We start from the raw sequence: 111,349 nt of genomic DNA on the forward strand, positions 1-111,349 counted from the left end.
CGGGGCCTCCTCACGACTGTGGATAGGCCGAACCAAGGACCACCCTCGTTCGGTAACCCACGAACATGCGCGAGAGAGGCCCTGGCCCGCAACCCCTCACACAAGAGGAGCTGCTCATACCGTCTGATCCCTACGGGCTGACCTGACCGGACGCCGTGCTCCCGAGCTCCTCGGGGGCACGGTGTTCGTACGTGGGGTGGAAGCGCGTCAGGCCGATCACACCCGCGATGGCGGTGGCGCCCAGGAGGATCATCAGGGCGGCTGCGGCCGGCGTGATGCCGACCCCCTCGCCCAGGACGAGGATGCCGAAGGCCACGGCCACGACGGGACTGGTGACGGTCATCGAGCCGACCACGATCTCGGACGGGCCGGTCGCGTAGCCCTGCTGCATGTACCAGCCGGCGGCGATGGCGCCCACGACGAGCGCGACGAGGATGCCGAAGATGGCCGCCGAGTAGGGCCAGGATTGGGTCTTCACGTACTCCCAGATCGACTTCACCATGGACGCCTCGAGGCCGTAGAACAGCGCCCCGCCGGAGGACCAGAACAGGCACCGCCACGCGAACGGCCCCTTGGCCCCGAGCGTGGCGAACAGGGCTGCGACGACGTACACGATGAGCGCGCCGATGATCACCTTGCGCATCACGAGGTCGGACTCCGCGGCCGCGTGGATGCCGGTGACGAGGGTGAAGGCCAGCGTGGAGGCGACGGTGACCACGACGGCCAGCTGCGTGCGCGGCGGCACCCACGTGCGGGTGGCGCGGGCGGCCAGCAGCACCGACCACGGGAAGGCCAGCAGGCCGAGGGGCTGGACGACCGACAGCGGGCCGAAGAACAGCGCCGTCACCTGCAGGACGGCCGAGACCCCCAGCAGCACCAGCCCGAGCAGCCACCGCGGCTTGCGCACGGCCGTGAGGAAGGTGCGGAAGCTCATCTGCTGCTTCTGCGCATTGCCGGACAGCTGGGCGTCGACGGCGTGGTGCTGCAGGTGTGCGGACAGGGCGAAGCAGAACGAGCTGATGAGCACCAGGCCGACGGCCAGGGGGATGTTCTGCGTCACGTTCACCTACGGTAGCCGCAACCCGGCCCCAACTCCTCGCGGCGTCCCGGACGCCCTACCTGAGTCGCCGGAAATCATCCCTGGGGTGGAGTCGGGGTGTCCGTCAGTGGTCGGTGTGCGGGTCGTCGGACTGGACGCCGTGCAGGCGGCGGGCCGCCTCGGCGATCGAGCCGGACATCGACGGGTACACCGTGAACGCCTGAGCCATGTGGTCCACCGTGAGCCGGCGCCGGACGGCCAGCGCCAGCGAGTGGATCAACTCGGACGCCCCGGGGGCGACCACAACGCCACCGATGATCACGCCCGACGGGCTGCAGAACACCTTGACGAACCCGAAGTTCAGGTCCTGCATCTTGGCGCGGGCGTTGGAGTGCAGCGGCATCATCAGGGCCTTGCCGCGGACCAGGTCGTAGTCGAGCTGCTCCTGGGTGACGCCCACCGTCGCGATCTCGGGGGAGGTGAAGACGTTGGCGGAGACGTGGCGCTGGTTGAGCGGGGCCACCGCGTCGCCCAGCGAGTGGTACATGGCGTTGCGGCCCTGCATGGCGGCCACGGACGCCAGCGGGTAGACGCCCGTGACGTCGCCGGCCGCGTACACGCCGCGCGCCGAGGTGCGGGAGACGCCGTCGACCTTGATGTGGCCCGACGGGGTCAGCTCGACGCCGGCCTCCTCGAGACCGAGGTCCTCGGTGTTGGGGATGGAGCCCACGGCCATCAGCACGTGGCTGCCCTCGACCTCGCGGCCGTCGGCCAGCGTGACGATGACGCCGTCCTCCGTCCGGCGGGCGGCGACCGCGCGCGAGCGGGACAGGATCTCCATGCCGCGGCGCTCGAAGACCTCCTGGATGACGCGGGCGGCGTCGGCGTCCTGACTCGGGAGCACCATCTCGCGCGAGCTGACGAGGACGACCTCGCAGCGCAGCGCGTGGTAGGCGCTGGCGAACTCGGCGCCGGTGACGCCCGAACCGACGACGATCAGCTTGCGGGGCATCTCGCGCAGGTTGTAGAGCTGCTTCCAGTTCAGGATGCGCTCGCCGTCGGGCTTGGCGTCGTCGAGCTCGCGGGGGCGCGTGCCGGTGGCGACGAGGATGATGTCGGCGTGGAGGCGCTCCTCCTTGCCGTCGGGCGTGGTGGCGATGACGTGCTCGGTGCCGTCCAGCCGGCCGTTGCCGTGGATGGTGCGGACGCCCTCGAGGTTGAGGCGGGTCTGGATGTCGGCGCTCTGCTGGGCGGCCAGCTCGAGGAGGCGCTCGTTCATCTTGACCGCGTCGACCCGGACGGTCTCAACGAGGCTGGTCTGCGACGGGTCGACCGGCTCGAGGCCGAGCTTGTTCGACTTGCGGATGCGCGTCATCACGTCGGAGACGGCGATGAGGCCCTTGGACGGAACCACGTCGGTGAGCACGGCGGAACCGCCGACGCCCGCACGCTCGATGACCGTGACCTTCCCGCCCAGGTGCGCGCCCACCAGCGCCGCCTCGTAGCCGCCAGGTCCGCCACCGATGATCACCACGTCCGTCATGCTCGGCATTCTTCCATGCACCACGGGGGGCGTCTAAGCGTGAGGACCGTGGCGCCACTATGCTCGGCGAGGTGACGCAGTTGACGGACCCCTACGCCCTGGCCGAGCAGGCCGCCAACGCCCTGAAGCAGCGTCTGGGGGTGGACCGCATCGACGTGGCGCTCGTGCTCGGCTCCGGCTGGTCGACCGCCGCCACCGACCTCGGCGAGGTCGTGGCCGAGGTGCCGCTGGGCGAGTTCCCCGGCTTCTCCGCCCCGGTCGTCGCCGGCCACGGCGGCGCGGTGCGCGCGCTGCGCCTGCCCTCGGGCCGCATCGCCGCCCTGTTCACCGGGCGCACCCACTTCTACGAGGGCAAGGGCGCCGACGCCGTCGTCCACGGCGTCCGCACGGCGGCCGCCGCCGGGGCGACCCGCCTCGTCCTCACCAACGGCTGCGGGGGCCTCGACCCCGCCTGGGCGCCCGGCACGCCGGTCCTCATCGCCGACCACATCAACCTGACCGGCGCCACCCCGCTGCACGGGGCGAACTTCGTCGACCTGACCGACGCCTACTCCCCCGCCCTGCGCGACCTCGCCCGCACGGTCGACCCCGACCTCGACGAGGGCGTCTACGTCCAGTTCGCGGGCCCGCAGTACGAGACCCCGGCCGAGGTGCGCATGGCCGCCGCGATCGGCGGCACCCTCGTGGGCATGTCGACCGCCCTGGAGTGCATCGCCGCCCGCGAGGCCGGCCTGGAGGTGCTCGGCATCTCGCTGGTGACCAACGCCGCCGCCGGCATCACCGGCGAGGTGCTCGACCACGCCGAGGTCATCGAGGCCGGCCGCAACGCCGTGCCGCGCCTGCACTCGCTGCTGTCCGGCCTGCTGGAGGTGCTGTGATGCTGCCCGCCGAACTGCTGCAGCGCCTGCGCGACTGGCAGGCCGCCGACCCCGACCAGGCCACGATCACGGCGCTGGACCACCTCATCGAGCGTTCCGAGGGTGGCGACGCCGACGCGGTCGCCGAGATCGTCGACGCCTTCTCTGGACGCCTCGCGTTCGGCACCGCGGGCCTCCGGGCCGCGCTGGGCCCCGGCCCGAACCGGATGAACCGCGTCGTGGTCTCCCAGGCCGCCGCAGGGCTGGCCCGCTGGCTGGTCGACAACGGGCACGCCGGCCGCACGGTGCTGGTCGGCTACGACGCCCGCTACAACTCCGACGTGTTCGCCCGGGACACCGCCGAGATCCTCGCCGGCCACGGGCTGCGCCCCCTGCTCACCGAGACCCACGTGCCGACGCCGGTCGTGGCGTTCGGCATCGGGCACTACCACTGCGTGGCCGGGGTCGTCGTCACGGCGTCCCACAACCCGCCGCAGGACAACGGCTACAAGGTCTACGTCGGCCCCTCCCAGATCGTGCCCCCGACCGACGGCGAGATCGCCGCGCAGATCGAGACGGTCGCGCAGCTCCCCCTGTCCTCGATCGCCCGGGCCGAGAACTACGAGACGATCGGCGAGCCGCTGCTGGAGGCCTACGTGGGCCGCGTGGCGTCCCTCGTGGCCGACGACGCCCCGCGCGACCTGGCCTGGGTCTACACCGCCATGCACGGCGTCGGCGCCGAGGTCGTGGCCCGCGTGCTCGACCGCACCGGCTTCCCCGCGCCCGCGCTGGTCGACGAGCAGGCGCTGCCCGACCCGGCGTTCCCGACCGTCGCGTTCCCCAACCCCGAGGAGAAGGGCGCGATGGACCTCGCCCTGGCCCTCGCCCGCACCACCGACGCCGACGTGGCGATCGCCAACGACCCCGACGCCGACCGCTCCGCCCTCGCCGCCCCCTTCGACGGGCAGTGGCGGATGCTGTCGGGTGACGAGCTCGGCTGGCTGCTCGCCGACGACGCGCTGCGCCGCGGGACGCCCGGGGTCTACGCCTGCTCGGTCGTCTCCTCCACCCTGCTGGGCCGGATGGCGGCCGCCGCGGGCCAGCCGTTCCAGATGACGCTGACCGGCTTCAAGTGGATCGGCCGCGTGCCCGGGCTCGCGTTCGGCTACGAGGAGGCCATCGGCTACTGCACCGACCCCGAGGGCGTGGCCGACAAGGACGGCATCTCCACCCTCACCCGCGTGCTCGCGCTGGTGGCGGCCCTGAAGGCCGAGGGCTCCACCGTCCAGGGCCGCCTCGACGAGATCGCCCGCACCCACGGCGTCCACCTCACGGCCCCGCTGTCGTTCCGCGTCTCCGACCTCTCGCTCATCTCCGACGCCATGGCCCGCCTGCGGGCCGACCTGCCGACCGAGCTCGCCGGTGTGCCGGTGACGGCGTCCGACCTCGGCGAGGGCTGGAACGGCCTGCCGCCGACCGACGGCGTGCTCTTCGAGGGCGAGGGCGTCCGCGCGGTGGCCCGCCCGTCGGGCACCGAGCCGAAGCTCAAGGTGTACCTGCAGGTGTCGCTCCCCCCGGAGCGGTCCGGTGACCTCGACGCTGCGCGCGCCGAGGCGGCGGCGGTGATGGAGCAGCTCAAGGCCGACATGGCGGCCGCGCTGGGGCTGTGACCCGGGTCGTCCTGCTCGCCGGCCCCTCGGGCGGCGGCAAGTCGCGGCTGGCGCACGTCACCGGCGCGCTGCCGCTGCGCCTGGACGATTTCTACCTGGACGCCGACCACCCCGACCTGCCCCGCGCGCACGGCATCGTCGACTGGGACGACCCCGCGACCTGGGACGCCTCGGGTGCGGTCGCCGCCCTCACGGCCCTGGTGCACGAGGGGCGCGCGCTCGTGCCCTCGTACTCGATCGCCGAGAGCCGCCGGGTGGGCATGCACGAGCTCACGCTCGACGGCCGCGGGCTCGTGGTCGCCGAGGGCATCTTCGCCATCGAGCTCCTCCCCCACGCCCGGGCCGCCGGCCTGCAGGTCGAGCCGGTCTACCTGGACCGCTCGCGCTGGCTGGTGGGCCTCCTGCGGCTGCGCCGCGACCTCGCCCAACGGCGCAAGCCCCCGCTGGTGCTGCTGCGCCGGGGGTGGGCCCTCCTGCGCGCCCAGCCCGGCCTCAAGCGCCGGGCGCTGGCCGCCGGGTTCCGCCCGATGCGGATGCAAACGGCCGTGCGGTTGCTCGGTCGCGCCTGAGCCCGGCGTGACAGGATGACGCCATGCGCGTCCTGCTCACCGGGGGAACCGGAACCATCAGCCGAGCCGTCGTGGCGCGGGTGCTCGCCGAGGGCCACTCGCTGAGCGTCCTCAACCGCGGCAACCGCGAACCCCTGCCCGAGGGCGTGGAGCACCTCGTCGGCGACGTGCGCGACGAGGCCTCGCTGCGGGACGCGCTGGGCGGGCGCGAGTTCGACGCCGTCGTCCAGTTCCTGGCCTTCGACGGCGAGGACGTCGAGCGGGACCTGCGCGTCCTCGCGGGGCGGGCGGGCCAGTACGTGCTGGTCAGCTCGTGCTCGACCTACCTCAAGCCGCTGCCCCACCACGTGGTCACCGAGGACTCGCCGCAGGGCAACCCCTACTCGGCCTACGCCCGGGACAAGATCGCGGGCGAGGAGGCCCTGCGCGCCGGCGCCGGCGACCTGCCGTGGACGATCGTGCGGCCCTCGCACACCTATGGCGAGCGGACGATCCCGACCAACTTCCACTTCGGGAACCCGTGGGCGGCGTGGCAGCGGGTGCTGGACGGCAAGCCGGTCATCGTGCACGGCGACGGCGAGTCGCTGTGGACGTTCACCTGGAACGAGGACTTCGCCGTCGGGCTGGTCGGCCTGCTCGGCAACGAGGGCGCGCTCGGGCGTGCGGTCCACATCACCTCCGACGAGTCGATCACCTGGAACCGGGCGTTCCGCACGGTGGCCGGGGTGATCGGCGCCGGCGAGCCCGACCTGGTGCACGTCCCGTCCGCCACCCTGGGCGCACTGCGGGAGGACCTGGAGGCGGCACTGCTGGGCGACAAGGCGGCCACGATCGTGTTCGACAACACGCTGGTGAAGTCCCTGGTGCCGGCGTTCGACGCCCGCACCACCTGGGCAGAGGGCGTCGCCCGGGCGTGGGAGTGGATGCAGGCGCACCCGGACTCGCGGCGTCCGGACCCCGCCTACGACGTGTTCTGCGACGACGTGATCGCGCGGGTGCGCGCCTGGGCCTGAGCCCGGGTCAGCGGCGCGCCTCGCGGGCCGCCTTCTGCGCGGCCGCGACGGCCGGGAACAACACGATGATCGCGGTGCCCAGGCCGAGCGCGCCCAGCACGGCGGCCAGCCCGGCACTGCCGCTGGCGACGGCGAGCAGGGAGGCCACCCCGCACATGAGGGCGATGACCGCGCCGATCCCCAACCACTTCGCGGCGGCCGCGTGCCCGGCCCGCCAGGCGGACGGGGAGGACATGGTCGCGCTCGTGCGGATGCCCGCCAGCGGGTTGGGCCGGAGCCGGCCCAGGCGGCCGCCCAACGCGATCACGGCGTAGATCGCCCCGATGCCGAGGGCCGTGATGGCCAGGGCGACCGGGTCGCCGCCCGCCCCGGCGGTCTCGAGCGGGGTCAACGCTCGTCCTCGACCGCGCGCTGCGGCTCGGGCGCGACCTCGAAGTCGGGCTGCGCCTCGGGCAGCAGGTCGGCGACGGGGTCGATGACCTCGCGCTGCGCGGTCAGCTCGGGGTTGTGCGGGGCCGTCGACAGGCGCGCGGCCTTGCCGGCCTCGAGCTTCTGCGCCTCGGCGATGGCCTGCTCGACCGACGCCTGGCTCTCGGCCTCCTCGGCCTTCTTGGACGCCTCGATCTCGGCGAAGACGTCCACCTTCTTCGGGGCCTCGAACTTCGACGGGTCGACCGCACCGAGCGCCTTGCCGGCGACCTCGCCGAGGTTGCCGCCCAGGCCCTTGAGGGCGTCGTTCAGCTCCGACGGGATGATCCAGACCTTGTTGGCGTCGCCGGTGGCCAGCTTCGGCAGCATCTGCAGGTACTGGTAGCTCAGCAGCGCCTGGTCGGGCTCGGCGGCGTGGATCGCGTGGAACACCGTCGTGATGGCCTGCGCCTCGCCCTCGGCGCGCAGCATGGACGCCTGGCGGTCGGCCTGGGCCCGCAGCACCTGGGACTCGCGCTCACCCTGCGCCCGGAGGATCGAGGACTCGCGGTCACCGGACGCCGACAGGATCTGCGACTGGCGCTGGCCCTCGGCGAGCAGGATCTGGGCGCGCTTCTCGCGCTCGGCGCGGGCGCCCTTCTCCATCGCGTCGCGGATCGTGGCCGGCGGCTCGATCGACCGCAGCTCGACGCGGTTGACCTTGATGCCCCACTTGCCGGTGGCCTCGTCGAGCACCGCGCGCAGCTTCTGATTGATCTCCTCACGCGAGGTGAGGGTCTGCTCGAGGTCCATGCCGCCGATGATGTTGCGCAGCGTGGTCATGGTGAGCTGCTCGATGGCCTGGATGTAGTTCTGGGCCTCGTACGCGGCCCGCTTCGGGTCGACGATCTGGTAGTAGATGACCGAGTCGATGCCGACCATCAGGTTGTCCTCGGTGATGACGCCCTGGGGCGGGAACGGTACGACGGCCTCGCGCATGTCCATGGTGTAGGCGACGCGGTCGATGAACGGCACGATCAGGTGCAGGCCGGGGCCGATCTCGCGGTTGAACTTGCCCAGCCGCTGCACGATGCCGACCTGCATCTGCTGGATGACGCGGACCGAGAGGCCGAGCGCGACGACCGCCACGACGGCGATCAGGATCATCAGGATCAGGAACGGGTCGGGCATGCGGGCCGCCTCCTCAGGGGTCGGGGTTGTGCACGACCCAGACTAGTCGGTGGCACCCACGCGACTGGCAGGCGCGACGGCACCCCGTGGCTCAGGAGCCCAGCGGCTTGTTGCGCGGGTGCACCACGACGGTCAGGCCGTCGACCTCCATCACGTCGACGGGGACGCCGGCGGCGATGGTCTCCCCGTCCCACGAGCGGGCGGTCCAGGTCTCGCCGTTGATCGTGGCCTCGCCGGTGGTAGCGGTGATCTCCCCCGCGGCCCGCCCGGACGCCCCCAGCAGCTGGTCGAACGTCGAGCGGTAGCCCTCCCCCTTGTGGAGGCGGCGGAGGATCTCGGGGCGCAGGAAGCCCAGCAGCGCGACGGCCACGACGACGGCGACGAGCACCTGGACCCACAGCAGGCCCGGGAACACCAGGGCGACCCCCGCGCCGGCCAACGCACCGCCGGCCAGCATCAGCAGGGTCATGTCGAGCGTGAGCATCTCGGACACCGCGAGGCCGCCGGCCAGCACCAGCCAGACCAGCCAGAGGTTCTCCTGGATCCACTCGAGCACGGTTACTCCTCGACCGCCGCGCGCTCGGGGTGCCTGCGCGCGGCGCGCGCCGACCAGCGGCCGTCCTCGACGCTGACCTTGAGCGGCAGGTCGAAGGCCTCGCTCATGTGTTCGTCGGTCAGCACCTCGGTGATCGGGCCGGCGGCGACCACGCGGCCCTGCTTGAGCAGCATCGCGTGGGTCATGCCCGGCGGGATCTCCTCGAGGTGGTGGGTGACCAGCACGGTGGCCGGGGAGAACTCGTCGGCCACGATCTCGGACAGGGTCGCGACCAGCCGCTCGCGGCCGGCCAGGTCGAGGCCGGCGCCGGGCTCGTCGAGCAGCAGCAGCTCGGGGTCGGTCATGAGGGCGCGGGCGATCTGGACGCGCTTGCGCTCGCCCTCGCTCAGCGTGCCGAACGTGCGCTTGCCGAGGTGCTCGATGTGGAGCTGCTGCATCAGCTGCGCGGCCCGGCGGAAGTCGTCCACCTCGTAGCCCTCGTGCCACCGGCCCACCACCGCGTAGGCGGCCGAGACGATGACGTTCCCGACGGCCTCCGACCGCGGGATGCGGTCGGCCAGCGCCGCCGAGGTCACGCCGATGCGCGGGCGGAGCTCGAACACGTCCACGGCCCCCAGCACCTCGTCGAGGATGGAGGCCATGCCGTCGCTGGGGTGGAGGTTGGCCGAGACGACCTGCAGCAGCGTGGTCTTGCCGGCGCCGTTCGGCCCGATGACCACCCAGCGGTCGGCCTCGTCGATGACCCAGTTGATGCGGTCGAGCAGCGTCGACCCGTTGCGGACGATCGAGACGTCGGCGAGCTCAACGACAGGTGCCATGCCTCCAACCTACCGGCCGGACGCCGCGGGCGTGGCCTCCCCGGCCCGTGTCACGCGCCGGTGGAGTGCAGGCCCCCGTCGACGTGGATCATCTCGCCGGTGGTCATGGGGAACCAGTCCGACAGCAGGGCCACGACGGCCTTGGCGGTCGGCGTGGCGTCGTGGTCGTCCCAGCCGAGGGGGGCGCGGTCACCCCAGATGTCGTTGAAGGTGTTGGCGCCCGGGATGGCCTTCTTCGCGATGGTGTCCAGGGGGCCGGCGGCGACGATGTTGGAGCGGATGCCGTCCGCGCCGACGTAGCGGGCGAGGTAGCGCGAGGTCGACTCCAGGGCGGCCTTGGCGACACCCATCCAGTCGTAGGTCGGCCACGACACGCGCGCGTCGAAGGTGAGGCCGACGACGCTGGCGGGGTTGTTCAGGATCGGCTTGCACGCCATCGTGAGGCTGACCAGCGAGTACGCCGAGACGTGGATCGCCTGGGCGACGTCCTCGGGCGGGGTGGTGAGGAACTTGCCGCCGAGCGCGGTCTCGGGGTTGGCGTACGCCACCGAGTGCACGACGCCGTCGAGCCGCTCGACGCCGACCGCGCGGAGGGCGTCCGGGAGGCCGGCCAGGTGCTCGGCGTTCGTCACGTCCAGCTCGAGCACCGCCGGGGCGGGGTCGAGGCGCTTGACGATGCGGTTGGTCAGGCTCATCGCGCGGCCGAAGTTGGACACCACGACGGTGGCGCCCTCGGTCTGGGCGATCTCGGCGACCTTGTACGCGATGGAGGTGTTCATCGTCACGCCGGTGACGAGGATGGTCTTGCCCTCGAGGATTCCCATGGCTGTTCCTTCGGTGTGGGGAGCGGGTGTCAGTGGCCCATGCCCAGGCCGCCGTCGACCGGGAGCACGGCCCCGGAGACGTAGCCCGCGGCGTCGGAGGCCAGGTAGGCGACGGCGGCCGCGACCTCGGCGGGACCGCCGAGCCGGCCGGCGGGGATGGCGGCCTTGTAGCCGGCGACCGTCTCCTCGGGCAGGACGGCGGTCATCTCGGTCTCGATGAAGCCGGGCGCGACCACGTTGGCGGTGATGTTGCGGCCGCCCAGCTCGCGGGTCAGCGAGCGGGCGATGCCGACGAGGCCCGACTTGGTGGCGGCGTAGTTGACCTGGCCGGGCGAGCCGTAGAGGCCGACGACCGAGCCGATGAGGATGATGCGGCCCCACTTGGCGCGCAGCATCGACCTCGCACCGCGCTTGGCGACGTTGAACGCGCCCTTGAGGTTGACGTCGACGACGGCGTCGAAGTCGGCCTCGCTCATGCGCAGGATGAGCGTGTCCTTGGTGATGCCGGCGTTGGCGACCACGACCTCGACCGGGCCGTGCACCTCCTCGGCGGCCTTGAAGGCGGCGTCGACGGACGCGGCGTCGGCCACGTCGCAGGCGATGCCGAGGGCGCCCTCGGGCGCGCGACCGGAGGTGCTGGCGGCGGCGACCTTGTGGCCCTGGGCGAGGAACTCCTCCACGATGGCGCGGCCGATGCCCCGGGCGCCGCCGGTCACGAGGATGCTGCGAGGTGTCTGCGTCACGGCGACAACCGTAGCGTGAGACCGCCCCGGCGCAGGCGTAGGCTTGCAGCATGGCCGGACGCGCTGTGCACGCCCAACCGGCGCTCATCACGAGCGCGCGGTTCGGCAACAGCCTGTCCACCGACCAGCGCGCCAAGCGCTACATCATCACGATGACCTTCCGGGTGGTGTGCTTCATCGCCGCCGTGTTCGTCCCCCTGCCGTGGAACGTCGTGCTGTTCGTCACCGCGGCCCTGCTCCCGGGCATCGCCGTGCTGCTGGGCAACGCGCGCGACAACAGGCCCGAGCCCACGGCGTCCCCCGACGAGGACGTGCCGCAGCGCCTGGAGCTCACCGCCGGCGAGGTCGTCAAGGGCGAGGTAGAGGAGGACGATCGGTGAAGCGCACGTGGCTGCGATGGGGGCTGATGACGCTCTTCGTCGTGGCGTTGGGGTTCACGTTCGTCCAACTGGGGCAGTGGCAGCTCGACCGGCTCGACCAGCGCCGCGACCGCAACGCGACCACCGCCGAGCACGAGAAGGCCCCGGTCCGGCCGTTCGAGGAGGTCTTCACCGGCACGATCACCGACGCCGACCAGTGGCAGCGGGTCTCGGTGTCGGGCACCTTCCTGGCCGACAAGCAGCTCCAGGCCCGCTACCGCAGCTTCGACGGCAAGACCGGGTGGGAGCTGATCACCCCGCTGCGGACGACCTCGGGTCAGGTCGTCCTCGTCGATCGCGGCTTCGTCGAGCGCCCGGCAGGGCAGGACTTCCCCAAGGTCTTCCCCGACCCGCCCGCCGGCGAGGTGCAGCTGACCGGCTACGTGCGGCGCAACGAACAGGGCAACACCAACCAGATGACCCCCACCGAGAACACGGTGCGGCTGGTCAACTCCGACACCCTGTCCGGCGCCCTGGGCCTCGACCTGGTCAACGGCTTCATCGCGCTGATCGACGTCACCCCGGCCCAGTCGGCCGAGCTGGTCCCGGTCACCCCGCCGCCCCCGACGGAGGGCCCGCACCAGAGCTACGCCCTGCAGTGGTTCGCCTTCGCGGCGATCGCCGTGGTGGGGCTGTTCATCCTGATCCGCAACGACCTGCGCGACCGCAAGCGCGCCAAGGAGCGCGCCGCCCGGCCGGCCCCGGTCGAGCTGGCGGTCGAGCGCACGGAGGAGGCGAGCCATGGACCTCGGGCTGACTGACAGGGTCTTTGTCGTCACGGCCGCCTCGGGCGGCCTCGGCCGCGCGACCGCCGACCAGCTCGTCGCCGAGGGCGCGCGCGTGGTGCTCGTCGCCCGCCGCGAGCAGCCGTTGGCGGACGCCGTGGCGGCCCTGGGCGCCGACCGTGCGGTCGCGCTCGCCGCCGACCTCGCTGAGCCCGACGCCGCCGCCCGCGCCGCGGCGCTCGCCCTCGAGACGTGGGGACGCCTCGACGGCGCCCTCGTCAGCGTCGGCGGGCCGCCCAAGGGCTCGGTGCTCGGCACGACCGACGACACCTACCGCGCGGCGTTCGACTCCGTCGTGGTGGGCGCCCTGCGCGCCGCCCGCGCCGTCGTGGACGCCGCCCCAGGCCCCGTGGCGCTGGCCTTCGTGCTCTCCACCTCGGTCAAGGAACCCCTGGCCGACATGGCCCTGTCGAATGTCACCCGCCCGGGCCTGGCCGTGCTCATCCGGCAGCTGGCCGACGAGTTCGCCGACTCCGGGTCGCGCGCGGTCGGCCTCATGCCCGGCACGATCCAGACCGACCGGATCAACTGGCTCGCCGGCCAGTCCCCCGACCCCGACGCCGCGCTCGCCGCGCTGGGCTCGGCCTCCCCCATGAACCGCGTCGGCCAGCCGGTCGAGTTCGGCCGGGTCGCCGCCTTCCTTCTGTCGGACGCCGCCTCCTTCGTCACCGGCTGCGTCGTCCCGGTCGACGGCGGCCGCCTGCGCGGGGTCTGATGGGCCTGGACGCCGCCCGCGGCCTGCTCGCCTGCCCGGTCTGCGCCGAGGGCCTGGACCTCGGGCCGGCCGCAGCCACCTGCCGGCAGGGGCACTCCTTCGACGTCGCCCGCCAGGGACACCTCAACCTGCTGGGCGCGGCCCAGCCCGCCAACGCCGACACCGCCGCGATGGTCGAGGCCCGGTCGCGGGTGCTGGACTCGGGGGCCTTCGACGCCGTCGACGCCGCCCTCGCCCGGCGCGCCACCGGGGCCCGCACGATCCTGGACGTGGGCGGCGGGACCGGCCACCACCTGGCCCGGCTGCTCGACGCGCTGCCCGCGGCCCGGGGCGTCTCGCTCGACGTCTCGGTGCCCGCCGCCCGCCGAGCCGCCCGCGCCCACGACCGCGCCGCCTCGGTCGTCGCCGACGCGTGGGGCACCCTGCCCCTGCGCACCAAGCGGTTCTCGCTGGTGACGTGCGTCTTCGCACCGCGTAACCTGCGCGAGTTCGCCCGCGTGCTCGCCGACGCCGGCCTCCTCCTCGTCGTGACGCCCGACCCCGACCACCTGCGCTCCCTGCGCGAACGGCACGGGCTGCTCGGCATCGAGGCCGACAAGGACGACCGGCTGGCCCGCGCGGCGTCCGGGCTCTTCGAGACCATCGGCCGCCACCGCGTGCGCGCCGCCCTCTCGGCCGACGCCGCCCTCGTGCGCGACCTGATCGCGATGGGCCCCAACGCGTTCCACGGGGTGCCCGAGGAGGTCGACCCGATCGACACCGAGGTCGCCGTGAGCGTGTGGCTGTTCCGGCGGCTCGGGTAGGCGCGCCCCCGCTCCCCTGTCGGACGCCGCGGGCTGCGGGTACGTTTCACCCATGAACGTGTTCGAGAACGTCACGGCCCTCATCGGCCGCACGCCCCTGGTCAAGGTCAACAAGCTGTTCGGCGAGACGAACGCCACCGTGCTGGCCAAGCTGGAGTTCTACAACCCGGCCAACTCGGTCAAGGACCGCATCGGTGTGGCGATGGTCGACGCGGCCGAGGCGGCCGGCGTGCTGGAGCCCGGCGGCACCATCGTCGAGGCGACCTCCGGCAACACCGGCATCGCGCTGGCCATGGTCGGCGCGGCCCGCGGCTACGACGTCGTGCTCACGATGCCGGAGACCATGAGCAAGGAGCGCCGCGCCCTGCTGCGCGCCTTCGGCGCCGAGCTCGTCCTGACCCCCGGCCCCGAGGGCATGCGCGGTGCGGTGAACAAGGCCAACGAGATCGCGGCCGAGCGCGGCGGCGTGCTGGTCCGGCAGTTCGAGAACCCGGCCAACGTCGACATCCACCGGCGCACGACGGCCGAGGAGATCTGGGCCGACACCGACGGCACGGTCGACATCGTCGTGGCCGGCGTCGGCACCGGCGGCACCATCTCCGGCGTCGGCCAGGTGCTCAAGGAGCGCAAGCCCGGCGTGCGGATGGTCGCGGTCGAGCCCGCCGAGTCGCCGATCCTGTCCGGCGGCCAGCCCGGCCCGCACAAGATCCAGGGCATCGGGGCGAACTTCGTCCCCGAGATCCTGGACCGCTCGGTCCTCGACGAGGTCGTTACGGTCTCCTCCGAGGACGCCGTGGCCATGGCCCGCGAGGCCGCCCGCGCCGAGGGCCTGCTCGTCGGCATCTCCTCGGGCGCGGCGCTGAAGGCCGCCGGTGAGCTCGCCGCCCGCCCCGAGAACACGGGCAAGACGATCGTCGTGGTGATCCCGAGCTTCGGCGAGCGGTACCTGTCGTCGGTCCTCTATGCGGACCTGATGGACTGACCTCTTCCAGACGTGCTGGAGTGGGGCCCATGAGCTCCGACACCCGCCTCCGCACCCTCCTCGACCGCATGACCGAGGACCTCGACGCGGCCCTGCGCGAGGACCCGGCGGCGTCGAGTCGGATGGAGGTGGCCCTGCTCTACCCGGGCGTCCACGCCGTGTGGGCGCACCGGGTGGCGCACGCCCTGTGGACCCGGAAGTCGAGCCTGCGCCCGATCGCGCGTGCGGTCTCGCAGGTGGCCCGGGGCCTGACCGGCGTCGAGATCCACCCCGGCGCCACCATCGGCCGCCGCTTCTTCATCGACCACGGCATGGGCGTGGTCATCGGCGAGACCGCCGAGATCGGCGACGACGTCGTGATGTACCACCAGGTCACCCTGGGCGGCCGCTCCCGCGGCCGGTTCAAGCGGCACCCCACGATCGGCGACGGCGTCCTGCTCGGCGCCGGCGCCAAGGTGATCGGCCCGATCACCGTCGGCGAGGGCACGCAGGTCGGCGCGAACGCCCTCGTCGTCCACGACGTGCCCCCGAACTCGGTGGTCACCGGGGTCGTCGCCGACACCTCCATCGACCCCGTCGCCTGACCCGCCCGCCCGAGAAGGACCGTCCGTGAAGCCGTTCCTGCACCTGTCCATCCGCGACCACGACGACGCCGTCGCCAAGGAGTTCGACGCCATCGCCTCCTTCGCGGGCCTCAAGCCCGGCCAGCTGGTGCAGCTGCGCGTCGAGCAGGCCCCGCTGCCGGTGATCCGGCCCGACGACTACTCCGGCATCGTCATCGGCGGCGGCCAGTTCAACACCTCCGACGCGGTCAAGACCGACACCCAGCGCCGGGTCGAGGCCGACCTCGGCCGCATCGTCGACACCGCCCTGGCCGAACGGGTGCCCCTGCTGGGCCTGTGCTACGGCGTCGGCATCGTCACCCAGCACCTCGGCGGGTTGGTCGACCGCACCTACGGCGAGACCACCTCGGCGGTGGAGGTCACCCTGACCGAGCACGGCCGCGTCGACCCGCTGTTCGAGGGGGTGCCCGACCGGTTCATGGCGTTCACCGGCCACAAGGAGGCGTGCTCCCGGACGCCCAACGACTCGGTCCTGCTCGCCACCGGCACCGCGTGCCCGGTGCAGAGCTTCCGGGTGGGCGACCGCGCCTACGTGACGCAGTTCCACCCCGAACTCGACGTGGCGCGCCTGGTCGAGCGCATGGTGATCTACCGCAACGCGGGCTACTTCGACCCCGACGAGTTCGACACGCTGGTCGAGGCCGCGCACGCGGCGGGTGTCGACGACTCCCCCGGGCGCATCCTGCGCAACTTCGTGGAGCTGTTCGCCCGCTGATCAGGAGCCGTGCTCGCGCGCGATCTGCTCGTGGTGGCGCACGACCTCGGTAACGATGAAGGTCAGGAACTTCTCGGCGAACTCCGGGTCGAGGCCCGCGCCGTCGGCCAGCGACCGCAGCCGCTCGATCTGCAGCTTCTCGCGGGCCGGGTCGGCCGGCGGCAGGCCACGGGTGGCCTTCAGGACGCCGACCTCCTTCGTGATCCGGAAGCGCTCGGCGAGCAGGCACACCAGCGCCTGGTCGAGGTTGTCGATGCTGGCCCGCAGGCCAGCCAGCTCGGCCGGGATCTCGCTCATGGGGTCACAGTACCGAGCACAATGGGCCTCATGAGCCCCGAACAGGCACCGGACGCCGGCGTCCCGGTGTGGGCGGTCCTCAACCCGGTCGCCAAGCGGTCCGCGCTGGCGCGGCACTCGCTGGAGCGGGCGTGCGCCGACGCCGGCCTGCCGGCGCCCCGGGTGCTGGAGACCACGGCGGCGGAGACCGGCTGGGCCCAGGCCCGCGAGGCAGTCGCCCAAGGTGCCCGCCACGTGGTGGTGGGCGGCGGCGACGGCACCGTGCGCGAGGTCGTCCGCGCGGTCGCCGGCACGGGGGTCCACCTCGGCATCCTGCCGCTGGGCACGGCCAACCTGTTCGCCTTCAACCTCGGCCTGCGCACCCGCGACCCCCGCCTGATGGTCGACCGGGCGCTCTTCGGGTCGCCGGCGCCCACCGACGTGGGCTGGGCGAGCTGGCGCCCCGTGGTCGAGGGCGCCGTCGGGGCGCCCACCCCCGACCAGCCGTTCCTCGTCATGGCCGGCATGGGGCACGACGCGGCGACCGTGCTGGCGACCAGCCCGGGCGCGAAGTCCAGGCTCGGCTGGGCGTCCTACCTCGCCTCGGGTGCGCGCCACCTCCTCCGCAAGCCGCTCTCGATGCGGCTCTCGGTCGACAACGCGCCGGGCCGCCGCCTCGAGACCTGGACCGTGCTGGTCGCCAACTCCGGCGCGATCCCGTTCGGCATCGAGGTGTTCCCCGACGCCCGCCTCGACGACGGCCACCTCGACTGCCTCGAGGTCCCCCTCCGGACGCCGGCCCAGTGGGCGTCCATCGCCTGGGCCGGCCTGACCCACCACCGCTGGGAGGCGGCAGCCCTGCGCTACTCGCGGGCCCGCACGGTCTGGGCCGTGCCCGACGAGCCCACCCCCCTGCACCTGGACGGGGACGTGGTCGGCGAGGTGGCCGACGTCCGCATCCGGATCCAGGCCGGCGGCCTCGTCGTCCGGACCGGCAACTAGGCTGGCGGCATGCCCATCGACCAGGACCTCATCGTCACGCTGCTGCGCGGCCACACCGACCGCAAGGAGGAGGCGCAGGTCCTCGAGCTGCTTCGGCAGGCCTCGGCACCCACGCTCGACCAGGTACTCCGCGAGGTCGACGCCGCCGGGCTGTTCCGCAACATCGACGACCACTGGTTCGGCCCGCAGCACCGCACCGAGCTGCGCGAGCTGCTCACCGAGCGGCTGGGCGAGTTGTCGATCGAGGCGCAGGCGAACCTCGCCTACGGCATGCAGGCCGGCCACACCGACCGCGCCGACGAGGAGGCCATCGCGGCCATCTTCCTCGCCCGCCACGGGGTCGAGCTGACCCACCTGAAGAACCGGATCAACAGCCGCACCGACAGCCACGACCTCGAGGGCCTGGTGTTCGCCGACATCGGCGACGAGGCCGTCCGCGCCCGCATCCTCGAGCACATCGCCACCGAGGCCGCCGGGGTCGAGACCGGGGAGTCGAAGGTGCTGTGCGACATCGACGACACCGTCATCTGCGCGCTGCACGACCGGCGCTACCCGCGCGGCACGATCTACCCCGGCATCCTGGCGCTGCTCGACGCCCTCGACCGGGGCGGCGACGACGAGCCGTTCTCCACCGGCGACCTGACCTTCGTGACCGCGCGGCCCGGCGACGCGCTCGGCCTGATCGAGAACCACACCCGCGCCTCCCTGCGCCGCGCCGGCATCGCCACGCACTCGGTGCTCACCGGGACCCTGTCGGCGCTGGTCACCCACGACCTGATGGCGGGCCAGAAGATCGCCAACATCGACCACTACCGCCAGCTGTTCCCCGAGTACCGCAAGCTGTTCATCGGCGACTCGGGCCAGGGCGACATCCGCGTCGGCGAGCTGCTGCTCGAGCGGTTCGGCGAGGTCGTCGACATCGTCGTCATCCACGACGTGGTCGGCATGCCCGCCGAGGAACGGGCGCGGCTCGCCACGGAGGGCATCCACGTGGTCGACACCTACGTGGGCGCCGCCCGCCTGATGCACGAGCGCGGGCTCATCGCCGAGGCGGGCCTGGAGCGGGTCGTCGCCGAGTCCCTCGCCGCGCTCGACTCCATCGCGTGGGACTCCGACGAGCAACGCGAGGCCGTGCGCGCCCTCATCGAGCGGGACGCCGCGGGCATCGAGATCCACACCGCCCCCACCCAGACCACCTGACTCCGCGGGCAGCCGGACCACCCCCAGGGGTGTCGGCCACCCCCACCCCCGGCCGGTTAGGGTGAATGTCACCGGCGAGACGGGCCGGCCCGGCGAACAGCGCGACCTCACGGTCTGATGCGCGCGGCCGGTCGCCGCAACGACCGGCGCTGAGGTCACCCGCGCAGGAACTCGGCCGCCAACGGAGCGGCGTCGGAGCCCCCGTAGCGACCGTCGGCCACAAACGCGGCCACCGCCAGGTCGCCGTGGCCGACGATGACCCACGCGTGGTACTGCTCGGGCGCGTACGTCGCGGTACCGGTCTTGGCCAGCACGCCGTCCAAGCCGGCCAGCGCGCCGTAGCCGCCCTCGACCGCGTTGTTCGCGAGCAGGGAGCGCAGCGCGGCCGCCTCGGCCTCGGTCAGCGGGGCCGCCGGCAGCGTGGGCTCACGCGGCTCATCGACCAGAACGGGCGCCACGGTGTGCCCCGCGATCACGCTGGCCATCACCGTGGCCATGCCGAGCGGTGAGGCAACGACCTTGCCCTGGCCGATCATGGACGCCGCGTGCTCGACGACCGTGCCCTCGGCGGGGACAGAGCCGAGGAAGGCGCCGACAACCAGCTCGGGCTCGGCGGTCAGCCCGAGCGCGCCGGCGGCGGCGATGAGTTCGTCCTGGGTCACCCGGTCGCGGGCGTTGATGAAGGCGCTGTTGCAGGAGTGGGCCAGCGCGGTGTGCAGGGGCACCTCGCCCAGCGCGGAGGCCGGGTAGCCCGCCCAGTTGTCGAACCGGTAGCCGTCGACCACCGTGCCGTCGGTGCAGGAGACGGGCGAGTCGGGCGTGAGGCCCTCGCGCAGCAGCGCCAGCGACGACGCGGTCTTGAAGGTGGAACCCGGCGCGTACTGCCCGAGCGTCGCGGTCGACAGCCCCTCGGAGCCGGGGCCCGAGGCCGCGGCGAGGATCGCCCCGTCGGAGGGCCGCACCGCCACCAGCGCGCTGGCGGGCCCGACCCCGGACAGGATCCGCTCGGCCCTCATCTGGAGCTCCACGTCGATGGTGGTGACCACGTCGGCGCCGTCCAGCGCCTCGACCCGGAAGGCCTCGCGGGCCTCGCCGTCGGCGTCCACAATCGAGACGACGAAGCCGGTGGTGCCGGCGAGGACGTGGTTGCGCGCCTCCTGCAGACCGCCGCGGCCGACGAGGTCGCCTGCACGGATGGCGCCGCCCGACTTCTCGACCTGCTCGGCGGTGGCATCCCCCACCACGCCCAGCAGCGGGCGGGCGAAGGACGAACTGATGCCCAGCGGGAAGGTCGTGGGCACGGCACGCACGCCGATCCAGCGCTCGGCCTTGGCCACGAGCTCCTGGTCGGCCTCGACGTGCCGGCGCAGGATGCGTGCCTCGACGAAGGCGCGCGGGCCGCTGCGCTCGACGCGGTCGGCGAAGGCGGCGGGGTCCATCCCCAGCTCGGTGGCGAGCTTGCCGGCCGAGTCGACCGCGGTGGCGGCGTCGGTGAGGGTCTTGTCGATGCCCAGCCGCCACGCCGGGGTGTTGGTGGCCAGTGCCTCGCCGCGCTGGCCGACGATCGAGCCGCGCACCGGCGTGAGCCGGGAGGCCCGCAGGGACTCCCCCTCCGCCAGGTCGGGGGCGATGGCGGCCGGCACCAGGCGCGCCCGCCAGTCCTCGCCGTCGCGGACGAGCTCGAGTTCGGTGGTGTACTCCCAGGCCGACTTGCCCTCGTGGATGACCCACGACCACGCGAGCTGGGTGGAGACCACGCCGGGTTCGCGCGGCGTCAGGTCGGTGGTGCGGGTGACCGTCGGGCGCAGCGCCCCCATGCCGGAGTAGACCGCCGCCAGGTCGACCGCGGCGGGGTCGACCACGTCGGCATCCGCGAGTTCGCCGCTGGCCAGTCCGGCCACGATCCGGTCGGCGGCCTGCTGCATCAGCTGGGCCGGGCGGACGCTGAACCACCACACGCCCCCGGCCAGCCCCGCCACGCCGGCCACGAGGGCCAGCACGAGGACGATGACGGAGCGGCGCATGTCAGGCGTGGACCACGATCTCCACGCGCTGGAACTCCTTGACCTCGGTGTAGCCCGTGGTACCCATCGCCTTGCCGAGCGCGCCGACCAGGTTCATGGTGCCGTCGGGGGTGTGCGAGGGCCCGCGGACGATCTCCTCCAGCGTGCCGACGCGGCCCATGCGGACGCGCTCGCCGCGCGGCAGCTCGGGGTGCCAGGCCTCGGGGCCCCAGTGCCAGCCGCGGCCGGGGGCCTCCTCGGCGCGGGCGAGCGGGGTCGAGACCATGCAGGCGTCGGCGCCGCAGGCGATGGCCTTGGCGATGTCGCCGGAGCGGCCCAGCGCGCCGTCGGCGATGACGTGCACGTAGCGGCCGCCGGACTCGTCCATGTAGTCGCGGCGCGCGGCGGCGACGTCGGCAACGGCCGAGGCCATCGGCACCTCGACGCCCAGCACGTGGCGGGTGCGGCCGGTGGCGGCGCCGCCGAAGCCGACGAGGACGCCCGCGGCGCCGGTGCGCATCAGGTGCAGCGCCGCCTGGTAGGTCGCGCAGCCGCCGACGATGACCGGCACGTCGAGCTTGCGGATGAACTCCTTGAGGTTCAGCGGCTCCTGCGCGCTGGAGACGTGCTCGGCCGACACGGTGGTGCCGCGGATCACGAAGAAGTCGACCCCGGCGCGCTCGACGACGGACGCGAACTCCTGCGCCCGCTGGGGGCTCAGCGCCCCGGCGACCGGGACGCCGGCGTCCCGGATCTGCTTCATGCGCTCGGCGATCAGCTCGGGCTTGACCGGCTCGGAGTACAGCTCCTGCATGCGGGCGGTGGCGGCGACGGCGTCGCTGATCTCGGCCAGCTCGGCGAGGATCGGGTCGGGGTCGTCGTAGCGCGTCCACAGGCCCTCGAGGTTGAGGACGCCGAGGCCGCCCATACGGCCGAACGCGATGGCGGTGTCGGGCGACATCACCGAGTCCATCGGGGCCGCGACGATCGGGAACTCGAAGGTGAGGGCGTCGATGCTCCAGGTGAGCTTCACGTCCTGCGGGCTGCGGGTGCGCCGCGTCGGGACGATCGCGATGTCGTCGAAGGAGTACACCTGCGTTGCGCGCTTGGCGCGGCCGATCTCGATCATCATGCTCACTTCTGGGTGTAGTTGGGGGCTTCGACGGTCATCTGGATGTCGTGCGGGTGGGACTCGCGCAGGCCCGCGGAGGTGATGCGGACGAACCGGCCGCGCTCCTGCAGTTCGGGGATGGTGCGGGCGCCGGAGTAGAACATCGACTGCTTCAACCCGCCGATCAGCTGGTAGGCCACGGCGGCGAGCGGGCCGCGGTAGGCGACCTGGCCCTCGATGCCCTCGGGCACGAGCTGGTCGTCGGTGGACGCCGAGGCCTGGAAGTAGCGGTCGGAGGCGTACGAGCCCTGCTTGCCGCGGGCCTTCATGGCGCCCAGCGAGCCCATGCCGCGGTAGCGCTTGAACTGCTTGCCGTTGATGAACACGAGGTCGCCGGGGCTCTCGTCGCAGCCGGCGAGCAGCGAGCCCAGCATCACGGCGTTGGCGCCGGCCACGAGGGCCTTGGCGATGTCGCCGGAGTACTGCAGGCCGCCGTCGCCGATCACGGGCACCCCGGCCGGCTTCGCGGCCCGGGCGGCCTCGTAGATCGCGGTGACCTGCGGGACGCCGACGCCGGCGACCACGCGCGTGGTGCAGATCGAGCCGGGCCCGATGCCGACCTTCACCGCGTCGCCACCGGCCTCGACGATGGCCTTGGCGCCCTCGTAGGTGCCGACGTTGCCGCCGATGATGTCGACGTGGGCGGCCAGCGGCTCGGCCTTGAGGCGGCGGATGAGGTCCATCTCGGCGCGACTGTGGCCGTGGGCGGTGTCGGTGACCAGGGCGTCCACCCCGGCCTCGACCAGGAGCATCGCGCGCTCCCACGCGTCGCCGAAGGTCCCGATCGCGGCGCCGACGCGCAGGCGGCCCTGCGGGTCCTTCGTCGCGTCGGGGTACTTGTCGGACTTCACGTAGTCCTTGAGCGTGATCAGGCCGGTGAGCCTGCCGTCGGCGTCCACGAGCGGCAGCTTCTCGATCTTGTGCTTCCCGAGCAGCTTGAGCGCCTCGTCGGCCGGCATGCCGGGGTGGCCGGTGACCAGCGGCATGCGGGTCATGACGTCGCCGACGCGGCGGTTCGGGTCGTCCTCGAAGCGCATGTCGCGGTTGGTGATGATGCCGACCAGGCGGCCCTCGGCGTCGACCACGGGCAGGCCGGAGATGCGGTAGGTGCCGCACATCTCGTCGACCTCGCCGATCGTGGCGTCGACGGTGGTGGTGATGGGCTGGTCGACCATGCCGGCCTCGGACCGCTTCACGCGGTCGACCTTGCTGGCCTGCTCGTCGGCCGACATGTTGCGGTGCAGGATGCCCAGCCCGCCCTGGCGGGCCATCGCGATGGCCATGCGGGCCTCGGTCACCGTGTCCATCGCCGAGCTCAGCAGCGGGACCCGCAGCGAGATGCGCCGGCTCACCTGCGTCGTGGTGTCGACCTCGTTGGGGATGACGTCGGACTCGTTCGGCTGCAGCAGCACGTCGTCGAACGTGAGGCCCAACGGCGCGAACGGCGCCGGCACTCCAGAGGGGGTCAGGTCATCGAACGACATCTAGTTTCTCCACCTTCGGCCACGGGCCACTCGACAGGCCGTCAGTCTATCCCCGGCCCCCGACAGGGCCCGATTCCGTCCCGCCCGGTCGCGGCGGCCGCTCACACGACGTCGGCCAGCGCCGCGTCCAACCCGCCGAACCGGTAGGTGAAGCCCAGTTCCACGGGGAGGATCTGCGGCACGATCCGCTGGCTGGCCATGATCACCTCGGCGGTGAGGTCGGGGCCGAAGCTGGCCCGCAGCAGCGCCTCGGGGACCGGAAGGCCTGGGCGCCGGCCATGGGCGCGGGCCAGGGCGGCGACGAAGTCAGCCTCGCGCACCGGCTGGGGCGCCGCGATGACCACCGGGCCCTCGTGGCGGCCGGTGAGCAGGAAGATGGTGGCGGCGACCCAGTCGGCGATGTGGATCCAGGAGCGCCATTGGCGCCCATGCCCCATCCGGCCGGCGAGCAGGCCGCGCTTGCGTCGCTCCCACATGCCGCCGGGCACACCCAGCACCACGGGCGTCCGGAGCAGCACGGTGGGGACGGGCGCGTGCCGCGCGGCCGCCTCCCACGCGGCCGTGGACTGGGCCAGCCACCCGCGGCCCACCCCGGAGTCGGCGTCGAGCACGACCTCGCCGCGGTCGCCGTGGAAGCTGGTGGCCGACAGGTTCGCGTACCGCTGGCAGCGCCCGTCGGGCTCGAGGTGGCTGACGACGGTGAGGGAGCCGGTGACCTGGCTGCCCCGGATCCGGTCCCGGACCGCCGGCGTCCAGCGCGTCCAGACGTTGGCCTCGAAGACGTTGGCGACGGCGTCCACGTCGGAGAGGCCGGGGCCGTCGATGCGGCCCGCCGCCGGGTCCCAGCGGCGCTCGCCCGGGCCGGACGCCTCGCGCTCGACCAGCCGCACGACATCGTGGCCGGCCTCGGCCAAGCCGTCGGCCAGCGGTCCTGCGAGTCGTCCCGAGGTCACCGCCACGCGCATGGGACGAGTGTAGGCCTCCGGAGGGAGACCGTTTACCATACCCGTCGGGGTATCGTGGTTCCATGCCCGACCGCGACCTGACCGACCGTGCCCGTACCACCCGGGACGGGGCGATCGCCCGCTGGGCGGACGCGGCCGGTGGTGGGTCCACGTGCCGCATCGGCGGGGGCACCGACCGGGTGGCGCTCAAGCGGGCCGAGGGTGCCGCGACGGCGCTGCGCCAGCTGGTGCGACGGCTCGACGGGGGCGAGGACGCCGCCTCCGCGCTCGCCGAGGAGCTGGGACGCTGGTCCTCCCCCGCCCTGACCGACCGCGGTGACGACTGGCGCCACTACACCGAGGGCGGCCTGGCGGCGCTGGAGGCGCTGGCGTCATGCGCTGACGGGCTCGCCGGGGCGTGAGCGCTGCACCGGCAGCGCGCACGCGATCTCGCCGCGCAGGCGGCGGTCGAGGGCCCAGACCAACAGCACGAGCCCGATGACGCCGAGTACCGGCTGCACCGGGGCGAACCACTGCAGCGCGCCGGCGTAACCGAGCGCGAGCAGGGCCACCTTGTTGCACACCGGGCACCCGACCGCGAGGTAGGCCAGCAGGCCGCCGACCAGGCCACTCGAGGGAACCTTCTCGTCCCCGGCGCGCACGTAGGTGGCACCGAGCAGGCCACCCAGCACCGCGGTGGCGACCAGCACGGGCCACGCCCACCACGTGGTGGGGACGTCACGCCCGAAGACGGGGTTGGGGATCATCGCGGTGGGCAGACCGACGACCAGGACGGTGCCGATCGCCCACGCGGCCGCGACCGCCCAGCGGCGCCGCGGCCAGGCCAGCAGGGCCCGCCACGCAGTCACGCCGGCGACCGGGGAGCGCCTCACGAGGCCCCCGTCTCGCCGGCCTCGCCCGCCTCCGCGGCCGGCGTGGCCTGGCGCCGGACCTCGTCGACGTCGAGCGCCGCCACGGCGCCCACGAGCTGCTCGAGCCCGGCGGCGTTCATCGCGCCCGCCTCGCGGTAGACGAGGACGCCCCCGCGGAAGGCCATGAGCGTGGGGATGGCCTGGATCTGCAGCGCGCCCGCGAGCTGGCCGTACGCCTCGGTGTCGAGCTTGCCGAAGACCACGTCGGGGTGGGCCTCGGACACCTTCTCGTACACGGGACCGAAGCGCAGGCACGGGCCGCACCAGGACGCCCAGAAGTCGACCAACACGGTCTCGTTGTCAGTGATGGTAGCGGCGAAGTTCTCTTCGGTCAGCTCGTCGGTGGCCATGGCCTGCCTCTCGGGAAGTCGGTGTCACGCACCATGATACATACCCCCGGGGGTATCAGTCCACGTACCCGTGCCAGACGACGGTCTGGAACGCGTTCCAGACCAGGAACGCCACGACGAAGCCGGCGACCCAGAGGCGCTGGCGGCGGGTGAGGGGCACCAGCCCCAGGAGCGCGAGGCTCCAGGGCACGTACCACGGGTGCATGGCCTGGCCGAGCACCGCGAGCGCGAGCGAGCCCCAACCGACCGCCGCCACCGGGCGGTCGGAGAACCGGATGACCACCCAGGCGAGGACGGCGAGCAGGGTCACGTTGGAGGCCATCCCGACCACGAACCGGAAGGGGGCCGGGTCGGCGCCCAGCCACTCCACCAGATAGCCGCCGAACTGGCCGAGCAGCGCGAAGGGCCCCGGCGTCCCGGCGGTGCCCATGAGGGTCAGCCAGGCCGTCCAGCCGAAGCCCTTGCCGGTCACGACGCCCAGCGCCACGAACACCGCCACGGCGATCGCAGTCACCCCCGCGGTGCGTAGCCCGAGCACCCAAAGGCGGCGCGCGAGCGGCAGCTCACGCAGCCGGAACAGCAACGGGACGCCGGCCACGGCCAGCACGGTCAGCCCGGCCTGCTGCTTCAGCGCCATCGCGACGCCGACGAGCACGGGGGCCACGACCCAGACCAGGAGCCGCGACCGGGCCCCGCCGAGCGGGGTCTCCAGGGCGACCACCACGACGTACACCGCGAGGAGGGACACCCCCGCCATGAGGGCGTCGTTGTGCGCGCCCCCGATGAAGTGGACCAGCAGCAACGGGTTCAGCAGCCCCCACCACGTGGCGCGGCCGGGCGCGAGCGGGTCGGTGGGCGACAGGTGCGCCGCGATGCGCGGCAGGGTCAGGCCGATCAGGACCACGCCCAGGATGGCCGGCAAGCGCATGGCCGCGACCGACCAGTAGTCGTCGGCGCCGGTCAGGGCCACGATGGCCTGATTCACCAGCAGCGACAGCGGCGGGTAGGCGACGCCACTCCCCCGCCACAGCGGGTCGACCGAGTCGGCGAACGGACCGCCCGCGCTGCCGAGGCCCTCGGCGTACACGGAACCGCCGGAGTTCTCGATCCAGCCCGAGTCGGCGTACAGCACGGCGTCGGCCGAGAGCGTGGGCGGCGACCAGAGCAGCGGGAGCGCCCACACGGCCAGCAACCATCCCGGACGCCCCACCGGCGGCCGTCCGGCACGCGGGCGCAGGCGCCACCAGAGCACGGCCAGAACCACGGCGCCGAGGACGACCGCCACCCGGTTGAGCGGCATCGGCAGGGCGGTGCCGATCGCCATCACGACCGGGTCGAGCCAGCCGTCGGGGTGGAACGCGAACTCGGGGTGCGCCGACCCCCAGGCGACGAGGGCGGAGGCGAGCGCGCCCAGTCCGGCCGCGAGCCCCCACGGGAGGGTGCCGCGGGCGTCCGGGGTGGGTTCGGTCACCGCTGCGCTCACTCTCGGCAGCCTAACGAAGGCGGTTCGGCGGCGCGATGTCGCCCCGCTCCGGGGCGGTCAACCGCGGGCGGCCGGCCGTCCCGCCCGCCTGGGACGGGCCAACCCCGCACGCAGGAGCGGGCGCACCCGGTACCCGATGACCTCGCGGAGGTAGACGCTGGTCGACGTGCGGGTGATGCCCGGGCACAGCCGGATCTCCTCGGCGACCCGGTAGAGGTCGTCGGGGTCGCGGGCCACCACGTGGCAGAGCAGGTCGATGTCCCCGGCGGGCGCGTGGCACTCGAGCACCTCGGGGATGCGGCGCAGCGCCTCGACCGCGGCGTCCAGCTGGTGCTGGTCGAGCTCGGCCGCGACGGTGGCGTGCAGGCCTCGACCCAGCGCGGCGGGTGGGATGAGGCTGCTCGTCAGCCGGAACAGCCCGTCGGCGCGGTAGCGCTCGAGCCGGGCCTGGATCGTGCCGCGGGCCAGGCCCGTGCGCTCGCTCAGGGACAGCACCGTCATGCGGGGGTCGGCGTCCAGCTCGAGCAGCAGGCGGCGGTCGATGTCGTCGAGCTGGTACACAGCGGCTCCTTCGCGGGTTTGATCAACCTGGCGGCTGGATCCTCACCCAATCCGATCAGATTGACCAGCAGTTGTGCAACGAGTTGTGCACCACATCGCTTCGGGGCTGGAATGGTGCACATCAGGTGCGAGGCCCTCACGAGGGGCCGGGCGCCGCCGGACCACCCCCGCGCCACCACCCGCGGGCCGAGGTCGGGAAACGGATCGGGGCCCCCACGCCAAGCGTGGGGGCCCCGAAGGTTTCGCTCACTCAGTGGGCGTGGCCGTGGCCGTCCTCGTCGTCCTCGGGCTTCTCCACCACCAGGGTTTCGGTGGTGAGCAGCAGGCCCGCGATGGACGCCGCGTTGGCCAGGGCCGAACGCGTCACCTTGACCGGGTCGATGACACCGGAGGCGATGAGGTCCTCGTAGGTGCCCGTGGCGCCGTTCCAGCCGTGGCCGGGCTGCAGCTCCTTGACCTTGGAGACGATGACGTAGCCGGGCTCGCCACCGTTCTCCGCGATCCAGCGCAGCGGCTCGACGACGGCCTTCTCGACGATCTGGACGCCGACTCGCTCGTCACCGGTCAGGCCGAGGCCGTCGGAGAGCACCGAGGCGGCGTGCACGAGGGCGGAACCGCCACCGGCGACGATGCCCTCCTCGATGGCCGCACGGGTGGCGCTCACGGCGTCCTCGATGCGGTGCTTCTTCTCCTTCATCTCGACCTCGGTCGCAGCGCCGACCTTGATCACGCACACGCCACCGGCCAGCTTCGCGACCCGCTCCTGGAGCTTCTCGCGGTCCCAGTCGGAGTCGGTGCGGGAGATCTCGCCCCGCAGCTGCTCGACGCGACCCGCCACCGCGGACGCCTCGCCGGCGCCGTCGACGATGGTGGTGTTGTCCTTGGTCACCACGACGCGGCGGGCGCGGCCCAGCACGTCGAGGCCGACCTGGTCGAGCTTGAGGCCGACCTCGGCGGCGACGACCTGGCCGCCGGTGAGGATCGCGATGTCCTCGAGCATGGCCTTGCGGCGGTCGCCGAAGGCGGGGGCCTTGACGGCCACCGAGGTGAAGGTGCCGCGGATCTTGTTCACCACGAGGGTGGACAGGGCCTCGCCGTCGACGTCCTCGGCCACGATGAAGAGCTGGCCGCCGGCGCCGATGACCTTCTCCAGCAGCGGCAGGAGGTCGGCCATCGAGCTGATCTTGCCCGAGTGGATGAGGATGTACGGGTCGTCGAGGATGGCCTCCATGCGCTCAGGGTCGGTCACCATGTACGGCGACAGGTAGCCCTTGTCGAACTGCATGCCCTCGGTGAACTCGAGCTCGGTGCCCAGCGTGTTGGACTCGTCGACGGTGATGACGCCGTCCTTGCCGACCTTGTCGAAGGCGTCGGCGATGAGCTCGCCGATCTCGGAGTCACGGCTGGAGATCGTCGCGACCGAGGCCATGTCGGCGGTGGTGTCGACCTGGCGGGCGACCTTGTGGAGCTCCTCGCCGAGGGCGTCCACGGCCTTCTCGATGCCGCGCTTGATGCCGACCGGGTTGATGCCGGCCGCAACGGCGCGCAGGCCCTCGTGGACCAGCGCCTGGGCGAGCACCGTCGCCGTCGTCGTGCCGTCACCGGCGACGTCGTTGGTCTTGGTGGCGACCTCCTTGGCGAGCTGTGCGCCGAGGTTCTCGTAGGGGTCGTTGAGCTCGACCTCCTTGGCCACGGTCACGCCGTCGTTGGTGATCGTCGGGGCGCCCCACTTCTTGTCGAGCACCACGTACCGGCCCTTCGGGCCGAGCGTCACCTTCACGGCGTTGGCGAGGGCGTCGACGCCACGCTCGAGCGAGCGGCGCGCCTCCTCGTCAAACTGAAGGATCTTGGGCATGGATGACTTCCTTACTTGGAGACGACGGCGAGGATGTCACGAGCGTTCAGGAGCAGGTACTCCTGGCCGTCGTACTTGACCTCGGTGCCGCCGTACTTGGAGAAGATGACGACGTCGCCCTCGGCGACGTCCAGCGGAACGCGGTTGCCGTTGTCGTCGATGCGGCCGGGACCGGTCGCCACGACCTTGCCCTCCTGCGGCTTCTCCTTGGCGGTGTCGGGGATGACCAGGCCCGAGGCGGTGGTGGTCTCTGCCTCCAGGGGCTGGACGAGGACGCGGTCCTCGAGCGGCTTGATCGTGACGGTCACGATGGTGCCCTTTCTTCGTGTTGGGGCCCCGGTGCGGGACCCACGGTTTCGTTCGATGTGCGCCGCCCAGGCGTCGTCGCGGTGCCGCCGTGGGCTGGCAGACTCGATGGTCGAGTGCCAACACAGACTCTATCCACGCGTTGGCACTCGTTCAACCCGAGTGCTAATCCGGGAGGGACTGCGCCTGCCCCGCCCGCCCGCACACGAGGACGCGCGCCCCGTCCCGGGTGGGGGTGACCACGAGCGTCGCGACCCCCCTGCCCCTGAGCCTGAGTCGCCGGCGCAGGGCGGCGGGGTCGAACTCGAGGCCGCGCTTCTTGATCTCGAGAGTACCGACGCCGCGCTCACGTACCCACGCGCGCAGCACCTTCTCGTCGAACGGCAGCACCTCGCGCACGGCGAAGACCGTCGCGAAGGGGGTCGGCATGTCCCACGGGGCACTCAGGTAGGCGATGCCGTCGGTGATGCGGTGGGCCTTCACCAGCCCGGCGAACTCGTCGACGAGCCCGGCGCGGACGACCGCCCCGTCGGGTTCGTAGAGGTACTCCTCGATAGCGCCCACCCCGGCAGACGGACGGCCGGTGTCGGCGAGCTCGACCCCGTCGACGATCGCGGCGCGGCGGCCCGGGCGGGCGCCCGGCCCGGCCCACAGGGCGCACTCGACGACGCTGCCGGCGTCGGAGACCCACTCGGCCTCGACCGTGTCGACGATCAGGCTGTGCGGCACCCCCGGCCCGAGCTTCACGCATGCGGGGCGGGTGCCGTCGAGCAGCGCCTCGACGAACGGCCACGGCGGGCTGAGGTCCTCCACGCGCCACGAGCGGCCGGCCCCGGTGCGGCGGGCAGGGTCGGCGAACACGGCCAAGTCGGGGTCGGACGCCGCGAGCTGCGGCCACAGATCGGTGACGTCGCCGACGAGCACTTCGGTGCCGAGGTTGGCCTGCGCGAGCACGGCGGTGACCTCGTCGCGCTCGACGGCGATGACGTGGAGGCCCGCGTCCTGGAGCGCCAGCGCGTCCACGCCGAGGCCGCACCCGAGGTCGGCGACGCGCGTCGCCCCGGTGGCGGCGAGCCGGGCAGCCCGGCGGGCGGCCACCGGCCAGCGCGTGGCCTGCTCGAGGCCGTCGGCGGTGAGGAACAGGTTTTCGGCGCGGGGCCCGAGCTTGGCGACGGCGCGGCGGCGCAGGGCGACCTGGTCGAGGACGGCCGCCGCTTGGTCGGGTTCCACGAGCGCGCGCAGGCGGGTGGCGGCACCGAGCGATCCCGGGTCGGCCTCGGCCGCGGCAGCGCGCAGGGCCGGGCCCGCGGCGTCCGAGACGAGCCAGCGGGCAGTGGCGACGTCCACGCTCAGCCGACGATGTGGATGACGACCAGGCCGTCGGGCGACTTGGTGCCCGCGACCTCCCACGCCCAGTCGACCGCGCGGGTGATGCCGGCGGCCAGGCCGTACTTCGCGCGGGTCGCGGTGGCCGCCTCGGCGAGCTGGTCGCCCTCGGTGACGAGCTCGGCGCGGCCCTCGAACACCGGCTCGGTACGCAGGGCCTTGCCGGAGCCGGACGCCGCCTGCACCGACACCACGTGGCTGTGGCCGAGCCGGTCGACCCACGGGGTGCTGTGCGGGGTCCAGATGCCGACCGTGTCCTCGCCCAGCCGCACGACGTACTCCGACGACGTGGTGGCCGTGCCGTCGGCGGCGAAGGTGGTCACGCAGATGCGGTCGGCGTCGCCGAGGCTCACGGGTGGGTCCCGTCGGCCGGGCCCTCGGGCAGGGCGCCGCGCTCGGCCGCCTTGTTGGCGATCGCGGCGCTGCGGCCGGAGTTGACCTCGTCGAGCGTCGAGCGGCGGACCTGTCCCTGCGTGCGCGTCGGCAGGCCGAGGCCCAGGCCGAGCAGCAGGCCACCCGCGAGCGCCACGCCGGCGATCATGGTGGTCGTCGTGACCGGGTTGGCGATGACGCGCGCGCTGTCGTAGCGCTGCGCGGCGCCGATGATCTCCTGCATGTCCCAGCCGAACCGGAACAGCCAGACGCCCGCGCCGACGAGCGCGGCGAGGCCGAGCAGGCCGAGCAACCACTTCAGAGGCTTCATGGGCGGCAGCCTATCGCCGGGCTCCGGCGGGGCGGCAAGCCATCGCCCGGGGGACTCCCCGGGAGGACTAACGTTGGGGGGGCGACCCAGGAAAGGACCAGCGATGCGCGTTCTCGTCACCGGCGGCGCCGGCTACATCGGCTCCCACACCACCCTCGCCCTCCTGCGCGAGGGCCACGAGGTGCTCGTGGTGGACGACCTGTCCAACAGCTCCGAGGAGTCGCTGCGCCGGGTGGCCGGGCTGGCCGGGCGCGAGGCGTCCTTCGTCGAGGCGAACGTGCGGGACGAGGCTGCGTTGGAGGAGGCCTTCGCCGGCTTCTCCCCCGAGGCCGTGATCCACTTCGCCGGCTGGAAGGCCGTGGGCGAGTCGACGCAGATCCCGCTGACGTACTACCGCGAGAACCTCGAGTCCACGATCACCCTGCTCGAGGTCATGGCCCGGCACGCGTGCCACAAGATCGTGTTCTCGAGCTCGGCGACCGTGTACGGCGAGCTGTCCGAGCCGCCCTTCGTCGAGGACGCCCCCACCGGCGCCACCAACCCCTACGGCCGCACCAAGCACATGATCGAGCAGATCCTGGAGGACGCCTCGGCGGCCGACCCCGAGCTGCGCGTGGCGGTGCTGCGCTACTTCAACCCGATCGGCGCCGACCCCTCGGGCCGCATCGGCGAGGACCCGAAGGGCATCCCCAACAACCTGCTGCCCTTCGTGGCCCAGGTCGCGGCCGGGCGCCGCGAGAAGCTGATGGTCTTCGGCGACGACTACGACACCCCCGACGGCACGGGCACCCGCGACTACATCCACGTGGTCGACCTCGCCGCCGGACACCTGGCCGCGCTGGCGAAGCTCGAGACCTCCGGCGGCTACCACGTCTGGAACCTCGGCACGGGCAACCCCACCTCGGTCCTGCAGATCGTGCACGCGTTCGAGGAGGCCTCGGGCATCCAGATCCCCTACGAGATCGTCGCCCGCCGTCCCGGCGACGTGGCGTCCTCGTTCGCCGACCCCGCCAAGGCCCAGGCCGAGCTCGGCTGGCGTGCCGAGCTGTCCGTCGAGCAGGCCTGCGCCGACACCTACCGCTGGCAGTCCGCCAACCCGAACGGTTTCGCCGACGCCTGATGGCTCGGGTCACGTGGCTCACAGACCAGCCGTCCGTGACAGATGCGCCTCGTAGGTGAATCCGCGCCTGCTCGAGCAGGTGCAGATTCACCCAACACGCGTGGCTGAAAGCATGGAGCCGCCCCGGCCTAGGGTCGCCATCCCTGGCGCTCGAGCGCGGTGCGCAGGAGCTTGCCCAGGGCGCTGACGCTCCAGGCCTGGGCCCAGCCCCACGGGTGACCCAGAACCCAGCCTGCCGGATGCTCTCCTGCCTGCGGTTCTGCGCGACCATGACGTCCTCGGGTGACTGGTCGTTCCCCTCGACCCGGCGGTACTTGACCTTGCCGTCGACCTCGCCGATGAGGTTCCAGTCCTCCCACCCGAAGTCGCCGCGTGCCACGACGAGCCCATCGACCTCGACGCGGAACTGGGGAACGGGTTGGGGCAGCCCCGTGCGGGAGATCATCACCCGGCTCACCGATTCGGCCACCGACTCGGAGCGGCCATCGGCGAAGGCGATCACCTGACGCGCCTGCTCCACGCCGGTCATTCCCTTGCTGGCCTGGACCACGGCCAACAACGAATCCCGCGAGACGTCCCGGGCCAGGGCCTGGTCGGCGGCCACCACGGCCCACGCGTGCTGGGCTGTCCGGGCGAGGTCTACCACCGTGCGGGCGAGGGACGTGACGCGCAGGTCACCCACCGTCACGACATCGTCCGCGGTGAACCGGGCGCAGTGAAGGTGGTAGGTCGCCGTCCGCCTGCCGCGGCCCGGTGGCGGCGTGGTCAGGTCCACCAGCCGTGGGTTGTCGACCTGCACCGCCAGCCCGTGGGCGATGGCCGCCGAGGCGTGCGAGAGCACCACGGAGTCACGGTGCGTGCTGAGCAGGGCCGCGGCCCGCACCAGGTGCTCGTCGCGCGGGGACAGCTCCCGGGCTGGGGTGTAGACACGGCGCGTGAGCCTGACCAACTCATGCGCAGCGACGGCGCGGCGCACCTGGTACGGGGTCCAGCCCGCTGACCTCAGGGCAGGGATTGATCTCAACTGGGGGTCGTCCATGCCTCCAGCCAACCGGTCCCGGTGCCGCCGGGCACCAAACCGGGTGCGTCGCCTGTGGACAACACGGGACAGACGCGCCTGATCGGTGAATCCGCACCCCCTTCAGCAGGCGCGGATTCACCGACGAGGCGCATATCTGCCGATCGAGGCCCGGCACCCTTGGCGTCAGTCCTCCAGGACCAACTCCGGGTAGACCGGCTGCCACATGGCGTCGAAGACCTCCTGCACGGGGTCGGTGAGGGGCTCACCGGCGACGCCCTCGGCCTCGGCCGCCTTGGCGACGGCGATCGCGACGGTCGCGGACACGCGACGCAGGTCGTTCAGGGCCGGCAGGATCGACTGGCCGGGACGGCTGATCCGCACCAGCGAGGCCAGCGCCTGCGCGGCAGCGCCGATCATGCCGTCGGTGACCCGCGAGGCCCGGCAGACCGAGACGCCCAGCCCCAGCCCCGGGAAGATGAACGCGTTGTTGGCCTGCGCGATCGTGTACTCGACACCCTCGTGGCCGACCGGGTCGAAGGGCGACCCGGTGGCGATGAGCGCCCGCCCGGACGTCCACTCCAGCAGGTGGGCCGGGGTGGCCTCGACCAGCGAGGTCGGGTTCGACAGCGGCATGATGATCGGCCGCTCGGTGTGGGAGGCCATGTCGGTCACGATCTCCTGCGTGAACGACCCCGGCTGCGCCGACGTGCCGATCAGGATCGTCGGGTGCACGTTGCGCACCACGTCGGCCAGCCCGATGTGGCCGGGCTCGTCGAGGGTCCAGTGCTCGACCTCGCCGTGGGCCCGACCGTAGGGCCGCTGGAAGTCGCGCGCCTTCGCGCCCGGGCCGTCCGTGACGAGGCCACGGCTGGCAGTGACCCAGAACCGCTGGCGTGCCTGCTCGGGGGTCAGCCCCTCGGCGACCATGAGGTCGACCAGCAGGTCGGCGATGCCGATGCCGGCCGTCCCGGCCCCGTGGATCACGACGCGCTGCGCGGAGAGCTTCTCGCCCTTGGCGCGCACCCCGGCGAGCGCGGCGGCCCCGACGACGGCCGCGGTGCCCTGCACGTCGTCGTTGAAGGTGCACACCTTGTCGCGGTAGGTGGTCAGGATCCGGTGGGCGTTGTCGGCGCCGAAGTCCTCCCAGTGGATCATCGCGTGCGGGAACACCCGCTGGACCCCGGCCACGAACTCCTCGATGAACGCGTCGTAGCGCTCACCGCGCACGCGCGCCTGGCGCAGGCCGAGGTAGAGGTCGTCGTTGAGCAGGCGCAGGTTGTCGGTGCCGACGTCGAGCACGACGGGCACCATGCGATTCGGGTCGACGCCCGCCGCCGCGGTGTAGAGGCTCTTCTTGCCCAGGCAGATCTCGACGCCGCCGACCCCCTGGTCGCCGATGCCGAGAATGCCCTCCGAATCGGTGACGATGACGATGTCGACGTCCTCGGCGCGGCGCCCCATGGCCAGCAGCGACTCGTCGATCACCTCGGGGGCGTTGATGTTGAGGAACACGCCGTGGATCTGGCGGAACATCATGCTGAATTCCTGGATCGCGTCACCGATCGTGGGGGTGTAGATGATCGGCATCATCTCGGCCATGTGCTCGCTGACGAGGCGGTAGAACAGCACCGTGTTGCGGTCGCGCAGCCCGCGCAGGTACGCGAACTGCTGCAGCGGGCTGCCCGCGGCGAGGAAGCGCTGGTAAGTGCGGTGCAGCTGGCCCTCGAGCGGGGTCGAGTGCGCCGGCAGCAGGCCAATCAGGCCCAGCTTCTGACGCTCCTCCTGCGTGAAGGCCGTGCCCCGGTTGAGCCGCGGGATGCGCAGGATGGCGCTGCCCCGGGCGTTGACCTTGATCCGGGTGCCGTGGTTGCCGGCCAGGACCTCGTACGCGCGCTCAGTCATGTCGCCACCCTAGGCCCGGACGGACGCCCTCAGGTGCGGTGTTCGAACTCGGCGTCCTCGTCGTCGGTGTAGAACTGCTGCTTGGTCTCGGGGGGCAGCGAGTCCCCCTCGATGCTGCGCAGGTGGGCCTCGCGCCCGACGCGGCGTTCGGTGGCCCGCTGCTCCATCTCGCGCAGCCGGTCGAGGACGCCGCGTTCGGCCAGCAGCCGACGCCCGGCCTCGTGCAGGGCCCGGTTGCCGGCGAGGAACTCAGCCTCGTCGAACACCTTGCACGCCACCTGGTGGGGGAAGGTGTCGAACCCGACCTGCTCCTCCAGGCGCGAGAACCGCTTGACGATGTAGTCGACCTCCTCGCGCACCATCGGGTTGCGCAGGTACAGCCACTTCCGTTGGCGGATGGCCTCGTCGAGGGCCTCAACCAGGGACTCAGGTGCGTCGTCGGAGGCCAGCACGACGAGGTCGAGGTCGGAGCCATCCACCCGGCCGCCGGTGCTGCTCTCCTGCCGGGCCACGTCGTGGGACATCCCGTACACGACGTCGCCGGCGATGAGCACGCACACGTGCTCGGAGTCGCGCGGCACCCCGGCGATCGACATCACCTCGGTGGTGAACCGCTCGGCCGTGCGCCGCTTGAGGCGGGAGATCCGGACGGTTCGCTTCTCCAGCGCCGTCGCGGCGGCCTCGAGCGCCTCGTCCTGGCCGGGCAGCCCGACCACGGTGTAGGTGAGGAACTCGCGCAGGATCGAGGGCGACAGCCGCGCGAAGCCCTCGACCGTGCGGTCGAGGCGCAGGTAGCGGCGTCCGATCCGGCGCAGGCGGAAGTCGTCGTCGTTGCGGCAGGCCTTCCACAGTCCGAACACCTCTCCCCCGACGGCGGCGTGCAGGTCGGCGCCCGTCAGCGGGCCGCGCTCGGCCAGGACCGACGCGACGGCGTCAAGGTCGACCATCAGCCGCGCAGGTCGAGGGCCGGCAGGAGGTCGGCCGCGTGCGCGAGGCGTCCGTCTATGATGCCCTGCAGCCAGCCCGTGCCGGCCGCGCGGGCCTCGGGAGTGAGGCCCTTCACCGCGGCCAGGTAGCCGGACGCCGGGTCCAGCTCGGCGGCCAGCGCGTCGGGCACCGGCTCCTCGGGCGTCCCGAACACGCCCAGCACGGCGTCCAGGTTCTCCCGCAGCTGGCGGCGTCCCTCATCGGCGTCGTCGAGGTGTCCGACCAGGGCCCGGATGCGCTTGACCCGCTCGGATCGGCCCGACGCGAGCGCCGCGAGCGCCCCCTCGTGGACCAGGTCGCCGAGCTCCTGCGCCGCGAAGAACGGACGCCGCACGCCGCGGTACCACGCTTCGAGCGCGTCGAGGGAGGCCACGTAGGTGAGGTTGCGCCGCAGCAGGCGGGGCAGCTGCTTGTAGGAGTGCTTGGCCAGCGGGCGCACCATACCGGGCGGGGCGTCGGGGATGACGAGGTTGCCGTCGTCGACCATGTCCGAGCGCAGCACCGCGCCGGCCGCCACGACGGTGCCGAAGCCGGTGTAGACCGGGCCCACCGCGCCGCCCTGGCCACCCAGGAAGATCGCGGGCTGGTCGAGCATGACGCCGCGGGCCACGTCACCGAACAGGGACGCCGTGGTCTTGTTCCCGTCGGGGGTGTAGTTGAAGTGGATGTAGGACGAGCCGACCTCGGAGTGGTCCGAGCGCGAGGTGCCGCCCGACATCAGGCAGTCGCAGAAGTTGATCAGGCTGCCCAGCGTCACGAACGGGAACAGGATCGTCTGCTTGAGCCCGACGGTGTGCGCCCCGTTCGCCTCCTCCTCGAGGATCGACCCCTCGCGCACGTGCGCGCCCGAGCCCATGTTCGCCCCGTCGAGGAACACCGCCTTGCTGACGTAGCCGCCCTTGAGGTCGACGTTGGGGCCCAGCTGGGAGCTCTCGACGGTGACCGGGGTCTCGGCGCCGAGCGTGCAACCGGCGGAGACGACCGTGGACGCCCCGCGCAACCGCGTGCCGTTGTGCAGCGTCACCCCGTCGCCGGAGATCTTGTCGACGTCGACGTCCTCGGCGATGTCGACGCTCGTGGGGTTCGGGATGCGCACCCCCTTGTCGAGCAGTGCTTGCAGGGCGGCGTCCCGGTGGCTCATGTCCCGGAATCCTACTGCCGGCCCACGCGCCCGGTGCAGAGGCGGGCGGGGTCAGTCGTCCCGCAGTGCGGTGGACGGTGGCTCGGGCACGGGCACCGGCGGCGCGGCCTCGCCCGAGAGTTCGGCCTCGCGCTCGGCGCGCGACGGAACCTGCGCGACGAGGATGCCGGTCATCATCAGGGCCGCGCCGACGTAGCCGAGGGTGGTGAACCGCTCGCCCAGCAGCAGGGCGCCGCCGACGGCGCCCCAGAGCGACTCCAGCGACATGATCATCGCCGCGATGGACGCCCGGGCGTGCCGCTGGCCCAGCACCTGCAGCGTGAAGGCGACGCCGGTGGACAGGATGCCCGCGAACGCCACCGCCCCGAACGCGGGCAGCAGCCCGGCGAACGCGTCGGGCGACTGGACGACGGCGATCACGTGCGAGACGACCGCCATGACGGCGAACTGGGCCACCGACAGCCGGATCGGGTCCACCCGGCGCGCGAACCGGCCCACGCCGAGGATCTGGAACGTCCAGAACAGGGTGCCGATGAGCACGAGCAGGTCGCCGGCGCCGATGGTGCCGCCGGTCCAGGTCAGCAGGAACAGCCCGGGCACCGCGAGCGCGATGCCCGCCCACGTGAACGCGGTCGTCCTCTGACCGAACAGCACCCCCGCCAGCGGCACCAGCACCATGTAGAGCCCGGTCACGAACGAGGCGTTCCCGGCCGTGGTCTGCTCGATGCCAAGCTGCTGCAGCGTCTGGCCGCCGGTCAGCATCAGGCCGATGAACAGGCCGGGCTTGACCACCGAGCGCCACGCCTGGAGCCGCTCGTGGGGGCTGCGCGCTGCCCGCGTGTCCAGGAACCAGACCAGCGGCAGCAGGGCCAGCACACCCAGGTAGCCGCGGGCGGCGTTGAACGCGTACGCGCCGAGGTGTTCGGCCCCGAGGCGCTGGGCGACGAAGGTGAACCCCCAGATCAGGGAGCAGCCGACCAGCAGCAGGTAGGCGCGGGTGTCCTGCCGCATCAGACCAGCACGGTGGAGATCGGCAGCCCCGAGTTCGCGCCGATGTCGAGCGAGCTGGGCCGGTGCCCGCGGCGCACGACCTCGGCGCCGAGGGCGGCCATCATCGCGCCGTTGTCGGTGCACAGGCCAGGTCGCGGACGCCGCACGGTCACGCCGCGCTCCCCCGCCCGCTCGGCCAGCAGGCCGCGCAGGCGCGAGTTCGCGGCCACGCCGCCCCCGAGCACGATCGTGTCGAGGTCGAAGTGGGCGCACATGTCCATGGCCTTGGCGGTGAGCACGTCGGCGACCGCCTCCTGGAACGAGGCGGCCACGTCGGCCTCGGCGAACGGACGCCCCGCGCGCCGCTCGGTCTCCACCCAGCGCGAGACGGCGGTCTTCAGCCCGGAGAAGGAGAAGTCGAAGCGGTGCTGCTCGAGGTCGTGGCGGGCGGTGAGGCCGCGCGGGAACCGGATCGCCTTCGGGTCGCCCTCGGCCGCGAGCCGGTCGATGACCGGTCCGCCGGGGTAGCCCAGGCCGAGCAGCCGGGCGACCTTGTCGTAGGCCTCGCCCGCGGCGTCGTCGATGGTCGAGCCGACCTCGGTGATCTTCGCCGTGATGTCGTCGACGACCAACAGCGAGGTGTGCCCGCCCGAGACGAGAAGGGCGCCGAAGCGCTCGGGCAGCGGCCCGTGGTCGAGCAGGTCGACCGCGACGTGGCCGACGAGGTGGTTCAGCCCGTACAGCGGCTTGTCGAGGGCGACCGCGAGCGCCTTGGCGGCCGACAGGCCCACGACGAGGGCGCCCATGAGTCCGGGGCCGGCGGTCACGCAGATCCCGTCGACCTCGGACGCATCGACGTCGGCCGCCTCCAGCGCCCGGCGCAGCGTCGGCACCATGGCCTGCAGGTGGGCGCGCGAGGCGACCTCGGGCACGACCCCGCCGAAGCGGACGTGCTGCTCGACCGAGCTCGCGACCTCGTTCGACAGCAGCTCGTGTCCGCGCACGACCGCCACGCCCGTCTCGTCGCAGCTCGACTCGATGCCGATGACCAGCGGTTCGCTCACGATTCCCTCCCCAGGGGCAGCGCCATGACGAGCGCGTCGGCCCCGGCGCCGTAGTAGTTCGCGCGGCGCGCCAGCGCCACGAAGCCGACCTGCTCGTACAGCGAGATGGCCGGGTCGTTGCCGGCCTCGACCTCGAGCATGACCTGCTGGGCGCCCATGGCGTCGGCCCACTCCAGGCCGGCGAGAACGAGGCGGCGGCCGATGCCGGCGCGGCGGGCGTCGGAGGCGACCACGACCCGGTTCAGGTCCGCGACGTCGGCGACGGCGCTGAAGGTCGCCACCCCGCGGACCGCACCCGCGGCGTCCTTCTCGACCAGGGTGAGGCGGCCGTCGGCGTCCAGCTCGTCGGCCCAGGCCTGCTCGCTCCAGCCGGCGCGGGTGAACGCCTGCTCCAGCTGCATGATCGCGGGCAGGTCGGCGCGGGTGGCGGTGGTGACGATCATCGGGTCCGCCTCAGGGCCAGGCGGGGCGCCCCCAGCGTGGACTTGGTGCGGGTCGGCACCTCGGCGTCGGGCCGGCGCAGGTAGAGCGGCTCGAGCCCGGCGTCGGGCAGGTCGGCGGCGGCCAGCCAGCCGGCGTCGAGCGCGACCGGTCCGGACGCCTCGCCGGCCAGGTGGGCCCCCGGCCCGGCCAGGGGCAGCGCGGGCAGCGTGTCGGGCGCGGACACCTCGGGCCCGGCGACCCGGCGGCCGGTGCCGTCGTAGCGGGCCCAGTAGACCTCCTTGCGGCGGGCATCGCTCACCACGAGGAACTCCTCCGGCGCCCCGGTGGCCGCCCATTCGGCGGCCACGGCGTCCAGCGAGCAGGCCCCGGTGACCGGGACGCCGAGCACCTCGGCCAGCGTCGTGGCGGTGACCACCCCGACGCGCAGGCCGGTGAACGGGCCCGGGCCGACGCCGGCGACCACGCGGTCCACGTCGGCGAGCGCGACCCCGGCCTCGGCGGCGACGCGCTGCACCAGGGGCATCAGCTCCTCGGCGTGCGCGCGGGTGTCGTCGACGGTGGCCGAGGCGGCGATACGTCCGTCGACGGCGAGGGCTGCGGCGACGACCGTCGAGGTGTCGACGGCCAGCGTGGTGCTCATGCGTCCTCCTTCGCCGCGGCCGCGAGCTCGTCGCGGCTCCAGCGCTCCCCCACGCCGGTCAGGAAGACCCAGCGGGTGTCGTCGTCGGGGTCGATCCCCCGGCGGATGTCGATGTCGAGCCGGTCGTCGGCCAGCCCCTCGGCGACGCCGGCGCCCCACTCGACGAGGGTGACCGAGGCGTCCAGGGACGCCTCCAGGTCGATGTCCTCCAGCTCGGCGAACGAGCCGAGGCGGTAGGCGTCCACGTGCACCAGCGCGGGGCCGTCCGCCAGCGGCGGGTGGACGCGCGAGAGCACGAAGGTCGGCGAGATAACCGGGCCGGCGACGCCGAGCCCGGCGCCGATGCCCTGGGTGAGGGTCGTCTTGCCGGCGCCCAGGTCACCGGTGGCGATCACGAGGTCCCCGGCGCGCAGCACGCCGGCGAGCCGGGTGCCCAGCGACCGCATGGCCGCGGCGTCCGGGACCTCGACGGCGACGGGCAGGGACCGCGCCATGACGACGCAGTTGCCCTCGTCGCCGGCCGGCGCGAAGCCGTGGCGGCCCCACCAGGCCTGGATCTGCGGGAACTCCTTGCGCGCGAGCAGCTGCACGCGTTCCTCGCCGGCGGCGGCCAGGTGCTCGAGCACGACCTCGACCAGGAAGGAGGCGACCCCCTGCTCGCGGAACTCCGGCAGCACCCCCACCCGGCCCAGGCGCATCGCGCCGGACTGGCGGGCGGTCATGACCAGACCGGCCAGGGTGTCGTCGATGAAGGCGAGGTAGCCGGTGCCGTGCTCGATGCGCGCCCGCACCGAGGCGAGGTCGTCGGTCAGGGCTTCGGGCCGGTCGCCGACCACGGGCCGGGCCCGGAACGCGGCGTGGATGAGGTCGAGGGCCGCCTCGGCGTCCGCGACCGTGGCCGGGCGCACGGTCAGCACGCGGCCGTCCGGCAGTTCGGCCGCGGCGAGTTCGCGGGCAGCGTCGAGAGTCATGGCAACCTTCGGTGGTGGGAGCGGGCGGGACACGACAGTGCCACCGGGCCGACCCATCGTACTCCAGCGCGGGCGTCACCGGTCGTTCACCGACACGTCATGCAACCGCCCTCGTGCGTGCACCTCGACCGCGTGTCATGGGGGCATGCGGGTCGCGATCATCACCGAGTCGTTCCTGCCCGAGGTGAACGGCGTCGTCAACTCCGTGTTGCGCGTGCTCGACCACCTGGTCGACCACGGCCACGACGTGCTGCTCCTCGCCCCCGAGGCGCCCGGGGCGCCCACCGACTACCGCGGAGTCCCGATCGTGCCGATGGCGTCGCTGGCGTTCCCCGGCTACCAGCAGGTGCGCATCTGCACCACCCCGCAGCTCGCCCTGGAGTGGACGCTGGCCTCCTTCTCCCCCGACGTCGTGCACCTGGCTTCACCGATCAACGTCGGCTACCGCGCCGCGCTGGCCGCCCGCCGGCTCGGGATCCCCTCCGTCGCCGTCTATCAGACCGACGTGCCCGGGTACGCGTCGCGCTACGGCATCTCGGCGCTGGAGGCGTACCTGTGGGCGCGCGTGCGCGGCACACACCAGGCCGCGACCCTGAACCTCGCACCGAGTTCCGCCTCGATCGCCCAGCTCGAGGGCCTCGGGGTCGGCGACCTGCGCCTGTGGGGGCGCGGTGTCGACGGCGAGCTGTTCCACCCCTCCAAGCGTTCGGACGCCCTCCGCGCGGCCTGGGCCCCTGCCGGGGAGCGCATCGTGGGCTAACTCGGACGCCTCGCGCCCGAGAAGCAGGTCGACGACCTGCACGTGCTGGCCGGACTGCCCGGGACGCGCGTCGTCGTGGTCGGGGACGGACCCGAGCTGGCCTCGCTGGAGCAGCGCCTGCCGGACGCCGTCTTCACCGGCTAGCTGCGCGGCGAGGAGCTCGCCGCCGCGGTCGCCTCGTTCGATGTGTTCGTGACCCCCGGCGAGCTGGAGACCTTCGGCCAGACGATCCAGGAGGCCATGGCCTCGGGGCTGCCGGTCGTGGCGCCGGCGTCCGGGGGGCCGGTCGACCTGGTCGACCCGTCGCGCACGGGCTGGCTGTACACCCCCGGCGACCTGCTAGGACTGCGCGAGCACGTGGCCGACCTCGTCGGCGACGACGCCAAGCGCCGCGCCATGGGCCGCTCGGCCCGCGAGGCCACCGAGCCCCGCACGTGGGCGGCGATCTGCGCCCAGCTCGTGGAGCACTACGCCGAGGCGATCGCCCTCAAGCGCGAGCAGGAACACACGGCCCGCCAGATGGCCTTCGCCCTGCGCCACGGCAGGCCGCTGCGCGTCTGACGCCGAGGGCTTGGGTTTGGCACGTCGAGGGCTTGGGTTTGGGACGCCGCTCCGCCGGCGCCGACCCACTGCGCTGGCCAGCCACCACTGGGCTGTCGTTGCAACGCCAGTGGAGTGCCGGAGCGCCAGCCAGGAGGCGGGCGGGCGGCAACTCCCACCGACAGGGACCCGCCCCTTCCTGCGGCCGGGAATCCCAAGCCCTCGTCGCGGAAAACTCAAGCCCTCGGCCCGGAAAACCCAAGCCCTCGGCGCAGAGGGCTCAGCCCTCGCAGACCACCATCGCGACGGCGACGCCGGCGTCGTGGCTGATCGACACGTGCAGCCGGGAGATCCCCAGTTCGGAGACCCGGTCGGCCACGGTGCCGGCGACCAGCAACGAGGGGCGTCCGGTCTCGTCGGAGAGCACCTCGCAGTCGGTCCAGCGCAGGCCCGCCGGGGCCCCCAACGCCTTCGCCAGCGCCTCCTTGGCGGCGAACCGCCCGGCCAGCGTCTGCTCCGACCCCCTGAGCTCGGGCAGCGTGAACACCCGGTCGGTGAAGCCGGGCCGGGCGCACGCCTCGCGAATCCGGTCGATCGAGCAGACGTCGACGCCGATCCCGATGATCACGTCACTCGACCGTGACGGACTTCGCCAGGTTGCGCGGCTGGTCGACGTCGTAGCCCTTCAGCGTCGCCACCTCGCACGCGAAGATCTGCAGCGGCACGGTGGCCAGCAGGGGCTGCAGGAGGGTCGAGGCCTTGGGCAGGCGCAGGATGACGTCTGCGTACGGCTCGACGACGGTGTCGCCCTCCTCCACCAGCACGATCGTGCGGGCGCCGCGGGCGCGCACCTCCTGGATGTTGGAGATGACCTTGTCGTGCAGCTGGTCGCGGCCCTGCGGGGGCACGATCACGAAGACGGGCAGGCCCTCCTCGACCAGCGCGATGGGCCCGTGCTTGAGCTCGCCGGCCGGGAACCCCTCGGCGTGCAGGTACGCGATCTCCTTGAGCTTGAGGGCGCCCTCGAGGGCCACCGGGTAGCCGACGTGGCGTCCGAGGAACAGCACCGACTTCTCGTCGACGAGCTCACGCGCCAGCGCGTGCACCGACTCGGCGTCGTCGAGCACGGCCTGGATCTTGTCGGGCATCGACTCCAGCTCGGCCATGATCGAGGCGATCTCGTCGCCGTACTTGGTGCCGCGCACCTGGGCCAGGTAGAGGCCCAGCAGGTAGCAGGCGGCCACCTGGGTGAGGAAGCCCTTGGTCGAGGCGACGCCGATCTCGGGGCCGGCGTGGGTGTAGAGCACGGCGTCCGACTCGCGCGGGATCGTCGAGCCGTTGGTGTTGCAGATCGCGATCACCTTGGCGCCCTGCTCACGCGCGTGGCGCACGGCCATCAGGGTGTCGGCGGTCTCGCCCGACTGGGAGATCGTGACGACCAGCGTGCGCGGGGTGATGATCGGGTCGCGGTAGCGGAACTCGGAGGCGATCTCGACCTCGCAGGCCACCCGCGTCCAGTGCTCGATGGCGTACTTGGCCACCAGACCGGCGTAGTAGGCCGTGCCGCAGGCGACGACGACGATCTTGTCGATGGTGCGCAGCTCGGTCTCGGAGATGCGGATCTCGTCCAGCGTCAGGCGGCGGTCGGCGTCGAAGCGGCCCAGCAGGGTGTCGGCGACCGCGCGCGGCTGCTCGTAGATCTCCTTGCGCATGAACCAGTCGTAGCCACCCTTCTCGGCGGCCGAGAGGTCCCAGTCGACGTGGAAGGGCTTGCCCTCGGTCTCGTTGCCGTCGAAGTCGGTGACCCGGTAGCCGGACGCCGTGACCTCGACGACCTCGTCCTGGCCCATCTCGACGGCCTCGCGGGTGTGCTCGATGAAGGCGGCCACGTCGGAGGCGACGAACATCTCGCCCTCCCCCACGCCGACGACCAGCGGCGAGTTGCGGCGGGCGGCGACGAGGGTGCCGGGCGAATCCTTGTCCACCGCGACCAGAGTGAACGCGCCCTCCAGACGGCGGGCCACCGAGCGCAGCGCGTCGGCGAGGGACGCCCCGCCCTCGACCTCGCGGCCGACCAGGTGGGCGGCCACCTCGCTGTCGGTCTCGGAGCGGAACTCGACGCCGGCGGCCTGCAGCTCGGCCTTGAGCACGGCGAAGTTCTCGATGATGCCGTTGTGGACGAGCGCCACGCGCCCGTTCGACGAGATGTGCGGGTGCGCGTTGGCGTCGGACGGCGCGCCGTGGGTGGCCCAGCGGGTGTGCCCGATGCCCAGGTTCGCGTCGGGGATCGGCGTCTCGTCGAGCTCGGCCTCGAGGTTCAGCAGCTTGCCGGCCTTCTTGGCCGAGGCGATGCCGTCGGAGCCGACCAGGGCGATGCCGGCCGAGTCATAGCCGCGGTACTCCATGCGCCGCAACGCGTCCACGAGCACCTTCTGCGCACCTTGGGGGCCCACATAGCCGATAATTCCGCACATGGGATTCAGCGTAGCGCCCGCCAACCCGGCCCCCGGACACGAGCCCGTCGACGAATTCGGGCCGTACGTCCTGGCCGATCGGGGCAAGTGGGCCGAGCTGGCCGAGCAGATGCCGGTCAGCCTGTCCGAGGAGACCCTCCGGGGCGTCCGGTCACGCCTCGACACCATCGACCTGGCCCAGGTGCGGGACGTCTACCTGCCCCTGACCGAGCTGGTGAACCTCTACGTCATGCACACCGGGCACCTCTACCGCGCCACCCACGAGTACCTCGGGCTGAAGGAGCGCCGCACCCCGTTCGTCATCGGCGTCGCCGGGTCGGTGGCGGTCGGCAAGTCCACCACGTCGCGCCTGCTGGTCGAGCTCCTGCACCAGCTCCCCGGACGCCCCAAGGTCGACCTGATCACCACCGACGGCTTCCTGATGCCCAACGCCGAGCTGCAGCGCCGCGGGATCATGCACCGCAAGGGGTTCCCGCAGAGCTACGACCGCGGCGCCCTGCTGCGCTTCGTGATGGACGTGAAGTCCGGCGCGCCCGAGGTCTCGGCCCCGGTCTACAGCCACCTGACCTACGACATCGTGCCGGGCGAGTTCATCACGGTCCGCCAACCCGACATCCTGATCGTGGAGGGCCTCAACGTCCTGCAGCCCGCGCGCCGGCGCAAGTCGGGACACGCGTCCCTGGCCGTCAGCGACTTCTTCGACTTCTCCGTCTACGTCGATGCGGCCGAGTCCGACCTGCGCGCCTGGTACCTGGAGCGGTTCATGGCCCTGCGCGAGAGCGCGTTCCTCGACCCGCGGTCCTACTTCACCCGGTTCGCGAAGATGGACGCCGACGCCGCGCAGGCCTACGCCGAGAACATCTGGGACACCATCAACGGCCCCAACCACGTGCAGAACATCCTGCCCACGCGGGGGCGGGCGACGGCGATCCTGCGCAAGGACTCCGACCACGACATCGAGTGGATCCGGATCCGCAAGACGTAGCCGGCACGCGCCTCAGCGGCGGCGGGCCTCCAGCGCGTTGACCACGAGCAGCGGCAGCCCGCCGAGCAGCACCGCACCGAGCACGACCCACGGGTTGTCGAGCAGGTCGGTCAGCCCGCCGACGAGCACGGACGCCCAGGCCACCAGCGAGCCGAGCGCCAGGCTCGCCCAGTGGCGCAGCCGCCACGTGCGGGACGCCCGGGCGAGGCCGTGGGTGGTCATGCTCGCCACGCCCAGCCCGACGGCCAGCAGCACGGCGAGGACGGCGCCGCTGAACGACGGTGCCGACACCGCCCAGACGAGCAGCATGAGGGCGAGCCCGATGGTGAACGTGCCGCGCAGGGAGGCGTCGTCGGCGTCCCGGGCGGGGTCGATGGACAGCTTCGTGCCGGCGCGCAGGGCGAGCAGCACGAACGGCAGCATGGCGGCCAGAGCCGCGACGACGGCGAACCACCACGGCAGGGACACCTGCGGGGCGGCCGCGCTCGCGAGCATCAGCAGGACGTAGGGGGCGACCGAGGCGTACCCGTAGGCGCCGCGCCACGGGTCGTGCAGCGCCCGGCCGAGGTTGGCCAGGTGCCCGACGCCGGTGGCGGCCGCCCACACGAAGAAGGGCAGCAGGGCGGGGAACTGCGACTCGAACCGGAACTGCGGCAGCGTCGCGACCAGCGAGCTGGACAGCACGAACGCGCCCACCAGCAGCGCGGCCATGGCGGCGACGATGGACGAGACGCGCCGGTGGGGGCTCACAGGGCCAGGCGCTCCTCGACGATGGACGCCAACCGCTCGGCCACCTCGGCGGCCTTCTCCTCGGTCTCGGCCTCGACCATCACGCGGACGACGGGCTCGGTCCCGGAGGGGCGTAGCAGGACGCGACCGGAGGTGCCCAGCTCGCGGCCCGCGGCCGTCACGGCGGCGTTGACCTCGGGGTCGATGCCGGCGCGGGCCTTGTTGACGCCCTTGACGTTGATCATCACCTGCGGCAGGCGCTTCATCACGGCGGCGAGGTCGGCCAGGTCGCGGCCGGACGTCACCACCTGCGCGGCGACGTGCAGGGCGGTCAGGACGCCGTCACCGGTCGTCGCGTACTCGCTCATGATCACGTGGCCGGACTGCTCGCCACCCAGGGCGAACCCGTTGGCGTTCATGGACTCCAGCACGTACCGGTCGCCCACCTTGGTCTGGTCGACCCGGATGTCGTGGGCGGCCATGGCCTGCATGAAGCCGAGGTTGCTCATGACCGTGGCCACGACGGTGTCGTTGTGCAGGCGTCCCTGGTCGCGCAGCGCCAGGGCGAGGATGGCGAGGATCTGGTCCCCGTCCACCTCGTTGCCTGCCCGGTCCACGGCCAGGCAGCGGTCGGCGTCCCCGTCGAAGGCGAACCCGAGGTCGGCCTCGAAGTGCTGCACGGCGGCCTTGAGCCCGTCCATGTGGGTCGAACCGGCGTTCTCGTTGATGTTGAGGCCGGTCGGGGCGGCGTTGATCGTGACGACCTCCGCGCCCTGGGCCTCGAACGCGGCCGGGCCGGTGGTGAACGCCGCGCCGTTGGCGCAGTCGAGCACGACCTTCAGGCCGTGGAGGCTGCCCTCGGAACCCAGCGACGAGACCAGGTGCGCGACGTAGTTCTCGATCAGCTCGGGCCGGTCGGTGACGCGACCCACGCGCTCGGCGACGGGGCGCTCCCACTGCTGGCCGAGGCGGGCCTCGATCATGTCCTCCAGGTAGTCGTCGAGCTTGACGCCACCCTTGGCGAAGAACTTGATCCCGTTGTCGGGCATCGGGTTGTGCGAGGCGGACAGCATGACGCCGAGGTCGGCGTCCAGCTCGTTGACCAGGTAGGCGGCGCCGGGCGTGGGGACCACGCCGACGCGGATGACGTCGACCCCGGCGGAGGCCAGGCCGGCCACCACCGCCGCCTCGAGGAACTCGCCCGAGGCACGGGGGTCACGCGCAACGAGGGCCACCGGACGGTGACCCTCGAAGAGCCCGGACTCGCCGAGCACGTGCGCGGCCGCCACCGAGAGCTCGAGAGCGAGCTCTGCGGTGAGGTCGACGTTCGCCTTGCCCCGGACCCCATCGGTACCGAAGAGCCGTGGCATGGGCGTCAGCGCTTGCTGTACTGCGGAGCCTTGCGGGCCTTCTTGAGACCAGCCTTCTTGCGCTCCTTGATGCGGGCGTCGCGGGTCAGCAGACCGGCCTTCTTCAGCGCCGGGCGCGAGGCCTCGGCGTCGACGGCGTTGAGCGCGCGGGCGATGCCGAGGCGCAGGGCACCGGCCTGGCCGGTGATGCCGCCGCCGACGATCTTGGCGATCACGTCGTAGGAGCCCTCAACGGCGGCCGTGACGAACGGCTCGTTGACGGTCTGCTGGTGCAGCTTGTTCGGGAAGTAGTCGTCCAGCGTGCGGCCGTTGATCTTGAACTGGCCGGTGCCGGGGACCAGGCGGACGCGGGCGATGGCCTCCTTGCGGCGGCCGGTGGCCGCGCCGGGGGCGATGACGGCGGGGCGCTCACCGGGGGTGGCGGAGGACGGGGTGCCCTCGGCGCGGTAGGCGATCTCGCGGTCGGCCTCGTCGGTGAACGGCGTGATCTCGTCGAGGACTTCCTCGTTGGTGGTGTCAGTCACTTCTCAAATCCTCTGGGTCACTGGGCGATCTGGGTGATCTCGTACGCCTGCGGCTTCTGCGCGGCGTGAGGGTGCTCCGGGCCCGCGTAGACCTTGAGCTTCTTGATGAGCTGGCGGCTCAGCTTGTTCTTGGGGAGCATGCCCCAGACGGCGCGCTCGACGGCCTGGCGGGGGTCGTTCTCCAGCAGCTCGCCGTAAGGAACCGACTTCAGGCCACCGGGACGGCCGGAGTGACGGTAGGCCAGCTTCGTGGTGGCCTTGTTGCCCGACAGGGCGATCTTGGAGGCGTTGACGACGATGACGAAGTCACCGGTGTCGACGTGGGGGGCAAAGGTCGGCTTGTGCTTGCCGCGCAGCAGCGTCGCGGCGGTCACGGCGAGGCGACCGAGGACGACGTCGGAGGCGTCGATCACATGCCAGTTCCTGGTGATCTCACCAGGCTTCGGAGTGTACGTGGACACGCGGGTAACCCATCTGTCATCGGGGAGCTGGAAGGAACACCACTGGACGCCTCCCCGGACACGTCACAGCGCAACAGCGCCCCACCTTACCGCTGCGCCCGGCGCGCCTCCAAATCGACCTCCGGGGCGTGCAACCGGCCCCCGACACGGCACAACGACACGTTGTAGGAGACATTTCACAATCCCTCGCGCTCGCGGGGCACGAGTGGCAAGGTAGCCCCTATGAGTTCAAAGGTGAACAACGGACAGGTCCAGGTGAACAAGCCGGACGATGTACGCAACGTGGTGCTGGTCGGCACGGCGGGGTCGGGAAAGACCTCGCTGTTCGAGCAGCTGCTGCGGGCGCGCGTCGCCGGCTACAGGGGCGAGAAGGACGACGCCGAGCGTCTCTCCCAGCTCTACCTCGCGTCACTCGTGACGGGTGACGTCTTCGTCAACCTCCTCGACGCCCCCGGGCACGCCGACTTCGTCGGTGAGCTGCGCGCGGGCATCCGGGCCGCGGACGCCGCGATCTTCGTGGTCAGCGCCTCCGACGGCATCGACGGCGCTGCCCAGGCCCTCTGGGAGGAGTGCGCCGAGGCCGGGCTCCCCCGCGTCATCGCGCTCACCAAGCTGGACGCCGCCCACTCCGACTTCGACACCGTCGTGGCCGAGCTGAAGGACAAGTTCGGCGACGGCGTCCTGCCCACGCACGTGCCCGTCGGCTCCGGTGCCGGCATCAACGGCACGGTCGGCGTCCTCTCGCGTCGTTTCCGCGACTACTCCGCCGGTGGCGGCGAGCCCGTCCTCAACGAGCAGGACGAGAGCCACGACGACCTCATCGAGGAGCACCGCAACGCGCTGATCGAGGGCCTCATCCAGGAGGCCGACGACGCCGAGCTGATGGACTCCTACCTCGAGGGTGCCGACCCCGGTCGCGACTACCTCCTCGACGACCTGATGAAGGCGACTTCGGGCGCGAACCTGTACCCGGTCGTCCCCGTCATCCAGTCCTCCGGCCTGGGCACCGAGGAGCTGCTGAGCCTCATCGAGCAGGGCTTCCCGACGCCGAGCACGCACCCGAACCCGACGATGGTGAAGCTGAACGGCGACGAGGTGGGCCCGGCCCCCTCCGACCCCGACGCCCCGCTGGTCGCCCAGGTGATCCGCACGACGACCGACCCGTTCGCGGGCCGCCTGTCGATGGTGCGCATCTACTCCGGCACCCTGCGCACCGACGACGTGGTGCACCTGTCGGGCCACAAGGCGTTCTTCCTCGGCCTCGACCCCGACGAGTACCCCGACCGCGACCAGGAGGAGCGCATCGGCCAGATCCAGCAGGCGCAGGGCGTCGAGCTGAAGCCGAAGGCCTCCGCCATCGCGGGCGAGATCGTCATGCTGCCGAAGCTCGCCGCCGCCGAGACCGGCGACACCCTGTCCGCCAAGGACGACGTGGTGCTGATCCCCAACTGGAAGATGCCCGCCGCGCTGCTGCCGCTGGCCATCAAGGCCGCCACCCGCAACGACGAGGACAAGCTGTCCGGCGCGCTCAACCGCCTCGCGGTGGAGGACTCGACGGTCAAGCTCGGGCGCGGGGCGTCCGACCAGCTGGTGCTGTGGACCACGGGCCAGGCGCACGCCGACCTGCTGCTCAACCGCCTCAAGGACCGCTACGGCGTCAACGTCGAGCAGGAGGAGGTGAAGATCGCCCTGCGCGAGACCTTCACCGCCAAGGCGACGGCGCTCGGGCGCCACGTCAAGCAGTCCGGCGGCCACGGCCAGTACGCCGTGGTGAACATCGAGGTCGAGCCGCTCGAGCGCGGCGCCGGCTTCGAGTTCGTCGACAAGGTCGTGGGTGGCGCGGTCCCGCGCAACTTCATCCCGTCGGTCGAGAAGGGCGCCAAGGCCCAACTCGACAAGGGCGTCATCGCGGGCTTCCCGATGGTGGACGTGCGGGTCACCCTGTTCGACGGCAAGGCCCACTCGGTCGACTCCTCCGACATGGCGTTCCAGATGGCGGCCGCGGCCGCGCTGAAGGAGGCCGCGGTGGTCGGCCGGAACGTCGCGCTGCTCGAGCCCGTCGACCTCGTCACCGTCACCGTGGGCGAGGAGTACATGGGCGCGGTCATGACCGACATCTCCGGTCGCCGCGGGCAGATGCAGGGCACCGACACCGACGGCCGCAAGGTCATCATCTCGGCGCTGGTCCCGCAGCTGGAGCTGTCGCGCTACGCGATCGACCTACGCGGCATCGCCCAGGGCACGGGTACGTTCACGCGGTCGTTCCACGGCTACGAGCTGCTGCCGGGCAACCTGGTGGAGAAGTTCGCCAAGAAGGACTGACGGCGATCAGCACAGTGCGGCGTCCCGGGTCCTCCCGGGACGCCGCAGCCGTCTGTCGGCTCAGGCGTGCTCGGTCGGGGAGGGCTGCAACTGCACCGCGGGCGCCGGCAGGTCGGCGACCGCAGGGTCGGCGTCCACCTCGGGTCGGCGGCGGGGGAAGACCCACAGGCGCAGCATGATGTAGATGTACAGGCCCTCGATGCAGGCGGCGATGACGCGGGCGACCATGAGCGGCACCCCGAGGACGCCCAGGAAGGTGCCGAACCCGAGGATCCAGATCACGTAGTTGCTGATGATCACGAAGGTGTACTTGCTGGACTGCTTGCCCAGGTCGCCGTGCTCGCGGAAGTTCAGCCAGCGGTTGAGGAAGAACGCGTAGACCGACGCCAGCCCGTAGCCGATCGAGAAGGTGATGCCGTAGGGCACGTGCGGCATGTACTGGCCGACGATGGCCAGGAACCCCATGTCGAGCAGGAACGCGCTGCCGTTGATGAACGCGTACCCGATGAACGTGATGGGCAGGACGCGCTGCAGCTTGGCCGGCAGCGCCTCACGGATGCGCGTGGTGAACCGGGCGAACCACTGGGCCGCCGCACCATCGGTGCCGTCTCCGCGCATGGTCCGAAGAATAGGCGCGCCACCCAAGGCGCAGCACCCGTTGCCACCAGTTGGTCGGACGCCCCCGGCCGCGGTCTCAGACCTGCCGCAGGAACGCCAGCACGCCGTCGGCCAGCATCTGAACCGCGATCGCGGCGAGCAGCATGCCGGCCACGCGCGTGAGCAGCACCGTGCCGGAGTTGTGCAGGAACCGCTGGATCGCGCCGGCGAAGCGGAGGAAGACCCAGACCAGCAGCAGCGCCGCGACGAGCGCCAGCCCCACGGTCGCGAAGCCCCACAGCCCGGTCGGACGGGCCTGCTGCACGGCGAGCATCATGGCGACGATCGAGCCGGGGCCCGCCAGGAGCGGGATGCCGAGCGGGACGATTGCGATGTTGGTGGCGCCGGCCTCGGCGACCTCGCCCTCCCCCGCGCCGGTGAGCAACTGCATGGCCACGAGCAGCAGGAGCAGCCCCCCGGAGACCTGGAGGGCCTCGATGGTGATGTGCAGGTAGTCGAGGATGAACCGCCCGAAGATCGCGAACAGGCCGATCACCCCGAAGGCGACCATGGACGCCCCCAGTGCGGCCCGGTGCCGCTCCCGCCGCGACATGCCCCGGGTGAGCCCGAGGAACACCGGCAACAGGCCGGGAGGGTCGAGGATGACGAAGAGGGTGAGCAGCGTGGAGGCGAACAGGTACGGGTCGAGCACAACCCTCTACGCTACATCTTGCGGCCTACGGTTGTCAGATCGTGAAGATCGGTCGCGTTCCCGCCGGAATGGAGTCAGAATCCACGATCTGCTTGCCGAAGGGGAAGCAGGTCACGGGGATCATCTTCAGGTTCGCGATCGCGAGCGGGATGCCGACGATCGTGATCGCCTGCGCCGCCGCCGTGGTCAGGTGGCCGATCGCCAGCCACAGGCCGCCGATGACGAACCAGATGCCGTTCATGAGCGCCGAGCCGGCACCCGAGGTCGGCTTGGTCACGACGGTCTTGCCGAAGGGCCACAGGGCGTAGGTTCCCATCCGGAACGACGCGATCCCGGCCGGGATCGTGATGATGAGCAAGCAGGCCAGCAGCCCGAACAGGAAGTAGCCCAGGGCCAGCCAGATTCCGCCGAAGAGAAGCCAGATGATGTTCAAGATGGCGCGCACCGGAGCGCTCCTTCCATGCGGGGACGCCTCCCAATCTAGTCGGCCGGTAGGCTCACCGCGTGCCGCGTCCAGATCGTCCCCGGGTCCACCGGGAGGTTGTCTCCTACGTCCGTCGCTCCGCCCGGATGAACGCCTCCCAGGAGAAGGCGTGGACGACGCTGGCCGACGACCTGGTCATCCGCGTCCCGGCGCGGGAGCTCTCCACGTCGGTGCACCCGGACGCCCACGTGGACTGGGCCGCCACATTCGGCCGCGAGGCCCCACTGTTCGTCGAGATCGGTTCCGGCCGGGGCGAGGCCCTGGTCGCGCTCGCCGAGCAGCACCCGGAGGCGAACGTGGTGGCGTTCGAGGTCTTCCAGCCGGCGGTCGCCTCCACGCTGAGCCGGATCAACCGCCACGGCGTCACCAACGTCCGCGTCGTGCTCGCCAACGGCGTCGAGGGGCTGGAGCACCTGTTCGCCCCCGCCACGGTCGCCGAGCTGTGGACGTTCTTCCCCGACCCCTGGCACAAGCCTCGCCACCACAAGCGCCGGCTGGTCAGCCCCGAGTTCGCCGAGCTCGTCGCCTCGCGGCTGGTGCCGGGCGGGCAGTGGCGGCTGGCCACCGACTGGGCCGACTACGCCGAGGCGATGCGCGAGGTGCTCGACGTCGCCCCGGGGCTGGTCAACGTGCACGGCGGGTGGGCCCCCCGCTGGGCCGAGCGCCCACTCACCAAGTACGAGCAGCGCGGCCTCGACGCCGGGCGCGAGGTCCACGACCTCACCTACCGACGCCCGGACGCCGACGCCGACGTCCCCACGGTGCCCGACCTGCTCCACCGCGAACCGCGGCCCGGGGCGTCCGGGGAGGTGCCGTTGTGACGCAGGCCGCACCGACGCGCTACCGGCTGGACCTCGCCTACGACGGCCGCGACTTCCACGGCTGGGCCACGCAGGACGGCTTCCGCAGCGTGCAGGGCACCCTCGAGCACTGGATCAGCACGGTGCTGCGCCTGCCCGAGCCGGTCAGCCTCACGGTGGCCGGCCGCACCGACGCCGGGGTGCACGCGCGCGGCCAGGTGGCCCACGTCGACCTGCCCGCGGACGACCTGGCCGAGGAGCTGCAGCGACGCCTCGGCCGCGTGCTGCCCGACGACGTGGTGGTGCACCGGGTCCGGGTGGCGCCCGAGGGCTTCGACGCCCGCTTCGCCGCGATCTGGCGCCGCTACGTGTTCCGCCTGGCCGACGACTCCCCCGACCCGCTGGTGCGCCACACGGCCGTGCGCGTGCGCGGCCCCCTCGACGTGGCCGCGGTCGACGCGGGCGCGCGCTCGCTGGTCGGCCTGCACGACTTCGGCGCGTTCTGCAAGCGCCGCGAGGGCGCGACCACGATCCGGGAGATGCTGGAGTGCCACGCCGAGCGCTCCCCCGCCGGGCTGGTCGAGGTGACCCTGCGCGCCGACGCGTTCTGCCACTCGATGGTCCGCTCGGTGGTCGGCGCCCTCGTCGCGGTCGGCCAGGGGCAGCGGGACGCCGCGTGGCTGGCGTCCCTGCTCGACCGGGTCGACCGGGCCGGCGACGTGACGGTCCTCCCGCCCCACGGGCTCGTGCTCGAGGAGGTCGGCTACCCGCACGACGACCAGCTGGCCGCGCGCCAGCTCGAGGCCCGTGCCCGCCGCGACGAGAGGCCCCTGCCATGACGCACTACTTCGAGACGCCGACCTCCGAGGAGCGCCGCCGCACGATCGACGTCCGGTTCTGGGACACCGACTGGACCTTCACGACCGCCGCAGGCGTGTTCTCCGGGGACGGGCTGGACCTCGGCACGGGTGTCCTGCTGCGCACGCACACCCCGGACGCCGGCGCCCGCCGGATCCTCGACCTGGGCTGCGGGTACGGCGTGCTGACCGTGGCCGCGGCGTCCGCCGCACCGGGCGCGACCGTGGACGCCGTGGACACCAACGAGCGCGCCCTCGCGCTGACCCGCCTCAACGCGGCCGCGCACGGCGTAGGTGACCGTGTGCGGGCCACGCTGCCCGAGGACGCCGACCCGGAGGCCCGCTACGACGAGATCTGGTCCAACCCGCCGATCCGGATCGGCAAGGAGGCCCTGCACGCCCTGCTGCTGCACTGGTTGGCCCGCCTGGCGCCGGGCGGCGTGGCCCGCCTGGTGGTGGGCCGCAACCTCGGCGCGGACTCGCTGCAACGCTGGCTGCAGGAGCAGGGCTACCGCTGCGACCGGACCGCTTCGGCCAAGGGATTCCGGGTGTTCGAGGTCGCACCCCTTGTCATCCAACCTGCGTCCGACTAGCCTCGACGAATCGAGCGCAGGCGCCCGCCGCGCGGAGAGGAGTTGCCCATGGGACTCGGTGACAAGATCTCGAACAAGGCCGAGGAGCTGGCCAGCAAGGCCAAGGAAGCTGCCGGCGACGTGACGGACAACGAACGCCTCGAGGCTGAGGGCAAGGCCGAACAACTCGGCGCCAAGGCCAAGCAGGCGGGCGAGAACGTCAAGGACGCAGGCCGGAACCTGGCTGACGGCGTCAAGGACGCCTTCGACGGCCGATAGCACTCGACCACCACCACTCTCCCGAACGGGGTGCCGGAGACTACTCCCGCACCCCGTTCGGCGCGTCCGGGGGGTGCCGGCTCCTGCCGGCCGGCAGCGCACCGTGGCGATGCGCAGGGCGACGCCATCGCCGACCGTCCTACCCGCGCGGTGCTGCAGCTTTCACCCCCGCTGACCCCCTTGCCCTTCCCGCAGGGGGGAATAGGGTGGGGACGTTCGCTGTTGCACGCAACGACGACCCGAACGAGAGGAAGCAACCCGATGACGTACACCCTTCCGGAGCTCGACTACGACTACAGCGCCCTCGAGCCGCACATCTCGGCCCAGATCATGGAGCTGCACCACAGCAAGCACCACCAGGCCTACGTGACCGGCGCCAACACCGCGCTCGAGAAGCTGGCCGAGGCCCGCGAGACCGGCAACTTCGCCGCGATCAACAAGCTCGAGAAGGACCTGGCCTTCCACCTCGGTGGCCACGTGAACCACTCGGTGTTCTGGAAGAACATGTCCCCCGACGGCGGCGGCGCCCCCGAGGGTGAGGTCGCGGCCGCGATCGACGAGTTCTTCGGCTCGTTCGACGGGTTCCAGAAGCAGTTCAACGAGGCCGCCAACGGCATCCAGGGCTCCGGCTGGTCGATGCTGGTGTGGGACACCCTCGGCAAGCGCCTCAACATCAACCAGCTCTTCGACCAGCAGGGCAACCTGCCCGTCGGCCAGCTGCCGATCCTGCAGCTCGACATGTGGGAGCACGCGTTCTACCTGCAGTACAAGAACGTGAAGGGCGACTACGTCAAGGCGTGGTGGAACGTCATCAACTGGGCCAACGTCGGCGAGCGCCTCGCCGCGGCCCGTGCCGCCGAGATCGCCTACTGATCGGCGACCGCAACCCGCGCAGACCGCCGCGGCAGGCGTCCCCCGTGGACGCCGGCCGCGGCTTTTTCTGGTCACTCCGACCAGCCAACCTGATGAAACACTGAGAGTCAGTTTGAGATTTTCTCAGAAACAGCGGATAGTAGAGGGTGAAAGAACTTGTTCCGCACGTCAGGAGTCCGTCTTGCCCATCTCGACCAAGCTCGTCGCCGTCGCTGCCAGCGCGGCTGTGCTGGTGACCGGCGCCGGTGTCGCCATCGGCGCCACGCAGGGGCAGCCCGCCACGGTGGCCACCGTCGCCCAGCCCGCGCCCGTGACCACCGACATCCGCGTGTGGGCCGACAACACCACCCACTGGCTCAACCTCACCGAGCCCACCGTCAGCCAGGCCATCGCGGCCGCCGGCGTCAAGCTCGGCAACCTTGATCGTGTCTCCCCCGCCATCGGCACCGTCCTGAAGGCCGGCGACACCATCACCGTCCAGCGCGTGGCCGTCACCAGCGAGACCAAGGTCGTCACCCTCGAGTTCCCGACCACCGAGGTGAAGGACCCCTCGCTGGCCAAGGGGCAGCGCAAGGTGAAGACCGAGGGCGTCAATGGCACCCGTGAGGACGTCGTCGAGGTCGTCACGGTCGACGGCGTGGTCGAGAGCACCAAGACCCTCTCCGAGACTGTCACCCTCGAGCCGGTCGCCCAGGTCGTCCGCGTCGGCACGAAGGTCGCCGAGCCGAAGAAGGTCGAGCCCAGGAAGGTCACCTCCCGTTCGACCGAGCGCACCACGCCGGCCAAGAAGTCGACCCCGCCGAAGGACTCAGCCCCGGCTCCCGAGCCCAAGGGTGGCGCCATCAACCTGGCCCGCGCCGACATGTGGGACCGGATCGCCCAGTGCGAGTCCTCCGGCCGCTGGAACATCAACACCGGCAACGGCTACTACGGCGGCCTCCAGTTCAACCTGGCCACCTGGCGCTCGGTGAACGGCCCCGACTTCGCGGCCTACCCGCACCAGGCCTCGCGCGCCGAGCAGATCACGGTCGCGAACCGGCTCTACGCCCAGCGCGGCCTGCAGCCCTGGGGCTGCCGCCACGCGGCCTGACCCACGTCAGCCCGAAGGCCCCGCGAGCATGTGCTCGCGGGGCCTTCGCGTTTCCCGGGCACGGCCGCGCTCATGCCCGCCTGGCCCTCCCGTACCACGGACGCCGTGGGCCCACCGCGCCGGGCCCACGGCGTCCCGTTCGTCTCGCCACCCGCAGGACCGACACTCGAGCACCGCGGAGGCCCGCCCCGGCCGGTCGAGTGTCGGTCCTGCGGGTTTCGGGAACCTCCGCTGCCCAACCCCCCTCGCTCATGCGCACGCTGCCGCAGGCGGCGGCTGCCGGAGCCGAGAAGTGACCTCAACCGAGGGACTTCGCCCGCGTACGCCTGCGCGAACGGAAGAAGTAGGCCGGGTTCAGGTCAGTTCTCGGTCATGCCCCAGCGCATCCGCCTCGGGGCCCCGGGCACCGACCCACCGGTCCGCGCTGCCCGGACCACCAACAGCCCCTGCACAACAGAGCGCCCGGCCCCCATCGGGGACCGGGCGCTGCGTGCTTGCCGGTGAGGGCGAGGCTCAGGCCTCGTCCTTCTCCTCGTCGGCGTCGGCCGACTCCTGGCCCGCCATCGCGTCGACGAAGCCCGCGGCCTCGACGGCCTCGGTGGCGACGGGCTCGTCGGTGGGGACGGTGTCGGCCTCGACGTCGACGACCTCGGCGGCAGCCTCCTCCTTGGCCGGCTTGGCGGCCTTGGCGGCGGGCTTGCTGGCGGCCTTCGGGGCGGCCTTGGAGCCGGACGCCTTGGCCTTGGCCTTGCGCGACTCCTCGACCGTCTCGGAGACGATCTCGATCACGGCCATGGGCGCGTTGTCGCCCTGGCGGTTGCCGATCTTGGTGATGCGGGTGTAGCCGCCGTCACGCTCGGCCATCGTCGGCGCGATCTCGGTGAACAGGACGTGGACGACGCCCTTGTCGGTGATGGTGCGCAGCACGACGCGGCGGCTGTGCAGGTCACCGCGCTTGGCCTTGGTGATCAGCTTCTCGGCCAGCGGGCGGACGCGCTTGGCCTTGGCCTCGGTCGTCGTGATCCGGCCGTGCTCGAAGAGCTGGCTGGCGAGGTTGGCCAGGATGATCCGCTCGTGGGCCGGGCTTCCGCCGAGGCGGGGACCCTTCGTGGGCTTGGGCATGGTGGTTGTCTCTCCTGGGTCTGTCAGAACTGGTCGTTGTCGGCGTCGAAGTCAGCGTCCTCGTCGTAGCTGCCCAGGGCAGCCAGCGGGTCGAAGCCGGGGGCGCTGTCCTTGAGGGCGAGGCCCATCTCCTGGAGGCGGAGCTTGACCTCCTCGATCGACTTGGAGCCGAAGTTGCGGATGTCGAGGAGGTCCTGCTCGGAGCGGGAGACCAGCTCGGACACGGTGTGGATGCCCTCGCGCTTGAGGCAGTTGTAGCTGCGCATGGTCAGCTTCAGCTCCTCGACGGGGAGGGCGAGGTCGGCGGCGTACTGCTCGTCGACCGGCGAGGGGCCGATCTCGATGCCCTCGGCCTCGACGTTGAGCTCACGGGCCAGGCCGAAGAGCTCCACCAGCGTCTTGCCGGCGGACGCCACGGCGTCGCGCGGGCTGATGGCCGGCTTGGTCTCGACGTCGACGATCAGGCGGTCGAAGTCGGTGCGCTGCTCGACACGGGTGGCCTCCACCTTGTAGGTGACCTTCAGCACGGGGCTGTAGATCGAGTCGACCGGGATGCGGCCGATCTCGGAGTCGGCGTGCTTGTTCTGCGCGGCGGAGACGTAGCCACGGCCGCGCTCGACGACGAGCTCCATGTCGATCTTGCCGGACGCGTTGAGCGTGGCGATGTGCAGCTCGGGGTTGTGGATCTCCACACCGGCGGGCGGCGCGATGTCGGCGGCGGTGACAGCACCGGCCCCGGCCTTGCGCAGGTACATGACGACCGGCTCGTCCTCCTCGGAGGACAGCACGAGCTGCTTGACGTTGAGGATGATCTCGGTCACGTCCTCGACGACACCCGGGAGGGTCGAGAACTCGTGCTGGTTGCCCTCGATCTTGATGCTGGTCACGGCCGCGCCCGGGATGGACGACAGCAGCGTGCGCCGCATCGAGTTGCCGAGGGTGTAGCCGAAGCCCGGCTCGAGGGGCTCGATGACGAAGCGCGACCGGTTGTCGGAGATGACGTCCTCGGTCAGCGTCGGACGCTGTGCGATGAGCATGTTGTTCCTTCCCACCGCCCACTATTTGACGGTGAAAGCGGGCCCGGCACCGTGCCGAACCCGAAGTTTCAAGGTGACCCCCACCCCACACCGGTGGGGCGGGCGGCCGGGTAGCCGAGCGGGCGGCGTCCGATTCGTCGTGGGCCGTGGATGGGCCTGGCCCCCTGCCCTGCGCCTGCGCAGTGCAGGGTGGTTGGCCCGCGACGAACTCGGACGCCGACCGCGTCCGACTACTTGGAGTACAGCTCCACGATCAGCTGCTCCTGCACGTCGACCGTGATCTGGTCGCGGGTGGGCAGCTGGTGCACGAGGATGCGCATCCGGTTGGGGCGAACGGTCAGCCACGCCGGGACGACGCGCTCGTGGTGCGTCTCGCGGGCGATGACGAACGGGTCCAGGTTCAGCGACTTCGGCTTGACGTCGATGATGTCGTACGCCGTGACGCGGTAGCTGGGGATGTTCACCTTCTTGCCGTTGACCAGGAAGTGGCCGTGGACCACGAGCTGGCGGGCCTGACGACGGGTCGAGGCGAAGCCGGCGCGGTACACGACGTTGTCGAGGCGCGACTCGAGGATCTGGAGCAGGACCTCACCGGTCTTGCCAGGCTTGCGCACGGCCTCCTCGTAGTAGCGGCGGAACTGCTTCTCGAGGACGCCGTAGGCGAAGCGGGCCTTCTGCTTCTCGCGGAGCTGGAGCAGGTACTCCGACTCCTTGGTGCGGGCGCGGCCGTGCATGCCCGGGGGGTACGCGCGGCGCTCGAAGGCCTTGTCGTTGCCCACCAGGTCGGTACCGAGCCGGCGGGACTTCTTGGTGATGGGGCCGGTGTAACGGGCCATGGTTGATCAGTCCTTACTTTCTTCGACTCGGGCTCAGACGCGACGGCGCTTGGGGGGACGGCAGCCGTTGTGCGGCACGGGGGTCACGTCGGAGATCGGGCCGATCTCCAGGCCCAGCGCCCCGAGCGAACGGATGGCGGTCTCACGGCCGGAGCCGGGGCCCTTGACGAAGACGTCCACGCGCTTCATGCCGTGGTCCATCGCACGGCGACCAGCGGCCTCGGCGGCCATCTGGGCCGCGAACGGCGTCGACTTGCGCGAGCCCTTGAAGCCGACGGTGCCGGCGGAGGCCCACGAGATCACCGCACCGGTCGGGTCGGTGATCGTGATGATGGTGTTGTTGAACGTGCTCTTGATGTGTGCCTGCCCGGAGACGATGTTCTTCTTCTCCTTGCGACGAACCTTGTTCTTCGCGGCGGCAGCCTGAGCCTTGGTGCGGCCTGCTTGTGCCATGTGTCTGGTTCTCCTGGTCTCTCAGGCGCCGCGTCAGCGGGCCTTCTTCTTGCCGGCGACGGCCTTCTTGCGGCCCTTGCGAGTACGCGCGTTGGTGCGCGTGCGCTGCCCGTGGACCGGGAGGCCCATGCGGTGGCGGCGGCCCTGGTACGAGCCGATCTCGATCTTGCGACGGATGTCGGCGGCGACCGTACGACGGAGGTCACCCTCGGTCTCGTAGTTCGCCTCGATGAAGTCACGCATCGCGACGAGCTGCTCGTCGGTCAGGTCCTTCACGCGGACGTCGCCGCTGATGCCGGTGGCGGCCAGGATCTCCTTGGCGCGGGTGCGACCGATGCCAAAGATGTAGGTGAGGCCGATCTCCAGACGCTTCTCGCGCGGAAGATCGACACCGATGAGTCGTGCCATCAGGCGTGTCCCTTTCAAATGTGTCAGCCCGTGGGCTGCGAAGGTGTGTGGCGTGCGGCGTCCCGTGCGCCTGAGCGCGGGCCCCGGCCTTCGTCCGGGGGTGGATCCAGGGGGTTTGGCGTGCGGGAGCGTCTCCCGCACCCACCTGGGTGTGCCGTCACGTTCTTCAGTTGTTGTTGGAGGGGCTCCAACGGTGATCGTGTCCCTCCGACCCCACAGCGGGCAGGTCAGCCCTGGCGCTGCTTGTGGCGGGGGTTCTCGCAGATCACCATCACGCGACCGTGCCGGCGGATCACCTTGCACTTGTCGCAGATCTTCTTGACGCTCGGCTGAACCTTCATCGAGCTACTTTCTTCTCTGGTGCCGGGCACAGGGGTGTCCCGCGTCCGGCGTGGATGGATGCGTTGAGAACTTCGGTCACTTGTGGCGGTAGACGATGCGCCCGCGTGTGAGGTCGTACGGGGACAACTCCACGACGACCCGGTCGCTGGGCAGGATGCGGATGTAGTGCTGCCGCATCTTGCCGCTGATGGTCGCCAGAACGCGGTGCCCGTTGGTCAGCTCAACGCGGAACATCGCGTTGGGCAGAGCTTCGACGACGGAACCCTCCATCTCGAGGGCGCCTTCCTTCTTGGCCATGATCTCCTCAGGGAACGCTTCGCCACCTGTGGACACAGGTGACCGACGTCCCATGTTACTCCAACCGGCAACGGACGCCCAAATCCCCCTTCGGGGGTGCCATCGCGCTCAGAGCAGGATGGCGAACAGGATCACCAGCAGCAGCACCAGGGCCACCACGCCACCGGCCGCGACCTTGGCGACCATGGCCCCGCTCGGCGCGCGCGCCTCGCTCAGCTCACCCGGACGCCCCGGGCCCGCCTCCACGATCGCCGGCACGTCGTGCGTGGACGCCCCGGGCAGGACCTCGACCACACCCGCGACCTCGCCCAGGGTGGTCGCCCCGAACAGGGTGTCCAGCAGGCGGGGGTACTCGTCGGCGGAGACCTGTCCGGCCTCGTAGGCGGCGTTGAGCCGCTCGACCAGGCGGTTGCGCTCGCCGTCGTCCAGCGGCGCGTTCGGGGTCGCGCGGTACTTCGAGGATCGGGGCAGCTCGGCCATGTCCTCCACCGTAGTCGGTGCCGCGGCCTTGTCGAGGCCTGAGACCGGCCCGGCGGCGTCCCCACCGCTCGATACTGTGGCCCGGTCCCAGCCCGCGCGGTACCTCACGACCGCCGTGGGCCGTCCGGAAGGAACCATCGTGAAGCGCAACCCCGTCACCGTCGTCGCGGGCCTCGTCGCCGCCCTGTCCCTCGCCCTCGCGGGCTGCGCCGGCACCCCGGCCGCCGCGCCGGCGTCCACCCCCGCGGCCGGCGGCAGCACCGCCCAGGCCCCGGCCGACCCCAAGACCTACAAGGTCGGCGTCTCCCAGTACGTCGCCCACCCGTCGCTCGACGCGTCCCTGGTCGGCTTCAAGAAGGCCCTCGCCGACGCGGGCCTCGAGGTCACCTACGACGAGAAGAACGGCAACGCCGACCAGGCCACCGTCACCTCGATCTCCACCACCTTCGCCACCGCCGGCCTCGACCTGGTGCTCGCCATCGCGACCCCGTCGGCCCAGGCCGCCGCGCAGGCCATCACCGACACCCCGGTGCTGTTCACCGCGGTCACCGACCCGGTCGCCGCCAAGCTCGTCGAGTCGATGGACGCCCCGGGCCACAACGTGTCCGGCACCTCCGACATGAACCCGGTCGCCGAGCAGATCGCCCTGGTCAAGAAGCTCAAGCCCGAGGCCAAGACCCTCGGCATCATCTACTCCTCCGGCGAGGTGAACTCCGAGGTCCAGGTCGCCGCCGCCAAGGAGGCCGCCGCCGTCGAGGGCCTTGAGGTCGTCGAGAAGACCGTCACCGCCACCGGTGAGGTCCAGCAGGCCGCCAACTCCCTCGAGGTGGACGCCATCTACGTGCCGACCGACAACAACGTCGTCGCGGGCCTCGAGTCGGTCATCCAGGTCGCCGAGACCAAGCAGATCCCCCTGGTGGTCGGCGAGGGCGACTCGGTCAAGAAGGGCGGCATCATCACCTACGGTATCGACTACGAGAAGCTCGGCTACCAGACCGGCGAGATGGCCGTGAAGATCCTCACCGAGGGCGCCGACGTGTCGACGATGGCCGTCGAGACCCAGAAGGACCTCGCGGTCTACGTGAACAAGGCCGCCGCCGAGCGCATGGGCGTGACCATCCCCGAGGACGTCCTGGCGGGCGCCGAGGTCGTCGGCTGACCCGATGCTGTCCGCTCTTGACCTGGGCCTGATCTACGGCCTGATGGCCCTGGGGGTGTACCTCACGTTCCGCGTGCTGGACTTCCCCGACCTGACCGTGGACGGCAGCTTCACGACCGGAGCTGCCGTCACGGCGTCCCTCATCATCGCCGGCCAGTCGCCGTGGCTCGCCACGGCGGCCGGCGCGGTCGCGGGAGCCATCGCAGGCCTGGTCACGGGCGTGCTGCACACCAAGGGGAAGATCAACCCGCTGCTGGCGGGCATCCTGACCCAGATCGCCCTGTACTCCATCAACCTGCGCATCATGGGGCGTGCCAACCTGCCCCTGCTGCGCACCGACACGCTGCTGTCGGGCCTGCGCGACGACCGCCACCTGGGCACCTGGGTGTCGGTCGCCATGTTCGCCGTCGTCGTGCTGGCCTTCATGCTGGCCCTCGACTGGTTCCTCAACACCGACCTGGGCCTGGCCCTGCAGGCCACCGGCGACAACGAGCGCATGATCCGCGCCCAGGGCGTGTCGACCGACAACACCAAGATCCTGGGCCTGGCCCTGTCGAACGGCCTCGTCGGCCTCGCCGGCGGCCTGATCGCCCAGTACCAGGGCTTCGCCGACATCGGCATGGGCATCGGCCTCATCGTGGCCGGCCTGGCGTCGGTGATCATCGGCCAGGCGATCATCTCCGGCCGGCGCTTCATCTTCGCGACGCTCGCCGTGGTGGTCGGTTCGGTGGTGTACCGCATCGTCATCCAGCTCGCGCTGCAGGCCGGCGCCGACCCCAACGACATGAAGCTCATCTCGGCCATCCTGGTCGTCGCGGCGCTGCTGCTGCCCCGCCTGGGCGTCTTCCGCCACATGCGGGCCCGGCGTCGCGAGCGCCTGATGGAGGCCGCCGCCAAGGGAGAGGCCGCCCGTGCTTGAGGTCCGCAACCTGCGCAAGATCTTCTTCCAGCACACGCCGAACGAGAAGGTCGCCCTCGACGGGGTCGACCTGACCCTGGCCGAGGGTGACTTCGTCACCGTCATCGGCTCCAACGGCGCGGGCAAGTCGACGCTGCTCAACGTGGTCGCCGGCGAGTTCCGCCCCGAGGCCGGCTCGGTGCACATCGACGGCGTCGACGTGACGAAGATGCCCGTGCACAAGGTGGCCCGCTGGGTCGGCCGCGTCTTCCAGGACCCGATGGCCGGCACCACGCCGCACGGGACCATCGAGCAGAACCTGGCGATGGCGTTCGCGCGTGGCAAGACCCGCGGCCTGCGCACCGGCGTCACCCGCGCCAAGCGCGAGATGTTCCGCACCGAGCTGAAGAGCCTCGAGCTCGACCTCGAGAACCGGCTCCGCACCGACGTCGGGCTGCTGTCCGGGGGTCAGCGCCAGGCGCTCTCGTTGCTCATGGCGACGTTCAGCCAGCCCAAGATCCTGCTGCTCGACGAGCACACCGCCGCCCTCGACCCCGCCCGCGCGGCGCTGGTCACGCGGCTCACCGACGAGGCCGTCGCCCGCCATGGGCTCACCACGCTGATGGTGACGCACAACATGCACCAGGCCCTGGCCATGGGCAACCGGCTGATCATGATGCACGAGGGCCGGATCATCTACGAGCTCGCCGGCGAGGACAAGAAGAAGGCCACGACCGACGACCTGCTCCACGAGTTCGAGAAGCTGAAGGCCGTCTCCGACCGCACGCTGCTCGCCTGAGCAGGGCTCAGAACAGGCCCATGATCCGGCCGTCCTCGGCCAGGTCCATGCGCTCGGCGGCCGGCGAGGAGCCGAGGCCGGGCATCGTCTGCATCTGTCCCGACAGCACGTACACGTAGCCCGCGCCCGCCGCGAGACGCACCTCGCGCACCGGCAGCACCCAGCCCTTGGGCGCGCCCCGGTCGGCCGGCGTGGCCGTCGTCGAGAGGTGGGTCTTCGCGATCAGCACCGGCAGCCCGCCGAAGCCGAGGTCGGTGAGGCGACGCAGCTCGGTCGCCGCGGCCGGGGCCAGGTCCACCCCGGACGCCCCGTACACCTTGGTCGCGACGGCGTGCAGCTTGTCCTCCAGGGAGGCGTCCAGCTCGTAGGAGAACGTCAGGTTCGTGCCGTCCTCGACGGCCTCCAGCACCGCCCGGGCGAGGGCCGTGGCGCCCGCTCCCCCGTCGGCGACGTGGGTCGACACCGCGCACCGCACGCCCCGCTGGTGCGCGAAGCGCTGGATCACCGCGTGCTCAGAGGGGTGGTCGTCGGGGAACGCGTTGATCGCGACCACCGCCGGCACGCCGGTGCCCGCGACGATGTCGAGGTGGTGGGCCAGGTTCGACAGGCCGGCCGCGACGTCGTCGGGGTTCTCCTGCAGCAGCTCGGGCGGCAGCGGCTTGCCCGCCACGACCTTGAACCGGCCCGAGTGCACCTTGAGCGCGCGCACGGTGACGACGACGACCGCCGCGTCGGGCACGAAGCCGGACGTGCGGCACTTCACGTTCACGAACCGCTCGTAGCCCAGGTCGGCGCCGAAGCCAGCCTCGGTCACGACGATGTCGGAGCGCGACAGCCCCACGTGGTCGGCCACGATCGAGCTGTTGCCGGTGGCGATGTTCCCGAAGGGCCCGCAGTGGATCAGCGCGGCCTGCCCCTCGATGGTCTGCAGCAGGTTGGGGCGCACGGCGTCCTTGAGCAGCACGGCCATGGCACCTGCGGCCTTCAGCATCTCGGCCGTCACCGGACGCCCCTCGACGTCGGTGCCCACCACGATGCGGCCCAGCCGCTCGCGCAGGTCGGTCAGCGACGTCGCCAGCGCGAGGATCGTCATGACCTCGGACGCCGCGGTGATGTCGAAGCGCGCCTGCCGCGGCACGCCGTCGAGGCGTCCGCCGAGGCCGATGACGATGTTGCGCAGCGCGCGGTCGTTCACGTCGAGCACGCGGCCCCACGTGATCGAGTGCGGGGCGATGCCGAGCTTGTTGCCGTGCTGCAGGTGGTTGTCGACCATCGCGGCCAGCAGGTTGTGGGCCGCCGTGACCGCGTGGAAGTCACCGGTCAGGTGCAGGTTGAGCACCTCCATGGGGATGATCTGCGACCACCCCGCGCCCGCGGCGCCGCCCTTGATGCCGAACACCGGGCCCAGCGAGGGCTGTCGCAGCACGGCGGTGGCCTGCCGGCCGACCTTGCCGAGCCCCTGCACGAGGCCCACGGCGGTGGTGGTCTTGCCCTCCCCCAGCGGCGTCGGGGTGACGGCGGTCACCACCACGTACTTGCCCGAAGGCCGGGCCGCACCCACGGCGTCCAGCTCGATCTTGGCCGCGTGGCGGCCGAAGGGTTCGAGGTCGTCGGGCGCGAGCCCGAGCGAGGCACCGATGTCGGTCAGCGGCCGTAGCGGCGCGGCCTGGGCGATCTCGAGATCAGAAGGCACGATCCCCATTCAACACCACCGGCAGGCGGCAGGCCCGTCGGCAGGGGGCGCCGGGCCCGCAGTGTGAAGAGTTGCGGTCAGTCGGCCAGCGGCCCGAACGGGACGCCCCGCGCGGCGAGTTCGGCCTCGCCCCCGTCCTCGGCCGTGAGGACCCACAGGCCCTTCGGCGTGACGGTGATCGTGTGCTCCCAGTGGCAGGCGCGCGAGCCGTCCTTGGTCACGACCGTCCACTCGTCGTCGAGGGTGACGCCGACGGCCGAGCCGAGCGTGACCATGGGCTCGACGGCGAGGGCCAGGCCCTCGACGATCCGCGGCCCGCGGCCCGGACGCCCCACGTTCGGCACGTCGGGGGCCTGGTGCATCTCGGAGCCGATGCCGTGGCCGGTGTAGTCCTTGAGGATGCCGTAGTGCTCGCGGCGGGCCCGGATGCTCTTCTCGATGGCGTGGGAGATGTCGGTCACGCGGCCGCCCAGGTGCGCGGCGGCGATGCCCGCCCACAGGGACTCGAGCGTCACGTCGGAGAGCCGCTGGTCGGCCTCGGACAGCTCGCCGACCCCGAAGGTGATCGCGGCGTCGCCGTGGAAGCCGTCGACGATCGCGCCGAAGTCGACCGAGACCAAGTCACCGGCGACGAGCTCACGGGGCCCGGGGATGCCGTGGACGACCTCCTCGTTGACCGAGATGCAGGTGACGCCCGGGTAGGGCGGGTAACCCCAAGCGGCGCCATAGTTCAGGAAGGAGGACCCGGCGCCGTGGCGGGCCAGGATGTCGCGGGCCAGCTGGTCGAGCTCGCCGGTGGTGACCCCGGGGGCCGCGGCCTCGCGGACCGCGCGGTGCACCTCGGCGACGACGAGGCCGGCGCGCCGCATGGTGCGCAGCTGGTCGGGCGTCTTGAGTTCGACGCCGCTCACGCGGGCTGTCCGAGCTTGGCGTCGAGGGAGCCGGTGATGCGCTCGCGGACCTCGTCGACCGTGCCCACGGCGTCCACCTCGACGAGGAGGCCGCGGTCGCGGTACACGTCGAGCAGCGGCGCGGTCTGGGCGTGGTAGACCTCGATGCGGTGGCGGATCGACTCCTCGTTGTCGTCGGCCCGGCCCTCGATCTCGGCCCGCTTGAGCATGCGGGCGATCAGCTGGTTGGGGTCGGCCACGAGGGCGATGACGGCCTGGAGGCGGCGCCTGCTGCGGATGAGGGCCCCGTCGAGGGCCTCCACCTGGTCGAGGGTGCGCGGGTAGCCGTCCAGCAGGAAGCCCCCGCGCTTGCGTACGTCGGGGCTGGAGAGGCGCTGGAACACCATCTCGTTGGTCAGCTCGTCGGGGACGAGGTTGCCGGCCGCGATCAGCGACTCGATCCGCTTGCCCAGCGGGGTGCCCAGCTGGATGTTGTCGCGGAAGAGCTGGCCCGTCGAGATCGTGACGATGCCGTAGTGGTCGGCGATGGCGCCGGCCTGGGTCCCCTTCCCCGCCCCCGGCGGGCCCATGATGAGGAGCCTCACCTCAGGAAGCCCTCGTAGTTGCGCTGCTGCAGCTGGCTCTGGATCTGCTTGACGGTGTCGAGGCCGACGCCGACGACGATCAGGATGGAGGTGCCACCGAAGGGGAACTGCTGCGACGTGCCCAGCGCCAGGAAGGCGAAGGCGGGCAGCAGGGAGATCAGGCCCAGGTAGGTGGCGCCCGGCGCGGTGAGGCGGCTCAGGACGTGCGCGAGGTACTTCTCGGTCGGCTTGCCCGCACGGATGCCCGGGATGAAGCCGCCGTACTTCTTCATGTTGTCCGCGACCTCCTCGGGGTTGAAGGTGATCGACACGTAGAAGTAGGCGAAGGCCACGATCAGCACGAACATGACCAGGTTGTGCCAGATGCCCTGTCCCGACATGTTCGTCGCGATCCACGACGACACCGGGTTGTTGGGGGCGAACTGGGCGAACATGATCGGCAGGTACAGCAGCGAGCTGGCGAAGATCACCGGGATCACACCGGCCTGGTTGACCTTGATCGGGATGTAGGTGGTGCTGCCACCGACGAGGCGACGTCCGACCATGCGCTTGGCGTACTGCACCGGGATGCGGCGCTGCGCCTGCTCGACGAACACGACGCCCAGCATGACCAGCAGGCCCACCGCGAGGACCGCGACGAAGGCCAGCCAGCCGGACGAGTTCGGCAGGGTCAGGCCGTTCCACTCGGTGGCGCCGCGGGACAGCGCGATGGCCCACACCTGCGCCGGGAACGCCGCCGCGATCTGGGTGAAGATCATCACCGACATGCCGTTGCCGACGCCGCGCTCGGTGATGAGCTCGCCCAGCCACATCACGATGCCGGTGCCGGCCGTCATGGTCAGGATCATCACCAGGATCGGGAACAGCGAGTTGTCGTAGACCAGCGGCAGCGCACAGCCCGGGAACAGCTGGCCGCTGATCGCCATCGTGACGAACGCGGTCGACTGCATGATCGCCAGGACGATCGTCAGGTAACGGGTGTACTGCGTGATCTTCTGCTGGCCGGCGCCACCCTCCTTCTTGAGCGCCTCCAGCCGCGGGATCACCACGGCGAGGAGCTGGAAGATGATGGAGCTGGTGATGTACGGCATGATGCCCAGCGCGAAGATCGACAGCTGGAGCAGCGCGCCACCCGAGAACAGGTTGATCATCGAGTACAGGCCGGCGGACTGACCGGTCGATGCCTGCAGGGTGCACTGCTGCACGTTCTGCATGTTCACGTTGGGGGCGGGGATCACCGAACCGAGACGGAAGACCGCGAGCACCCCGAGCGTGAACAGGATCTTCCGGCGCAGGTCAGGGGTCCTGAGCGCGTGGGCGAAGGCGGAGAGCATCCGGTTCCAATCAACTGGCGACAGCACAACAAGGTCGGGCCGTGGGCCCAACCGGTCAGACTCTACCAAGCCTTCGGGGTGCTCGGCGCATCGCCCGGGACCTCAGCGCAGGGGTTGCAGCAACTCCGGCCCGTCGTTGCGCACGTTGTTCACCAGCGGCACCACGGCGTAGGTCTCGACCTCCGCACCGTGCGGTGCGTGCAGCAGGGGCCGGACGCCCTCGGCGTCGGTCAGCCGGGGGTCGAGCCAGGCGTCCCAGTCGCCCGGGAGGACCGTCATGGGCATGCGGTCGTGGATGTGCCCCAGCGCGTCGGTGGCCTGCGTGGTGATGATCGTGCAGGTGGTCAGCCAGGCCCCCTCCCCCGCGAGCCCCGGGTCCTTCCAGAACTCGTAGAGGCCGGCCATGACGAACGGTCCCTCCCCGGGCGTCCGGATGAACCACGGCTGCTTGGCCGGCTTACCGGTCGGGCCGGTGGTCGGCGTCCACTCGTAGAACCCGTCGGCAGGGATCAGGCAGCGCCGGGCCGCGAACGCCTTGCGGAACGCGGGCTTCTCCGCGACGGTCTCGGCGCGGGCGTTGATCATGCGGGCCCCGCCGCGGGCGTCCTTGGCCCAGGAGGGCACGAGCCCCCACCGGGGGGTGACGAGCTTGCGGACGGCCTGGCGGGTCTCCTTGTCGAGCCGCTCGACGACAGCAGGCACCGGGTCGGTGGGCGCCGCGTTGAACGTGGGCAGGGGTTCGTCCACGACCTCGTCGATCGCGAAGGTCTCGATGATGTCCTCGGTGCTGGCCGAGGCAGCGAAGCGCCCGCACATGCGCGCCAGCCTAACCCGGCGTCCGAATGGGTCCGTCCCGACAACACCCGGACAACACCACCCCTGTGGATGCCGGGATCGGCGCTCGCGGCAGCCCCGAGGCTGGATGCATGGCCTTCAACCCCAAGCTCCCCTTCCGGGCCAGGGACGCCCTCGCCGCCGGGCTCACCCGGCGCGCACTCGCCTCGTCCCGGTTCCGGCGCCTGTTGCCCGGCGTCTACGTGGACGCTCGGATGCCGGTGACCCCGCTGCTCGAGGCCCGCGCTGTCATGCAACTTCTGCCGGTCGACGGCTTCGTCTCCCACCACACCGCCGCGCGCGTGCTGGGTGGCGTGGTGCCCCACGACGAGAACCTGCACGCGAGCGTGCCGGCCCATCGCAACCGATCCCGGAAGCTGGGCCTGCAGGTCCACCGCTCGACCCGGACGCCGGTGACGTTCGACGGGGTCCGGACCACGTCACCGACCGCCACGTTCATCGACCTCGCCGGCGTGCTGGGCCTGGTGGACACGGTCGTGCTGGGCGATTCCTTGGTCAGGAAGGGGCTGGCGAGCCCCGCCCGGCTGGTCAGGGCCGCGGCGTCGGCCCCGGACCGCCTCCGCACGCGGGCCGTCCGGGCCGCAGCGCTCGTGCGCGCGCGGGTGGACTCCCCCATGGAGACCCGGACCCGACTCCTGCTCCTGCTCGCCGGGCTTCCCGAGCCCCAGATCGACATCGAGTTCCGGGACGACCACGGCATCGTCCTCCGACGCGTCGACATGGGCTACCGCGAGGCGCGGCTCGGCATCGAGTACGACGGACGCCACCATGCCACCGTGGTCTCCCAGTGGGAGGGCGACATCACGCGCCGCGAGGAGTTCGACCTACGGGACTGGCGGCTGGTCACCCTGGTCGCCAAGGACATCTACCGGACGCCGTCGGCCACCCTCGAGCGCGTGGTGGCAGCCATGCGTTCGCGTGGGATGCAAGTCCCTCCCCTGCGCGACGAGTGGCGTGCCCACTTCCCTGGCCGGTGACCCCGGGTCGGGTCGGCCCCATCGTCGGGGATGGCTTCGACTCGCCCAAGGGCCCGATCGCGTACGAGATCCATCCACGTGGATGGGTCCGTCCAAGGTGCCGCACCCGGACATGCACGAAGGGCGCCCCCGATGGGGACGCCCTTCGCGTGTGTGTGATCAGGTCACAGCTCGTTGGCGGTGCCGCCGGCTGCCTCGATCTTGCTCTTCGCCGACGCGGTGTACGCGTGGGCGTCGATGTCGAACTTCACGGTGGCCTCGCCGGTGCCGAGCACCTTGACCAGGCGGCCCTTGCGGACGGCGCCCTTGGCGACGAGGTCCTCGACAGTGACCTTGCCACCCTCGGGGAAGAGCTCGACCAGCTTCGCGATGTTCACGACCTGGTACTCCACCCGGAAGGGGTTCTGGAAACCGCGCAGCTTCGGCAGCCGCATGTGCAGCGGCATCTGGCCGCCCTCGAAGTTCGCCGGCACGTTCTTGCGTGCGCCGGTGCCCTTGGTGCCACGGCCGGCGGTCTTGCCGCCCTTGCCACCCTCACCGCGGCCGACGCGGTGCTTGTCGGTCTTGGCCCCGGGGGCCGGGCGCAGGTGGTGTGCCTTGAGCGCCATGTCAGTCAACCTCCTCGACGGAGACGAGGTGGATGACCGTGTTGACCATGCCGCGGTAGTGCGGCAGGTCCTCACGCTCCACGACGTCGCCGATCTTCCGCAGGCCGAGGGTCTTGAGGGTCTCGGCCTGGTTCCGCTTGGCGCTGTTGGCGCTCTTGATCTGGGTCACGCGCAGGGTGGCCATCAGGCAGCGCCCTCCTTACGAGCCTTGAGCAGGGCGGCCGGGGCCACGTCCTCCACGGGGAGGCCGCGACGCTTGGCGACCTGCTCGGGCTCCTCGAGCTGCTGCAGGGCGGTCACCGTGGCGTGCACCACGTTGATCGCGTTGGGGCTGCCCAGCGACTTGGCCAGCACGTCGGAGATGCCGGCGCACTCGAGCACCGCGCGGGCCGAACCACCGGCGATCACACCGGTACCCGGGGACGCCGGGCGCAGCAGGACGACGCCTGCGGCCTTCTCGCCCTGGACGGGGTGCGGGATGGTGCCCAGGATGCGGGGGACGCGGAAGAAGTTCTTCTTCGCCTCCTCGACACCCTTGGCGATCGCCGCGGGCACCTCCTTGGCCTTGCCGTAGCCGACACCCACGGTGCCGTCACCGTCGCCCACCACGACGAGCGCGGTGAAGCTGAAGCGACGACCACCCTGGACGACCTTGGCGACGCGGTTGATGGCAACCACGCGCTCCAGGTACTGGCTCTTCTCCTCACGGGCGGCGTTGTCGCGCCCGCCTCGACGATCGTCGCGGCCGCGACGCTCGCCACCGCCCTGGCCGCGCTGGCCACGGGCGTTCGCGTTTTCGTTCGCCATTGTTTTCCTTTCCGCTTCGATCAGAATCCGAGGCCGGCCTCGCGCGCGGCGTCAGCCAGCGCAGCGATCCGTCCGTGGTACTGGTTGCCGGCGCGGTCGAACACGACGGACTCGACGCCCGCCTTCTTCGCCCGCTCGGCGAGGAGCGTGCCGACCTGCTTGGCCTTGGCGCTCTTGTCACCGGACGCCGCACGCACGTCGGCCTCCATCGTGGACGCCGCGGCCAGCGTGTGGCCGGCGGTGTCGTCGATGACCTGGGCCAGGATGTGGCGCGCGGAACGCGTCACAACGAGGCGGGGACGCTCGGTGGTGCCGAAGATCTTCTTGCGACCACGGGCCTGACGACGCAGGCGCGCCTTGGCGCGAGCAGCCATGCCCTTGTTGTTCGAGATCAAGCTCATCGTCACTTACCAGCCTTTCCGACCTTGCGGCGGATGCGCTCGCCGGCGTAGCGGACACCCTTGCCCTTGTAGGGCTCGGGCTTGCGGAGCTTGCGGATGTTGGCCGCAACCTCGCCGACGACCTGCTTGTCGATGCCCTGGACCGAGAAGGCCGTCGGCTTCTCGACCGTGAAGGTGATGCCCTCGGGGGCGTCGATGATCACCGGGTGGCTGAAGCCCAGCTGGAACTCCAGCTGCTGCGGGCCCTTGCTGATCACGCGGTAACCGACGCCGACGATCTCGAGCTTCTTCTCGTAGCCCTCGGTGACACCGATGACCATGTTGTTGACCAGCGTGCGGGTCAGGCCGTGCAGCGAACGCGACTCGCGCTCGTCGTTCGGGCGGGTGACCTCGAGCTGGCCCTCGTCGTTGCGCGCGACCTGGATCGGCTGGGCGACCGTCAGCGACAGGGTGCCCTTGGGGCCCTTGACCTGGAGGTCCTGGCCGTCGAGGGTGACCTCGACGCCGGCCGGGATCGCGATGGGGAGCTTTCCAATACGGGACATGTTCAGCTACCTCCCGTCACCACACGTAGGCGAGCACTTCGCCGCCCACGCTCTTGAGGGATGCTTCCTTGTCGGTCAGCAGGCCCTGGCTGGTCGAGATGATCGCGATGCCGAGGCCACCGAGGACCTTGGGCAGCGCGTTGCTCTTGGCGTAGACACGCAGGCCGGGCTTGCTGATGCGACGCAGGCCGGCGATGGAACGCTCGCGGCTGTCGCCGTACTTGAGGGTGATCTTGAGGGTCTTGCCGACCTCGCCCTCGCCGGGCTCGATGACCTCGTAGGAGGTGATGTAGCCCTGCTGCTTCAGGATCTCGGCGATGCCCGCCTTGATCTTGCTGTGCGGCATGGAGGTCGAATCGTGGTACGCCTGGTTGGCGTTCCGCAGACGCGTCAGCATGTCTGCGATCGGATCCGTCATTGTCATGGCTTGTTGGGCCTCTTTCTCGCCGTGGTTTCCCCGGGGCGGTCGCCCCGGGGACCTACCGCGTCATGAATCGTGGGTGGTGGTGTCGCTCACCAGGAGGACTTGATGACACCGGGCAGCTCGCCCTTGTGCGCCATCTCGCGGAGGCAGATGCGGCACAGGCCGAACTTGCGGTACACCGACTTCGGACGCCCGCACTTGTTGCAGCGGGTGTACGCGCGCACCTCGAACTTCGGCTTGCGGCTCTGCTTGACCTTCAGACCAGTCTTTGCCATCAGTGGGTCACCTTCTGCTCATCTGCTTCTTGATCTGGCTCTTGGAGCCAGTGAAGGCGCGACGACGGGCCACGGCCTTCTTGGGGTCGTTCTCCGGCGCCTTGAACGGGAAGCCGAGCGCCTTGAGCAGCGCGCGACCCTCGTCGTCGGTGGTGGCGGAGGTGACGAACGTGATGTCCATGCCACGCACGCGGTCGATCTTGTCCTGGTCGATCTCGTGGAACATGACCTGCTCGTTGAGGCCGAAGGTGTAGTTGCCCTGGCCGTCGAACTGGCGGGCCGAGAGGCCACGGAAGTCACGGATACGGGGCAGCGCCAGGGTCAGCAGCCGATCGGCGAACTCCCACATGCGGTCACCGCGGAGGGTGACGTGGCAGCCGATCGGCATGCCCTCACGCAGCTTGAACTGCGCGATGGACTTGCGGGCCTTGGTGACCTGCGGCTTCTGGCCGGTGATGGCGGTGAGGTCCTTGACGGCACCGTCGATCACCTTGGAGTCACGCGCGGCCTCGCCGACACCCATGTTCACCACGATCTTCACCAGACCGGGGATCTGCATGACGTTGTCGTAGTTGAACTCGGAGTTCAGGGCGTCGCGAATCTCCTCGCGGTACTTCTTCTTCAGGCGGGGCAGTTCCTTGACAGCGGTCTCGGCCATCTCAGATCTCCTCTCCGGTCTTGCGGGCGATCCGGACCGAACGGGTCGCGGTGTACTCGGTGCCGTCGGGACGGCGCTTGGTCACCTCGACGCGCTTGTAGCCCACGCGGGTCACCTGGGCCTTCTTGCCCGAGCCCGTGACGAGCTGGACGTTGCTGGCGTGGATCGGGGCCTCGGTCTCGATGATGCCGCCGGTGTTCTTGCCGGCCGCGTTCGGGTTGGCCGCGGTGTGCTTCTTGACGAGGTTGACGCCCTCGACGATGACGCGACCCTCCTTGGGGAACACGGCGATGATCTCGCCGATGGCGCCCTTGTCGTCGCCGGCGATCACCTTGACGGTGTCACCCTTCTTGACGTGGAGCGAGTTCGCCATGTCAGATCACCTCCGGGGCCAGCGAGATGATGCGCATGTACTTCTTGTCGCGCAGCTCACGGCCGACGGGGCCGAAGATGCGGGTACCGCGCGGCTCGCCGTCGTTCTTGAGGATGACGGCGGCGTTCTCGTCGAACTTGATGTACGAGCCGTCCGGGCGACGGGTCTCCTTGGCCGTGCGAACGATGACAGCCGTGACGACGTCACCCTTCTTCACGTTGCCACCCGGGATGGCGTCCTTGACCGTGGCGATGATCTTGTCGCCCAGGCCGGCGTAGCGGCGCCTCGTGCCACCGAGAACACGGATGCAGAGGATCTCCTTCGCACCGGTGTTGTCGGCGACCTTGAGTCGCGACTCCTGCTGGATCATTTCTTCTCTTCTCCTGTTGTTTCGCCGGTTCCCCACGGGGCCTTGCGGAACGGTGTCGGATGCCACCTGCGGTGGCGCGCCGGCGGTCTTCGCTGGTCGGGTTTCCAAGCCGGTGTCAGCTCGTCGTCGGCTCCGAACGTGGGTCAGGAGAGGGGGCTCGAGAGCCCCCTCTCCATCAGTCGGTGGGGTCTGCGCGAGGCAAACCTCCCCAAGGGTACGCGATTACTTGGCCTTCTCCACAATTTCGAGCAGGCGCCAGCGCTTGGTTGCCGACAGCGGGCGGGTCTCCATGACGCGGACACGGTCGCCGATGCCGGCGGCGTTCTCCTCGTCGTGGGCCTTCAGCTTCATCGTGCGGGTCATGACCTTGCCGTACAGGGCGTGCTTGACGCGCTGCTCGATCGCGACGGTGATGGTTTTGTCCATCTTGTCGCTGGTGACGATGCCCTCACGCACCTTGCGCGCGTTGCGCTCAACAGTCTCACTCACGGATGTGCCTTACTTCTCGAGGTCCGGGTCGGGGACGATGCCCAGGTTGCGCTCCTGGAGCACGGTGTAGACGCGGGCGATGTCCTTGCGGACCTCGCGCAGGCGGCCGTGCGACTCGAGCTGGCCGGTCGCGCCCTGGAAGCGGAGCGTGAACAGCTCCTCCTTCAGCTCGACGACCTTCTTGTTGAGCTCCTCGCGGCTCAGGCCGCGGAGGTCAGCGGCGACGAGTGCCTTCGCCATCAGATGTCACCTGCTTCCCGCTTGATGAAGCGTGCCTTGAAGGGCAGCTTGTGGATGGCCAGACGCATGGCCTCGCGGGCCACCTCCTCCGGCACGCCGGAGAGCTCGAAGAGCACGCGGCCCGGCTTGATGTTCGCGATCCACCACTCGGGGGAACCCTTACCCGAACCCATGCGGGACTCGGCGGGGTGCTTGGTCATGGGGCGGTCGGGGTAGACGTTGATCCACACCTTGCCACCACGCTTGATGTGGCGGGTCATGGCGATACGGGCCGACTCGATCTGACGGTTGGTCAGGTAGCCGGAGTCCATCGCCTGGATGCCGTAGTCGCCGAAGGCCAGCTTGGTGCCGCCCTTGGCCATCCCGTCACGCTTCGGGTGGTGCTGCTTGCGGTGCTTGACGCGACGCGGAATCAGCATGTGTCACGCTCCTTCGGTGTTCGCAGCCTCGGCCGGGGCCTCGGCTGCGGCTTCGGCGCGGCGGCGTCCGCCACGCTCGGGACGATCGCCACGGGGACCACCGTCGCGGCGCGGGCCACGGCCCGGGCGACGCTGGCCGCCGGCGGCGGCTGCACGGGCGGCCTTCTGGGCGGCGCGCTCGGCGCGCGACCCGGAGACGTCACCCTTGTAGATCCACACCTTCACGCCGATGCGACCGAACGTCGTACGGGCCTCGTAGAAGCCGTAGTCGATGTCGGCGCGCAGCGTGTGCAGCGGGACGCGACCCTCGCGGTAGAACTCCGAGCGGCTCATCTCGGCGCCGCCGAGACGGCCGGAGCACTGGATCCGGATGCCCTGGGCGCCCGACCGCATGGCGGTCTGCTGCGCCTTGCGCATCGCGCGGCGGAAGGCCACACGGGCGCCGAGCTGCTCGGCGATGCCCTGGGCGACCAGCTGGGCGTCGATCTCGGGGTTCTTGACCTCGAGGATGTTCAGCTGGACCTGCTTGCCGGTCAGCTTCTCCAGCTGCGCGCGGACACGCTCGGCCTCAGCACCGCTGCGGCCGATGACGATGCCCGGACGCGCCGCGTGCAGGAAGATCGTGACGCGCTCGGAGCGACGCTCGATCTCGATGCTGCTGATGCCGGCGCGCTCCAGGTTGGTGCGCAGCCACTCACGGATCTTGACGTCCTCCGCGACCAGCTCGGCGTAGTTCTTGTCGGCGTACCAACGGGTCTTGTGGTCGGTGGTGATGCCCAGGCGGAAGCCATGGGGGTTGATCTTCTGTCCCATGCTCAGGCTCCCTTCGTGCCCTTGGGCTCGACGACGACGGTGATGTGCGACGCACGCTTCATGATCCGGCTCGCGGAGCCCTTGGCCCGCGGGCGGATGCGGCGCAGCGTGACGCCCTCATCGACGAACGCCTGGGAGATGAACAGGTCATCGGCCCGCAGGCTCTCGGTGTTCTCGGCGTTGGCGGCCGCGGAGGCGACCACCTTGTAGACCGGGTCGGAGGCGGCCTGCGGTGCGAACTTCAGCACCGCGAGGGCCTCGTTGACGTCCATGCCGCGGACGACGTCCACGACACGACGCACCTTGGTCGGAGACATCCGGACGTGACGCGCGATGGCGTACGAGCCGGGACGGTCCCCGAGCAGCGCAGCACGGCGGCTGGGCCGGCTCTCGTTGTTGCTCATGAATCCTTTTCCTGTTCTCGCGGCAATCAGCGCCGACGCGACTTCTTGTCGTCCTTCACGTGGCCGCGGTAGGTACGCGTCGGGGCGAACTCGCCCAGCTTGTGACCCACCATGGCCTCGGAGACGAACACCGGGACATGCTTGCGACCGTCGTGCACCGCGATGGTGTGCCCGATCATGTCGGGGCTGATCATGGAGCGGCGGGACCAGGTCTTGATGACGTTCTTGGTGCCCTTCTCGTTCTGCACGTCGACCTTCTTGGCCAGGTGCTCGTCGATGAAGGGGCCCTTCTTCAGGCTGCGTGGCATTCTTTCCTACTCCCCGATCAGCGCTTCTTGCCGGACTTGCGGCGACGGATGATGAGCTTGCTGCTCGCCTTGTTCTTGTCACGGGTGCGACCCTCGGGCTTGCCCCAGGGGCTGACCGGGTGACGGCCACCGGACGTGCGACCCTCGCCACCACCGTGCGGGTGGTCGATCGGGTTCATGACGACACCGCGGACGGTCGGGCGGATGCCCTTCCAGCGGTTGCGGCCGGCCTTGCCCCAGTTGATGTTGCTCTGCTCGGCGTTGCCGACCTCGCCGACCGTCGCGCGGCAGCGGACGTCGACCATGCGCATCTCGCCCGAGGGGAGGCGCAGGGTGGCGAAGCGACCCTCACGGGCGACCAGCTGGATGCCGGCACCGGCGGAGCGGCCCATCTTGGCGCCGCCACCGGGACGCAGCTCCACCGCGTGCACCGTGGTGCCGACGGGGATGTTGCGCAGCGGCAGGTTGTTGCCGGGCTTGATGTCCGCGCCCTCGCCGGCCTCCACCATCGCGCCCTGGGCCAGGCCCTCGGGAGCGATGATGTAGCGCTTGGCGCCGTCGACGTAGTGCAGCAGCGCGATGCGGGCGGTGCGGTTCGGGTCGTACTCGATGTGAGCGACCTTGGCCGGGACGCCGTCCTTGTCGTACCGCTTGAAGTCGATGATGCGGTAGGCCTGCTTGTGGCCACCACCGATGTGGCGGGTGGTCACGCGCCCCTGGTTGTTGCGCCCACCGGTCTTCTTGATCGGGACGAGCAGCGACTTCTCAGGGGTGGAACGGGTCAGCTCGGAGAAGTCCGAGACCGACGAGCCGCGACGACCCGGGGTCGTGGGCTTGTACTTGCGAATAGCCATGTGTGTTCAGTCCTCGCCTTAGTTGCCCTGGCCGAAGATGTCGATCCGCTGGCCCTCGGCGACCGTGACGATCGCGCGCTTGGTGTCGGGACGCTTGCCCGTGCCGTAGCGCAGGCGGCGGCTCTTGCCCTGGCGGTTGATGGTGTTGACGGACGTGACCTTGACGCCGAAGACCTTCTCGACGGCGATCTTGATCTCGGTCTTGTTGGCCCGCGGGTCGACGAGGAACGTGTACTTGTTCTCGTCGAGCAGGCCGTAGCTCTTCTCGCTCACGACCGGCGCGATCAGAACGTCGCGGTGGTCCTTGATCTTCAGGGCGTTGCTCACTTCTCGGTCTCCTTGTCGCTACGCTCCAACTGCGTCGCAACCTCGGACTCGGTCGCGACGGCCTTGACCGACTTGCCCTTGGCCGGCCCGGCGACGAAGGCGTCGAGCGCCGCGGTGGAGAACACCACGTCGTCGGCCACGACCGCGTCGTAGGCGTTGAGCTGGTCAGGGGTGATCAGGTGCACGCTGGCCACGTTGCGGAGGCTCAGCCACGCGATCTCCTCGTCGCGGGTCAGCACCACGAGGACGCGCTTGCCGGCGATCGACTCCAGCGCCTGGAGGGCGGCCTTGGTGGAGGGCTTGTCACCCTTCACGAAGGTGTCGATCACGTGCAGGCGACCGTCGCGGGCGCGGTCGGACAGGACGCCACGGAGGGCGGCCGCGACCATCTTCTTGGGGGTGCGCTGCGCGTAGCTGCGGGGCTGCGGGCCGTGCACGACACCACCGCCGGTCCACTGCGGGGCGCGGCGCGAACCCTGGCGGGCGCGACCGGTGCCCTTCTGGCGCCACGGCTTGGCGCCACCGCCCCGGACGTCGCCGCGGGTCTTGGTGGCGTGGGTGCCCTGGCGGGCGGCGGCCAGCTGGGCCACCACGACCTGGTGGATCAGGGGGATGTTGGTCTGCACGCCGAACAGCTCGGCGGGCAGGTCAGCCTTCTTCTTCGTGCCAAGGATGGCGACGCTCAGGGACTCGGCCATGCTCAGGCTCCCTTCTTGGCGGCGGTGCGCACGACGACCAGGGCGCCCTTGGGGCCGGGCACGGAGCCCTTGACCAGGATCAGGCCGCGCTCGGCGTCCACCGAGTGGATCGTGAGGTTCTGCACGGTCACCTTGTCGACGCCCATGCGGCCGGCCATCTTCATGCCGGCGAACACGCGGGACGGGGTCGAGGACTGGCCGATCGAACCCGGGGCGCGGTGCTTGCGGTGGGTACCGTGCGAGGCGCCGAGGCCACCGAAGCCGTGGCGCTTCATGACACCAGCGGTGCCCTTGCCCTTGGAGACGCCCGTGACGTCGACGACCTGGCCGGCCTCGAACGTCTCGGCGGTGACCTCCTGGCCGAGCGTGTACTCCGACGCGTCGGCGGTGCGGAGCTCCACCAGGTGCTTGCGCGGGGTGACGCCGGCGGCCTCGAAGTGGCCGGTCTCGGGCTTGTTCACGTTCTTGGGCTTGACGGCGCCGAAGGCGAGCTGAACGGCGTTGTAGCCGTCCTTCTCAGGCGTGCGGACCTGCGTGACGACGCAGGGGCCGGCCTGGATGACGGTGACGGGGACGATCTTGTTGTTCTCGTCCCAGAGCTGGGTCATGCCGAGCTTGGAGCCCAGAATGCCCTTCACAGTGCGGTTGTTGTTCACGGCAGCGGACCTCACGGAAGCTTGATCTCGATGTCCACACCGGCCGGAAGGTCGAGACGCATCAGCGAGTCAACCGTCTTCGGCGTGGGGTCGAGGATGTCGATGAGCCGCTTGTGGGTGCGCATCTCGAAGTGCTCGCGGCTGTCCTTGTACTTGTGGGGCGACCGGATGACGCAGTACACGTTCTTCTCGGTCGGGAGGGGCACCGGGCCGGCGACCTGAGCGCCGGTACGGGTGACCGTGTCGACGATCTTCTTCGCCGACGTGTCGATGACCTCGTGGTCATAGGCCCGGAGTCGGATCCGGATCTTCTGTCCCGCCATGGGTTTCCTTCGTTGGTCGTGGCCGAGGGCATCACTCCCCTGCCTCGCGTTGGGCTCCTCGGGTGAGAAACCCCTTGTCACTCCGACCCCCGCGGTCGGGCGTGTCGCGCCTCTCAGGGCCGCACAAATCTCAGATTCCTGGGACTTGGTCGGGCCCGGCGTCAACCACCAGACCTGCTCGGGTTGGCTTTACCGGCGGAGCACCCCTCCGGGACACCCGGAAGGACGCCTTGCCGCCACCGGCGTCAAAGCAACCCTGCAATCCTACGTCGGACGCCGTGGCATCGGCAAATCACGCTCCCGCGGTTGCGCCCGCACCCCGGGACGCGCGCGTGGGCGCCCCCGCGCGGGTGAACAATGCGGGGCATGCGCGTGCACAACTTCTCCGCCGGTCCGGCGATGCTGCCCACCGAGGTCCTCGACCAGGCCCAGGCCGAACTGCTCGACTGGGGCGGCTCCGGCATGTCGGTCATGGAGGTGTCGCACCGCGGGAAGGCGTTCGTCGCCTGCGCCGCGCAGACCGAGGCCTCCCTGCGCGAGGTCATGGGCATCAGCGACGAGTACGCCTGCCTGTTCCTGCAGGGCGGCGCGCTGGGCCAGTTCGCCGCGGCGCCGATGAACCTGTCGGCCGCCGGCGACACCATCGCCTTCCTCAACACCGGCGACTGGTCGAAGAAGGCCATCGCCGAGGCGAAGAAGTACGCCGACGTGGCCGTCGTCGCCGACACCGCGGACAGCAACTTCACCACGATCCCGGCGCCCGGCTCCTACGAGGTGCCCGCCGAGGCCGCTTACCTCCACTACACCCCGAACGAGACCATCCGAGGGCTCGAGTTCGACCACGTGCCGGCGGCCGGCGTCCCCGTGGTGGCCGACATGAGCTCGACCATCCTGTCCCGGCCCGTCGACGTGGACGCCCACGGCGTCATCTACGCGGGGGCCCAGAAGAACATGGGCCCCTCGGGCCTTGTGGTCGTCGTCGTGCGCCGCGACCTGCTCGGACGCCCCCGCACCGAGACCCCGACCGTGTGGGACTGGACCGTCCAGGCGGGTGCCGACTCCATGATCAACACCCCGCCCACCTTCGGGCTCTACCTGCTCGGCCTCACCCTGGACTGGGTGAAGGCCAACGGCGGGCTCGAGGGCATGGCCGCGCGCAACCGCGAGAAGGCGGAGCTGCTCTACGGCTTCATCGACGACTCCCCCTTCTACTCCAACCCGGTCGACCCGGCGTACCGCTCGTGGATGAACGTGCCGTTCCTCATCAGCGCCCCCGACCTCGACAAGCAGTTCGTCGCCGAGGCCGAGGCCGCCGGCCTCACCAACCTGGCCGGCCACCGCTCGGTGGGCGGCATGCGCGCCTCCATCTACAACGCGATGCCGCTGGCCGGCGTCCAAGCCCTCGTCGACTTCATGAAGGAGTTCGAGCGCACGCACGGCTGAGCCGTCGCCGCCGCGTTCGCAGGAGAACCATGACCTTTCGCATCCGCACCCTGAACTCGATCAGCCAGGCCGGCCTGTCCCGCCTGGGCGCCGACGCCTTCGACGTCGGGCCCGACGTCGCCGACCCGCACGCCATCCTCGTGCGCTCGGCGAGCCTGCACGGCGAACCCGTGCCGGCGTCCTTGATGGCCGTGGCCCGCGCCGGGGCCGGCACCAACAACATCCCGGTCGCGGAGATGTCCAAGCGGGGCATCCCGGTGTTCAACACGCCAGGCTCCAACGCCAACGCGGTCAAGGAGCTGGTCGTGGCCGGCATCTTCCTGGCCGCCCGCAACATCGTGGACGCCGCGGCCTTCGCACACCGCCTCGAGGGTGACCACGAGACGATGGACAAGCTGGTCGAGGCCGGCAAGAAGAACTACGTCGGCTTCGAGCTGCCCGGTCGCACGCTCGGCGTGATCGGTCTGGGCGCGATCGGTGTCGAGGTGGCCAACGTGGCGATCTCGCTCGGCATGAAGGTCCTCGGCTACGACCCGGCCATCACGGTCGAGCACGCGTGGCGCCTGTCCAGCAACGTCGAGCGCGTCATCTCCCTGGACCAGCTGCTGCGCCGGTCCGACATCGTGACCCTGCACATCCCGCTGGTCGACGGCACCCGGGGCCTGATCGGCGACACCCAGTTCCGCGCGATGAAGAACTCGGCCGTGCTGATCAACTTCGCGCGCGGCCCCATCGTGGACGAGACCGCCCTGATCGAGGCCCTCGAGAGCGGCCAGCTGCGCGGGTACGTGTGCGACTTCCCGACGCCGCTGCTCAACAAGCGGCCGAAGGTGGTGACGCTCCCCCACCTCGGGGCGTCCACGCGCGAGGCGGAAGAGAACAGCGCGGTCATGGCGGTGGAGGAACTGCGCGAATACCTCACGGAGGGGACGATTCGGAACTCGGTGAACTTTCCGACCGCGCAGCTGGCCCGCTCGGCCGGCGCCCAACGGATCGCGCTGACCAACGCCAATGTGCCGAACATGGTCGCCCAGATCTCCACGATCGTCGGCGAATCCCGCCTCAACATCGCCGACCTGCTGAACTCCTCGCGCGGTGAGCTGGCCTACACGCTGGTCGACGTGAACGGCGAGGTGCCGGACGCCCTGATACGACGCTTGGGCGAGATCGAGGGAGTGCTGTCGGCCCGCCTGGTCTGAACCGCAGGTGCTGCTCCCTCACCGTCCGAAGAGCGCCCCGAGCGGGGGCTCCAGTGCGCACGACTGCTGGACCTTGTCGAGGCTCGCCTTGTCCAGTTCGTTGAACGGAGTCCAGCCTTCGTTCCGGTACGCCGCTGGAAATTGCTCTCGGCTCGGCACAGTGCTCGGGGCGAAGCCAAGTTCAGCCATGCAGGGCATCAACACGTCGGTGTAGTACTCGTGGACAACACGGAGCTGGTCGTCGGTCAGACCTTGGCCGTAGGTCGGATCCACGGTGTATCGAGACGCACAGCTGTACACAGCTTCGTGGTAGGCGGAGACCTGGGACTCCGGCAAGGGCTGGGCCAGACGGTAGCCGTGCCCGTCTGACGCTGATTCGACCGAGAACCCCAACTCCTCCAAGCAGTGCTTGCTCACCTCGCCGACCTCGTCGGGAGTGATCCATCGAACCAGTTCCCACGTCGGCGGGGGATCGTCCAGTCGCAGGTCCGCAGCCCGACGCGCCAGATCGAGCTCCCGGATCTGTCGTTTCTCCTCCTCGGTCAGGCTGGGCAGGTCCTGCACCGGCGTTCGCGGGCGCCACTCCTGCCCGGGCCCGGCCTGCTCGGTCACTGGGGCCTCGTCATCGGCACCGGGCACTGCGCAGCCGAGCATCGTCAGGAGCAGGCAGAGCCCCAGTGCGCCTCGCGCTAGCGTCCGACGCACTGCAGACCTCACACGCCGGGACCACAGCCAGCGAACGTGCCCGCATCGTTCAAGCTTCCGGAAGCCGTGACGCGCCAAGACCCCGACCCGACGGATGAGGGAGATGTATCGGAACTCATGACCGAGTGATAGTAGTACCCGATCTCGACCCCTTGGACGTAGTGACGAATTATTCCCGACGCGTTGGAGGTGACGCGCACTGTATAAGGTGCAGAGCAACTCTTCGACCCACGCTTCTCCACCAACGCATGCGCTGGGCTGGCAGCCGCCACGACGACGACCAGTGCCCCCACCGCGGCCGTCACGATACGGAATCCACTTCTCATGCCCTTCTTCCCCTCCTTTGGGTCGGGTTCCAGCGCCACGCGGTTTCTCCTCCGGTGACCGCAGATCACAGCGTCAAGGGAGTCTTTCCAGACCTGAGACCACCTGTCAAGAGTCGGTTCCGCGAGCGTGACAATCAGGTACTGCTCTCGATGGCGCCCGCGAGCCACCCGTCCGGCCAGCTTCACGGCGTGCGCATGACGTCGACCGGATCAAGGCGGGACGCGTAGGCGGCGGGAGGCAGCGCCGCGATGGCGGCGACCAGCCCCGCCAGCACGCCGATGGCGAGCGTGAAGTCCACCGGGGTGGGGTGCCCGCTGACCTGGTTGATGATCCAACCCCCGGCACAGCCCAGGGCCGCCCCGAGCAGGGCGGTGATCAGGGTCCGCAAGGTGACCAGGGCGATCAGGTCGGCCCGGGTCACGCCCAGGGTGCGGCGGCGTCCCAGGTCACGGCGCCGGATCAACACGTCTGCCAACACCACCGCGGCGACGAAGAACCCGCCAGCACCCAGGATCAACAACAACAGAGTGCGCCCGAACCCGCTCATCTGCGCGTTCAGGTCCCGCGCCGTCTCAGCCAACGCGGCCGGCGAATCGACCTGTACCCCCTGCACGTCCGTCGGCGCGAGGATCGACAGGATCGACCGCACCGTCGACCTGGCCGAGGCGACATCGTCGATCACGACCCGCAACTCCCGACCCTCTGCACCCGGCAGCGCCACGACCAGACCACCAGCGGCCAGGTCCTCGAACGGTGGCCGGGCCCGGTACGCGCCCACGATCGGGTACTGGGTCATCCCATCGACGGTGGTCAGGTAACCGACCGGTTCGGCCAGCCCCCACGTCCGCAACTGGGACGCCGACACCGCCGCCTCACCCGGCCGCGGCGCCCTGCCCCGCACGATCTCCCCCACATGGTCCACCTCACCAAGCACCGGCCACACCGGCAACCGTGTTCCCCCCGGGCCGATGAGCCCGTTGACCGCGTCGAACGGCGCCCCCAACGCGTCGGCGGACTCCACCGAACTCACATGCCGAACCACCGCCAACGTCCGCGCGTTGACGAACCCACCATCGCGGGTGTCGACCACCGACAACCGGCGGGCGCCCTCCTGCTCCATCCGGTCAGCCACGTCGAACGCAGCCGCCGCCGACCGCCCCACGGTCACCAGGGCGGCCAGACACATCGCCATCACCACCACGACCGTCAGGATCGAGGAGACCTTCGCCGCCCAGGCGGTCGCCCACGCCTCACGCAGCAGTGCCCGCAACCTCACAGTTGCACCACCTCGTCGGCCTGCGCGATCACGAACGGATCGTGCGTCGCGATCACAACCGTCGCCCCCTGACCGCGCGCCACATCCACCAGGGCACCCAACACCAGTGCAGCGTTGTCACGATCCAAGTTCCCGGTCGGCTCGTCGGCGAGCACGATGTCGGGTTCCAGCAGCAGCGCCCGGCACACGGCCAGGCGCTGCGCCTGCCCACCCGACACCTGCCCCGGCCGGTGGTCGGCACGATGCCCCAGGCCGAACTGCTCCAGCAGGGCGCGGGCGCGTTGCAGCTTGTCCTCGCGCAGGTGGCCGGCGTACAGGGCCGGCTCCAGCACCGAGTCGATCACGCGCCGCGACGGATCCAGCTCGGAATCCTGGAACACGAACCCCACCCGGCGAGCGCGGACGGCCGCACGCACGGCGTCCGAGGCCTCGGAGACCGGCTCACCATCGAGCAGCACCTGCCCGCCGGTCGGGGTGAGCAGCAAGCCCACCAGGTACAACAGCGTCGACTTGCCGCGCCCCGACGCCCCGGTGAGCGCCGTCACGCGGCCGGGCGCGAAGTCATGGGTGAGCCCGCCGAACAGTTCCTCGGCACCCTTGCGGTAGGCGAACCGAACGTCCCGCACCCCCAGCACGCCCGCCGCCTCACCGCTCAGGCGTCGGTTCGGGCGAGGACGCCGGCGGGGCCGGGTCCACAGCGCCCGCCCCCCGCGCGGCGTTCCCGGCGGCGAGCACCTGGACGCGCTCACCCTCCGCCACGCCGTCCACGACCGCGACACCGTCCTGGGAGCCCAGCACCGTCACGGGGCGTGCGGTCCGGGTGCCGGCGGCGTCCACGACGAGAACGGACGCCGTGCCGTCAGGGTGGGTCGTGATCGCGGCCACCGGCACGGCGGGCCCGCTCGTCGGCGGAACCACCTGCACCCGGGAGCGGACGAAGATCTCCCCGCCGGTCGACACCGACCCACAGTCCACCCCACACACCGGCCCACCATCGGGGGCGCGCAGGTGGAACAGTGTGTCACCCACGTCGTCGTTCTCGGTGCCCGCCACCACGGCCTGCCACTCATGGCTCTGGTAGCTGATCGTCACAGTCGCCGACTCCGGCACCAACCGGGCCTGCTGCTGCGACAGGCGCAACACGAACGTCGGCTCACCGACGTTGCCGTGGACGACCTTCTCCCCGCCGGCCAGCACCACACCGGGGCCGATCACGTCGGCGTCCAGGCTCAACGCGCTCGGCAGGTGCGGCACCGCCACCAGCTCACCCAGCGCCACCCGCCCCGACTGCGCGATGCCCAGCTGCTTCTGCCACGTCTTGACCGCACGCTCGGTCGACGCCCCGTACGTCCCGTCCGCAGCCGGCAGCAGGCCCAGGGCCACCAGCGCCTGCTGGAGTTGGCGCACGTCCTCACCACGGTCACGCAGACCCAACGCCCGGTGGAACGGGGTGGCGCCCTGCACCGCTCGCACCGGGACACCCGCCACGCGGTACAACTCGTCCCCCACGGCCACCTCACCGGTGTCGGACACCGACGTGACCACCCCGGTCAGCGCATTCGCCGCCAACACCCGCCGAGGCTGGGACACCGTCACATTCAGATTGAGCTGACGCCCCAGGGTCTGCTCCGTGACGTCGACCAGCACCTCGGCATCGGGCAGGTCGGTGGCCACGGCGGGCGGTTGCATGGTCACCCGACCCGCCCAGAACCCGGCCAGGACCAGCAGGGCCGCAACGAGGATCCCCACCACGATCCGTCCGGGGCGCACCGTGCGCGACCGCGGGTGCATCGTTCCCTCAGACATCACGGGGACAGTCTGGCACGCCACCCCGCCGGACCCCGGGCGCCCCTCTGCCCAACCGGTCACACTCCTGCCCGAGAGGGCGGACCAGCCTCGGTTGTCCCCACCTCGAAGTGGGCGACCAGGTCCGGGTCCAGGGGCGCCACGTCGACCGGCGCCGACCCGGTGCGCAGGGAGTCCGCCCCGGCGCAGCCGGCCGCGACGGCCTCGCGCGCGGCGACCGGCGAGGTGTCGGTCGCCCCACCCTCGCGGGCGAACAGCAGGAACTCGGCGACCAGCCGCGGGTCCGCGCCCCCGTGAGTGCCCTCCTCGGCGGCGATGACCTCGGTCCGGTCGGGGTGCCGGGCCGAGCTGTGCCGCGACGTCCAGACGTGGATCACGTCGCCCCCGTCGTCGCCCACGTTCTCCAGCCGGCCGGCGTCCCCGATGACCGTGTAGTTGCGCCAGTAGTCGGGCGTGAAGTGGCACTGCTGGTAGCTGGCCAGCACCCCGTTGTCCAGGCGCATCTGCAGCATCGAGATGTCCTCGACGTCGATGACCGGGTTGGGGTCGGTCTGGGCGGTGGGCGGCCAGTTGTCGGCCGAGTACCAGTCCCACAGCGTGCGGTCTGAGTTGTCGCGGCGGCTGGTGATGTCGCCGTACACAGCCAGGTCGCCCAGCCCGGTGACCCGGCGGGTGTACCCGCCGGCCAGCCAGTGGATCACGTCGAGGTCGTGCGCGCCCTTCTGCAGCAGCAGCGACGTCACGCGAGACCGCTCGGCGTGCCGGTCCCGCGCCGACGAAGTGGCGGCACCAGATCGCCTTCACCGTGCCGATCGCGCCGCCGCCGACGAGCGCCTTCATCTGCCGGACCACGGGCATGTGGCGCATGTTGTGCCCCACGTACAGGCGCGTGCGGTGCTCGCGGGCCGCGCGCAGCACGGCGTCGCAGTCGGCGGTGGTGGTCGCGAGCGGCTTCTCGCAGAAGGTGGGGACGCCGGCGGCCAGCGTGGCCAGCGCCACCGGCGCGTGCAGGTCGTCGGGGGTGAGGACCATCACCGAGTCCAGCCCGAGGCCGAGCAGCGCGTCGAGGTCGGGCACCACCGCCAGCGACCCGTCGGTGTCGAGCGCCTCGCGGGCGGCGTCCTGACGTCGCGGCACCGGCTCGCAGACGCCGACCACCCGCGAGCCTCGTCCCGGGGCGTGCGCCAGGCGGGCCAGGCCACCGCGCGCGCCGCACCCCACGACCCCGACCCGCAGGTCCCCACCCATGGCCACTCCTCCTCACCGACCGGGACGCCCCCGGTCCGGGGCCAGCCTGCCACGCGAGCACCCGTGGTCCGGACGATTGGGTCGAGAAGCGTCCTCGCGCGAGGTTCTTCCCTGACAACACACCGCGGCACCGACCATGAGGTCCCTCACCAGTGGCCGGTTTTCGATCGGGGAGGCGGGACGACCCGCTCCGAGCGACCCCGTGGGTGCACCCCGACGAGCGCGGCCCCCCTTGGTGGGAATAGAGTGGGGGGAAGTCCGGCGCTCCGACCGGGGGTGTCGGCGGACAAGACACGTAGAGGTAGGTCCGCATGTCGGCTGACTCCGAACAGCTCACCCTGGCTGGTGGCTTCGCCCCGGCCACCGACGCCGCGTGGGAGGCAGAGGTCCTGAAGGTCCTCAACCGCGGGCGTCCGGAAGGCAAGGAACTGACCATCGAGCAGGGGCTGAAGCGCCTGACCTCGACCACCCTGGACGACATCGACGTCGCTCCCCTGTACACCAGCTCCGATGAGGACGCCCCGCTCGGCTACCCGGGCGCGATGCCGTTCACCCGTGGCTCGGTCGTGCGCACCGGCGAGGCCGTCGCGTGGGGCGTCCGGCAGCTGCACGAGGACCCGGACGTCGCCGTCACGCGGCAGGCGATCCTGGACGACCTCGAGCGCGGCGCCACCTCGGTGTGGCTGCGCATCGACCCCGACGCGATCAGCGCCGACTCCCTCGCCACCGCCCTGGCCGACGTCAAGCTCGACCTCGCGGCCGCCCGCGTGTTCTCGCGCACCGACCAGGACGCCGCGGCCGCGGCCCTGCTCGCGGTGCTGAAGGGATCCGGCGGCGACCTGAACGCCGCCAAGGGCAACCTGGGCATCGACCCGCTGGCCTTCGCCGCCCTCAACGGCACCGAGCCCGACCTCGGCGCCCTGAAGCGCTGGGTCGACGAGGTCGCCGGCCTGGCGGGCGTGACCGCCCTCACCGTCGAGACGCTGCCGTACCACAAGGCCGGCGCTTCCGACGTGCAGGAGCTCGGCTTCGCGATCGCGACCGGCATCGCCTACCTGCGCGCCCTCGACGAGGCCGGGGTCTCCCCCGCCGACGCCGCCGGGCAGCTCGAGTTCCGCGTCGCCGCCACCGCCGACCAGTTCGCCACGATCGCCAAGCTCCGTGCGCTGCGCCGCCTGTGGGCGCGCGTGACCGAGGAGTGCGGCGTCCCCGAGGCGGCGCGCGGTGCGCGCATCCACGCGGTCACCAGCCCGCGCATGATGGCCAAGGTCGACCCGCACGTGAACATGCTGCGCGTCACCATCGCCACCTTCGCGGCCGCGGCCGGTGGGGCCGACGCCATCACGGCGCTCCCCTTCGACCACGCCGCGGGCCTGCCGACCTCCTTCAGCCGCCGCATCGCCCGCAACACGCAGGTGATCGCCGCCGAGGAGAGCCACGTGGGTCGCGTGCAGGACCCGGCCGGTGGCTCCTGGTACGTCGAGTCGCTGACCGACGAGCTCGCCAAGGCCGCCTGGGCGCTCGTCCAGCAGGTCGAGGCGGCCGGCGGCATGGCCGCGGCGCTGGCGTCCGGTGACGTCGCGCAGCGCATCGACGCCGTCAACGCCGACCGTGCGACCAAGCTGGCCAACCGCTCCATCGAGCTGACCGGCGTGAGCATGTTCCCGCTGGCCGGCGAGAAGGCCTACGAGGCCAAGGCCCGCCCCGAGGCCCCCGCGTTCGGCGGCCTGAAGCAGATCCGCGACGCCGAGGTCTTCGAGACCCTCCGCGACCGGGCGTGGGCCCACGAGGCCGCGACCGGGTCGGCCCCCGATGTGCTGCTCGCCTGCCTGGGCGCCCAGCGCGACTTCGGCGGTCGCCAGGGCTTCGCCTCCAACGTGCTCCTGGTCGGCGGCATCAACGCCACCCAGAGCCACGGCGGCAGCCCCGAGGAGATCGCGGCCAAGGCGGCCGAGCAGGCCCAGTTGGTGGCCGTGCTCGCCAGCTCGGCGAAGGTCTACGCCGAGCAGGCCGTGCCCGTCGCGCAGGCGTTGAAGGACGCCGGCGTGCAGAAGGTCTACCTGGCCGGCAACCTGGCCGAGGCCGGCGAGGCCCCCGAGGGCCTCTTCGACGGCACCATCGCCATGGGCATGGACGTCGTGAAGTTCCTTGATTCCGTCTTCGACACCCTGGGAGTGGCCCGATGATCCCCCGTTTCGATTCCGTCGAGCTCGGCGACGGCCGTCCGTCCGCGGACGCCGCGCAGGCCTACGCCGACGCGCTCGCCGCGGCCGGCGCGACCGACGCCTCGTGGGAGACGCCGGAGCAGCTGGCCGTCGCGCCGCTGTACACCGACGACGACCTCGAGGGCCTGGACTTCCTCGACACCCGCCCCGGCCTGCCGCCGTTCCTCCGCGGCCCGTACTCGACGATGTACGTGAACCGGCCGTGGACGATCCGCCAGTACGCGGGCTTCTCGACCGCGGCCGAGTCCAACGCCTTCTACCGCCGCAACCTCGCGGCCGGCCAGAAGGGCCTCTCGATCGCGTTCGACCTCGCCACCCACCGTGGCTACGACTCCGACCACCCGCGCGTGGCCGGTGACGTGGGCATGGCCGGCGTGGCCGTGGACTCGATCCTGGACATGCGCCAGCTGTTCGAGGGCATCCCGCTGGACCAGATGTCGGTGTCGATGACCATGAACGGCGCGGTGCTGCCGATCCTGGCGTTCTACGTGGTGGCGGCCGAGGAGCAGGGCGTGAGCCCCGACCAGCTCGCCGGGACCATCCAGAACGACATCCTCAAGGAGTTCATGGTCCGCAACACCTACATCTACCCGCCGACCCCGTCGATGCGGATCATCTCCGACATCTTCGCGTTCACCAGCGCGAACATGCCGAAGTTCAACTCGATCTCGATCTCCGGCTACCACATGCAGGAGGCCGGGGCGACCGCCGACATCGAGATGGCCTACACGCTGGCCGACGGCGTGGAGTACATCCGCGCCGGTCAGGCCGTCGGCCTGGACGTCGACAAGTTCGCACCGCGCCTGTCGTTCTTCTGGGCGATCGGCATGAACTTCTTCACCGAGATCGCCAAGATGCGTGCCGCGCGCATGCTCTGGGCGCGTCTGGTGAAGGACGCCGGCGCCAAGAGCGCCAAGTCGATGTCCCTGCGCACGCACAGCCAGACCTCCGGGTGGTCGCTGACGGCGCAGGACGTGTTCAACAACGTGACCCGCACGTGCCTGGAGGCCATGGCGTCCACGCAGGGCCACACGCAGTCGCTGCACACGAACGCGCTCGACGAGGCCATCGCCCTGCCGACCGACTTCTCCGCCCGCATCGCCCGCAACACCCAGCTGTTCATCCAGCAGGAGTCGGGCACAGTGCGTCCGATCGACCCGTGGGGCGGCTCGGCGTACGTCGAGCGCCTGACGGCCGATCTGGCCGCCAAGGCGTGGGCGCTGATCCAGGAGGTCGAGGAGGCCGGCGGCATGGCCAAGGCCATCGAGGCCGGCATCCCGAAGATGCGCATCGAGGAGGCCGCGGCCCGCACCCAGGCCCGGATCGACTCGGGCCGCCAGCCGGTGATCGGCGTCAACAAGTACCTGGTCGAGGACGACGAGGGCATCGAGGTCCTCAAGGTCGAGAACGCCCAGGTGCGCGCCGAGCAGATCGCCAAGCTGCAGCAGCTGCGCGACGAGCGCGACGAGGCCGCCACCCAGGCCGCCCTCGACAAGCTCACGTGGGCCGCGGCGAACCCCGACCCGACCGACCCCGAGCGGAACCTGCTCAAGCTGGCCATCGACGCCGCGCGCGCCAAGGCCTCGCTGGGCGAGATCTCCGACGCCCTGGAGAAGGAGTTCGGGCGCTACACGGCGCAGATCCGTACGATCAGTGGCGTGTACAGCAAGGAGTCGGGAACGACGGAGGAGACCGAGGCCACCCGCGCCCTGGTCGAGAAGTTCGAGGAGCTGGAGGGCCGCCGCCCGCGCATCCTCGTCGCGAAGATGGGCCAGGACGGCCACGACCGCGGCCAGAAGGTGATCGCCACGGCGTTTGCCGACCTCGGCTTCGACGTGGATGTGGGCCCGCTGTTCCAGACGCCGGAGGAGGTCGCCCGCCAGGCGATCGAGGCGGACGTGCACATGGTCGGCGTCTCGTCGCTGGCCGCAGGGCACCTCACGCTGGTACCGGCGCTGCGCGAGGAACTGGACAAGCTCGGGCGCGAGGACCTGATGATCGTCGTCGGCGGCGTCATCCCGAGCCAGGACTTCGCCGAGCTGCGCGAGAAGGGCGCTGACGCGATCTTCCCGCCCGGCACGAAGATCCCCGCCTCGGCCCACGAGTTGCTGCAGACGCTGCTGCAGCGGCTGGGGGCCTCCGAGGCATGAGGCAGACACTGGACCCGGCGACCCTTGCTGAACACGTGGTCGCCGGGTCCCGTGCTCATGTCGCCCGGGCGCTGACGCTCGTCGAGTCGTCGCGCCCCGACCACCGCGACCAGGCACGGGAACTGCTCACCCTGCTGCGCCCGCACACGGGCAAGGCGATCCGCGTCGGCATCTCGGGCGTTCCCGGGGCCGGCAAGTCGACGTTCTGCAACGCGATGGGCGTGCGGCTGATCGAGCGGGGCCACAAGGTGGCCGTGCTCGCGGTCGATCCGAGCTCGTCGCGCTCGGGCGGTTCGGTGCTGGGCGACCGCACCCGCATGGCCGACCTGGCGGTGACCGACCAGGCGTTCATCCGGCCCTCCCCTTCGGGCAACCACCTCGGCGGCGTGGCGCGCGCCACCCGCGAGGGCATGCTGATCATGGAGGCGGCCGGCTTCGACACGATCATCGTCGAGACCGTCGGCGTCGGGCAGTCCGAGGTCGCGGTGGCCGGCATGGTCGACACCTTCCTGCTGCTGATGATCGCCCGCACCGGCGACCAGTTGCAGGGCATCAAGCGCGGCATCCTCGAGATGGCCGACGTGATCACGGTCAACAAGGCCGACGGCGACGGGCTGCAGGAGGCTCGCGTGGCCGCGCGCGAGCTGACGATCGCCATGAAGCTCATCCGGTCCGAGTCCGGCGGCCGCCGGACGCCCGTGCTCACCTCCTCGTCCTACACCGGCGACGGCCTCGACGAGGTCTGGGACGCCGTCGTGGCCCACCGCGCCTCCCTCGAGGAGTCGGGCTCGCTGGCCGAGCGTCGCGCCGAGCAGCAGCGCGACTGGATGTGGGCCCTGGTCCGCGACGACCTGCTGACCGCGCTGCGGCGTTCGCCCGCGGTCAAGGCGCTGGTACCGGGCCTCGAGGCGTCCGTGTCGACGGGCGAGCTGAGCGCCGTGGAGGCCTCGGCCGAGATCCTGGCCGCCTTCAAGGCCGACTTCGCCGGCTGATCAGGCCGGGGCGACCCGCCACGTCTCGCTGGGCTTGGCGGGCTTTCCGCACGACTCGGGGAGGGCCTGGCCCTCGGCCCGGACGACCGCGACCTCCCAGACCCGGCCGCCGGCGTGCTGAACGGTCACGGTGGCCCCGTCGTCGCCCACCACCGCCAGCGCGATCGGCTCGGTCTCCCCCGTCCCGGCGCGCACGGCCGAGACCGCCGCCTGCTCGCGCGGGGGCAGGAAGCTGACCCCGCGGTCGTGTGCCTCGGTGAGCGACCCCATCGCGAACCGCCCGGACGCCGCGGCGTCCAGCACCTCGCGGCCCAGCTCGACCGACAGCCGGCCGACGACCTGGCCCAGCGGCAGGACCACGCCGGTCGGCGCGAAGCGGTGCCCGCCGGTGTGGGAGCACTCCCAGACCCGCAGGCCCTCGGCGGCCAGGTCGTTCACGATCGGACGCCCCCGCAGCGCGCAGCAGCGGTCGCGTTTGGCGTTGGTGCAGACCAGCAGCACGGGGGCCGCGGGGCGCAGCCACGGGCAGGCGGCGCGGACGCCGGCGACGTCACCGGCCGCGACCAGGGGCCACGGCACGGCGTCGAACTCGTCCTCGGTGAGGGCCACGCCCTCGAGCAGCCAGCCACCGCCCGCCAGACCGCCGGAGACGAAGACCCGCCGGGACTGGAAGCCGTCGGAGGCCGCGTGCTGGCCCGGCGCCCGGATGAGCAGCATCCGCCCGCCCACGGCGGCGACGGCGGCGCCCCAGCGCTCCCCCAGCTCGGGGCTCAGGCGCGACTCCACCAGCGCGTCGCGGCCCCACGGGCCGGGCTGCTCGAGCGCGACCCATAAGTCGGCGCGGGCGGCGGTGCCCCAGGCGGGCAGCCCCTCCCAGGCGGTGGAGCACTCCATCAGCGGGGCATCCGTCGCCAGATCGCCCGGGGCACGAACGGGGCCACCGCGAACATCACCCGGAGCTGCCATGGGATCCACACTACGACAGGGCCTCCCCCACGCAGGCGCGCGACGACGGCGTCGGCGACCTGGTCGGGCGTGGAGCTGAACACCGCGGGCGCCATGCCGCGGGTCATCCGCCCCACCACGAACCCCGGGCGGGCGATCACGAGGTCGATCCCCGAGCCGTGCAGGGCGTCGGCGAGGCCGGAGGCGAACCCGTCCAGCCCGGCCTTGGCCGAGCCGTAGACGTAGTTGGCCCGTCGCACGCGCACCCCGGCGACCGAGGAGAACGCGACGATGCTCCCCCGGCCCCGCCCGCGCATCACGTCGGCGAGCACGGTCAGCAGCGACGCCTGGGCGACGAAGTCGGTGTGCAGGACGCGCGCCACCTCGGCCTCGTCGCGCTCGGCCCGGGTCTGGTCGCCGAGGATCCCGAACGCCAGCACGGCCGTGTCGATCGGCCCGTGCCGCTCCTCGATGGCGGCGACGACCGCCCGGTGGTTGCCCACGTCGTCGGCGTCGAAGTCGACCACCACCGCGCCCGGCAGGTCGGAGGGTGGGCCCGCGGCGTCCGGGTCGGGCCGGGAGGCCAGCACGACGACGGACGCCTCGGGCGCCAGTCGCCGGGCGATCGCCAGACCGATCTCGGAGCGCCCGCCGAACACGGCGAGGACGCCGGTCACAGCGCCTCGCGCAACGCCTTCAGCCGCGCCAGGGACGACTCGCGGCCCAGGATGGCCATCGACTCGAACAGCGGCGGGGAGACCCGCGAGCCGGTCACGCCGACGCGCACCGGGCCGAAGGCGAACTTCGGCTTGATGCCGAGGTCGTCGACCAGACGGGCGCGGAGGGCGGCCTGGATGGACTCGTCGTCCCACGTCGGCAGGCCCTCGAGCACGGCCAACGAGGCGTCCACGATGGCGGCGGCGTCCTCGGGCAGCGCGTTCACCGAGGCCTCGTCGAGCTCCAGCTCGGCGTCGGGGGTGAACAGGAACTGCACCTTGTCCAGCGCCTCCGAGAGCAGCACGAGCCGCTCCTGGATGAGCGGGGTCGCGGCGCGCAGCCGGGCGACGTCGTCCGCCGACGGCTCGGCCCACACCCCCGTGTGCGCGAGGTGCTCGACGATGCGGTCGGCGAGCTCGTCGGAGGACAGCGCGCGGATGTAGTGCCCGTTGAGCCAGTTCAGCTTGTCGAGGTCGAACACCGGCCCGACCGTGTTCACCTTCGACCACTCGAAGCCCTCGACGAACTCCTCGAAGGTCGAGACCTCCTGCTCGTCGGAGGCCGGCGGGTAGCCCAGCAGCTGCAGGAAGTTGCGCAGCGCCTCGGGCAGGTAGCCCTGCTCGCGGAACCACTCCAGGCGGGCGGCCGGGTTCTTGCGCTTGCTGATCTTGGACTTGTCGGTGTTGCGCAGCAGGGGCATGTGCGCGAACGCCGGCACGTCCCAGCCCAGCCAGCGGTACAGCAGGATGTGCTTGGGGGTCGAGCTGATCCACTCCTCGCCGCGCACCACGTGGGTGATGCCCATCAGGTGGTCGTCGACGACCACGGCGAGGTGGTAGGTCGGGAATCCGTCTGTCTTCAGGATCACCTGGTCGTCGGGCAGCGGCGCCGACACCGGCCCCCGGACGAGGTCCTCGAACACCAGCTCGACGTCCTCAGGGATGTACATGCGCACGACCGGGGTCTCGGTGAAGCCGGGCAGGGCGGCGCGCTCGTCGCGGGTCTTGCCGTGGCACAACCGGTCGTAGCCCGTGTTGGCCTGCTTGGACGCCTGCTGCTCGGCCCGCATCTGAGCCAGCCGCTCGGGGCTGCACCAGCAGTGGTAGGCGTGCCCCGCCGCGAGCAGTTGCTCGACGTAGGGGGCGTAGGTGTCAAGCCGCTCGCTCTGCCGGTAGGGCGCGTACGGGCCGCCGACGTCGGGTCCCTCGCTCCAGTCGAGGCCGAGCCAGCGCAGGGTGTCGAAGATCTGCTGCTCGGAGCTGGCCACGTAGCGGGCGCGGTCGGTGTCCTCGATCCGGAGCACGAACGCCCCGCCGGTCTTGCGGGCCCAGGCGAGGTTGAACAGCGACATGTAGGCCGTCCCGACGTGGGGGTCACCCGTGGGGGACGGCGCCACGCGCAGGCGCGCGGGCGAGAGCGAAACATCAGTCATGGTGCGGCCCAGACTATCGTTCACCCGTGACCGACCGCCTGCCGCCGCTCGCCCTGCCCGACCTGACCGGGCGCACCGCCCTCGTCACCGGCGGGACCTCCGGCCTCGGCCTCGAGACCGCCACCGCGCTGGCCCGGGCGGGCGCGCACGTCACGCTCACCGCGCGCGACGCCCAGCGGGGTGCGGACGCCGCGGGCGTGGTCCGCGCGGCGCTGGGTCCCGGTGCCGGGGCGGGCCGGGTGGAGGTGCTCGACCTCGACACCTCCCGCTTCGCCTCGGTCGACGGAGCCGTCGCCGCCTGGGGCACCCGCGGGCTCGACATGCTCGTCCTCAACGCCGGTCGCAACGGCGGCCGTGTGCGCCACCAGACAGCGGACGGCCACGAGCGCACCATGGCCACCAACGCGCTGGGCCACCTGCGCCTCACCCACGGACTCCTGCCGGCCCTGCGCGCCGCGGGCGGGCGGGTGACCACGGTCGGCTCCCTGTTGGCGCACCGGGCCGACCCTTCGGCGTCCGACGTCTGCCTCGAGCGCGGCTGGACGCCGGCCCGCGCGTACGCGCGCAGCAAGCTGGCCTGCCTCATGATCGCCCGGGAGCTGCCCGGGCGCGCCGGGGCGGCCGCCATGGCGGCGCACCCCGGGTGGACGTTCACGAAGATCCTCGGCACCGGGCGGCTCATGACCGCGACGGTCGACCTGAGCCGCCGGACCCGGGTGGGCCAGTCCCCCGCCGACGGCGCCCAGGCGATCATCGCCGCGGCCGTCGGGCTCTCCGCGCTGGGTGGCGGCAGCGGCTACCTGGGCCCCACCGGCATGCTGGCCGGACCGGTGGGCGCGGCCCGTCCGCCGCGGGCCCTCGCCGACCCGGGGCTGCGCGAGGCCTGGTGGACGGCCCTGTGCGAGCACGCGGGCGTCCCCACCGACTGGCGCTGACTACAGGCCGCGGTAACGCCCCTGCAGGTGGACCAGCGGCGCCTGTTCGGTGAGCTCGACGTGCTCCAGGACGCCGACCACCTCGGTCGACCAGCCGAGCTCGCGCGTCGACTCCAGCCGGACGCCGACCCACGACCGGCCGGCCAGCACCGGCCCCCACGCCGTGTCGTCGAACGCGGCGAGGCGGAACAGCCCGCCCGGCGCCGGCGCCAACCCCGCGAACGCCTCGGCCAGGCCGTGGTCGCCCTCCGCGAGCAGCGTGACGGCGAAGGTCTCCCCCAGCCCCAGGGCGAGGTCGGAGTCGGGGTCGGCCAGCCCCAGCATCCGGGCGGGCTCGCCGAGCGCGACCAGCACCGAGCTGACCGTGAGCCCGACCCTCGCCGGTCCCGTCCCGCTCGCCCACAGCGTCACCGGCGCCACCAGGCGGCCGCGGAGCCGACGCGCGGCGTCCCGCTGCTCGGGAGGGGTCGCGAACGGGTGCGAGGAGTGGATGGTCACCGGGCCACCCTAACCGGGACGCCCCGGCATGCCGAAGGGGGCACCGGATAGATCCGGTGCCCCCTGCGGGTGCGAGTCAGGCAGTGCCTGGGTCAGGCGCGGGTCGCCCCGTTGCCAGCCACGACCGGGACGGTCTGGCTGCTGACCTTGTTGAGGGCCCAGCCCAGGATGATCAGCGTGAGGCCGACGCCGATGGCGAAGAGGCAGACGCCGTAGGACAGGACGGAGGTGAACAGCGACGCACGGAGGAACGAGCCGTTCATGACCGAGGTGCGCTGCTTGGTGAGCTCGTCGGCCTTGGCGGTGTCTCGGGCGGCTCAACTTCTTGAGCCTCGGACCGGTGAAAATTGTACTACTACCTCTCGTAGCACAACAATCGATACCCCCCGGGGGTGTGCAACAAAACGGTAACAGGCCCGCACCCCCTTGTCGGGGATGCGGGCCTGTTGAGCCTGACGCGGCCTAGATCACTTGAGGATCTTGGTCACGTTGCCGGCGCCGACGGTGCGGCCGCCCTCGCGGATGGCGAACTTCAGCGCCTCCTCCATGGCGATCGGCTTGTTCAGGTGGACGGTCATGGAGGTGTTGTCACCAGGCATGACCATCTCGGTGCCCTCGGGCAGCTGAACGACACCGGTCACGTCGGTGGTGCGGAAGTAGAACTGCGGGCTGTAGTTCGAGAAGAACGGCTTGTGACGGCCACCCTCCTCCTTGTTCAGCACGTAGACCTGGGCCTCGAAGTCGGTGTGCGGGGTGACCGAACCCGGCTTGCAGACGACCATGCCGCGCTCGACGTCGTCCTTCTTGGTGCCGCGGAGCAGCAGGCCGACGTTCTCGCCCGCGCGACCCTCGTCGAGGATCTTGCGGAACATCTCGACACCGGTGATGGTCGAGGTCTGCTTGGTCTCGCGGATGCCGATGATGTCGACGGTCTCACCGGTGCGGACGATGCCGCGCTCGATACGACCGGTGACGACGGTGCCACGACCGGTGATCGTGAAGACGTCCTCGACGGGCATCAGGAAGGGCTTGTCGGTGTCGCGCTCCGGCTGCGGGATGTACTCGTCCACAGCGTCCATGAGCTCGACGATCGAGTCGGCCCACTTCTCGTCACCGTTCATCGCCGGGAAGGCGGCGACGCGGACGATGGGCAGGTTGTCGCCGTCGAACTCCTGGGCCGACAGCAGCTCGCGCATCTCCATCTCGACGAGCTCGATGAGCTCCTCGTCGTCGACCATGTCGCACTTGTTGAGGGCGACGACGATCGCGGGGACGCCGACCTGGCGGGCCAGCAGGATGTGCTCGCGGGTCTGGGCCATCGGGCCGTCGGTCGCCGCGACCACGAGGATCGCGCCGTCCATCTGGGCGGCACCGGTGATCATGTTCTTGACGTAGTCAGCGTGACCGGGGCAGTCGACGTGCGCGTAGTGGCGCTTCTCGGTCTGGTACTCGACGTGCGAGATCGAGATCGTGATACCGCGCTGGCGCTCCTCCGGAGCCTTGTCGATCTGGTCGAAGGCCGACACAGCGTTCAGCTCGGGGTAACGGTCGTGGAGCACCTTCGTAATCGCCGCCGTGAGCGTGGTCTTGCCGTGGTCGACGTGCCCGATGGTGCCGATGTTGCAGTGCGGCTTGGTCCGCTCAAACTTGGCCTTTGCCACTGGGGCTCCTCCTGGGATCTTCCGCCACGCTGTCTGCGGGGCGTGCTTTTCACCTCGCCGGTTGCGAGGCAAGTACTTGGGACGGCCGCGTGGGCATGGTGCTCACGCGACAACCTTCGCAATCCTATCGTTCGCGCGCTTCAGGTCAAAACCCGCGGCGCAAGTGGGCGGCCGGCCGCACCCGCGGCGTCCATCACCCCTAGACAGGACGCCGTGGGCCCCGCAACCAACCGGTTGCGGGGCCCACGATGAGTCAGGCGCGGGACGAGCGTCACTCGTTGCTGCCGCCGCGGCCCTTCTCGATGATCTCGTCGGCCACCGACTTCGGGGTCTCGCCGTAGGAGTGGAACTCCATGGCGTAGGAGGCCTGGCCCGAGGTCTTCGAGCGCAGGTCACCGACGTAGCCGAACATCTCCGACAGCGGCACCAGGGCGCGGACGATCTGGTTGCCGTGGGCCTCCTCCATGCCCTGGACGGCGCCACGGCGGGAGTTGAGGTCACCGATCACGGTGCCGAGGTAGTCGTCGGGGGTGGTGACCTCGACGGCCATCAGCGGCTCGAGCAGGGCCGGGTCGGCCTTGCGGGCGGCCTCCTTGAAGACCATCGAACCGGCGATCTTGAAGGCGAGCTCGGAGGAGTCGACGTCGTGGTAGGCGCCGTCGAGCAGCGTCACCTTGATGTCCTCGACCGGGTAGCCGCCCAGCGGACCGAAGGCCATGGCCTCCTGGATGCCCTGGTCGACCGCGGGGATGTACTCGCGCGGGATGCGGCCCCCGGTGACGGCGTTGACGAACTCGTAGCCCGCGCCGGCCTCCTGCGGCTCCAGCGAGATGATGACCTTGCCGTACTGGCCCGAACCACCCGACTGCTTCTTGTGGGTGTACTCGACCTTCTCCACCGGGCGGCGGAGGGTCTCGCGGTAGGCCACCTGCGGCTTGCCGATGTTGGCCTCGACCTTGAACTCGCGGCGCATGCGGTCGATCAGCACCTCGAGGTGCAGCTCGCCCATGCCGGCGATGATCGTCTGGCCGGTCTCCTCGTCGGTGTGGACCCGGAAGGTCGGGTCCTCCTCCGCGAGGCGCTGGATGGCCATGGAGAGCTTCTCCTGGTCGGACTTGGTCTTCGGCTCGATCGCCTGCTCGATGACGGGGTTCGGGAACTCCATCGACTCGAGGATGATCGGGGCGGCCGGGTCGCAGAGGGTCTCACCGGTGGTGGTGTCCTTCAGGCCCATGACCGCGCAGATCATGCCGGCGCCGATCTCGTCGATCTCCTCACGCTTGTTGGCGTGCATCTGGTAGATCTTGCCGATCCGCTCCTTCTTGCCCTTCGTGGCGTTGAGCACCTGCATGCCCGACTTGAGGGTGCCGGAGTAGATGCGCACGTAGGTGAGGCGACCCAGGTGCGGGTCCGCGGCGATCTTGAACGCGAGCAGCGACAGCGGCTCCTCGTTGCTGGGCTGGCGCTCGAGCTTGACGGTCTCGTCACCGGGCTTGAAGCCGTCGATGGCCGGGATGTCCAGCGGCGAGGGCAGGTAGTCGATGACCGCGTCCAGCATCGGCTGCACGCCCTTGTTCTTGAAGGACGTGCCGCAGACGACCGCGGTGAACTTCGAGGCCAGGACGCCGCGGCGGATGGCCGCCTTGATCGTCGGGACGTCGATCTCCTCGCCCGAGTCCTCGGCCAGCAGCCAGGTCTCGGCGAAGTCGTCGTCGTTGTCGGCCAGCACCTGGATGAGCTCCTCGCGGGCCTCCTGGGCGCGGTCGACCATGTCGGCCGGGATCTCCTCGACGGTGTAGTCCTCACCGATCTTGGTCTCGCCGCGCCACATGAGGGCGCGCATGCCGACCAGGTCGATGACGCCCTGGAAGTTGGCCTCCGAGCCGACGGGCAGCTGGATGACGGCGGCGGTCGCGTTCAGGCGCTCGCGGATCGTCTTGACGACGAAGTCGAACGAGGCGCCGGTGCGGTCGAGCTTGTTGACGTAGCAGATGCGCGGGACGCCGTACTTGTTGGCCTGGCGCCACACGGTCTGGCTCTGCGGCTCCACGCCGGCCACACCGTCGAACACGGTGACGGCACCGTCGAGAACGCGCAGCGAGCGCTCGACCTCGACCGTGAAGTCGACGTGGCCGGGGGTGTCGATGATGTTGATTTGGTGGTCGTGCCAGAAGCACGTCGTCGCGGCGGACGTGATGGTGATGCCGCGCTCCTGCTCCTGCTCCATCCAGTCCATCGTCGCCGAGCCCTCGTGGGTCTCACCGATCTTGTAGTTGATGCCGGTGTAGTACAGGATGCGCTCGGTCGTGGTGGTCTTGCCCGCGTCGATGTGGGCCATGATGCCGATGTTGCGGACCTTGGCCAGGTTGGTCTTGATGTCAATGGCCACGGGTGGTTTCCCCTCTTGTTACGTGTTGTTCGTGTTCGACTCGGGACAGGCATGAAGCTCCCTCCCGCCCGGAGGCGGGAGAGAGCTTCACGAGATCACCAGCGGTAGTGCGCGAAGGCGCGGTTCGCCTCGGCCATCTTGTGGGTGTCCTCGCGCTTCTTCACGCTGGCACCCAGACCGTTGCTCGCGTCCAGCAGCTCGTTCATGAGGCGCTCGGTCATGGTCTTCTCGCGACGCTGGCGCGAGTAGCTGACGAGCCAGCGCATCGCGAGCGTGGTCGCGCGGGCGGGCTTCACCTCGACCGGGACCTGGTAGGTGGCACCACCGACGCGGCGGGACTTGACCTCGACCGCGGGGCGGATGTTGTCCAGGGCCTTCTTGAGGGTCTGCACGGGGTCAACGCCGGTCTTGGCCCGCGTCCCCTCGAGAGCGCCGTAGACGATGTTCTGGGCGGTGGTCTTCTTGCCCTGGAGCAGGATCTTGCTCACGAGCTGGGAGACCAGCGGCGAGCCGTAAACCGGGTCAACAACAACCGGCCGCTTCGGGGCCGGACCCTTGCGAGGCATTACTTCTCCTTCTTCGCGCCGTAGCGGCTGCGGGCCTGCTTGCGGTTCTTGACACCCTGGGTGTCGAGCGAACCGCGGACGATCTTGTACCGGACACCCGGAAGGTCCTTCACACGACCGCCGCGCACGAGCACCATCGAGTGCTCCTGCAGGTTGTGGCCGACACCGGGGATGTACGCCGTGACCTCGATGCCCGAGGAGAGGCGCACACGCGCGACCTTGCGAAGCGCCGAGTTCGGCTTCTTCGGGGTCGTGGTGTAGACACGCGTGCAGACGCCGCGGCGCTGGGGCGAACCCTTGAGCGCCGGCGTGTTGCTGGACGACTTCTTGTCAGTGCGGCCCTTGCGGACCAGCTGCTGGATTGTGGGCACCGGCTGGTATTCCTTCGTTCGAGTTGTTCTGGTCCCCCGTCAGGGGCACCAAAGCGTGGTGCACGGGGAACCTGGCGCGAGCGCAACAGGGCTCTTCGCGAGTCCCGAGGATCCTCGTGGGGTTCGTGCCCGCCGGCCACTCCAGATGGGGGCGCCGCGGCGTGCACGGATGGTTCGGTTGCCCGAACACAACGACAAAGACTAGTGGTAGACCATGGGGCGGGTCAAAAGAGCGACCCGGGGCCCCTGGCCATGACTAGCCGAAGAACGTTGGGACCCACCCTACCCTGCCGCGGCCCAGCGCCCAATTCGAGGAGCAACCGGACGCCGCGGGCCCGGCCCGCACTCCCCCGGCCCGGACGCGAGGGGGCCCCGCACACCTGCGTGCGCGGGGCCCCCTCGACCTCGAATCAGGTCAGCTGAAGTCACCCAGGTCGAAGTCGTCGCTCGGCATGACCGGCGCGGTGCCGGCGATGTCGTAGTCGTACGGGTCGTAGCTGAGGTCGTACGCCGCGGCGCGGGCCTCGGCGGTCGGCTCCACCCGGATGTTGCGGTAGCGGTCGAGACCGGTACCCGCCGGGATCAGCTTGCCCAGGATGACGTTCTCCTTGAGGCCGACCAGGGAGTCCGACTTGGCCTGGATGGCCGCGTCGGTCAGGACCTTGGTCGTCTCCTGGAAGGACGCCGCCGACAGCCAGCTCTCGGTGGCCAGCGACGCCTTGGTGATGCCCATGAGGACCGGGCGGCCCTGCGCCGGGGTGCGACCCTCGGTGAGCGCCTTGCGGTTCTCGGACTCGAACAGGCTCCGGTCGACCAGGTCACCCGGGAGGATGGCCGTGTCGCCCGACTCGATGACCGTCACCCGGCGCAGCATCTGGCGGATGATGATCTCGATGTGCTTGTCGTGGATCGGCGCGCCCTGCGTCGCGTACACCGCCTGGACCTCGGCCACGAGGTGCTCCTGCACCCGGCGGAGTCCGTTGACGCGCAGGATGTCCTGCGGGTCGAGCGTGCCCGCCCACAGCTGCTGGCCGGCCTCGACGTGGTCGCCGTCGCCGATGGAGTGCTTCACCATCGACGCGTCCTCCCACTCCAGGCGCACGCGGCGCGGCAGCGGGTACTCCAGGTCCTCCTCGCCGTCATCGCGGACGATGACCAGCTTGCGCGTGCGGTCCCCGTCCTCGATGCGGACGCGGCCGGCGGCCTCGGCGATCGGGGCCTTGCCCTTGGGCGTCCGGGCCTCGAAGAGCTCACCGACACGCGGCAGGCCCTGCGTGATGTCGTCACCGGCCACACCACCGGTGTGGAAGGTACGCATCGTCAGCTGGGTGCCGGGCTCACCGATGGACTGGGCGGCGACGATACCGACGGCCTCACCCACGTCGACCAGCTTGCCGGAGGCCAGCGAACGGCCGTAGCACATGGCGCAGGTGCCCAGGGCCGACTCACAGGTCAGCACGGAGCGCACCTTGACCTCGGTGATGCCCGCCTCGATGAGGCGGGTGATCTCGACGTCACCCAGGTCGACGCCCGCGGAGAGCAGGACCTCGCCCTTGGCGTCGGTCACGTCGGAGGCCAGCGTCCGCGCATAGACCGAGGTCTCCACGTTGTACGCCGGGCCCGTGCGGCCGACACGACCGGTCGCGACGATGGCCTTGGTCAGGCCGCGCTCGGTGCCACAGTCCTCCTCGCGGATGATGACGTCCTGGGACACGTCGACCAGACGACGGGTCAGGTAACCCGAGTCGGCCGTGCGGAGCGCCGTGTCCGCCTGGCCCTTGCGACCACCGTGCGTCGAGATGAAGTACTCCAGGACGGAGAGGCCCTCACGGAAGTTCGACTTGATCGGCCGGGCGATGATCTCGCCCTTCGGGTTGGCCACCAGGCCACGCATGGCGGCAATCTGACGCATCTGGGTCATGTTCCCTCGGGCACCGGAGTTCACCATCATGAAGATCGGGTTGTCGGTGGTGAAGTTCTCCTCCATCGCCGCGGTCAGCTCGGCGGTGGCGTCGGTCCACAGCTGGACGAGCTCCTGCTGGCGCTCCTCCTCCGTGACCTTGCCGCGCTCGAACTGGCGGGTGATCTTCGTCGCCCGCGCGTCGTAGGACGCCAGGATCTCCGGCTTGGACGCCGGGGTCTGGATGTCGGAGATCGACACGGTGACGCCCGAGCGGGTCGCCCAGCGGAAGCCGATGTCCTTGAGGCGGTCGAGCGTGCGGGCCACGTCCACCTTCTGGTAGCGCTCGGCCATGTCGTTGACGATCTGGCCCAGCTGCTTCTTGCCCACCGTGGAGTTCACGTACGGGTAGTCGGCCGGCAGGGCCTCGTTGAACAGCGCGCGACCCAGCGTGGTCTCGAGCATGTACGAGCCGTCCTCGCGGGCCTCGACCCCCACCGGCGGCTCGAGGCCGACGATGCGGATGTTGATCAGCGAGTTGATCTTGATCTCGCCCCGGTCGAAGGCCATGTAGGCCTCGTCCTTGCTGACGAACGTGCGGCCCTCACCCGGCTGGCCCTCGCGGACCGAGGTCAGGAAGTAGTGGCCGATGATCATGTCCTGCGTGGGCAGGGTGACCGGGCGGCCGTCGGCCGGCTTCAGGATGTTGTTGGTCGACAGCATCAGGATGCGCGCCTCGGCCTGGGCCTCGGCGGACAGCGGCAGGTGCACGGCCATCTGGTCACCGTCGAAGTCGGCGTTGAAGGCGGTGCAGACGAGCGGGTGCAGCTGGATGGCCTTGCCCTCGATCAGCTGGGGCTCGAACGCCTGGATTCCGAGGCGGTGCAGCGTGGGTGCACGGTTCAGCAGCACCGGGTGCTCCTGGATGACCTCTTCGAGGACGTCCCACACCACGGGGCGCTGGCGCTCGACCATGCGCTTGGCCGACTTGATGTTCTGGGCCAGGTTCAGGTCGTCCAGGCGCTTCATGACGAAGGGCTTGAACAGCTCCAGCGCCATGTTCTTCGGCAGGCCGCACTGGTGCAGCTTGAGCTGCGGACCGACGACGATGACCGAACGGCCCGAGTAGTCGACGCGCTTGCCCAGCAGGTTCTGGCGGAACCGGCCCTGCTTGCCCTTCAGCATGTCCGAGATGGACTTCAGCGGGCGGTTGCCGGGTCCGGTGACCGGACGCCCACGGCGTCCGTTGTCGAACAGCGAGTCGACGGCCTCCTGCAGCATCCGCTTCTCGTTGTTCACGATGATCTCGGGCGCACCCAGGTCGAGGAGGCGCTTGAGGCGGTTGTTGCGGTTGATGACGCGGCGGTACAGGTCGTTGAGGTCGGAGGTCGCGAAGCGGCCACCGTCCAGCTGCACCATCGGGCGCAGGTCCGGCGGGATGACCGGGACGGCGTCCAGCACCATGCCCACGGGGCTGTTGGTGGTGGTCAGGAACGCCGACACGACCTTCAGGCGCTTCAGCGCACGGGTCTTGCGCTGGCCCTTGCCGGTCTGGATGATCTCGCGGAGGCGCTCGGCCTCGCCCTCGAGGTCGAAGTCGGCGAGGCGACGCTTGATCGCCTCGGCCCCCATGAAGCCCTCGAAGTACTTGCCGAAGCGGCTCTTCATCTCGCGGTAGAGGATCTCGTCGCCCTCGAGGTCCTGGACCTTCAGGCCCTTGAACCGGGCCCAGACGGCGTCGAGGCGGTCGAGCTCGCGCTGGGCGCGGTCGCGCACCATCTTGACCTCGCGCTCGCCCACGTCGCGGACGCGCTTCTTCTGGTCGGCCTTGGCACCCTCGGCCTCCAGGGACGCGACGTCCTCCTCGATCTTCTGCATGCGCGCCTCGATGTCGGCGTCGCGGCGGTTCGCGATCTGCTTGCGCTCGACCTCGACCTTGCCCTCGAGGGTGGTCAGGTCGCGGTGGCGGGCGTCCTCGTCGACCGAGGTGATCATGTACGCGGCGAAGTAGATGACCTTCTCCAGGTCCTTCGGCGCGACGTCGAGCAGGTAGCCCAGGCGGCTCGGGACACCCTTGAAGTACCAGATGTGGGTGACCGGCGCGGCCAGCTCGATGTGGCCCATGCGCTCGCGGCGCACGTTGGAGCGGGTGACCTCGACGCCACAGCGCTCGCAGATGATGCCCTTGAAGCGCACGCGCTTGTACTTGCCGCAGTAGCACTCCCAGTCACGGGTGGGGCCGAAGATCTTCTCGCAGAAGAGGCCGTCACGCTCGGGCTTGAGGGTGCGGTAGTTGATCGTCTCGGGCTTCTTGACCTCGCCGTGGCTCCACTCGCGGATCTGGTCCGCCGTGGCCAGCCCGATGCGCAGCTCGTCGTAGAAGTTGACGTCCAGCACGTTTCTTCCTTCTCTCCCCTACCGGGGGATTTTCTGTTCAGACCAGTGGCCGCTGGTCCGGACGGTCCCGCTCGAGGCGCCTCGCGCGGGGGGTGCAGGGTGCGATCCCTGCGGGGTGGGCGGACGCCGTGGGTGCACCCGCGGCGTCCGCTTGGTCGGGTCGGTCAGACCTCTTCGATGTCGGCGAACGAGTCGGCACCCGGGCGACGGCTCAGGTCGATCCCGAACTCGTCGGCGCGGTGGTAGTCGTCCTCGGAGTCCTTGAGCTCGACGACCGTGCCGTCGGAGCTGAGCACCTCCACGTTCAGGCAGAGGGACTTCATCTCCTTCACGAGCACCTTGAACGACTCGGGGATGCCGGGCTCGGGGATGTTCTCGCCCTTGACGATCGCCTCGTAGACCTTCACGCGGCCGGGGACGTCGTCGGACTTGATGGTGAGGAGCTCCTGCAGCGCCCAGGCGGCGCCGTAGGCCTCCATCGCCCACACCTCCATCTCACCGAAGCGCTGGCCACCGAACTGCGCCTTACCACCCAGCGGCTGCTGCGTGATCATCGAGTACGGGCCCGTGGAGCGCGCGTGGATCTTGTCGTCCACGAGGTGGTGCAGCTTCAGCATGTAGATGTAGCCGACACCCACGCGCTCGGGGTAGGGCTCGCCGGAGCGGCCGTCGAACAGCTGCGCCTTGCCACCGGCGTCGACGAGGCGGAGCCCGTCGCGCTGCGGCAGGCCGTGCTCGAGCAGGCCGGCGATCTCACGCTCGTTGGCGCCGTCGAAGACCGGGGTCGCCACGTTCGTCCGCGGTTCCACCCGGGAGAGGCCGACGTCCTTGAGGCGCTTGGCCCAGGGCTCGTCGACGCCCTCGATGTCCCAGCCGGAGTGCGCGATCCAGCCCAGGTGCGTCTCCAGGACCTGACCGACGTTCATACGGCTCGGCACACCCAGCGGGTTGAGCACGATGTCGACCGGCGTCCCGTCCTCGAGGAACGGCATGTCCTCGACGGGCAGGATCTTCGAGATGACGCCCTTGTTGCCGTGGCGTCCGGCGAGCTTGTCGCCGTCGGAGATCTTGCGCTTCTGCGCGACGTAGACGCGGACCAGCTGGTTCACGCCCGGGGGCAGCTCGTCGCCCTCGTCGCGGTCGAAGACGCGGACGCCGATGACCGTACCGGTCTCGCCGTGCGGCACCTTCATCGAGGTGTCGCGGACCTCGCGGGCCTTCTCGCCGAAGATGGCGCGCAGCAGGCGCTCCTCGGGGGTCAGCTCGGTCTCGCCCTTGGGGGTCACCTTGCCGACGAGGATGTCGCCGGTGCCCACCTCGGCGCCGATGCGGACGATGCCGCGCTCGTCGAG

At 71.1% G+C, this 111,349-nt stretch carries 122 protein-coding genes and 2 pseudogenes (1 of these 124 cut by a window edge); 34 read left to right on the forward strand and 90 right to left on the reverse strand.

Features of this window, described 5'->3' with window-relative positions; all coding sequences use genetic code 11:
* Positions 1-130: 130 nt before the first annotated feature.
* Positions 131-1,060: an EamA/RhaT family transporter gene (locus H5397_RS08280; RefSeq protein ID WP_182816468.1), complete on the reverse strand. Its 930-nt coding sequence runs from the start codon at positions 1,058-1,060 to the stop codon at positions 131-133.
* A gap of 103 nt (positions 1,061-1,163) precedes the next feature.
* A complete protein-coding gene (locus H5397_RS08285) occupies positions 1,164-2,582 on the reverse strand; it encodes an NAD(P)H-quinone dehydrogenase (RefSeq protein WP_182816470.1) in 1,419 nt (472 codons plus the stop codon).
* Between the two features lie 71 nt (positions 2,583-2,653).
* Between H5397_RS08285 and H5397_RS08290 the strand changes: the two genes are divergently transcribed.
* The 4 genes from H5397_RS08290 to H5397_RS08305 are packed head-to-tail and all read left to right on the forward strand — an operon-like array spanning position 2,654 to position 6,691.
* Complete coding sequence (locus tag H5397_RS08290; protein WP_309224322.1) at positions 2,654-3,460, forward strand: purine-nucleoside phosphorylase; 807 nt, start codon at positions 2,654-2,656, stop codon at positions 3,458-3,460.
* Complete coding sequence (locus tag H5397_RS08295; protein ID WP_182816474.1) at positions 3,460-5,109, forward strand: phospho-sugar mutase; 1,650 nt, start codon at positions 3,460-3,462, stop codon at positions 5,107-5,109. Before H5397_RS08290 ends, H5397_RS08295 begins: the two co-directional genes overlap by 1 nt.
* On the forward strand, positions 5,106-5,678 hold the full coding sequence (locus H5397_RS08300) for a uridine kinase (RefSeq protein ID WP_182816476.1): 573 nt from the start codon (positions 5,106-5,108) through the stop codon (positions 5,676-5,678). Before H5397_RS08295 ends, H5397_RS08300 begins: the two co-directional genes overlap by 4 nt.
* Before the next feature lie 23 nt (positions 5,679-5,701).
* Positions 5,702-6,691 carry an SDR family oxidoreductase gene (locus H5397_RS08305; protein WP_182816478.1) on the forward strand — a complete coding sequence of 330 codons (990 nt, stop codon included), beginning with the start codon at positions 5,702-5,704 and terminating at the stop codon, positions 6,689-6,691.
* Between the two features lie 7 nt (positions 6,692-6,698).
* Here H5397_RS08305 and H5397_RS08310 read toward each other — a convergent pair whose 3' ends face one another.
* The 6 genes from H5397_RS08310 to fabG all read right to left on the reverse strand — a co-directional run bounded on the left by H5397_RS08310 (position 6,699) and on the right by fabG (position 11,231).
* Positions 6,699-7,082, reverse strand: coding sequence for an SdpI family protein (locus tag H5397_RS08310; RefSeq protein WP_182816479.1), 384 nt, complete (start codon positions 7,080-7,082; stop codon positions 6,699-6,701).
* Positions 7,079-8,290 carry an SPFH domain-containing protein gene (locus H5397_RS08315; RefSeq protein ID WP_182816481.1) on the reverse strand — a complete coding sequence of 404 codons (1,212 nt, stop codon included), beginning with the start codon at positions 8,288-8,290 and terminating at the stop codon, positions 7,079-7,081. Before H5397_RS08315 ends, H5397_RS08310 begins: the two co-directional genes overlap by 4 nt.
* Positions 8,291-8,381: 91 nt before the next feature.
* A complete protein-coding gene (locus H5397_RS08320; RefSeq protein ID WP_182816483.1) occupies positions 8,382-8,846 on the reverse strand; it encodes an NfeD family protein in 465 nt (154 codons plus the stop codon).
* Between the two features lie 2 nt (positions 8,847-8,848).
* Complete coding sequence (locus tag H5397_RS08325; protein WP_182816485.1) at positions 8,849-9,664, reverse strand: ABC transporter ATP-binding protein; 816 nt, start codon at positions 9,662-9,664, stop codon at positions 8,849-8,851.
* A gap of 50 nt (positions 9,665-9,714) precedes the next feature.
* Positions 9,715-10,488, reverse strand: a complete 774-nt coding sequence (fabI, locus tag H5397_RS08330) for an enoyl-ACP reductase FabI (protein ID WP_182816487.1) — start codon at positions 10,486-10,488, stop codon at positions 9,715-9,717.
* A gap of 29 nt (positions 10,489-10,517) precedes the next feature.
* Positions 10,518-11,231 (reverse strand): 3-oxoacyl-ACP reductase FabG, encoded by a 714-nt coding sequence (gene fabG / locus H5397_RS08335; protein WP_182816489.1) that lies wholly within the window; start codon positions 11,229-11,231, stop codon positions 10,518-10,520.
* A gap of 50 nt (positions 11,232-11,281) precedes the next feature.
* Here fabG and H5397_RS08340 point away from each other — a divergent pair, with 50 nt between their 5' ends.
* Genes H5397_RS08340 through H5397_RS08370 form a run of 7 tightly spaced genes read left to right on the forward strand, consistent with a single transcriptional unit; the run spans position 11,282 to position 16,273 of the window.
* The gene (locus H5397_RS08340; RefSeq protein ID WP_182816500.1) at positions 11,282-11,611 is read left to right on the forward strand and encodes a DUF3099 domain-containing protein; all 330 of its coding nucleotides are present in this window, start codon (positions 11,282-11,284) and stop codon (positions 11,609-11,611) included.
* On the forward strand, positions 11,608-12,411 hold the full coding sequence (locus H5397_RS08345; RefSeq protein ID WP_182816502.1) for an SURF1 family protein: 804 nt from the start codon (positions 11,608-11,610) through the stop codon (positions 12,409-12,411). The genes H5397_RS08340 and H5397_RS08345 overlap by 4 nt, the downstream gene beginning before the upstream one ends.
* Positions 12,392-13,150 (forward strand): SDR family oxidoreductase, encoded by a 759-nt coding sequence (locus H5397_RS08350; protein WP_182816504.1) that lies wholly within the window; start codon positions 12,392-12,394, stop codon positions 13,148-13,150. Before H5397_RS08345 ends, H5397_RS08350 begins: the two co-directional genes overlap by 20 nt.
* Positions 13,150-13,953 carry a putative RNA methyltransferase gene (locus tag H5397_RS08355; RefSeq protein WP_182816506.1) on the forward strand — a complete coding sequence of 268 codons (804 nt, stop codon included), beginning with the start codon at positions 13,150-13,152 and terminating at the stop codon, positions 13,951-13,953. Before H5397_RS08350 ends, H5397_RS08355 begins: the two co-directional genes overlap by 1 nt.
* Positions 13,954-14,005: 52 nt before the next feature.
* Positions 14,006-14,935, forward strand: a complete 930-nt coding sequence (gene cysK / locus H5397_RS08360) for a cysteine synthase A (protein WP_182816508.1) — start codon at positions 14,006-14,008, stop codon at positions 14,933-14,935.
* A 29-nt stretch (positions 14,936-14,964) separates the two neighbouring features.
* A complete protein-coding gene (gene epsC / locus H5397_RS08365) occupies positions 14,965-15,519 on the forward strand; it encodes a serine O-acetyltransferase EpsC (RefSeq protein ID WP_182816510.1) in 555 nt (184 codons plus the stop codon).
* Positions 15,520-15,544: 25 nt separating this feature from the next.
* A complete protein-coding gene (locus tag H5397_RS08370) occupies positions 15,545-16,273 on the forward strand; it encodes a glutamine amidotransferase (protein ID WP_182816512.1) in 729 nt (242 codons plus the stop codon).
* On the opposite strand, the gene H5397_RS08375 is transcribed toward H5397_RS08370, so the two are convergent.
* A complete protein-coding gene (locus H5397_RS08375) occupies positions 16,274-16,570 on the reverse strand; it encodes a chorismate mutase (RefSeq protein WP_182816514.1) in 297 nt (98 codons plus the stop codon).
* Between the two features lie 30 nt (positions 16,571-16,600).
* Here H5397_RS08375 and H5397_RS08380 point away from each other — a divergent pair, with 30 nt between their 5' ends.
* Together H5397_RS08380 and H5397_RS08385 are read left to right on the forward strand one after the other, a co-directional pair.
* Positions 16,601-17,551, forward strand: coding sequence for a diacylglycerol kinase family protein (locus H5397_RS08380; RefSeq protein WP_182816516.1), 951 nt, complete (start codon positions 16,601-16,603; stop codon positions 17,549-17,551).
* A gap of 9 nt (positions 17,552-17,560) precedes the next feature.
* Positions 17,561-18,751: a hypothetical protein gene (locus H5397_RS08385; protein WP_182816518.1), complete on the forward strand. Its 1,191-nt coding sequence runs from the start codon at positions 17,561-17,563 to the stop codon at positions 18,749-18,751.
* A 155-nt stretch (positions 18,752-18,906) separates the two neighbouring features.
* Here the strand turns inward: H5397_RS08385 and H5397_RS08390 are convergent, their stop codons facing one another.
* From H5397_RS08390 to H5397_RS08405, 4 genes are all read right to left on the reverse strand, one after another.
* A complete protein-coding gene (locus H5397_RS08390; RefSeq protein ID WP_182816520.1) occupies positions 18,907-20,775 on the reverse strand; it encodes a penicillin-binding transpeptidase domain-containing protein in 1,869 nt (622 codons plus the stop codon).
* 1 nt (position 20,776) lies between these two features.
* On the reverse strand, positions 20,777-21,883 hold the full coding sequence (locus H5397_RS08395) for a GuaB3 family IMP dehydrogenase-related protein (protein WP_182816707.1): 1,107 nt from the start codon (positions 21,881-21,883) through the stop codon (positions 20,777-20,779).
* Between the two features lie 5 nt (positions 21,884-21,888).
* Positions 21,889-23,409: an IMP dehydrogenase gene (gene guaB, locus H5397_RS08400; protein WP_182816521.1), complete on the reverse strand. Its 1,521-nt coding sequence runs from the start codon at positions 23,407-23,409 to the stop codon at positions 21,889-21,891.
* 101 nt (positions 23,410-23,510) lie between these two features.
* Complete coding sequence (locus H5397_RS08405; RefSeq protein ID WP_182816523.1) at positions 23,511-24,374, reverse strand: DUF1731 domain-containing protein; 864 nt, start codon at positions 24,372-24,374, stop codon at positions 23,511-23,513.
* A gap of 62 nt (positions 24,375-24,436) precedes the next feature.
* Here H5397_RS08405 and H5397_RS08410 point away from each other — a divergent pair, with 62 nt between their 5' ends.
* Positions 24,437-24,775 (forward strand): hypothetical protein, encoded by a 339-nt coding sequence (locus tag H5397_RS08410; protein ID WP_182816525.1) that lies wholly within the window; start codon positions 24,437-24,439, stop codon positions 24,773-24,775.
* Here H5397_RS08410 and H5397_RS08415 read toward each other — a convergent pair.
* The 9 genes from H5397_RS08415 to H5397_RS08455 form a co-directional block, all read right to left on the reverse strand.
* The gene (locus H5397_RS08415) at positions 24,746-25,246 is read right to left on the reverse strand and encodes a hypothetical protein (protein ID WP_220492128.1); all 501 of its coding nucleotides are present in this window, start codon (positions 25,244-25,246) and stop codon (positions 24,746-24,748) included. The genes H5397_RS08410 and H5397_RS08415 overlap by 30 nt on opposite strands.
* Positions 25,243-25,635, reverse strand: a complete 393-nt coding sequence (locus H5397_RS08420) for a co-chaperone YbbN (RefSeq protein WP_182816527.1) — start codon at positions 25,633-25,635, stop codon at positions 25,243-25,245. Before H5397_RS08420 ends, H5397_RS08415 begins: the two co-directional genes overlap by 4 nt.
* Before the next feature lie 55 nt (positions 25,636-25,690).
* Complete coding sequence (gene mptB / locus H5397_RS08425) at positions 25,691-27,118, reverse strand: polyprenol phosphomannose-dependent alpha 1,6 mannosyltransferase MptB (RefSeq protein ID WP_182816529.1); 1,428 nt, start codon at positions 27,116-27,118, stop codon at positions 25,691-25,693.
* A 57-nt stretch (positions 27,119-27,175) separates the two neighbouring features.
* Positions 27,176-27,679 carry an Lrp/AsnC family transcriptional regulator gene (locus H5397_RS08430; protein WP_182816531.1) on the reverse strand — a complete coding sequence of 168 codons (504 nt, stop codon included), beginning with the start codon at positions 27,677-27,679 and terminating at the stop codon, positions 27,176-27,178.
* 250 nt (positions 27,680-27,929) lie between these two features.
* The gene (gene groL / locus H5397_RS08435; RefSeq protein ID WP_182816533.1) at positions 27,930-29,534 is read right to left on the reverse strand and encodes a chaperonin GroEL; all 1,605 of its coding nucleotides are present in this window, start codon (positions 29,532-29,534) and stop codon (positions 27,930-27,932) included.
* An 11-nt stretch (positions 29,535-29,545) separates the two neighbouring features.
* On the reverse strand, positions 29,546-29,842 hold the full coding sequence (gene groES / locus H5397_RS08440; protein ID WP_182816535.1) for a co-chaperone GroES: 297 nt from the start codon (positions 29,840-29,842) through the stop codon (positions 29,546-29,548).
* A 163-nt stretch (positions 29,843-30,005) separates the two neighbouring features.
* On the reverse strand, positions 30,006-31,187 hold the full coding sequence (locus tag H5397_RS18825; protein WP_182816537.1) for a class I SAM-dependent methyltransferase: 1,182 nt from the start codon (positions 31,185-31,187) through the stop codon (positions 30,006-30,008).
* A gap of 2 nt (positions 31,188-31,189) precedes the next feature.
* Positions 31,190-31,579 carry a hypothetical protein gene (locus H5397_RS08450; RefSeq protein WP_182816539.1) on the reverse strand — a complete coding sequence of 130 codons (390 nt, stop codon included), beginning with the start codon at positions 31,577-31,579 and terminating at the stop codon, positions 31,190-31,192.
* Positions 31,576-31,929 (reverse strand): hypothetical protein, encoded by a 354-nt coding sequence (locus tag H5397_RS08455; RefSeq protein ID WP_182816541.1) that lies wholly within the window; start codon positions 31,927-31,929, stop codon positions 31,576-31,578. Before H5397_RS08455 ends, H5397_RS08450 begins: the two co-directional genes overlap by 4 nt.
* Positions 31,930-32,032: 103 nt before the next feature.
* Here H5397_RS08455 and galE point away from each other — a divergent pair, with 103 nt between their 5' ends.
* The gene (gene galE, locus H5397_RS08460; RefSeq protein ID WP_182816543.1) at positions 32,033-33,049 is read left to right on the forward strand and encodes a UDP-glucose 4-epimerase GalE; all 1,017 of its coding nucleotides are present in this window, start codon (positions 32,033-32,035) and stop codon (positions 33,047-33,049) included.
* Positions 33,050-34,253: 1,204 nt separating this feature from the next.
* Here galE and H5397_RS08465 read toward each other — a convergent pair.
* Genes H5397_RS08465 through tsaE form a run of 8 tightly spaced genes read right to left on the reverse strand, consistent with a single transcriptional unit; the run spans position 34,254 to position 42,209 of the window.
* Positions 34,254-35,972 (reverse strand): NAD-dependent malic enzyme, encoded by a 1,719-nt coding sequence (locus H5397_RS08465; RefSeq protein ID WP_182816545.1) that lies wholly within the window; start codon positions 35,970-35,972, stop codon positions 34,254-34,256.
* Positions 35,973-36,001: 29 nt separating this feature from the next.
* The gene (locus H5397_RS08470; protein WP_182816547.1) at positions 36,002-36,919 is read right to left on the reverse strand and encodes a hypothetical protein; all 918 of its coding nucleotides are present in this window, start codon (positions 36,917-36,919) and stop codon (positions 36,002-36,004) included.
* Complete coding sequence (locus H5397_RS08475; protein WP_182816549.1) at positions 36,919-38,100, reverse strand: UDP-N-acetylglucosamine pyrophosphorylase; 1,182 nt, start codon at positions 38,098-38,100, stop codon at positions 36,919-36,921. The genes H5397_RS08470 and H5397_RS08475 overlap by 1 nt, the downstream gene beginning before the upstream one ends.
* Before the next feature lie 51 nt (positions 38,101-38,151).
* Positions 38,152-39,111 (reverse strand): DMT family transporter, encoded by a 960-nt coding sequence (locus tag H5397_RS08480; RefSeq protein WP_182816551.1) that lies wholly within the window; start codon positions 39,109-39,111, stop codon positions 38,152-38,154.
* A complete protein-coding gene (gene tsaD / locus H5397_RS08485) occupies positions 39,111-40,154 on the reverse strand; it encodes a tRNA (adenosine(37)-N6)-threonylcarbamoyltransferase complex transferase subunit TsaD (RefSeq protein WP_182816553.1) in 1,044 nt (347 codons plus the stop codon). The genes H5397_RS08480 and tsaD overlap by 1 nt, the downstream gene beginning before the upstream one ends.
* Positions 40,151-40,597: a GNAT family N-acetyltransferase gene (locus H5397_RS08490; protein WP_182816555.1), complete on the reverse strand. Its 447-nt coding sequence runs from the start codon at positions 40,595-40,597 to the stop codon at positions 40,151-40,153. Before H5397_RS08490 ends, tsaD begins: the two co-directional genes overlap by 4 nt.
* Positions 40,594-41,238, reverse strand: a complete 645-nt coding sequence (tsaB, locus tag H5397_RS08495) for a tRNA (adenosine(37)-N6)-threonylcarbamoyltransferase complex dimerization subunit type 1 TsaB (protein ID WP_182816557.1) — start codon at positions 41,236-41,238, stop codon at positions 40,594-40,596. The genes H5397_RS08490 and tsaB overlap by 4 nt, the downstream gene beginning before the upstream one ends.
* Positions 41,235-42,209, reverse strand: coding sequence for a tRNA (adenosine(37)-N6)-threonylcarbamoyltransferase complex ATPase subunit type 1 TsaE (tsaE, locus tag H5397_RS18830; RefSeq protein ID WP_182816559.1), 975 nt, complete (start codon positions 42,207-42,209; stop codon positions 41,235-41,237). The genes tsaB and tsaE overlap by 4 nt, the downstream gene beginning before the upstream one ends.
* Positions 42,210-42,354: 145 nt before the next feature.
* On the opposite strand from tsaE, the pseudogene H5397_RS08505 reads away from it, so the two are divergent.
* A pseudogene (locus tag H5397_RS08505) lies at positions 42,355-43,530 on the forward strand (glycosyltransferase family 4 protein).
* 259 nt (positions 43,531-43,789) lie between these two features.
* Here the strand turns inward: H5397_RS08505 and H5397_RS08510 are convergent.
* Positions 43,790-44,137 carry a holo-ACP synthase gene (locus H5397_RS08510; protein WP_182816561.1) on the reverse strand — a complete coding sequence of 116 codons (348 nt, stop codon included), beginning with the start codon at positions 44,135-44,137 and terminating at the stop codon, positions 43,790-43,792.
* Between the two features lies 1 nt (position 44,138).
* Positions 44,139-45,983 (reverse strand): glutamine--fructose-6-phosphate transaminase (isomerizing), encoded by a 1,845-nt coding sequence (glmS, locus tag H5397_RS08515; RefSeq protein WP_182816562.1) that lies wholly within the window; start codon positions 45,981-45,983, stop codon positions 44,139-44,141.
* On the opposite strand from glmS, the gene coaA reads away from it, so the two are divergent.
* Positions 45,982-46,968 carry a type I pantothenate kinase gene (gene coaA, locus H5397_RS08520; protein ID WP_182816564.1) on the forward strand — a complete coding sequence of 329 codons (987 nt, stop codon included), beginning with the start codon at positions 45,982-45,984 and terminating at the stop codon, positions 46,966-46,968. The genes glmS and coaA overlap by 2 nt on opposite strands.
* Before the next feature lie 12 nt (positions 46,969-46,980).
* On the opposite strand, the gene H5397_RS08525 is transcribed toward coaA, so the two are convergent.
* The 4 genes from H5397_RS08525 to rplM are packed head-to-tail and all read right to left on the reverse strand — an operon-like array spanning position 46,981 to position 50,052.
* Positions 46,981-47,718: a hypothetical protein gene (locus H5397_RS08525; RefSeq protein ID WP_182816566.1), complete on the reverse strand. Its 738-nt coding sequence runs from the start codon at positions 47,716-47,718 to the stop codon at positions 46,981-46,983.
* Positions 47,715-49,067 (reverse strand): phosphoglucosamine mutase, encoded by a 1,353-nt coding sequence (gene glmM, locus H5397_RS08530; protein ID WP_182816568.1) that lies wholly within the window; start codon positions 49,065-49,067, stop codon positions 47,715-47,717. Before glmM ends, H5397_RS08525 begins: the two co-directional genes overlap by 4 nt.
* A gap of 5 nt (positions 49,068-49,072) precedes the next feature.
* A complete protein-coding gene (gene rpsI / locus H5397_RS18180) occupies positions 49,073-49,591 on the reverse strand; it encodes a 30S ribosomal protein S9 (RefSeq protein ID WP_182816570.1) in 519 nt (172 codons plus the stop codon).
* A gap of 17 nt (positions 49,592-49,608) precedes the next feature.
* Positions 49,609-50,052, reverse strand: a complete 444-nt coding sequence (rplM, locus tag H5397_RS08540) for a 50S ribosomal protein L13 (protein WP_182816572.1) — start codon at positions 50,050-50,052, stop codon at positions 49,609-49,611.
* 222 nt (positions 50,053-50,274) lie between these two features.
* Here rplM and H5397_RS08545 point away from each other — a divergent pair, with 222 nt between their 5' ends.
* The gene (locus tag H5397_RS08545) at positions 50,275-52,374 is read left to right on the forward strand and encodes an elongation factor G-like protein EF-G2 (protein ID WP_182816574.1); all 2,100 of its coding nucleotides are present in this window, start codon (positions 50,275-50,277) and stop codon (positions 52,372-52,374) included.
* Positions 52,375-52,434: 60 nt separating this feature from the next.
* Here the strand turns inward: H5397_RS08545 and H5397_RS08550 are convergent, their stop codons facing one another.
* The 3 genes from H5397_RS08550 to H5397_RS08560 all read right to left on the reverse strand — a co-directional run bounded on the left by H5397_RS08550 (position 52,435) and on the right by H5397_RS08560 (position 54,128).
* Positions 52,435-52,992: a GtrA family protein gene (locus H5397_RS08550; protein WP_182816576.1), complete on the reverse strand. Its 558-nt coding sequence runs from the start codon at positions 52,990-52,992 to the stop codon at positions 52,435-52,437.
* Between the two features lie 76 nt (positions 52,993-53,068).
* Positions 53,069-53,683: a MarC family protein gene (locus H5397_RS08555; RefSeq protein ID WP_182816578.1), complete on the reverse strand. Its 615-nt coding sequence runs from the start codon at positions 53,681-53,683 to the stop codon at positions 53,069-53,071.
* Positions 53,684-53,717: 34 nt separating this feature from the next.
* On the reverse strand, positions 53,718-54,128 hold the full coding sequence (locus tag H5397_RS08560; RefSeq protein WP_182816580.1) for a YccF domain-containing protein: 411 nt from the start codon (positions 54,126-54,128) through the stop codon (positions 53,718-53,720).
* A gap of 59 nt (positions 54,129-54,187) precedes the next feature.
* Between H5397_RS08560 and trmB the strand changes: the two genes are divergently transcribed.
* From trmB to H5397_RS18660, 6 genes are all read left to right on the forward strand, one after another.
* Positions 54,188-54,988 carry a tRNA (guanosine(46)-N7)-methyltransferase TrmB gene (trmB, locus tag H5397_RS08565; RefSeq protein WP_309224323.1) on the forward strand — a complete coding sequence of 267 codons (801 nt, stop codon included), beginning with the start codon at positions 54,188-54,190 and terminating at the stop codon, positions 54,986-54,988.
* Positions 54,985-55,806, forward strand: coding sequence for a tRNA pseudouridine(38-40) synthase TruA (gene truA, locus H5397_RS08570; protein WP_182816582.1), 822 nt, complete (start codon positions 54,985-54,987; stop codon positions 55,804-55,806). The genes trmB and truA overlap by 4 nt, the downstream gene beginning before the upstream one ends.
* Positions 55,803-56,417: a class I SAM-dependent methyltransferase gene (locus H5397_RS08575; RefSeq protein ID WP_182816584.1), complete on the forward strand. Its 615-nt coding sequence runs from the start codon at positions 55,803-55,805 to the stop codon at positions 56,415-56,417. The genes truA and H5397_RS08575 overlap by 4 nt, the downstream gene beginning before the upstream one ends.
* A gap of 48 nt (positions 56,418-56,465) precedes the next feature.
* The gene (locus H5397_RS08580) at positions 56,466-56,675 is read left to right on the forward strand and encodes a CsbD family protein (protein WP_182816586.1); all 210 of its coding nucleotides are present in this window, start codon (positions 56,466-56,468) and stop codon (positions 56,673-56,675) included.
* A gap of 261 nt (positions 56,676-56,936) precedes the next feature.
* Positions 56,937-57,548, forward strand: coding sequence for a superoxide dismutase (locus H5397_RS08585; protein ID WP_182816588.1), 612 nt, complete (start codon positions 56,937-56,939; stop codon positions 57,546-57,548).
* Between the two features lie 181 nt (positions 57,549-57,729).
* Positions 57,730-58,638 carry a resuscitation-promoting factor gene (locus tag H5397_RS18660; protein WP_182816590.1) on the forward strand — a complete coding sequence of 303 codons (909 nt, stop codon included), beginning with the start codon at positions 57,730-57,732 and terminating at the stop codon, positions 58,636-58,638.
* Between the two features lie 513 nt (positions 58,639-59,151).
* Here H5397_RS18660 and rplQ read toward each other — a convergent pair.
* The 8 genes from rplQ to H5397_RS08630 all read right to left on the reverse strand — a co-directional run bounded on the left by rplQ (position 59,152) and on the right by H5397_RS08630 (position 63,613).
* Entirely contained in the window at positions 59,152-59,760 is a 609-nt protein-coding gene (rplQ, locus tag H5397_RS08595; RefSeq protein ID WP_182816592.1) for a 50S ribosomal protein L17, read from the reverse strand.
* A 23-nt stretch (positions 59,761-59,783) separates the two neighbouring features.
* Positions 59,784-60,797, reverse strand: coding sequence for a DNA-directed RNA polymerase subunit alpha (locus tag H5397_RS08600; protein WP_182816594.1), 1,014 nt, complete (start codon positions 60,795-60,797; stop codon positions 59,784-59,786).
* A 230-nt stretch (positions 60,798-61,027) separates the two neighbouring features.
* The gene (gene rpsD / locus H5397_RS08605; RefSeq protein ID WP_182816596.1) at positions 61,028-61,633 is read right to left on the reverse strand and encodes a 30S ribosomal protein S4; all 606 of its coding nucleotides are present in this window, start codon (positions 61,631-61,633) and stop codon (positions 61,028-61,030) included.
* A 33-nt stretch (positions 61,634-61,666) separates the two neighbouring features.
* Positions 61,667-62,086: a 30S ribosomal protein S11 gene (rpsK, locus tag H5397_RS08610; RefSeq protein ID WP_182816598.1), complete on the reverse strand. Its 420-nt coding sequence runs from the start codon at positions 62,084-62,086 to the stop codon at positions 61,667-61,669.
* Between the two features lie 33 nt (positions 62,087-62,119).
* Positions 62,120-62,494, reverse strand: a complete 375-nt coding sequence (gene rpsM, locus H5397_RS08615; protein WP_182816600.1) for a 30S ribosomal protein S13 — start codon at positions 62,492-62,494, stop codon at positions 62,120-62,122.
* Positions 62,495-62,721: 227 nt separating this feature from the next.
* Positions 62,722-62,835 (reverse strand): 50S ribosomal protein L36, encoded by a 114-nt coding sequence (gene rpmJ, locus H5397_RS08620; protein WP_020575560.1) that lies wholly within the window; start codon positions 62,833-62,835, stop codon positions 62,722-62,724.
* A 76-nt stretch (positions 62,836-62,911) separates the two neighbouring features.
* Entirely contained in the window at positions 62,912-63,133 is a 222-nt protein-coding gene (gene infA, locus H5397_RS08625; RefSeq protein ID WP_131167419.1) for a translation initiation factor IF-1, read from the reverse strand.
* Between the two features lie 108 nt (positions 63,134-63,241).
* The gene (locus H5397_RS08630) at positions 63,242-63,613 is read right to left on the reverse strand and encodes a DUF1707 domain-containing protein (protein ID WP_182816602.1); all 372 of its coding nucleotides are present in this window, start codon (positions 63,611-63,613) and stop codon (positions 63,242-63,244) included.
* Between the two features lie 139 nt (positions 63,614-63,752).
* Between H5397_RS08630 and H5397_RS08635 the strand changes: the two genes are divergently transcribed.
* Genes H5397_RS08635 through H5397_RS08645 form a run of 3 tightly spaced genes read left to right on the forward strand, consistent with a single transcriptional unit; the run spans position 63,753 to position 66,469 of the window.
* Positions 63,753-64,772: an ABC transporter substrate-binding protein gene (locus H5397_RS08635; RefSeq protein ID WP_309224324.1), complete on the forward strand. Its 1,020-nt coding sequence runs from the start codon at positions 63,753-63,755 to the stop codon at positions 64,770-64,772.
* A 4-nt stretch (positions 64,773-64,776) separates the two neighbouring features.
* A complete protein-coding gene (locus H5397_RS08640) occupies positions 64,777-65,691 on the forward strand; it encodes an ABC transporter permease (RefSeq protein WP_182816606.1) in 915 nt (304 codons plus the stop codon).
* Positions 65,684-66,469 (forward strand): ABC transporter ATP-binding protein, encoded by a 786-nt coding sequence (locus tag H5397_RS08645; RefSeq protein ID WP_182816608.1) that lies wholly within the window; start codon positions 65,684-65,686, stop codon positions 66,467-66,469. Before H5397_RS08640 ends, H5397_RS08645 begins: the two co-directional genes overlap by 8 nt.
* A gap of 7 nt (positions 66,470-66,476) precedes the next feature.
* Here H5397_RS08645 and H5397_RS08650 read toward each other — a convergent pair whose 3' ends face one another.
* From H5397_RS08650 to H5397_RS08670, 5 genes are all read right to left on the reverse strand, one after another.
* Entirely contained in the window at positions 66,477-68,162 is a 1,686-nt protein-coding gene (locus H5397_RS08650) for a formate--tetrahydrofolate ligase (protein ID WP_309224325.1), read from the reverse strand.
* Positions 68,163-68,239: 77 nt separating this feature from the next.
* Positions 68,240-69,073, reverse strand: a complete 834-nt coding sequence (gene map, locus H5397_RS08655) for a type I methionyl aminopeptidase (protein WP_309224326.1) — start codon at positions 69,071-69,073, stop codon at positions 68,240-68,242.
* A complete protein-coding gene (locus H5397_RS08660; RefSeq protein ID WP_182816612.1) occupies positions 69,070-69,657 on the reverse strand; it encodes an adenylate kinase in 588 nt (195 codons plus the stop codon). Before H5397_RS08660 ends, map begins: the two co-directional genes overlap by 4 nt.
* Positions 69,654-70,991: a preprotein translocase subunit SecY gene (gene secY, locus H5397_RS08665; RefSeq protein ID WP_182816613.1), complete on the reverse strand. Its 1,338-nt coding sequence runs from the start codon at positions 70,989-70,991 to the stop codon at positions 69,654-69,656. Before secY ends, H5397_RS08660 begins: the two co-directional genes overlap by 4 nt.
* 102 nt (positions 70,992-71,093) lie before the next feature.
* Entirely contained in the window at positions 71,094-71,807 is a 714-nt protein-coding gene (locus H5397_RS08670) for an SOS response-associated peptidase (RefSeq protein WP_182816615.1), read from the reverse strand.
* Between the two features lie 110 nt (positions 71,808-71,917).
* Here H5397_RS08670 and H5397_RS08675 point away from each other — a divergent pair, with 110 nt between their 5' ends.
* Positions 71,918-72,823 carry a hypothetical protein gene (locus H5397_RS08675; RefSeq protein ID WP_220492129.1) on the forward strand — a complete coding sequence of 302 codons (906 nt, stop codon included), beginning with the start codon at positions 71,918-71,920 and terminating at the stop codon, positions 72,821-72,823.
* Between the two features lie 164 nt (positions 72,824-72,987).
* Here the strand turns inward: H5397_RS08675 and rplO are convergent, their stop codons facing one another.
* The 21 genes from rplO to rpsJ all read right to left on the reverse strand — a co-directional run bounded on the left by rplO (position 72,988) and on the right by rpsJ (position 82,815).
* Positions 72,988-73,431, reverse strand: coding sequence for a 50S ribosomal protein L15 (rplO, locus tag H5397_RS08680; protein ID WP_182816617.1), 444 nt, complete (start codon positions 73,429-73,431; stop codon positions 72,988-72,990).
* Between the two features lies 1 nt (position 73,432).
* Positions 73,433-73,615, reverse strand: a complete 183-nt coding sequence (gene rpmD / locus H5397_RS08685) for a 50S ribosomal protein L30 (protein WP_182816619.1) — start codon at positions 73,613-73,615, stop codon at positions 73,433-73,435.
* Complete coding sequence (rpsE, locus tag H5397_RS08690) at positions 73,615-74,238, reverse strand: 30S ribosomal protein S5 (protein WP_182816621.1); 624 nt, start codon at positions 74,236-74,238, stop codon at positions 73,615-73,617. Before rpsE ends, rpmD begins: the two co-directional genes overlap by 1 nt.
* Before the next feature lie 20 nt (positions 74,239-74,258).
* Positions 74,259-74,639 carry a 50S ribosomal protein L18 gene (gene rplR / locus H5397_RS08695; protein ID WP_182816623.1) on the reverse strand — a complete coding sequence of 127 codons (381 nt, stop codon included), beginning with the start codon at positions 74,637-74,639 and terminating at the stop codon, positions 74,259-74,261.
* 2 nt (positions 74,640-74,641) lie between these two features.
* Entirely contained in the window at positions 74,642-75,184 is a 543-nt protein-coding gene (gene rplF, locus H5397_RS08700) for a 50S ribosomal protein L6 (protein WP_182816624.1), read from the reverse strand.
* Positions 75,185-75,200: 16 nt separating this feature from the next.
* Positions 75,201-75,608 (reverse strand): 30S ribosomal protein S8, encoded by a 408-nt coding sequence (gene rpsH, locus H5397_RS08705; protein ID WP_182816626.1) that lies wholly within the window; start codon positions 75,606-75,608, stop codon positions 75,201-75,203.
* 89 nt (positions 75,609-75,697) lie between these two features.
* On the reverse strand, positions 75,698-75,883 hold the full coding sequence (locus H5397_RS08710) for a type Z 30S ribosomal protein S14 (protein WP_182816628.1): 186 nt from the start codon (positions 75,881-75,883) through the stop codon (positions 75,698-75,700).
* Positions 75,884-75,890: 7 nt separating this feature from the next.
* Complete coding sequence (rplE, locus tag H5397_RS08715; RefSeq protein ID WP_182816630.1) at positions 75,891-76,541, reverse strand: 50S ribosomal protein L5; 651 nt, start codon at positions 76,539-76,541, stop codon at positions 75,891-75,893.
* A 1-nt stretch (position 76,542) separates the two neighbouring features.
* Positions 76,543-76,914, reverse strand: coding sequence for a 50S ribosomal protein L24 (gene rplX / locus H5397_RS08720; protein WP_182816632.1), 372 nt, complete (start codon positions 76,912-76,914; stop codon positions 76,543-76,545).
* A gap of 1 nt (position 76,915) precedes the next feature.
* Complete coding sequence (rplN, locus tag H5397_RS08725) at positions 76,916-77,284, reverse strand: 50S ribosomal protein L14 (RefSeq protein ID WP_182816634.1); 369 nt, start codon at positions 77,282-77,284, stop codon at positions 76,916-76,918.
* 222 nt (positions 77,285-77,506) lie between these two features.
* A complete protein-coding gene (gene rpsQ / locus H5397_RS08730; RefSeq protein ID WP_182816636.1) occupies positions 77,507-77,773 on the reverse strand; it encodes a 30S ribosomal protein S17 in 267 nt (88 codons plus the stop codon).
* 9 nt (positions 77,774-77,782) lie between these two features.
* Positions 77,783-78,013, reverse strand: coding sequence for a 50S ribosomal protein L29 (rpmC, locus tag H5397_RS08735; RefSeq protein WP_182816638.1), 231 nt, complete (start codon positions 78,011-78,013; stop codon positions 77,783-77,785).
* Positions 78,013-78,432, reverse strand: coding sequence for a 50S ribosomal protein L16 (gene rplP, locus H5397_RS08740; protein ID WP_182816640.1), 420 nt, complete (start codon positions 78,430-78,432; stop codon positions 78,013-78,015). Before rplP ends, rpmC begins: the two co-directional genes overlap by 1 nt.
* Positions 78,433-78,435: 3 nt before the next feature.
* The gene (rpsC, locus tag H5397_RS08745) at positions 78,436-79,245 is read right to left on the reverse strand and encodes a 30S ribosomal protein S3 (RefSeq protein ID WP_182816642.1); all 810 of its coding nucleotides are present in this window, start codon (positions 79,243-79,245) and stop codon (positions 78,436-78,438) included.
* A 2-nt stretch (positions 79,246-79,247) separates the two neighbouring features.
* Positions 79,248-79,649, reverse strand: a complete 402-nt coding sequence (gene rplV, locus H5397_RS08750; protein ID WP_182816643.1) for a 50S ribosomal protein L22 — start codon at positions 79,647-79,649, stop codon at positions 79,248-79,250.
* Positions 79,650-79,675: 26 nt separating this feature from the next.
* Positions 79,676-79,957, reverse strand: coding sequence for a 30S ribosomal protein S19 (gene rpsS / locus H5397_RS08755; RefSeq protein WP_131167443.1), 282 nt, complete (start codon positions 79,955-79,957; stop codon positions 79,676-79,678).
* 17 nt (positions 79,958-79,974) lie between these two features.
* Positions 79,975-80,811, reverse strand: a complete 837-nt coding sequence (gene rplB / locus H5397_RS08760) for a 50S ribosomal protein L2 (protein ID WP_182816646.1) — start codon at positions 80,809-80,811, stop codon at positions 79,975-79,977.
* Positions 80,812-80,829: 18 nt separating this feature from the next.
* Positions 80,830-81,138: a 50S ribosomal protein L23 gene (gene rplW, locus H5397_RS08765; protein WP_208090959.1), complete on the reverse strand. Its 309-nt coding sequence runs from the start codon at positions 81,136-81,138 to the stop codon at positions 80,830-80,832.
* Positions 81,135-81,836, reverse strand: a complete 702-nt coding sequence (gene rplD / locus H5397_RS08770; protein WP_182816647.1) for a 50S ribosomal protein L4 — start codon at positions 81,834-81,836, stop codon at positions 81,135-81,137. Before rplD ends, rplW begins: the two co-directional genes overlap by 4 nt.
* 2 nt (positions 81,837-81,838) lie before the next feature.
* Complete coding sequence (rplC, locus tag H5397_RS08775; RefSeq protein ID WP_182816650.1) at positions 81,839-82,492, reverse strand: 50S ribosomal protein L3; 654 nt, start codon at positions 82,490-82,492, stop codon at positions 81,839-81,841.
* A gap of 11 nt (positions 82,493-82,503) precedes the next feature.
* Complete coding sequence (gene rpsJ / locus H5397_RS08780; RefSeq protein WP_129459144.1) at positions 82,504-82,815, reverse strand: 30S ribosomal protein S10; 312 nt, start codon at positions 82,813-82,815, stop codon at positions 82,504-82,506.
* Positions 82,816-83,181: 366 nt separating this feature from the next.
* On the opposite strand from rpsJ, the gene serC reads away from it, so the two are divergent.
* Both serC and H5397_RS08790 read left to right on the forward strand, forming a co-directional pair.
* Entirely contained in the window at positions 83,182-84,258 is a 1,077-nt protein-coding gene (gene serC, locus H5397_RS08785) for a 3-phosphoserine/phosphohydroxythreonine transaminase (RefSeq protein ID WP_182816652.1), read from the forward strand.
* 29 nt (positions 84,259-84,287) lie between these two features.
* Positions 84,288-85,457: a phosphoglycerate dehydrogenase gene (locus tag H5397_RS08790; protein ID WP_182816654.1), complete on the forward strand. Its 1,170-nt coding sequence runs from the start codon at positions 84,288-84,290 to the stop codon at positions 85,455-85,457.
* Between the two features lie 18 nt (positions 85,458-85,475).
* On the opposite strand, the gene H5397_RS08795 is transcribed toward H5397_RS08790, so the two are convergent.
* From H5397_RS08795 to H5397_RS18200, 6 genes and pseudogenes are all read right to left on the reverse strand, one after another.
* Positions 85,476-86,069 (reverse strand): hypothetical protein, encoded by a 594-nt coding sequence (locus tag H5397_RS08795; protein WP_182816655.1) that lies wholly within the window; start codon positions 86,067-86,069, stop codon positions 85,476-85,478.
* A 601-nt stretch (positions 86,070-86,670) separates the two neighbouring features.
* Positions 86,671-87,765: an FtsX-like permease family protein gene (locus tag H5397_RS08800; protein ID WP_182816657.1), complete on the reverse strand. Its 1,095-nt coding sequence runs from the start codon at positions 87,763-87,765 to the stop codon at positions 86,671-86,673.
* Positions 87,762-88,400 carry an ABC transporter ATP-binding protein gene (locus H5397_RS08805; RefSeq protein ID WP_182816659.1) on the reverse strand — a complete coding sequence of 213 codons (639 nt, stop codon included), beginning with the start codon at positions 88,398-88,400 and terminating at the stop codon, positions 87,762-87,764. The genes H5397_RS08800 and H5397_RS08805 overlap by 4 nt, the downstream gene beginning before the upstream one ends.
* A 10-nt stretch (positions 88,401-88,410) precedes the next feature.
* Positions 88,411-89,571: a peptidoglycan-binding domain-containing protein gene (locus H5397_RS08810; protein ID WP_255438758.1), complete on the reverse strand. Its 1,161-nt coding sequence runs from the start codon at positions 89,569-89,571 to the stop codon at positions 88,411-88,413.
* Between the two features lie 59 nt (positions 89,572-89,630).
* Entirely contained in the window at positions 89,631-90,314 is a 684-nt protein-coding gene (locus H5397_RS18195) for a Gfo/Idh/MocA family oxidoreductase (protein WP_309224327.1), read from the reverse strand.
* Positions 90,315-90,501: 187 nt separating this feature from the next.
* Positions 90,502-90,819: pseudogene (locus tag H5397_RS18200) on the reverse strand (Gfo/Idh/MocA family oxidoreductase); the annotation flags it as partial.
* A gap of 311 nt (positions 90,820-91,130) precedes the next feature.
* On the opposite strand from H5397_RS18200, the gene mutA reads away from it, so the two are divergent.
* The 3 genes from mutA to meaB are packed head-to-tail and all read left to right on the forward strand — an operon-like array spanning position 91,131 to position 96,186.
* Complete coding sequence (gene mutA, locus H5397_RS08820) at positions 91,131-93,005, forward strand: methylmalonyl-CoA mutase small subunit (protein ID WP_182816663.1); 1,875 nt, start codon at positions 91,131-91,133, stop codon at positions 93,003-93,005.
* Positions 93,002-95,194: a methylmalonyl-CoA mutase gene (scpA, locus tag H5397_RS08825; protein WP_182816665.1), complete on the forward strand. Its 2,193-nt coding sequence runs from the start codon at positions 93,002-93,004 to the stop codon at positions 95,192-95,194. Before mutA ends, scpA begins: the two co-directional genes overlap by 4 nt.
* Entirely contained in the window at positions 95,191-96,186 is a 996-nt protein-coding gene (gene meaB / locus H5397_RS08830) for a methylmalonyl Co-A mutase-associated GTPase MeaB (protein ID WP_182816667.1), read from the forward strand. The genes scpA and meaB overlap by 4 nt, the downstream gene beginning before the upstream one ends.
* On the opposite strand, the gene H5397_RS08835 is transcribed toward meaB, so the two are convergent.
* The 3 genes from H5397_RS08835 to gltX are packed head-to-tail and all read right to left on the reverse strand — an operon-like array spanning position 96,187 to position 99,199.
* Positions 96,187-97,080: a sucrase ferredoxin gene (locus tag H5397_RS08835; protein WP_182816669.1), complete on the reverse strand. Its 894-nt coding sequence runs from the start codon at positions 97,078-97,080 to the stop codon at positions 96,187-96,189.
* Positions 97,080-97,808: an SDR family NAD(P)-dependent oxidoreductase gene (locus tag H5397_RS08840; protein WP_182816670.1), complete on the reverse strand. Its 729-nt coding sequence runs from the start codon at positions 97,806-97,808 to the stop codon at positions 97,080-97,082. The genes H5397_RS08835 and H5397_RS08840 overlap by 1 nt, the downstream gene beginning before the upstream one ends.
* Positions 97,805-99,199, reverse strand: a complete 1,395-nt coding sequence (gene gltX, locus H5397_RS08845; protein WP_375539423.1) for a glutamate--tRNA ligase — start codon at positions 99,197-99,199, stop codon at positions 97,805-97,807. Before gltX ends, H5397_RS08840 begins: the two co-directional genes overlap by 4 nt.
* Before the next feature lie 107 nt (positions 99,200-99,306).
* Here gltX and H5397_RS08850 point away from each other — a divergent pair, with 107 nt between their 5' ends.
* On the forward strand, positions 99,307-100,215 hold the full coding sequence (locus H5397_RS08850; protein WP_182816674.1) for an SDR family NAD(P)-dependent oxidoreductase: 909 nt from the start codon (positions 99,307-99,309) through the stop codon (positions 100,213-100,215).
* On the opposite strand, the gene H5397_RS08855 is transcribed toward H5397_RS08850, so the two are convergent.
* The 8 genes from H5397_RS08855 to rpoB form a co-directional block, all read right to left on the reverse strand.
* Positions 100,216-100,713 (reverse strand): flavin reductase family protein, encoded by a 498-nt coding sequence (locus H5397_RS08855; RefSeq protein ID WP_182816676.1) that lies wholly within the window; start codon positions 100,711-100,713, stop codon positions 100,216-100,218.
* A gap of 92 nt (positions 100,714-100,805) precedes the next feature.
* Complete coding sequence (locus H5397_RS08860) at positions 100,806-100,976, reverse strand: hypothetical protein (RefSeq protein WP_182816678.1); 171 nt, start codon at positions 100,974-100,976, stop codon at positions 100,806-100,808.
* A 204-nt stretch (positions 100,977-101,180) separates the two neighbouring features.
* On the reverse strand, positions 101,181-102,374 hold the full coding sequence (tuf, locus tag H5397_RS08865) for an elongation factor Tu (RefSeq protein ID WP_182816680.1): 1,194 nt from the start codon (positions 102,372-102,374) through the stop codon (positions 101,181-101,183).
* Between the two features lie 271 nt (positions 102,375-102,645).
* Positions 102,646-104,763: an elongation factor G gene (gene fusA, locus H5397_RS08870; protein WP_182816682.1), complete on the reverse strand. Its 2,118-nt coding sequence runs from the start codon at positions 104,761-104,763 to the stop codon at positions 102,646-102,648.
* A 95-nt stretch (positions 104,764-104,858) separates the two neighbouring features.
* A complete protein-coding gene (gene rpsG / locus H5397_RS08875; RefSeq protein ID WP_182816684.1) occupies positions 104,859-105,329 on the reverse strand; it encodes a 30S ribosomal protein S7 in 471 nt (156 codons plus the stop codon).
* Positions 105,329-105,700 carry a 30S ribosomal protein S12 gene (gene rpsL / locus H5397_RS08880; RefSeq protein ID WP_182816686.1) on the reverse strand — a complete coding sequence of 124 codons (372 nt, stop codon included), beginning with the start codon at positions 105,698-105,700 and terminating at the stop codon, positions 105,329-105,331. The genes rpsG and rpsL overlap by 1 nt, the downstream gene beginning before the upstream one ends.
* Before the next feature lie 415 nt (positions 105,701-106,115).
* Positions 106,116-109,997: a DNA-directed RNA polymerase subunit beta' gene (locus H5397_RS08885; RefSeq protein WP_182816688.1), complete on the reverse strand. Its 3,882-nt coding sequence runs from the start codon at positions 109,995-109,997 to the stop codon at positions 106,116-106,118.
* Between the two features lie 164 nt (positions 109,998-110,161).
* Positions 110,162-111,349, reverse strand: the final stretch of a protein-coding gene (rpoB, locus tag H5397_RS08890) for a DNA-directed RNA polymerase subunit beta (RefSeq protein WP_182816690.1). The gene runs 2,286 nt beyond the window's last position; only the last 1,188 of its 3,474 coding nucleotides appear in the window; its start codon lies off the right edge, out of view — the gene reads right to left on this strand; the stop codon is at positions 110,162-110,164.

The organism is Propioniciclava sp. MC1683 (assembly GCF_014164675.1).
Classification (GTDB): Bacteria; Actinomycetota; Actinomycetes; order Propionibacteriales; family Propionibacteriaceae; genus Propioniciclava.

Coding starts and splice junctions, on each gene's coding strand:
- rplE (WP_182816630.1), bottom strand. CDS start 76,541: ATGGCCGAGACCGCTGTCAAGGAACTGCCCCGCCTGAAGAAGAAGTAC.
- H5397_RS08550 (WP_182816576.1), bottom strand. CDS start 52,992: ATGCGCGGAGACGGCACCGATGGTGCGGCGGCCCAGTGGTTCGCCCGG.
- H5397_RS08285 (WP_182816470.1), bottom strand. CDS start 2,582: ATGACGGACGTGGTGATCATCGGTGGCGGACCTGGCGGCTACGAGGCG.
- H5397_RS08860 (WP_182816678.1), bottom strand. CDS start 100,976: ATGAACGGCTCGTTCCTCCGTGCGTCGCTGTTCACCTCCGTCCTGTCC.
- cysK (WP_182816508.1), top strand. CDS start 14,006: ATGAACGTGTTCGAGAACGTCACGGCCCTCATCGGCCGCACGCCCCTG.
- H5397_RS08465 (WP_182816545.1), bottom strand. CDS start 35,972: ATGACTGAGCGCGCGTACGAGGTCCTGGCCGGCAACCACGGCACCCGG.
- rplP (WP_182816640.1), bottom strand. CDS start 78,432: ATGCTGATTCCGCGTCGCGTCAAGCACCGCAAGCAGCACCACCCGAAG.
- rplQ (WP_182816592.1), bottom strand. CDS start 59,760: ATGCCCAAGCCCACGAAGGGTCCCCGCCTCGGCGGAAGCCCGGCCCAC.
- rpmD (WP_182816619.1), bottom strand. CDS start 73,615: ATGGCCACCCTGCGCGTGACCCAGATCAAGAGCGCCAACAGCGCCAAG.
- coaA (WP_182816564.1), top strand. CDS start 45,982: ATGGGATTCAGCGTAGCGCCCGCCAACCCGGCCCCCGGACACGAGCCC.
- H5397_RS08675 (WP_220492129.1), top strand. CDS start 71,918: ATGGCCTTCAACCCCAAGCTCCCCTTCCGGGCCAGGGACGCCCTCGCC.
- H5397_RS08380 (WP_182816516.1), top strand. CDS start 16,601: ATGAGCCCCGAACAGGCACCGGACGCCGGCGTCCCGGTGTGGGCGGTC.
- guaB (WP_182816521.1), bottom strand. CDS start 23,409: ATGTCGTTCGATGACCTGACCCCCTCTGGAGTGCCGGCGCCGTTCGCG.
- H5397_RS08470 (WP_182816547.1), bottom strand. CDS start 36,919: ATGGTCGACCTTGACGCCGTCGCGTCGGTCCTGGCCGAGCGCGGCCCG.
- H5397_RS08480 (WP_182816551.1), bottom strand. CDS start 39,111: ATGCGGCAGGACACCCGCGCCTACCTGCTGCTGGTCGGCTGCTCCCTG.
- H5397_RS08325 (WP_182816485.1), bottom strand. CDS start 9,664: ATGGCACCTGTCGTTGAGCTCGCCGACGTCTCGATCGTCCGCAACGGG.
- H5397_RS08585 (WP_182816588.1), top strand. CDS start 56,937: ATGACGTACACCCTTCCGGAGCTCGACTACGACTACAGCGCCCTCGAG.
- rpsM (WP_182816600.1), bottom strand. CDS start 62,494: ATGGCACGACTCATCGGTGTCGATCTTCCGCGCGAGAAGCGTCTGGAG.
- rplR (WP_182816623.1), bottom strand. CDS start 74,639: ATGAGCTTGATCTCGAACAACAAGGGCATGGCTGCTCGCGCCAAGGCG.
- H5397_RS08580 (WP_182816586.1), top strand. CDS start 56,466: ATGGGACTCGGTGACAAGATCTCGAACAAGGCCGAGGAGCTGGCCAGC.
- H5397_RS08475 (WP_182816549.1), bottom strand. CDS start 38,100: ATGAGCCACCGGGACGCCGCCCTGCAAGCACTGCTCGACAAGGGGGTG.
- rplN (WP_182816634.1), bottom strand. CDS start 77,284: ATGATCCAGCAGGAGTCGCGACTCAAGGTCGCCGACAACACCGGTGCG.
- rpsE (WP_182816621.1), bottom strand. CDS start 74,238: ATGGCGAACGAAAACGCGAACGCCCGTGGCCAGCGCGGCCAGGGCGGT.
- H5397_RS08420 (WP_182816527.1), bottom strand. CDS start 25,635: ATGGCCACCGACGAGCTGACCGAAGAGAACTTCGCCGCTACCATCACT.
- H5397_RS08640 (WP_182816606.1), top strand. CDS start 64,777: ATGCTGTCCGCTCTTGACCTGGGCCTGATCTACGGCCTGATGGCCCTG.
- H5397_RS08385 (WP_182816518.1), top strand. CDS start 17,561: ATGCCCATCGACCAGGACCTCATCGTCACGCTGCTGCGCGGCCACACC.
- rplV (WP_182816643.1), bottom strand. CDS start 79,649: ATGAGCAACAACGAGAGCCGGCCCAGCCGCCGTGCTGCGCTGCTCGGG.
- groL (WP_182816533.1), bottom strand. CDS start 29,534: ATGCCCAAGATCCTTCAGTTTGACGAGGAGGCGCGCCGCTCGCTCGAG.
- rpsJ (WP_129459144.1), bottom strand. CDS start 82,815: ATGGCGGGACAGAAGATCCGGATCCGACTCCGGGCCTATGACCACGAG.
- fabI (WP_182816487.1), bottom strand. CDS start 10,488: ATGGGAATCCTCGAGGGCAAGACCATCCTCGTCACCGGCGTGACGATG.
- meaB (WP_182816667.1), top strand. CDS start 95,191: ATGAGGCAGACACTGGACCCGGCGACCCTTGCTGAACACGTGGTCGCC.
- rplO (WP_182816617.1), bottom strand. CDS start 73,431: ATGGCGCTCAAGGCACACCACCTGCGCCCGGCCCCCGGGGCCAAGACC.
- rplD (WP_182816647.1), bottom strand. CDS start 81,836: ATGGCCGAGTCCCTGAGCGTCGCCATCCTTGGCACGAAGAAGAAGGCT.
- H5397_RS08350 (WP_182816504.1), top strand. CDS start 12,392: ATGGACCTCGGGCTGACTGACAGGGTCTTTGTCGTCACGGCCGCCTCG.
- scpA (WP_182816665.1), top strand. CDS start 93,002: ATGATCCCCCGTTTCGATTCCGTCGAGCTCGGCGACGGCCGTCCGTCC.
- H5397_RS08315 (WP_182816481.1), bottom strand. CDS start 8,290: ATGCCCGACCCGTTCCTGATCCTGATGATCCTGATCGCCGTCGTGGCG.
- glmM (WP_182816568.1), bottom strand. CDS start 49,067: ATGCCACGGCTCTTCGGTACCGATGGGGTCCGGGGCAAGGCGAACGTC.
- glmS (WP_182816562.1), bottom strand. CDS start 45,983: ATGTGCGGAATTATCGGCTATGTGGGCCCCCAAGGTGCGCAGAAGGTG.
- rpsS (WP_131167443.1), bottom strand. CDS start 79,957: ATGCCACGCAGCCTGAAGAAGGGCCCCTTCATCGACGAGCACCTGGCC.
- H5397_RS08790 (WP_182816654.1), top strand. CDS start 84,288: ATGACCTTTCGCATCCGCACCCTGAACTCGATCAGCCAGGCCGGCCTG.
- serC (WP_182816652.1), top strand. CDS start 83,182: ATGCGCGTGCACAACTTCTCCGCCGGTCCGGCGATGCTGCCCACCGAG.
- rpsD (WP_182816596.1), bottom strand. CDS start 61,633: ATGGCCCGTTACACCGGCCCCATCACCAAGAAGTCCCGCCGGCTCGGT.
- rpsH (WP_182816626.1), bottom strand. CDS start 75,608: ATGACAATGACGGATCCGATCGCAGACATGCTGACGCGTCTGCGGAAC.
- H5397_RS08355 (WP_182816506.1), top strand. CDS start 13,150: ATGGGCCTGGACGCCGCCCGCGGCCTGCTCGCCTGCCCGGTCTGCGCC.
- tsaB (WP_182816557.1), bottom strand. CDS start 41,238: ATGAGCACCACGCTGGCCGTCGACACCTCGACGGTCGTCGCCGCAGCC.
- H5397_RS08670 (WP_182816615.1), bottom strand. CDS start 71,807: ATGTGCGGGCGCTTCGCTGCCTCGGCCAGCACCGAGGACATCATCGAG.
- rpmC (WP_182816638.1), bottom strand. CDS start 78,013: ATGGCGAAGGCACTCGTCGCCGCTGACCTCCGCGGCCTGAGCCGCGAG.
- rplX (WP_182816632.1), bottom strand. CDS start 76,914: ATGGCGAACTCGCTCCACGTCAAGAAGGGTGACACCGTCAAGGTGATC.
- H5397_RS08375 (WP_182816514.1), bottom strand. CDS start 16,570: ATGAGCGAGATCCCGGCCGAGCTGGCTGGCCTGCGGGCCAGCATCGAC.
- H5397_RS08305 (WP_182816478.1), top strand. CDS start 5,702: ATGCGCGTCCTGCTCACCGGGGGAACCGGAACCATCAGCCGAGCCGTC.
- rplB (WP_182816646.1), bottom strand. CDS start 80,811: ATGGCTATTCGCAAGTACAAGCCCACGACCCCGGGTCGTCGCGGCTCG.
- rpsC (WP_182816642.1), bottom strand. CDS start 79,245: ATGGGACAGAAGATCAACCCCCATGGCTTCCGCCTGGGCATCACCACC.
- secY (WP_182816613.1), bottom strand. CDS start 70,991: ATGCTCTCCGCCTTCGCCCACGCGCTCAGGACCCCTGACCTGCGCCGG.
- H5397_RS08340 (WP_182816500.1), top strand. CDS start 11,282: ATGGCCGGACGCGCTGTGCACGCCCAACCGGCGCTCATCACGAGCGCG.
- H5397_RS08410 (WP_182816525.1), top strand. CDS start 24,437: ATGCCCGACCGCGACCTGACCGACCGTGCCCGTACCACCCGGGACGGG.
- rpsG (WP_182816684.1), bottom strand. CDS start 105,329: ATGCCTCGCAAGGGTCCGGCCCCGAAGCGGCCGGTTGTTGTTGACCCG.
- H5397_RS08490 (WP_182816555.1), bottom strand. CDS start 40,597: ATGATCGTCACCACCGCCACCCGCGCCGACCTGCCCGCGATCATGCAG.
- H5397_RS08810 (WP_255438758.1), bottom strand. CDS start 89,571: ATGTCTGAGGGAACGATGCACCCGCGGTCGCGCACGGTGCGCCCCGGA.
- rplF (WP_182816624.1), bottom strand. CDS start 75,184: ATGTCCCGTATTGGAAAGCTCCCCATCGCGATCCCGGCCGGCGTCGAG.
- H5397_RS08405 (WP_182816523.1), bottom strand. CDS start 24,374: ATGCGCGTGGCGGTGACCTCGGGACGACTCGCAGGACCGCTGGCCGAC.
- mutA (WP_182816663.1), top strand. CDS start 91,131: ATGTCGGCTGACTCCGAACAGCTCACCCTGGCTGGTGGCTTCGCCCCG.
- epsC (WP_182816510.1), top strand. CDS start 14,965: ATGAGCTCCGACACCCGCCTCCGCACCCTCCTCGACCGCATGACCGAG.
- rpsK (WP_182816598.1), bottom strand. CDS start 62,086: ATGGCACAAGCAGGCCGCACCAAGGCTCAGGCTGCCGCCGCGAAGAAC.
- gltX (WP_375539423.1), bottom strand. CDS start 99,199: ATGTCGCTGTTCAACCTCGCCTGGGCCCGCAAGACCGGCGGGGCGTTC.
- galE (WP_182816543.1), top strand. CDS start 32,033: ATGCGCGTTCTCGTCACCGGCGGCGCCGGCTACATCGGCTCCCACACC.
- infA (WP_131167419.1), bottom strand. CDS start 63,133: ATGGCCAAGAAGGAAGGCGCCCTCGAGATGGAGGGTTCCGTCGTCGAA.
- H5397_RS08295 (WP_182816474.1), top strand. CDS start 3,460: ATGCTGCCCGCCGAACTGCTGCAGCGCCTGCGCGACTGGCAGGCCGCC.
- H5397_RS08600 (WP_182816594.1), bottom strand. CDS start 60,797: ATGCTCATCGCACAGCGTCCGACGCTGACCGAGGACGTCATCTCCGAC.
- rpmJ (WP_020575560.1), bottom strand. CDS start 62,835: ATGAAGGTTCAGCCGAGCGTCAAGAAGATCTGCGACAAGTGCAAGGTG.
- tsaE (WP_182816559.1), bottom strand. CDS start 42,209: ATGACTCTCGACGCTGCCCGCGAACTCGCCGCGGCCGAACTGCCGGAC.
- H5397_RS08390 (WP_182816520.1), bottom strand. CDS start 20,775: ATGCGCCGCTCCGTCATCGTCCTCGTGCTGGCCCTCGTGGCCGGCGTG.
- H5397_RS08710 (WP_182816628.1), bottom strand. CDS start 75,883: ATGGCAAAGACTGGTCTGAAGGTCAAGCAGAGCCGCAAGCCGAAGTTC.
- H5397_RS08545 (WP_182816574.1), top strand. CDS start 50,275: ATGAGTTCAAAGGTGAACAACGGACAGGTCCAGGTGAACAAGCCGGAC.
- H5397_RS08455 (WP_182816541.1), bottom strand. CDS start 31,929: ATGAAGCCTCTGAAGTGGTTGCTCGGCCTGCTCGGCCTCGCCGCGCTC.
- H5397_RS08630 (WP_182816602.1), bottom strand. CDS start 63,613: ATGGCCGAGCTGCCCCGATCCTCGAAGTACCGCGCGACCCCGAACGCG.
- H5397_RS08395 (WP_182816707.1), bottom strand. CDS start 21,883: ATGATCGAGATCGGCCGCGCCAAGCGCGCAACGCAGGTGTACTCCTTC.
- H5397_RS08835 (WP_182816669.1), bottom strand. CDS start 97,080: ATGGAGTGCTCCACCGCCTGGGAGGGGCTGCCCGCCTGGGGCACCGCC.
- H5397_RS08575 (WP_182816584.1), top strand. CDS start 55,803: ATGACGCACTACTTCGAGACGCCGACCTCCGAGGAGCGCCGCCGCACG.